The sequence below is a fragment of the Paenibacillus anseongensis genome (assembly GCF_009757995.1).
Lineage (GTDB): Bacteria > Bacillota > Bacilli > Paenibacillales > NBRC-103111 > Paenibacillus_E > Paenibacillus_E chondroitinus.
This window is the reverse complement of record NZ_WSEM01000005.1, coordinates 57,672-173,014: the sequence shown is the minus strand read 5'-3', so window position 1 is coordinate 173,014 and position 115,343 is coordinate 57,672. Positions and strand designations below refer to the sequence as shown.

Annotated in this window: 79 protein-coding genes (2 of these 79 cut by a window edge); 13 read left to right on the top strand and 66 right to left on the bottom strand. The window is 46.9% G+C overall.

The features are described from left to right. From GON05_RS05335 to GON05_RS05300, 8 genes are all read right to left on the bottom strand, one after another. Window positions 1-1,878 carry the 5' portion of a glycosyl hydrolase family 95 catalytic domain-containing protein gene (locus tag GON05_RS05335; RefSeq protein ID WP_157318175.1) on the bottom strand. The gene continues 1,320 nt to the left of window position 1, outside the view, so 1,878 of the gene's 3,198 nt are visible here — the first part of the coding sequence; the start codon lies at window positions 1,876-1,878; the stop codon falls past the left edge of the window. A gap of 216 nt (window positions 1,879-2,094) precedes the next feature. After that, window positions 2,095-4,455 carry a helix-turn-helix domain-containing protein gene (locus GON05_RS05330; protein ID WP_185157188.1) on the bottom strand — a complete coding sequence of 787 codons (2,361 nt, stop codon included), beginning with the start codon at window positions 4,453-4,455 and terminating at the stop codon, window positions 2,095-2,097. A 157-nt stretch (window positions 4,456-4,612) separates the two neighbouring features. Beyond that, window positions 4,613-6,184, bottom strand: coding sequence for an ABC transporter substrate-binding protein (locus GON05_RS05325; protein ID WP_157318173.1), 1,572 nt, complete (start codon window positions 6,182-6,184; stop codon window positions 4,613-4,615). A gap of 73 nt (window positions 6,185-6,257) precedes the next feature. Further along, entirely contained in the window at window positions 6,258-7,133 is an 876-nt protein-coding gene (locus tag GON05_RS05320; protein ID WP_157318172.1) for a carbohydrate ABC transporter permease, read from the bottom strand. A gap of 14 nt (window positions 7,134-7,147) precedes the next feature. Beyond that, window positions 7,148-8,113 (bottom strand): ABC transporter permease, encoded by a 966-nt coding sequence (locus GON05_RS05315; protein WP_157318171.1) that lies wholly within the window; start codon window positions 8,111-8,113, stop codon window positions 7,148-7,150. 298 nt (window positions 8,114-8,411) lie between these two features. Next, window positions 8,412-9,341: a metallophosphoesterase family protein gene (locus GON05_RS05310; RefSeq protein WP_157318170.1), complete on the bottom strand. Its 930-nt coding sequence runs from the start codon at window positions 9,339-9,341 to the stop codon at window positions 8,412-8,414. Window positions 9,342-9,755: 414 nt separating this feature from the next. After that, window positions 9,756-10,742 carry a Gfo/Idh/MocA family protein gene (locus GON05_RS05305; RefSeq protein WP_157318169.1) on the bottom strand — a complete coding sequence of 329 codons (987 nt, stop codon included), beginning with the start codon at window positions 10,740-10,742 and terminating at the stop codon, window positions 9,756-9,758. A gap of 31 nt (window positions 10,743-10,773) precedes the next feature. Further along, on the bottom strand, window positions 10,774-11,751 hold the full coding sequence (locus tag GON05_RS05300; RefSeq protein ID WP_157318168.1) for a Gfo/Idh/MocA family protein: 978 nt from the start codon (window positions 11,749-11,751) through the stop codon (window positions 10,774-10,776). A 128-nt stretch (window positions 11,752-11,879) separates the two neighbouring features. Here GON05_RS05300 and GON05_RS05295 point away from each other — a divergent pair, with 128 nt between their 5' ends. Together GON05_RS05295 and GON05_RS05290 are read left to right on the top strand one after the other, a co-directional pair. After that, window positions 11,880-12,761, top strand: coding sequence for a helix-turn-helix transcriptional regulator (locus GON05_RS05295; RefSeq protein ID WP_157318167.1), 882 nt, complete (start codon window positions 11,880-11,882; stop codon window positions 12,759-12,761). A gap of 45 nt (window positions 12,762-12,806) precedes the next feature. After that, the gene (locus GON05_RS05290) at window positions 12,807-13,262 is read left to right on the top strand and encodes a DinB family protein (protein ID WP_157318166.1); all 456 of its coding nucleotides are present in this window, start codon (window positions 12,807-12,809) and stop codon (window positions 13,260-13,262) included. A gap of 72 nt (window positions 13,263-13,334) precedes the next feature. Here GON05_RS05290 and GON05_RS05285 read toward each other — a convergent pair whose 3' ends face one another. Next, on the bottom strand, window positions 13,335-14,474 hold the full coding sequence (locus GON05_RS05285) for a stalk domain-containing protein (RefSeq protein WP_157318165.1): 1,140 nt from the start codon (window positions 14,472-14,474) through the stop codon (window positions 13,335-13,337). Window positions 14,475-14,555: 81 nt separating this feature from the next. Further along, a complete protein-coding gene (locus tag GON05_RS05280) occupies window positions 14,556-14,777 on the bottom strand; it encodes a hypothetical protein (RefSeq protein ID WP_127449303.1) in 222 nt (73 codons plus the stop codon). Between the two features lie 131 nt (window positions 14,778-14,908). On the opposite strand from GON05_RS05280, the gene GON05_RS05275 reads away from it, so the two are divergent. Further along, window positions 14,909-15,751: a GNAT family N-acetyltransferase gene (locus GON05_RS05275; protein WP_181646428.1), complete on the top strand. Its 843-nt coding sequence runs from the start codon at window positions 14,909-14,911 to the stop codon at window positions 15,749-15,751. A 70-nt stretch (window positions 15,752-15,821) separates the two neighbouring features. Here GON05_RS05275 and GON05_RS05270 read toward each other — a convergent pair whose 3' ends face one another. After that, window positions 15,822-16,646, bottom strand: coding sequence for a phytanoyl-CoA dioxygenase family protein (locus GON05_RS05270; protein WP_157318163.1), 825 nt, complete (start codon window positions 16,644-16,646; stop codon window positions 15,822-15,824). A 175-nt stretch (window positions 16,647-16,821) separates the two neighbouring features. Between GON05_RS05270 and GON05_RS05265 the strand changes: the two genes are divergently transcribed. After that, window positions 16,822-17,625, top strand: coding sequence for an AraC family transcriptional regulator (locus GON05_RS05265; protein WP_157318162.1), 804 nt, complete (start codon window positions 16,822-16,824; stop codon window positions 17,623-17,625). A gap of 149 nt (window positions 17,626-17,774) precedes the next feature. Here the strand turns inward: GON05_RS05265 and GON05_RS05260 are convergent, their stop codons facing one another. Next, a complete protein-coding gene (locus GON05_RS05260; RefSeq protein WP_181646427.1) occupies window positions 17,775-18,635 on the bottom strand; it encodes an AraC family transcriptional regulator in 861 nt (286 codons plus the stop codon). 168 nt (window positions 18,636-18,803) lie between these two features. Between GON05_RS05260 and GON05_RS05255 the strand changes: the two genes are divergently transcribed. Then, the gene (locus GON05_RS05255; RefSeq protein WP_157318160.1) at window positions 18,804-20,315 is read left to right on the top strand and encodes a sulfatase family protein; all 1,512 of its coding nucleotides are present in this window, start codon (window positions 18,804-18,806) and stop codon (window positions 20,313-20,315) included. Between the two features lie 380 nt (window positions 20,316-20,695). On the opposite strand, the gene GON05_RS05250 is transcribed toward GON05_RS05255, so the two are convergent. Further along, a complete protein-coding gene (locus tag GON05_RS05250) occupies window positions 20,696-22,375 on the bottom strand; it encodes a DUF4091 domain-containing protein (RefSeq protein ID WP_157318159.1) in 1,680 nt (559 codons plus the stop codon). A gap of 135 nt (window positions 22,376-22,510) precedes the next feature. Here GON05_RS05250 and GON05_RS05245 point away from each other — a divergent pair, with 135 nt between their 5' ends. Together GON05_RS05245 and GON05_RS05240 are read left to right on the top strand one after the other, a co-directional pair. Then, the gene (locus GON05_RS05245; RefSeq protein WP_181646426.1) at window positions 22,511-23,365 is read left to right on the top strand and encodes a helix-turn-helix domain-containing protein; all 855 of its coding nucleotides are present in this window, start codon (window positions 22,511-22,513) and stop codon (window positions 23,363-23,365) included. Window positions 23,366-23,918: 553 nt separating this feature from the next. Further along, window positions 23,919-24,098: a hypothetical protein gene (locus GON05_RS05240; protein WP_157318157.1), complete on the top strand. Its 180-nt coding sequence runs from the start codon at window positions 23,919-23,921 to the stop codon at window positions 24,096-24,098. Window positions 24,099-24,155: 57 nt separating this feature from the next. On the opposite strand, the gene GON05_RS05235 is transcribed toward GON05_RS05240, so the two are convergent. The 27 genes from GON05_RS05235 to GON05_RS05110 form a co-directional block, all read right to left on the bottom strand. Further along, window positions 24,156-25,028 carry a sugar phosphate isomerase/epimerase family protein gene (locus GON05_RS05235; RefSeq protein ID WP_157318156.1) on the bottom strand — a complete coding sequence of 291 codons (873 nt, stop codon included), beginning with the start codon at window positions 25,026-25,028 and terminating at the stop codon, window positions 24,156-24,158. Between the two features lie 4 nt (window positions 25,029-25,032). Next, the gene (locus GON05_RS05230) at window positions 25,033-26,307 is read right to left on the bottom strand and encodes an alpha-L-fucosidase (protein ID WP_157318155.1); all 1,275 of its coding nucleotides are present in this window, start codon (window positions 26,305-26,307) and stop codon (window positions 25,033-25,035) included. Between the two features lie 110 nt (window positions 26,308-26,417). Then, the gene (locus GON05_RS05225; protein ID WP_127449287.1) at window positions 26,418-28,112 is read right to left on the bottom strand and encodes an ABC transporter substrate-binding protein; all 1,695 of its coding nucleotides are present in this window, start codon (window positions 28,110-28,112) and stop codon (window positions 26,418-26,420) included. Between the two features lie 36 nt (window positions 28,113-28,148). Further along, window positions 28,149-29,048: a carbohydrate ABC transporter permease gene (locus tag GON05_RS05220; protein WP_157318154.1), complete on the bottom strand. Its 900-nt coding sequence runs from the start codon at window positions 29,046-29,048 to the stop codon at window positions 28,149-28,151. A gap of 37 nt (window positions 29,049-29,085) precedes the next feature. Further along, the gene (locus GON05_RS05215; protein WP_157318153.1) at window positions 29,086-30,012 is read right to left on the bottom strand and encodes an ABC transporter permease; all 927 of its coding nucleotides are present in this window, start codon (window positions 30,010-30,012) and stop codon (window positions 29,086-29,088) included. Between the two features lie 44 nt (window positions 30,013-30,056). Then, entirely contained in the window at window positions 30,057-30,191 is a 135-nt protein-coding gene (locus GON05_RS39635; RefSeq protein ID WP_258567604.1) for a hypothetical protein, read from the bottom strand. A gap of 10 nt (window positions 30,192-30,201) precedes the next feature. Then, window positions 30,202-32,424 carry a helix-turn-helix domain-containing protein gene (locus GON05_RS05210; RefSeq protein WP_157318152.1) on the bottom strand — a complete coding sequence of 741 codons (2,223 nt, stop codon included), beginning with the start codon at window positions 32,422-32,424 and terminating at the stop codon, window positions 30,202-30,204. Between the two features lie 206 nt (window positions 32,425-32,630). Beyond that, a complete protein-coding gene (locus GON05_RS05205; protein ID WP_157318151.1) occupies window positions 32,631-34,196 on the bottom strand; it encodes a response regulator transcription factor in 1,566 nt (521 codons plus the stop codon). Then, window positions 34,190-35,941, bottom strand: coding sequence for a sensor histidine kinase (locus GON05_RS05200; protein WP_181646425.1), 1,752 nt, complete (start codon window positions 35,939-35,941; stop codon window positions 34,190-34,192). Before GON05_RS05200 ends, GON05_RS05205 begins: the two co-directional genes overlap by 7 nt. 145 nt (window positions 35,942-36,086) lie before the next feature. Continuing rightward, window positions 36,087-37,460: an ABC transporter substrate-binding protein gene (locus tag GON05_RS05195; RefSeq protein WP_157318149.1), complete on the bottom strand. Its 1,374-nt coding sequence runs from the start codon at window positions 37,458-37,460 to the stop codon at window positions 36,087-36,089. 122 nt (window positions 37,461-37,582) lie between these two features. Further along, window positions 37,583-38,374, bottom strand: a complete 792-nt coding sequence (locus GON05_RS05190) for a carbohydrate ABC transporter permease (RefSeq protein WP_157318244.1) — start codon at window positions 38,372-38,374, stop codon at window positions 37,583-37,585. Window positions 38,375-38,441: 67 nt separating this feature from the next. Then, window positions 38,442-39,386 carry a carbohydrate ABC transporter permease gene (locus tag GON05_RS05185; protein ID WP_397370152.1) on the bottom strand — a complete coding sequence of 315 codons (945 nt, stop codon included), beginning with the start codon at window positions 39,384-39,386 and terminating at the stop codon, window positions 38,442-38,444. A gap of 1,039 nt (window positions 39,387-40,425) precedes the next feature. Continuing rightward, window positions 40,426-41,448, bottom strand: a complete 1,023-nt coding sequence (locus GON05_RS05180; protein ID WP_157318148.1) for an S-layer homology domain-containing protein — start codon at window positions 41,446-41,448, stop codon at window positions 40,426-40,428. A 20-nt stretch (window positions 41,449-41,468) separates the two neighbouring features. Further along, the gene (locus GON05_RS05175) at window positions 41,469-45,284 is read right to left on the bottom strand and encodes a polysaccharide lyase family 8 super-sandwich domain-containing protein (protein WP_157318147.1); all 3,816 of its coding nucleotides are present in this window, start codon (window positions 45,282-45,284) and stop codon (window positions 41,469-41,471) included. A gap of 107 nt (window positions 45,285-45,391) precedes the next feature. Beyond that, window positions 45,392-50,425, bottom strand: coding sequence for an Ig-like domain-containing protein (locus GON05_RS05170; protein ID WP_157318146.1), 5,034 nt, complete (start codon window positions 50,423-50,425; stop codon window positions 45,392-45,394). 281 nt (window positions 50,426-50,706) lie between these two features. Continuing rightward, complete coding sequence (locus tag GON05_RS05165; RefSeq protein WP_157318145.1) at window positions 50,707-54,222, bottom strand: LamG-like jellyroll fold domain-containing protein; 3,516 nt, start codon at window positions 54,220-54,222, stop codon at window positions 50,707-50,709. A gap of 380 nt (window positions 54,223-54,602) precedes the next feature. Next, window positions 54,603-57,749, bottom strand: coding sequence for a LamG-like jellyroll fold domain-containing protein (locus GON05_RS05160; RefSeq protein ID WP_181646423.1), 3,147 nt, complete (start codon window positions 57,747-57,749; stop codon window positions 54,603-54,605). Window positions 57,750-57,840: 91 nt separating this feature from the next. After that, complete coding sequence (locus GON05_RS05155) at window positions 57,841-63,009, bottom strand: discoidin domain-containing protein (protein ID WP_157318143.1); 5,169 nt, start codon at window positions 63,007-63,009, stop codon at window positions 57,841-57,843. 66 nt (window positions 63,010-63,075) lie between these two features. Then, the gene (locus GON05_RS05150; protein ID WP_157318142.1) at window positions 63,076-63,924 is read right to left on the bottom strand and encodes a carbohydrate ABC transporter permease; all 849 of its coding nucleotides are present in this window, start codon (window positions 63,922-63,924) and stop codon (window positions 63,076-63,078) included. Between the two features lie 13 nt (window positions 63,925-63,937). Further along, the gene (locus GON05_RS05145; RefSeq protein ID WP_157318141.1) at window positions 63,938-64,891 is read right to left on the bottom strand and encodes a carbohydrate ABC transporter permease; all 954 of its coding nucleotides are present in this window, start codon (window positions 64,889-64,891) and stop codon (window positions 63,938-63,940) included. Between the two features lie 81 nt (window positions 64,892-64,972). Further along, window positions 64,973-66,361, bottom strand: a complete 1,389-nt coding sequence (locus GON05_RS05140) for an ABC transporter substrate-binding protein (RefSeq protein ID WP_307719918.1) — start codon at window positions 66,359-66,361, stop codon at window positions 64,973-64,975. Between the two features lie 222 nt (window positions 66,362-66,583). Then, a complete protein-coding gene (locus GON05_RS05135) occupies window positions 66,584-67,807 on the bottom strand; it encodes an ABC transporter substrate-binding protein (protein ID WP_221435206.1) in 1,224 nt (407 codons plus the stop codon). 79 nt (window positions 67,808-67,886) lie between these two features. Further along, the gene (locus GON05_RS05130; RefSeq protein ID WP_157318139.1) at window positions 67,887-68,876 is read right to left on the bottom strand and encodes a substrate-binding domain-containing protein; all 990 of its coding nucleotides are present in this window, start codon (window positions 68,874-68,876) and stop codon (window positions 67,887-67,889) included. Then, window positions 68,866-70,662, bottom strand: coding sequence for a cache domain-containing sensor histidine kinase (locus tag GON05_RS05125; RefSeq protein WP_157318138.1), 1,797 nt, complete (start codon window positions 70,660-70,662; stop codon window positions 68,866-68,868). The genes GON05_RS05130 and GON05_RS05125 overlap by 11 nt, the downstream gene beginning before the upstream one ends. Continuing rightward, window positions 70,659-72,281 carry a response regulator gene (locus GON05_RS05120; RefSeq protein ID WP_157318137.1) on the bottom strand — a complete coding sequence of 541 codons (1,623 nt, stop codon included), beginning with the start codon at window positions 72,279-72,281 and terminating at the stop codon, window positions 70,659-70,661. Before GON05_RS05120 ends, GON05_RS05125 begins: the two co-directional genes overlap by 4 nt. Window positions 72,282-72,599: 318 nt before the next feature. Next, on the bottom strand, window positions 72,600-73,811 hold the full coding sequence (locus tag GON05_RS05115; RefSeq protein ID WP_258567603.1) for an MFS transporter: 1,212 nt from the start codon (window positions 73,809-73,811) through the stop codon (window positions 72,600-72,602). A gap of 52 nt (window positions 73,812-73,863) precedes the next feature. Next, on the bottom strand, window positions 73,864-75,039 hold the full coding sequence (locus tag GON05_RS05110; RefSeq protein WP_157318135.1) for a glycosyltransferase WbsX family protein: 1,176 nt from the start codon (window positions 75,037-75,039) through the stop codon (window positions 73,864-73,866). Window positions 75,040-75,178: 139 nt separating this feature from the next. Between GON05_RS05110 and GON05_RS05105 the strand changes: the two genes are divergently transcribed. Next, window positions 75,179-76,120, top strand: coding sequence for an AraC family transcriptional regulator (locus GON05_RS05105; RefSeq protein ID WP_157318134.1), 942 nt, complete (start codon window positions 75,179-75,181; stop codon window positions 76,118-76,120). Between the two features lie 56 nt (window positions 76,121-76,176). Here the strand turns inward: GON05_RS05105 and GON05_RS05100 are convergent, their stop codons facing one another. The 13 genes from GON05_RS05100 to GON05_RS05040 form a co-directional block, all read right to left on the bottom strand. Continuing rightward, entirely contained in the window at window positions 76,177-77,295 is a 1,119-nt protein-coding gene (locus GON05_RS05100; RefSeq protein ID WP_157318133.1) for a PepSY-associated TM helix domain-containing protein, read from the bottom strand. A gap of 20 nt (window positions 77,296-77,315) precedes the next feature. Further along, window positions 77,316-78,149: a beta propeller repeat protein gene (locus tag GON05_RS05095; protein ID WP_157318132.1), complete on the bottom strand. Its 834-nt coding sequence runs from the start codon at window positions 78,147-78,149 to the stop codon at window positions 77,316-77,318. Between the two features lie 17 nt (window positions 78,150-78,166). Beyond that, entirely contained in the window at window positions 78,167-78,868 is a 702-nt protein-coding gene (locus tag GON05_RS05090) for a hypothetical protein (protein ID WP_157318131.1), read from the bottom strand. A gap of 171 nt (window positions 78,869-79,039) precedes the next feature. After that, window positions 79,040-79,507, bottom strand: coding sequence for an SRPBCC family protein (locus GON05_RS05085; RefSeq protein ID WP_157318129.1), 468 nt, complete (start codon window positions 79,505-79,507; stop codon window positions 79,040-79,042). Next, window positions 79,488-80,348, bottom strand: a complete 861-nt coding sequence (locus GON05_RS05080; RefSeq protein WP_246238834.1) for a sugar phosphate isomerase/epimerase family protein — start codon at window positions 80,346-80,348, stop codon at window positions 79,488-79,490. The genes GON05_RS05085 and GON05_RS05080 overlap by 20 nt, the downstream gene beginning before the upstream one ends. A gap of 25 nt (window positions 80,349-80,373) precedes the next feature. Beyond that, a complete protein-coding gene (locus GON05_RS05075) occupies window positions 80,374-81,126 on the bottom strand; it encodes an acetylxylan esterase (protein ID WP_309491925.1) in 753 nt (250 codons plus the stop codon). 485 nt (window positions 81,127-81,611) lie between these two features. Further along, window positions 81,612-83,327 carry an AAA family ATPase gene (locus tag GON05_RS05070; protein WP_157318127.1) on the bottom strand — a complete coding sequence of 572 codons (1,716 nt, stop codon included), beginning with the start codon at window positions 83,325-83,327 and terminating at the stop codon, window positions 81,612-81,614. Between the two features lie 49 nt (window positions 83,328-83,376). Further along, window positions 83,377-83,667, bottom strand: a complete 291-nt coding sequence (locus GON05_RS05065) for a hypothetical protein (RefSeq protein WP_145655719.1) — start codon at window positions 83,665-83,667, stop codon at window positions 83,377-83,379. Between the two features lie 340 nt (window positions 83,668-84,007). Further along, window positions 84,008-84,325 carry an NIPSNAP family protein gene (locus GON05_RS05060; protein ID WP_157318126.1) on the bottom strand — a complete coding sequence of 106 codons (318 nt, stop codon included), beginning with the start codon at window positions 84,323-84,325 and terminating at the stop codon, window positions 84,008-84,010. Between the two features lie 56 nt (window positions 84,326-84,381). Next, the gene (locus GON05_RS05055) at window positions 84,382-85,125 is read right to left on the bottom strand and encodes an SDR family NAD(P)-dependent oxidoreductase (RefSeq protein ID WP_157318125.1); all 744 of its coding nucleotides are present in this window, start codon (window positions 85,123-85,125) and stop codon (window positions 84,382-84,384) included. A gap of 513 nt (window positions 85,126-85,638) precedes the next feature. Beyond that, a complete protein-coding gene (locus GON05_RS05050) occupies window positions 85,639-86,805 on the bottom strand; it encodes a YbfB/YjiJ family MFS transporter (RefSeq protein WP_157318124.1) in 1,167 nt (388 codons plus the stop codon). 288 nt (window positions 86,806-87,093) lie between these two features. Then, complete coding sequence (locus GON05_RS05045; protein WP_157318123.1) at window positions 87,094-88,245, bottom strand: glycoside hydrolase family 88 protein; 1,152 nt, start codon at window positions 88,243-88,245, stop codon at window positions 87,094-87,096. A 40-nt stretch (window positions 88,246-88,285) separates the two neighbouring features. Continuing rightward, window positions 88,286-90,793: a glycoside hydrolase family 2 TIM barrel-domain containing protein gene (locus tag GON05_RS05040; protein ID WP_157318121.1), complete on the bottom strand. Its 2,508-nt coding sequence runs from the start codon at window positions 90,791-90,793 to the stop codon at window positions 88,286-88,288. Between the two features lie 121 nt (window positions 90,794-90,914). Between GON05_RS05040 and GON05_RS05035 the strand changes: the two genes are divergently transcribed. Further along, on the top strand, window positions 90,915-91,829 hold the full coding sequence (locus tag GON05_RS05035) for an AraC family transcriptional regulator (protein WP_157318120.1): 915 nt from the start codon (window positions 90,915-90,917) through the stop codon (window positions 91,827-91,829). Window positions 91,830-92,134: 305 nt separating this feature from the next. Here GON05_RS05035 and GON05_RS05030 read toward each other — a convergent pair whose 3' ends face one another. The 10 genes from GON05_RS05030 to GON05_RS04985 form a co-directional block, all read right to left on the bottom strand. Then, window positions 92,135-92,461: a hypothetical protein gene (locus GON05_RS05030; RefSeq protein WP_157318119.1), complete on the bottom strand. Its 327-nt coding sequence runs from the start codon at window positions 92,459-92,461 to the stop codon at window positions 92,135-92,137. A 20-nt stretch (window positions 92,462-92,481) separates the two neighbouring features. Next, complete coding sequence (locus GON05_RS05025; protein ID WP_157318118.1) at window positions 92,482-93,180, bottom strand: pirin family protein; 699 nt, start codon at window positions 93,178-93,180, stop codon at window positions 92,482-92,484. 28 nt (window positions 93,181-93,208) lie between these two features. Next, window positions 93,209-93,622 (bottom strand): DoxX family protein, encoded by a 414-nt coding sequence (locus GON05_RS05020; RefSeq protein ID WP_181646421.1) that lies wholly within the window; start codon window positions 93,620-93,622, stop codon window positions 93,209-93,211. A 109-nt stretch (window positions 93,623-93,731) separates the two neighbouring features. Beyond that, window positions 93,732-94,622 carry an SGNH/GDSL hydrolase family protein gene (locus GON05_RS05015; RefSeq protein WP_157318115.1) on the bottom strand — a complete coding sequence of 297 codons (891 nt, stop codon included), beginning with the start codon at window positions 94,620-94,622 and terminating at the stop codon, window positions 93,732-93,734. Window positions 94,623-94,708: 86 nt separating this feature from the next. Next, window positions 94,709-96,391, bottom strand: a complete 1,683-nt coding sequence (locus GON05_RS05010; RefSeq protein ID WP_181646420.1) for an extracellular solute-binding protein — start codon at window positions 96,389-96,391, stop codon at window positions 94,709-94,711. A 117-nt stretch (window positions 96,392-96,508) separates the two neighbouring features. Further along, complete coding sequence (locus tag GON05_RS05005) at window positions 96,509-97,405, bottom strand: carbohydrate ABC transporter permease (RefSeq protein ID WP_157318114.1); 897 nt, start codon at window positions 97,403-97,405, stop codon at window positions 96,509-96,511. 18 nt (window positions 97,406-97,423) lie between these two features. Further along, window positions 97,424-98,320 carry an ABC transporter permease gene (locus tag GON05_RS05000; RefSeq protein WP_309491892.1) on the bottom strand — a complete coding sequence of 299 codons (897 nt, stop codon included), beginning with the start codon at window positions 98,318-98,320 and terminating at the stop codon, window positions 97,424-97,426. 233 nt (window positions 98,321-98,553) lie between these two features. Then, window positions 98,554-100,860, bottom strand: coding sequence for a helix-turn-helix domain-containing protein (locus GON05_RS04995; protein ID WP_181646419.1), 2,307 nt, complete (start codon window positions 100,858-100,860; stop codon window positions 98,554-98,556). 193 nt (window positions 100,861-101,053) lie between these two features. After that, window positions 101,054-102,646 carry an ATP-binding protein gene (locus GON05_RS04990; RefSeq protein WP_157318112.1) on the bottom strand — a complete coding sequence of 531 codons (1,593 nt, stop codon included), beginning with the start codon at window positions 102,644-102,646 and terminating at the stop codon, window positions 101,054-101,056. A gap of 255 nt (window positions 102,647-102,901) precedes the next feature. Continuing rightward, on the bottom strand, window positions 102,902-104,008 hold the full coding sequence (locus tag GON05_RS04985) for a glycoside hydrolase family 172 protein (RefSeq protein ID WP_157318111.1): 1,107 nt from the start codon (window positions 104,006-104,008) through the stop codon (window positions 102,902-102,904). 115 nt (window positions 104,009-104,123) lie between these two features. On the opposite strand from GON05_RS04985, the gene GON05_RS04980 reads away from it, so the two are divergent. Beyond that, window positions 104,124-104,993: a helix-turn-helix transcriptional regulator gene (locus GON05_RS04980; protein WP_157318110.1), complete on the top strand. Its 870-nt coding sequence runs from the start codon at window positions 104,124-104,126 to the stop codon at window positions 104,991-104,993. Window positions 104,994-105,277: 284 nt separating this feature from the next. Here GON05_RS04980 and GON05_RS04975 read toward each other — a convergent pair whose 3' ends face one another. Together GON05_RS04975 and GON05_RS04970 are read right to left on the bottom strand one after the other, a co-directional pair. Beyond that, the gene (locus tag GON05_RS04975; RefSeq protein WP_157318109.1) at window positions 105,278-106,564 is read right to left on the bottom strand and encodes a Gfo/Idh/MocA family protein; all 1,287 of its coding nucleotides are present in this window, start codon (window positions 106,562-106,564) and stop codon (window positions 105,278-105,280) included. Between the two features lie 38 nt (window positions 106,565-106,602). Continuing rightward, window positions 106,603-109,305 carry a family 78 glycoside hydrolase catalytic domain gene (locus GON05_RS04970; RefSeq protein ID WP_309491889.1) on the bottom strand — a complete coding sequence of 901 codons (2,703 nt, stop codon included), beginning with the start codon at window positions 109,303-109,305 and terminating at the stop codon, window positions 106,603-106,605. Between the two features lie 352 nt (window positions 109,306-109,657). On the opposite strand from GON05_RS04970, the gene GON05_RS04965 reads away from it, so the two are divergent. The 3 genes from GON05_RS04965 to GON05_RS04955 are packed head-to-tail and all read left to right on the top strand — an operon-like array spanning window position 109,658 to window position 115,220. Continuing rightward, window positions 109,658-110,617, top strand: coding sequence for an OmpL47-type beta-barrel domain-containing protein (locus tag GON05_RS04965; RefSeq protein ID WP_157318108.1), 960 nt, complete (start codon window positions 109,658-109,660; stop codon window positions 110,615-110,617). Between the two features lie 21 nt (window positions 110,618-110,638). Beyond that, window positions 110,639-112,579, top strand: coding sequence for a hypothetical protein (locus GON05_RS04960; RefSeq protein WP_157318107.1), 1,941 nt, complete (start codon window positions 110,639-110,641; stop codon window positions 112,577-112,579). Window positions 112,580-112,595: 16 nt separating this feature from the next. Further along, window positions 112,596-115,220 carry an Ig-like domain-containing protein gene (locus GON05_RS04955; protein ID WP_157318106.1) on the top strand — a complete coding sequence of 875 codons (2,625 nt, stop codon included), beginning with the start codon at window positions 112,596-112,598 and terminating at the stop codon, window positions 115,218-115,220. A gap of 71 nt (window positions 115,221-115,291) precedes the next feature. Here GON05_RS04955 and GON05_RS04950 read toward each other — a convergent pair whose 3' ends face one another. After that, window positions 115,292-115,343: the 3' portion of a hypothetical protein gene (locus GON05_RS04950; protein ID WP_157318105.1), read on the bottom strand. 2,081 nt of this gene lie beyond the right edge of the window; 52 of the gene's 2,133 nt are visible here — the last part of the coding sequence; the start codon falls outside the window, past its right edge — the gene reads right to left on this strand; it ends in the stop codon at window positions 115,292-115,294.

Below are 115,343 nucleotides of genomic sequence, written 5' to 3'. Positions count from 1 at the left end.
ATTGGCTTGAGAGTTAACATACTCATTATTCCATTCCTTGATTTCACCACTGTTTCCAATTTGATAAGGAAGCAACTTCGGCAAGGCCGTTCGAATTCGATTCAGCAAATCAACATCTTCAGGAGAATCTGTCTCCAATATACTTCCTGCTTCCAGTACATTTTCAAACAATTCTCGAATCACCGTCATATCGATCGTCGAACCTTGACTGACCGCAATCTTTGTTCCATCTGATAATACGTACTTAGCTTCGGGAGATGTAGAAGGCGATGTCACGAGATAGCCATCCTTATTTGCAACAAGTAAATCCAATGCAAATTCTGCAGAACCTTTCATCAGAGGGAAAGCTGTATCTCTAAGAAAGGACTTATCCAGTGTGAACCGATAATGGTCATACACATTAAACATGAGCCACATACCGCCTGTAGGCCAAATCGCCCATTCATTGTCACCTGCACTAAGTTCCGATTTTGCCCAAACATCGGAAGAATGGGGAACAAACCAGCCGTCAAAGCCGAAATCGGCTTGCGCATTTTTCGCCCCGTTTACAGCCAAGTTTTTAATATACTTCCAAAGCGGATCGCCATTTTCAGAGAGATTCCCTGTCTCTATCAATGCATACATTTTCTCTACATTTTCATTAAAAAAATGCGCTCCCCACGAGCTTGGCTTCCACATGTAATTCCACATTCCCTGCTGGTTGTGCGGACGGTCGAATGTATTCGCTCTGGAAGTGCAAATCGAAACGTAACGGGCATATTGATAGGAGAGAACATTGGCTCTGGCATCACCCGTATTCCCGTTAACTTCGGTCCATAACCTGCGAAACAAGCTCTGATAATCAGTCTGGTGGGCACTTAGGAGCTGGCTATAGGTTTTGGCAAACGCCGCGTTCATTATCCCCGTTACGATTGGAGTTGGATTAATGCCACCTTGGCTTGGATTGGGATTGGTGAATGGATCCTTGTAACTTGTCGCGTCGGCGTACAGAAGTTCAATGACCGATGCACCTGAAATGTTCAAATTACCGCCAGATGCTGTGATCGTTCCTCCTGTCGTTCTGGCGCGAAGACGAGCATCGAACGTCATGCCTCTCCCGTTTGCCCACGTATTTGCGTCCTCGTTGTACGGAGCTGTGCCTGCCATCTGTATTTCATTGCCTGATGAAGTTACAGTTCCATGTGTATTCATTTGCGAAGGCAGCGTCATCTTGGCCGTCATACTCATTGGCTGACCGCCGTCATTCGTCATACGAATAACCATAACGCGATCAGGGTAGCTGGCAAATACTTCACGCGTATACGTCGTATTTCCAACTTTATACGTGGTTTTCACAGTGGCTTTATCCAGATGAAGCTCCCGATTGTAACTTGTATATCCTGCTGTGTTCGGCACATCTAGGACGATGTTGCCTATGGGGAGAAAGTTGGACATTTGCACAGATCCCCACATCCCCTTGGCGGCTGTATCCGCTTGCTTTAATTTCTCTTCGCGATACGTTACTGACGTCGCTGTATCCGCTTGAGCAAGCAAACTTCTTGTAGTTTCCAGAGCGGTTTTGCGGCTTGGATTCGTATGATTGAAAGGTTCGCCGGAATGAAACGTTTTATCATTTAGTTGAAGAATTTCTGTCGCAACACCTCCTGAAACTTTTGCACCGAAGAAACCATTCCCGACAGGAGCTCCCGTAAAATCTGTCCCACTGGCCGGCGTTGTCCAATTGATTTTCAAATCATCCCAATTACCTGTTTTCTGAACAGGCAGTGTTGTACTTCCTACATTTGCATAAGCTTGATTCGATGCCCCCACTGAAACTAAGCTTGTTACAAGCAGAGTACTAACCATCATGCTTATGAATCCTGCTTTTACTTTCTTCATAATATTTCCTCCTTGATTTTATGTTTGGTTTCCTGAAGCATATCCAACTAGCACCCCTTAATGTAAGCCCTTACATTCACCTCCCAGCCCCAACATATAGCATTTATAATTTCATGTACACATCAAAAAATAGCGATTTCTATAAAACTATCAGCAAATACTCTTGATATAAGCGAAAAAACCGCCAATTTTTTCGAATCGGCGGCTTACTCTTATTCATGATGGAAATCCATTATCATACATCTTGTTTTCTACTGTCGTGTTCCGCAATTTGTACTCAGACGTCGTAACACCATATTTCGTCTTAAACATTTTATAGAAATAATTTTGATTCTCCCAGCCGATTCTATCCAAAATCTCTGCAACGTTTGTATTTGGCTTTGTAATCAGTTCTGCTGCCATACTCAATCGATAATCCATCAACCATTCAGCAATGGCTTTGCCATGAACATTTCGAAATATTTTACCCAAGTGATACTTAGATAGATTCAATAGTAGCGCAATACTATCCTGACATAACGATTTATCCATATAGTTGGATTCTATGATGCCAATGACTTTACTTACGATCTGCTGATTTCGGTTCACCTTGGAATCCACCATGCTTTCGGCTATTTGACGAATAAGCACGTGGAACTCAGCGTTGATTTCTCCAATGGTTTCCATTCTACTAATCATACGTACGAACGTACTATATTGAATATTGAACGTGGTCGATCCATTCAATTCAATTTCTTTGATCCGCTTATAGATATTAAATGCCAAATAATATAAGTAACTAATGACAATATCATAGGAATAATGATTTAAATAGGCGACAATCTGTTCATAGGCTTGAATGGCTTCCTCATATTTCCCATATACAAGAAGCTCGTCAAATGTTTTCTCCAATTGGAGCGGCGGTCGAAAGTCATCCGTTTTCATATGTTTTAACTCATCCGACGAGATGATCGATCCTTGCCCGAATATAAACCTGTACTTGCTAAACTGAACGGCTTCTTGATAAGAAATGGATATATCCTGAAGTTGTTTGACCGAATACCCGATTACACCTGTCATCGAAAGTTTCAGATTGCTCTGGATCCAGTTTTGAAGTTCCGCAATAATGAGACTTATATCTCGAAGCTGTTTCTCATAGGATTCATCGCAAGCTTCCAGAATGAGGACAACTTCATCTCCCAAATCAACCGCACAATTATTCGTAGAACGCGACGCTATTTCCTCCGCTGCATTCCCTATCGCATAGCGAAAGAGTTGTTGATCTGCAGCGCTGTAAGTTCTTATAAAATCCTCATAACGGTCAATCAGGAAAATAACGGCAAAATGGCGCTTATCCGCATATAAGCCTATTTGATAATGATCAAGGCGTGATTGCAGATCAGCAGGATCATCATCCAAAGAATGGCTGACTAACCGCCGCAGGAACTCTAATTTCCGAATGGAAAAAGCTGTCTTCTTATCGCCAATGGACACTTCGTTCTGTTGAATGGCCATCGAAATGACATCACTTAAATAACCAATATCATCTTTACTTTCAATTGAAGATGATGGTGAACGAGGCAACGCTGAAACTTTGCCAACCAGACCACGAATAGGAGAATACAACTTTTTGGATACATAGAACACGATGAATATTCCTGGAATCAAAATTCCCAAACAAAAAGCAAGCGTAATCCAGCCAAGCCGCTCCATATCATGAAAAATAATGGAATAGGGGACAATATGAATAAATTTCCAATTCAAAGTCTCGGATGTTACATAGGTAATCAGATGCTTTTTTCCTTGAATCGTTACTGAGAAAAAAGCATCCTTGCCTTTGCTGCTTTCTTGAATGGGTTTAAGAACAGCCGATTTCTCCTCACCTGATAATTGATCCATGTTCCCAAGAATCGATTGTCCTTTCTCGTCTAGTATCCAAGTAGTTCCCTGATTTTTCCCGTTGGAGGAAAGTGATTGAATTAAATTTTTCAAATAGTCTACTTTTACGTTGACAATAATGGCGCCCTTTACGCGATCTGCTGTATCTTCATATTCATAGAAAATGTATGTCAAAACACTCATCTTCTGGTTATTGTCAATATCCTTCCCATCGGCTGAAATAAAGACAGGAATTTGCCTCAATATAGGGTAAAACTTTCCTCTTGTTACCTGTTTCTTCTCATCAATAATAGAAATCAGGCCTTGATCGAAAAAAGAATCCTTGGTATTGCTAGATTGAAGCCAAGTCGAATAAATTTGATTGCTCGTTCCATTAAAAACATAGACGGAATGAACGAACTGATTCGCGTCCTTCAATTTGGAGACATCCACCAATGCCTCTTGGATATCTTTATAATCATTATTCGCATTGTACATAACCGACTGTACCCGATAATTGGTCAATAAAGAAATGGCGAATGTCTTCGAAGCTTCGTTCAAATAAGTTGCGCTGTAGCTGATTTGCGATAGTGCCTTCGAATTAGCGTCAGAAACGAAATTAACGCCGATTTTTTGAAAATTAACGTATAAGATATAGGAAAGCGCCAGTAAGATGCAGATAAATACAAGCGTAAATGAAGTAAACATACGTATAAACATAGACCTAGGAAGTTTTATCTGGCTCACGAGCGCTACCCCCAATATATTTCTTGTATATCCATAATATAGTAAACATATTAAATTGAAAAGAATAATCAACTATATGGAAAAGTAACCGCTCAATAGCTTGAATAAGCTATGAGCGGTCATTTCATTTTTATTTTTTATTTGCCTTGCGCCATTCATCCAGCTGTTTTTGAGCTTCCGCAGTAACTTTATCCAAGCCTGCTTTCTTCAGTTTATCGTTAATTTCAGCCATGACCTTCTCTGGTTCAGCAGTACCAAAGTTGAGCAGCGAGTTCGTTACACCATTGTACTGTTTGATAATCGCATCGATTTGGGCCATCTCGGTTTTAATGGGATCACGATTCAGAACAAAGCCGATTAATGGGGAAACAATCGCTTCTTTGTTCACTTTATTCGTTTGCTCCCACACATCTTTTGGCTGTCCTGGACGAAGGAACATATTAAACTGACTGCCGAATTCCCAATCCGTTCCCGGATTATATCCGCCGTTTGCCAAGGATTCAATCGTCTTGTCGTCCACTTTTTTGTAATGCTTGCCGTCAATGCCTACACACAATAATTGATATAATTCTTTATCGGCAAATAATAGATCCAGAAACATCATCGCACGTTCGGGGTTTTTGGAGTTTTGGTTAATCGCTGCCAAAGATGAAATTAAACTCGTATTGGAAACATAAGATGGACTTAACTGAACATCGGTTACATCGTATCCTGCCCATCCTTTCGTATCGCCTTCATTGCCAGGCTTCACCGCTCCCGCTGGGAACATCCCATATTTCCCCGTTTTTTGTTCCGCTTTGTAATCTTTAATCGTAGCTGCGTCTTTGCGAATATATCCTTTGTTGTACCAATCGCGATTCATTTTGGCTAGTTCCAGCGTTTCCGGAAGTTCATACAAGTTCTTAATTTTAAAATCATTATTTTTCACATTAATTACAAGAGGATTGGCCGTATCGCCCGTAATGGTATCATACATAAGTCCAGTATCCATTCTGGAAAGCAGCTCTGTGGAAACCGGTGCGCCGCTCGTCGTAGGTACAATGCCTGGTTCATTTTGCTTCACATTTTCCAAAAATGGTTCCAAATCACGCAATGATTTGATCTTTGTTTTATCCAGCTTATACTTATCGGCTAGATCTTTTTTAATCGAAAACCCTTTCATTGTTGCCATAATCTGATAACTTGTTATGCCATACAGCTTGCCATTCACACGAGCCCCATCAAAAAATTGCGCAGGAATCGTTTCCTTGATATGCGTACCGTATTTATTGAGTAGATCATCTAACGGCAGGAAAGCCCCTTTTGCCACATTGTTATAAAAATTATTGGTCCATGAAGCTGTGTACGTTAAATCCCAATCCTCACCCGCCGAAATAATTACTTTCATCTTGTCGTCGTAATTACCCCAGTCAATGGTATTCAATGTGATGGTTGTATTGATTTTTTCTTTGGTAATCTTGTTCATGGCATCGATAACCGCTTTCTCATCTGGCTGCGGTGTACCAACTCTGTAGATCGTTAAATTCACAGGATCAAGCTTGGCAGGGCTAGTCGCCACTGCACCGCTTTTCACACTTTCAGCCGGTGAAACCGTTGCGGTTGGCTCTCCCGTTTTTCCGCCAGTGCATCCGCTAATTAAAGATACTGCGCATACAATCGACAATACGCTTCCAGCAACTTTCCTCTTACTCTTCATTTTCATGTGTTTGTCCTCCCCTAAATCGTACAATTTGAGATTATTTGAAACCTTACGGTATCAAACCAACGTTAAGCTTCTAGCCTTTAATGGATCCAACTGTAATTCCTTTGACAAAAAATCGTTGAAAAAAGGGGAAAATGAATAACATGGGACCTGCAGCAACGACCGCCAGCGCAAACCTAGCTGATTGGCTTGGCAACACGATATTAGATGTATTCGCAACGGCCAGAGCGCTATTTAAAAAATCAATGTTAGACATGATCCGATAAAGCAAAAGTTGCAAACTGACATACTTCCCAGTGTCGATAAACAATAAGCTTAACCAATAATCGTTCCAATAGATGAGCACTGAAAACAAGGCAATTGTTGCTAACCCGGATTTACTAACAGGAATAATGATGGAGAAAAATACGCGATATTCGCTTGCTCCATCCATTTTCGCCGATTCGATTAATGCGAATGGGATCGTCGACATGAATCCTTTCATTAACAAAACTAAGAAAGGGGTTACAACATACGGCAGGATAAGAGCTAACGGGGAATCTTTTAAATGCAAAATCCGCGAGACTAGAATGTACCATGGGACTAATCCACCGCTGAACAAGAGCGTAAAAAAGATAAAAAATGATATTTTATTCGCTAAAAAGAAGTCTTTTCTACATATCACATAAGCAACCATAGCTGTAACCATGATGCTCAGCAGAGTACCGGTTACGGTTACAAAAATCGTGACCAAATAGGAATTAATAATTTGTTTGGGATTATTAAAAATGAATTCATACGCTTCCAATGTGACTGAACTCGGAAATAAGGAATACCCCTCTGTAAGGATCGTACTTTCTTTCGTCAAAGATGCAGTGAGAACAAGCACAATTGGAATGATACAGGCAATCGAGGATAACAATAATGCAATGTGGATGATGTAGAGACTAATACGCGATTTGATTATCATTGAGAAGTACCTCCTTAGAACAGGGCGTTTTCTTTACTAACCCTTCGAATGACGAAGTTTGTAAGTAAGATGATGACAAGACCAACTACAGATTGATAGAAACCGGCAGCCGATGCCATGCCAATATCTCCATTAACCCTTAGAGCTCTAAACACGAACGTATCGATGATATCTGTCGTTGGATACAGGAGCGTAGAGTTCATCGTAACGTTATAAAACAGGTCGAAATTCCCGAAGAAAATACGGCTTACTTGAAGCAGGACAAGAAGAATCATCAATGGTTTTAGCAAAGGAAGAGTAATTGACCATATTTGCTGCCAGATGTTTGCGCCATCTATTTCCGCCGCTTCAAAATACTCAGAGTCTATGGAGATAATGGCCGTGTAATAGATAATGGCGTAATAACCGGCGTTTTTCCATAAATTAACTAACACTAAAATATAAGGCCAATATTGTGATTCGTTATACCAAAGAACAGGTTCCTTACCGAACCAGGACAATATCGTATTTAGAAACCCGTGACTCATATCCAGGAAAGCCAGGCATACATAACTCACGATTACGAACGAGATAAAATAAGGGAAAAACAAGGCGGTTTGATGGAACTTGACAAACTTTTTCGAGACTTGATTCAAAAGAAGGGCAAGAAGAACTGAAACGATTAACGTGGAAAAAATAAAAGCTATGTTGTAAAGGAGCGTATTTCGGGTAATGTCCCAAGCATTGCTGGAAGTAAAAATGAATTTAAAATTTTCAAATCCGCTCCATGGACTGTGAAGGATACCATCCCTGTAATTGTAATTTTTAAAAGCGACAATCAGTCCGTATAAGGGAATATAGTGGAAAACAAAAACAAAGATACAAGCTGGAAAAGCTAAAACTAGTAACTGATGCGACTGCCTAAGCTTCTTCCAAAAAGCAGGAAGTTTATGCGCTGTGGAACCTCCTCTGGCCTTTAAAGTTACAGGTACTCTCTCCATGTAAAACACTCCTCGTTTCGTATTTACCCTCGCTGGCCTGTTGTTAGCAGGTTGTCTTTGGTGTGACCTCATCATAGCCCGATACCTAGCTTTTCTAAACAACAAGTATCTGGTTTTTCTATAATTCGGTATGTAAAAACGAGTGATTTCTACAGAAACGACCCTGTAAGTATTTTCAAGTCCATTAATATAATAGTAATTAGAGTAAAAGATTTTTTACATGATCTTTTTTGGGGTTCATAAAAAAGACGTTTCCCCCACATTGTGAGAGTAAACGTCATAATTCCTCTTTTTTCATTTAAAATTTCAATTGCCTGCATGATATTTTTGCAGATACCACATGACCTGCATTGGCATTATTATGCCCGATTTCAAGCGGATCAGGGCCGACATACGTCGATTTTTTTCCCTTTATCGTGAGGAGTCCAGGCTCAAGTGTGATTATGGCATAAAGAGGTTCCTCGTAGGGAACGGATTGCCTGAGAATCGGATGCTTCGCTGTGATTTCCTCGGAATACCGAACCGTATTGAACTGAGACCCTAGATAATAATAAGAAATACTGTTTATATGAATGAAATAAATATCATCGATCACTTTAACGCCATCAAGATGATTATGACCATTCATACAAGCAATCACTTTACGGAAACCCGCTAATTGATTGGCTTCTCGTAAAATCTCACGAAGTTTGTCGCTGTTATGAATTCCGACATTACATCCAACATATGTCTCTTCCAGGCTTTGATGGCTGAACAAAATCGTAGGTTTGTCCGTTTGGGATAAATCCTCCCTCAACCACGCTAACTGCTCATCCGTCACATGACTGACGGTATGCCCCTCTTTCGAATAGTTGCTAAACGCATAATCCACATATTGACCGTCCACACGGAAATAGTTGGCATCCAGAACAACGAAATGGTAGTCCCCGCAGTCGAACGAATAATAATTGGACTTCATACCGAGAAAACTCATCATCATCTGTTTATCACATTTATCCATATCATGATTGCCCAGAACATGATAATTCGGCCCGGCAAATTGCTGCCATATATCAAAGAATGGTTTGTTTTCTGGAAGCGGAAAACAGAAATCACCTAACTGGATGATAAAATCCACGTCTTCTTGAATCGACTCGTCGATAAAGGCCTGAAGCCGATCACTTGCTTTGTACATCAAATCCTGATGAATATCAGTCATTAACCCAAATCGGATTCGCTCACTTTCCATATCTACTCCCCCAACAAGATAATTTCAGCGGCACGATAAAAAGTGCCTGACTGCTCATTTTAATCATAGCTCCAATCTCCCTCTCTTCTAAACATCAAGAGTATTGGATTTCTATAATCAAGTGTGTAAAAACGAGCGATTTCTATCGCTTTGAAGAACTACAGGCCGCTATGCTGGCACATTCAGCCGTTTCCGCGTTCAAGCGGAACTACAGGACCTTATTTGACCGCCTAATCCGGATTTCTTCTGAAAACCAGACAAATAGCGGCTCACAGTTCCCCTCCGCTCGAAAAAGAGCCTATTTCGATGAAATAGTACCCTGTAGTTCCCTTAACCAGGCAGGAATCGCTCGAGCGATAACAAAAAAAGCCCGTTCCATCTAGTCCAAGGAACTAAATGAAACGAACTCACATCCTACATCGCCACAGGCTGACCAAGCTTGGCAGACTCATAAGCGGCAAGCGCGACTTGTGCCGCTTTCAATCCGTCTTCTCCCGTGACCGGTACCTGCTCGCCTTGGCGCAGCGCCTTGACGAAGTCACGGATCATAAACGCATCCATGTTGTCTCCCCAGAAGGTGTATTGCCCTTTACCTGCTGCATTGCTGAACAAGTCGTTCTTCTGCGCAAAGCCGTCCACGGTGATGACTCCCTGTGTGCCGACGATCTCCATCGTCACGTCTCCCCAAGTCGGGAACGATTTCGGACGCGACCAGCTCGTATCCAGAACCGCGAATACGCCGTTCTCAAACTTGATGTGCAGCATGCCCGCATCTTCCACTTCCAGCTCTTCTCTGAAAAGCGTAGCCGCATAAGCGTACACTTCCTTCACTTCGGACTGTAGGAACCAGTTCATCAAGTCCATCACATGCACGGTGTGGTCAAGAACGGCCCCGCCTCCCGACAAGCTTTTATCGATGAACCATCCGCCGGGATTCCCTCCGTGATTCGTCCCTTTAATCGCGACGATGTCACCGATCTCACCGCGCTCGATGGCTTCTTTCGCCCGCACGACTGCCGCCAGGTAGCGGCATGGGAATGCTGTCATAAGCTGCACGCCGTTATGCTTGCAGGCCGCAATCATTTGCTCCATCTCTTCTTTTGTCGTGCCGAGCGGCTTCTCACAAAGCACGTGCTTCTTCGCATTGGCCGCATCGATCACAAGCTTGGCGTGGTGAACATTCTCCGAGCAAATGACCACGGCGTCCACATCTTGTGCGAGCAAGTCGCGGTAATCCGCATAATACGGCACTTCGTGGCGCTGGGCGATACCCTCAACCCGGCTTGTCACTTCATCGGCAATCCCAACGATTTTGACCTCAGGCAGCTCTAGTAAGCTATTAAAATAACTGAATGCATGACCGTGCGCGAAGCTAATCATGCCAATTTTCAATAAATCCATGATAAGTTCCTCCCTGATTGTTTGGCTCTTTTTACAGCAGCACGACTTTGCCGGATTGAATCGAGTCAAGCGCAGCTTTGGCGATTCTTAATGCTTCGCATGCATCTTGAGCGGTTACGATCGGATCGCTGCCGTCGCGGATACAACTCAGAAAATGTTCAAGCTCAATGTAATACGGATCAAAGAAGTTCGGACTTTGCGGAATTTCAACCGCTTTCCCCCCGCTCTCTGGAGGTGCTGCCTTGCGTATTTGCAAAGATTGCGCGCTCATGCTATCCGTGCGGACAAGTCCCTCGGAGCCTGCGAACTCCGCCGCATAACGGAAGGAGCCCGGATATCCCCAGAAGGCCTCCAAATTAGCCACTGCGCCGCTTTCAAAAACGAGCGTAACCAGCGCATAATCCATCGTTCCCTCACATTTGTTCATCCCGTAAACCGATTTGACCTCGCCGAGTGTCCACCGCATGAAATCGATGTCATGCACCATCAAATCGACGATCACGCCTCCGCTTTTGTCAGCATCCAGAAACCAAGGTCTGGCTTCTCCCGGATGACTGCCCACGCGCCGGGCATTTGCAACACCAACTCTGCCGATTTGGCCGGCATCCATCTGCTGCTTCATCTGCGCATATTCAGGGAAAAACCGCACGACATGACCAATGAATAAGCGAACTCCATTTTCCTCACAGCAGGAAATCATCTCTTCCGCATCTTCCAGATCAAGCGCAACCGGTTTCTCACAAATAACATGCTTCCCCGCTCTTGCGGCTTGAAGCACAACTTCTTTATGTACAAAGGTTGGTACTGCGACGCTAACCACGTCAAACGAGACCGCCGCAAGCATCTCTTCAAATGAACTGAACGCTGCGCTCCCTACTTTATTGGCAGCTTCTACCGCAGACTCCTGCTGAACATCACATACGCCAACCAACTCTACACCGGGCATTTTCGCATAACACTTCGCATGCCACTGACCCATACCGCCACAGCCGACTACTGCTACTTTCATCTCTCACTCGCCCTTTCAATTGTTGTATACTAATTAAAGCAATCATACCGATTCGACAGCTTTTCAAAAATGACAGGGTTTGTCTTGTTTATATCCAAATTTGCAGTGATGATTAGGTGGTATTACTTATGGAAACGTTCAAAGAACCCATTTATTATCAGAATGAACACCTATGCATGAAGGTTTGGCAGTTCACCAACACCAATCCGAAGAGTCGACAGCTTGCGCAGCAATGGCATTACCATAAAGAGGTGGAACTGATTATCGTGCAAGAAGGAAAGCTGGATATTCGTACGCCGGACAATCTTTATTACCTCTCTCCCGGAGAAGTTGTCCTTATCGGTTCTAACCAGCTGCATCACAGTCATAAGCCGGAAGACGAACCTCTCGTGTACATCGTGCTCCACGTCGATCTTCAGCCCTATTTTGATCCTGCGATGATGATGTATTATCGGCATTTTTCGGAAATGGTGCGCCCGCTCGAGGACCTGAACTATATGTTTCTCGAAAATGAGCGCGCCAAGCAGGAAATCGGCCGCATTATCGTCGACATTCATGCCGAAATGATGGACAAAACCAAAGGCTATGAAATTGCTATGAGCATGCACATTAAGCATTTGCTGCTAACGTTGCTGCGCCATGACCGTCGTGAGCTTTTGCAGCCTTTCGGCTTTGTGGACGCGGCCGTTATGAGGCCCATTCTCGATTATGTCGAAGCCCATCTGGGGGAAAAAATCGACATGGAAGAAGTTAGCCGGAGCGCAGGAATGAGCTATACGTACTTCTCTAAATTTTTCAAAAAATGCGTTGGCGTCTCCTTCACGGATTATGTGAACCGGCAGCGGATTCGCAAAGCCGAGCAGCTGCTCATTACCAAAACCGATATTGTCACCGATATTGCCGTTGCTGTTGGGATCGAAAATATGGCTCATTTTTATGAGCTGTTCAAACGTTATAATGGCTGCACGCCGAAGGAATATGTCAGGAAGCTGCTGCGAGTGGTACAATAGAAACCGATCCCGTTTCATTTCATAATATCAGGAGGATGGATAAGAATGAGAGATACCTTTTTATTCGGAGCATTAGACAGATACCGTAATCGATTACTGCAATTAGTTGAAGGATTTCCTGAGGACAAAAGAAATGTCGTGCCGGTTGGGTTTAACAACAGCATTCATTGGCAAATCGGTCACGTACTTGCGGTGACGGATCGCCTCATCTTCGCGCTTTCCGAACAACCTTCGTTAGTACCGGCGAACTATATCTCCTTTTTTGGCAATGGCACAAAACCTGCGGATTGGCAAGAAGAACCACCTGCGTGGGATGTGATCATCGCGCAGCTGAAAGAGCAGCCTTCCCAAATTCGTGAATCCTTGGGTGATAAGCTGGACGTTGCAGTCAAGGAGAATATGATGAAAGCCGCAACAATTGAACAGCTAATCAACTTCAGTATCATGCATGAAGCCAATCATTTTGGCATGATCTCCGCGATGATGAAGGTCCTGAAATAATCGAGAACAAAAAAACAGCCGTTCAAAGGGTACTTTGGACAGCTGTTTTTTATTGTTGGCCCCGCTAGACTTCTATTTTTCAATCGGACCGGTGTCCACGACCTCAAAATCGCTGCCTTTGAGCTTGCTCAGCTTGCTTAAGTCATCGTCATCCCATTTCGGATCAGGCGCTCCGCTGACATAGAGATCACTGCCGTTGTCCGCGACAATCATGCCATATTTCTTCATCGCACGAAGGATGGCTTGATTCGCCTTTGAGTAGCCGGAAATGTCAAAATCGTTCCGCAGCCGCAATCTTAATCCCATAGGAGGAAGATTAGGGTCCGTACTGCTCGATGCATAATGGGTGGCTGGGGCGATGAAGCCCTTTTGTGTTTTGCGAACGGTGAACCGCAGTGCATGGTTGATTTCACCAGTAGAAGCTTCATCATACCGGACGAGACCAGGGAAAACCGGCAGACCGGCCGCATCAGCGGACGTCCAGTATTTTGTCCGCAAGGCGTTGGATTTCAAGTCCCATTTGGCGCCGTTTGAAGCTTGCCAACCGTCTGCAGTAGGGTGCGCATTGTATAGTTCATATAAGTATTGATTGTCTTTATCAACTACGATAACATGACGGTCGCCGTCGCTGTTAGGTCCGCCCTCGATTGGCGCATTTGGCGGGATCGGATAGGGACCGGGATCGCTCTCATCGCCATAGTCGGTGAACGTCACATTGACTTTCGGCTGATCCCCGCCTACGATCGTGTAGGGAATGCCAATTGGCGCACCTTCCCACATCGTCCCGAAATCCGCATGCAGACTTGTATTGAGGCCTATTGAGGAGAGGTACTGCGCCGATTTCTGATGGACAGGGTAACTGGAAATATCGGTATTCCATGGGTTATCTTTTGGAAATACTTGCAATGCTCCCGATCCTGACGTTGGATTCTGAACCGGCTTGTCCCCAACATAGATAGAGCTTGTTGCATCATCCCAGCTTACCGGTTTCCCCAGTGATTCAGACAAAAATCTTAGCGGTACGTACGTGGTATCTTTGTAAATAAACCCTTGTAGATCCTTCGGCGGCTGCTTGTTCTCACCATCGAAATAATACTGCAATTTCCGAAAATAAACGTCTATGCCGACCGCATCCGTCGCCGCGTAAGTAAGCCCTGAGAAGAATAAGGCGCCACAAACGAAGCCGACGGTTCCCGCTTTCCATTTACCCACTGTATGGTCACTCTCCCATTTACCTATTGATATTGTAGATTCTTTCGCCTAACATTAAATTATTCGCAAGATATCTACACTTTAGTTCGTTTCCACCCGAAAAATAGTTCCATCGTCTCGGTAGTAATAAGCAATTTCATCCATAATCGTGCTTAAGCGGACGGATTTGTTGGTGAACTTTTCAATAATTCCGCGGTCTACTTCACAGTAAACTCCTTCAGCATCCGTCTGCAGCACAGAGACCGGTGTTTGCGATAAAGCTGCGATAAACAGATCCGCATCAGATTCCAACCTCTTTTGCATAGCGACAGCCTCACCTTCGGTTAGGTAATAACGAGCAGCTTTTTACAAAATGTTACTTGAGTATATGTGGGAACTTATGATGTATTAACCTTTTATTCATAATCGCTGTTATTTCGAAGGGGATGGTACCGTTGATACGTTTTGACAAGTATGAGAGTGTGACCGCATTTCAAAAAGAGGTGAGCTCTTTCTTGGAACAAGATGAAGCCGCCAACAATTTATTGCTAGGTGTTTTGCAATCTCTGGTCGAGCAAGATACAACTCCTCTTTTCATGGCTGCTGTACGGAAAAATGATGACATAGGATTGGTTTTGCTCCAAACACAACCCAAACAAATTATTTTATCCAAACCCACGGCACTATCTTCTCAGGACATACAAGAACTTGGAGAAAAGTTGGTGCAGACCGTTCAACCCATCCCGGGTTTAATTGGCGAAAAGAAAGTAACCACGGAACTTGCTAGGTATGTTTCCCTAGCACAGGGGACATCTGCCAATGTCCACATGGAACAAATCATTTACAAACTGGAAAAAGTTAAAAACACCTTACAAACAAACGGAAAACTTCGGCGAGTAATCGCTAGCGACCATCCTGTTATCAAAGAGTGGGTCTATCAATTCTGCCAGGAAACGAATCAAGCTATTAGCCTGGAAGACGCTTCCAGCAAAGCCACCTTTCTGATTAATAAAGGAAATTTAGTGGCATGGGAAGTGAATGGAGAGTTGGTTTCCATGGCTACGGCCACTCGCCCTACTAGGCACAATATTACCATTTCCTACGTGTACACGCCCATTAATCAAAGAAAAAAAGGCTACGCCTCCGACTGTGTATCAGACTATACGCAACGGCTGCTGAATCGCGGGTATCAAACAACAAGCTTATACGCAGATCAAAGCAACCCAACATCGAATTATGTCTATAGGCAAATTGGATATGAACCGATCATGGACTCCATCGTCATCCAATTCCAATGATACCTGGTCACAGCGGAAAAAGAAGAGGCTATCTCCTAAGTCATTTCTGACTCGGAGACAGCCTCTTCTTTTATTTAAAATGGCCCTTCGGCTTTTTGCCGCTCCATCTCTCGTCAACCTGCTCACTGGCCGATTGATATCTCGCATCAACACTGATGCGATACTGGTTCGTCGTATTTTCAAGGGAACAGTGCATCAAAAACATCCCGAAAATCAGCACATCCCCAGCTTGAAACTCGGTGGTTGCCCATTTACCGCCAAACTTCTCCGTAATAACAAGCGGATCATCGGTGTAGTGGCCGATGCCATCGCGGTCTGAATCCTTGGATCCGTAGGATGCTTTCAATTTTTCGAAACGGTGAGACCCCAGGCATATAGCCAATCCTCCCATTTCATACGAAACATCTCCAAGCGGCGACCATACGGTGTAGACATTTTTTGTTCCTCTGCCCATATACACAATATCGTAGTGCGCTCCGGTAAAATCCCCTTTGCCTACCGCACGCAGCCATTTGTAGTGATAAGTAAGCGATTCTTCCCCAATGAATTCGTCGAAAAAGCGCATGATATGCTCACCATTTAATACATTCAACAGGGCAGGCAGATCTTCATTTGTGCCTCCCATGAAAATGGTTTTGCTGCCGTCGGCCATCACACCCTCTTCCAACTGCGTGTCGCGATCCAGCTTGCCCATTTGTGCCATTTTCTCCAAAATGCTCATCCGAGCTGCCAACACCTTATCTCTCTCATGAAATCCGCGGATCAATAAATAACCGTCTTCTTCCATTCGCTCTCGCAACGCCTGCTTGTCATGCAAAATATCATTGGAGCTTCTAAGCTCCGTCAATTGCTCGCCATTCAGCTCTAATTCGCGATTTCCTACCTTCACCATCATTGTCCATACACTCCTCTGCTTGTTGTATCTGATTTAAGTGTAGAGGAAATATGTATTTCCATCCATGGATCGATAGCATAAATTCATGTATAATTGTACAAATAGATGAACCATTTTCGCTATTTTCCACCACTTCTAATGTAGATTAGAACAATCCCCAAGGAGACGACGTTTCATGTCCTTTATGAATATCCCGTATGGTTTAGGAAGTACACCATTTCCTCTTGCATCCTTTATTTCAATCTGGAAAGTGCAAGCTAACGATTCCTACCATATAACGAAAGGAAAAGGATTTGAGGTTCCTGGCCTTTTTATCACCTATGAAGGGAAAGGGCTTCTTACGCAAGATGAGCAGCACTATGAGTTTCACGCAGGCACTTATTTTTTTGTACCAGATGGGATACCTACTACGTACAGATGTCAGGACAATGACTGGAAATTTTATTTCCTTGATTTCAGCTCTATGGATGCCATACACGCTCTGCAGCTTCCCGTAAACAAGGTGGTTTCGACGGGGAAAGCAGCCGATGCCATTCAACACTGTGAACGGATCATCGATCTGTTGATTGCTGAGCCATTTGGATATGCGTATTCTGCAAATATCATCTTACAGGAAGTGATGCTTCTTTTTGCTAAGGAGCATTCTGCGGCCCTTCCCGCCCGCCATACAGAGCTTAATAAAATTATGATCTACATCCACCGAAATTTGGACAAAGCCATCCGGGTTGATGAACTTATCGACCAAAGTGGCATGTCACGGACGACTTTTTTCTCCCGCTTCCGTTCGATAACAGGCCTATCCCCCACCGAATATATGTTGAATCTAAAACTCGAATCGGCAAAGATATCGTTGGAGACAACAAGCTTATCTGTCAAAGAAATCGCTGCTCATTTGCAATTTTATGATGAATTTCACTTTTCCAAGCTGTTTAAAAGGAAATTCGGTTTGTCGCCCAGCGCTTTTCGCCGTCTAACCTAATAAAGGCTGCCAACCGCTTATATCCGCGATGGCAGCCCAATATAAGATCTAGCCCGATATGAAGGAGCCCCCAGCCTTTTTGCCATTCCCAAAGTCTCCGATACATTCAAAACCGTGCTGTTCCTACGCAACACTCTCCTATTTTCCTTCTAGCAAATTATTCTTTTGGAAGTCCCTCTGTATGCGCTAGGCGAACTGCCGAAGTATTTGGTAAACGAGCGGGTAAATGAATACAGCTCCGGATATCCGAGCGATAGTGCGATCTCTGTTACGGATAATGCTGTTTCTTTCAGCAAGCTTGCCCCTTTCGTGAGTCTGATCTTCTGTATATATTGCTGCGGCGAGACGCCGTATTTTTTGCGAAAGGAGGCGAACAGATGGGAACGATGAACGCCAACTAAACGCGCAGCATCTTCAATTCGAATATGTTCTGTCGCGTGCAAATCCAGATACTCCTTCACATCATCAAGCCAGTCTGCCTTTCTTGCCCGTACTAAAAGCGTGGAGGCGCTGTTCATTTTCCAAAACAAATTGTACAGTATGCTTTGCTCTTGAAGAGCGTCTTTTTCCGGTTGACTGACCGCTTCGAGGACATTCTGCAAAGCCTCTCCTACTTCCGAGTTGATAATCTGCTGCAACCAGAATATTTCTGTCGTGAGCCCTAATTGTGCTGTAAGGTGAGGAAGCTGATTGCCTTCCATCGCCAGCCACGCCATTTTGAGCGGTTTCTCATCTGATTCATGAATCGTTTTGTACGTATACGTTTGTTTAGGAAACAAACAGAACAAATCACCTTTCGCAAGTTCAATTGTCCGATTGTTGGTGGCAACCCTCACTTTCCCCTGCAGTATCCAGTGAATGCTAGTCTGGTTAATCACTTTGGGACCTGCCACATAATTAGGCTTTGCCTCATTCCGTCCCGCCCTCACAATCCAGCAGCCTCCCGCTGTTTGTAATGGGTGTGGCAGAGAAAACCAATAATCCGCATATTCTAACGCATGTTCTTGCATGGCTTCTTGTTCCTCCTTGGCCAAGATAATGAATACGACAAGATGAATACAGCATAGTGAATACAACATAATGACAAGTGAAAAACATATTGATATTTAGTTATATCCCCATCAATCTTATACTTAAATCAATCACTCTTATCTTCATATTAGAAAGGAGAAGACACTTTGAAAAGACCTAATATACTTTTGATCACAAGTGATCAACAACATTGGGACACCCTGGGTGCCTTTAATTCTGAACTCTCCACTCCCAATCTGGATCGTTTGGTGCAGGAGGGCACAACGTTTACGCGTGCGTATTGTCCGAATCCGACTTGCACACCTACTCGCGCTTCCATTATCACCGGCATGTACCCCAGCCAGCATGGGGCTTGGACACTTGGCACCAAGCTTTTCGAGGACCGCCATACGGTCGGCGAAGATTTCCAAGAAGCCTCTTACCGTACCGCTTTAGTCGGCAAGGCACATTTCCAGCCCCTGCGAGCAACCGAAGCCTATTCTTCTCTTGAGTCTGTCCCGCTTCTGCAGGATCTTGAATTCTGGCGAACATTCGACCAAGATTTCTATGGCTTTGATCATGTAGAGCTAGCTCGCAACCATACGAATGAATTCCTTGTTGGTCAACATTATGCGCTTTGGATGGAGGAAAAAGGATGTACGAACTGGAGAGATTATTTCCTCGCTCCAACAGGTACGATGGATCCCTCCCAACTGCATCACTGGGATATCCCGGAGGAGTACCATTACAATACTTGGATCGCCGAAAGAACAAACGCGCTGCTAGAGCAGTACAAAAATTCAGAAGAGAACTTCTTTTTGTGGTCCAGTTTTTTTGACCCTCATCCGGATTATCTCGTTCCGGTGCCTTGGGATACGATGTATGATCCGAATCAGTTGACGATTCCTACCGTTACACCTGGCGAGCATAATCGGAATCCACCGCATTTCGGATTAACGCAAGAGACAGAGCCTGATTTTTCCCATTTGCGTGAAAGTGGGTTTGGTATACACGGGTATCATTCACATACGAAGCTGCCTGAAAGTGAGCGCAAGCAATTAGTTGCAACCTACTACGGCATGATCAGCTGTATGGATAAATATATAGGGCGTATCCTAGATCGGCTTGATGAACTCGGCCTTGCCGACAACACCATCGTGGTGTTTACCACCGATCATGGACACTTCTTCGGCCAGCACGGCCTGCAGTATAAAGGCGGCTTTCATTACGAGGATCTTATCAAGCTTCCGTTTATCGTTCGATATCCCGGACATGTGCCTGCGGGTCGAACATCGCCGGCCATCCAATCGCTCGTCGATTTGGCGCCTACCTTCCTGTCCATGGCAGGAATTCCTATTCCTCACCATATGACGGGAGTTGACCAAAGCCGGGTATGGACCGGCAAAGCCAGCATGGCTCGCGACCACGCCATCTGTGAATTCCGGCATGAGCCAACGACCATTCATCAGAAAACGTATGTTGGCGAGCGATACAAAATCACCGTGTATTATAATCAAACCTACGGTGAAATTTTTGATCTGCAAGAAGATCCGGGTGAAATTCGAAACCTGTGGAACGATCCTGAATACGCTGCGCTCAAATCCGAGCTGCTGCTACGGTATATTTGGGCCGAGCTGGGCAAGGAATCGATGCCGATGCCGCGCATCTGGGGCGCTTAACGAGTTGGGCGACTGTGTGGAACTTTTTTAAGGGAACCACAGGACGCTATATTGGCGAAATAGGAGGTTCGTGAGTGGCGGGGGAACTACAGACTCTTATTTCGGCTAAAGAAGAGCCATTTCTCCTAGAAATGGAAAAATAGCGGACCACAGTTCCCCCTCACCAGTTCACGCAGTGTTTTTCTGTGAAATAACGCCCTGTAGTTCCCCTATGAGGGGGACAGCGTCGTAAAACATATAAAAAAACAGCTGCCAAACCACTTGAATCAAGCGGAGGCAGCCTTTTCACTTCATTTTCGTGCCACAGACTTCTCAAGTTGTTCGTACCGAGCGGTGACACGAATTCGATAATTACAAACTCGAGCTTAGGCGGACAGCATCTAAAGTTCTGCTCTCACGCCACTCGCTGCAGCTTGCCCGATGGCCGCATTGATGCGTTCCCGGCAAGCGAGCAACCACGCCTCGTCCCTTGGATAGGACGCAAAAGTAATAGGCTCGGCAGCGCCTTCCTCCATCAACGCAATCGTCTGTTCCCGGCCGATGAGAGAGCCGAGCAGTTCCAAAGCTCGCAAGTCTTGCAGCGCTTCGCGGAACACTTCCAACCGCAAGGAGACGAGCGGTGTTCCTTCTTGTCCCGGGTACACGACAAACGGGTCGCCGGCAGGGAACGCATAATGCGCATCCGTATTCCGATACGGGTCGATCGGGAATTTGGCATATTGCGAGAACCAGAAGTTATAGCCCCAGTGCAAGAAACCTGCAATGTTATATTTATAGAGTTGCAAGCCTAAGATGCGGTTGCGCGCAGATGGCATACAGAGAAAGCGGTTAGAGACGGCTTCATATTGGGAGCAGCAATAATAGGTCCATAAGGGCTCAACTCCACGCTCCAAAAATGGTTCAATATGGTTGCTCGCAACAACCGGCGTCTGAACAAGCCCCTGTTCATAGAAAGATATGTCGGAAAGTGCATCCAGAGACGGGACGTCCCCCATAAACTGCCGCACCCAAAGACTGGCGCTGCTGTAGGACGTCAAATGCTCGAACGTAGGCTCATCCGAGATATGATAATAGGTGCGCTCCGACAAGTCATTTTCCTTGAGGAAACCGACCAGTTCCGGTAAAAATTGTGCCAGAAAGCCCTGATACGCTTCGCCTGCCGCATCCGTCTCCCAGCCGAAAATGCGCTGTGTTCTGCCATCAACGGTGCCCATAATTTTCGGAGCATGCTTAGCACCCCACTGCGTGAACAGGTGCGAGAGCTCAAACACCTTCACCCCGTTACGGTCCCCCATCTCGACCCAGCGCTTCAGCCGTTCGAAACCGAACGTGTAGGATTCGCCGTTCTTCCAGACGTCCACCAATTGAACCGTTGGACGTTCCCCACCGACCTCCGTATCGAGTGGAGGTGTAAAAATCGGCGTCAGCAGCATATTGCAGCCGTACGCTGCTGCCGTCTGCACATACGATTCAACGATTTCCCAATATCGCTCGCTGAACACCTCTAAGCCGTAATAGACGACCAGACTGTCCGTGTGGAACCATTCCGTATGGAGCAGCTTTTGTTCCGGTAGTGCGGCAGGCAGCACGGTGAGCGTAAACTTTTCGCTCGATAGCGTCTCCCCTGCCGTGTCGACGAAAGCGATACTTACCGTGTGCGAACCTGGCTGCACGTCAGAGCCTACCTCCATCGTGACCCAAATCGAGCGCCACTGTTTGGGAATCGCTTTAAGCATCCCCGAATCCGGCACAGGCACGAGCAAATCCGGGTATAGCCCCGGGGTATCGCGCAGCACGTCTCCGTCATGGTTCGGGTTGTTGGGAAATTCAGCCGGCACCAACTGCACACTGCGCAGACGGATACCTTCTTGCAAAGTTGACGTTACCGCCAAAGAGAAAGGCAGGTGAACTTGGCTCCGATAGGCAACTTGAAAGGAGTAAACTTCGCCTTGCAAGGCGGAGGCGGCGCGGTACGCTGCAGCTTGAAGCTCTTCGTCTGCAAAAACTTTCACCAAAGAGGAAAGACAGCGTGTCTCGAATTGCGCTTGTAACGTTGGCATGATAGGTCTCCTTCACTTATACTATAAATAGCGCTTACATGACTCCTGTAACTTTTGACTAGTGGGTTGGCCACATGGAATTATCATCATACAGCTTCAGTTTACCTTGCTATCTAACAGAAAGGAATGACACCCATGACACGCTTCTTGGACTATATGATCAGTCCGCAGCCAATTCGTATCGTGGATCTCAAAATCGAATCGTCCAAGCTCAGCATCCCCTCTCTCACAATAAAGGGAATGGGACACTTACCGGGGCGAACGCTGCAGCGCAGCCACGCCGCCTTCGATAGTTGGGCATTTCTATATATCGCCGGCGGCAGCGGCTTTTACCGCTTGAATCAGGGACCGTTACAGCAAGTCGAGAAAGGGTGCCTGTTCTTTGTCTTTCCTGGATGTGTAGTCGATTTCGGCCCGGAGGAGGGGGGACATTGGGACGAATATTATGTGCGATTTGAAGGCAGCCGTATTCAGGAATGGCTTGGCAGTTGGCTCGTGCAGATCGACATCGTGAAGCGCGTCGGTTTTGAAGAAGCTTGGATCGCGCAGCTCGATGCCATGTTCCTGCTTCTTGAGAGCGGATCTCCTACACAGATCGATCAAGCTGCCCTTCAGCTTGAGGCGCTGCTATTCAATTGGATGGCCAGATCCAAACTCCCGCAGTGCCACGCGGCCACTTCCAAGGCAGTGGATGTGCTGCAAGATATCGCGACGAGCTTGTATACCCCGCTTAACGCGGAACAGCTAGCCAATCGACATCATATGGCCGTGTCCACGCTGCGCCGATTGGTCAGCCAGCATACTGGCTACCCCCTGCACGATTACATTCACCGCTTGAAAATGGAGGAGACGAAACGACTCCTGCTCAGCACCGACCTGCCAATTAAAGAAATCGCCGACGCCCTCGGCTATCCGGACGAAAGCTACTTCTCCCGTTTGTTTAAAAAATATGGCGGCCTCGCGCCCAATCACTACCGCAAGCGGAGTTAATACGAAGAGATGCCAGCCGAAGGGATAGCGGAGACTGATACGCTGGTTTTCAGCACTATAGTGGAAGTGTTCGCGGAATTGGTGAGATTAGCGAGGGTGTCAGTCTTGATGTGTTAGCATCTTGATGGGGCTGACTGGGCTGACGATGCTACCGAGTTGGTCTGGGTCGCGTGACAAGCTGTTCGGCTGTGCTGATTACTATTCAAGGGAACCAATGGACGCTATTTTGGTGAAATAGGAGGTTCGTGAGTAGTAGGGGAACTACAGGATCTTATTTCAGCTAAAAGAGCGCCATTTCTTCTAAAAATGGCAAAATAGCGGACCCCAGTTCCCTTCGCCGCCTCAGACGCCGTTTTTCGGTGAAATAACGCCCTGTAGTTCCCATATGAGGGGGAGCAGCACCGGTTAGTTCTAGCTGAGATGTTGGTTCTCAACGGTAACGTAGGCGGAATGCGCTATATGTAGAAGTTAGCGTCCGTAAAACATGCTTAATGGTTCGGGGGCGACGTTCGGGCGGCGGGGGGGGGGTTCAAGGTACCGTGGTTACTGGGTTTTGGGTTTCGGGTTTTCGGGTTTTCGGGTTACGGCTTACGGCTTACGGCTTACGGCTTACGGCTTACGGCTTACGGGTTACGGGTTACGGGGTTACGGGGTTACGGGGTTACGGGGTTACGGGGTTCCACGGTTCCAGGGTTACGGGGTTACGGCGCTCGGGCCTCCGGGGTCGCAGTAAAAAAAACAGCTACCAAACCGCTTGTAGCAAGCAGTCTGGCAGCCTTTTAACTTCAAATTAATTTTCATTCCACAATCTTCTCAAATTGTTCATGCCGAGCCGGGACCCCAACTCGCAATCTTCCATGCCTTCGAATTCCACCGTTACATAGCCGTCGTAGCCTGAGCTTTTGATCAGCTTGACGACCTCCCGGATCTCGATATCTCCTTGGCCGACGATCGCGCCCCTTAAATAATTCCCGTTCGACGTCCGGAACCAATTGCCTTCTCCCGGGTCCTGGAAGTATGGTCTGAAGTAAAAATCCTTAAAATGTATTAAGGACGCATATGGCAAATTCTTGCGCACACCGACCAACGGTGCTTCATCAACGCACATAAAATTGCCTACATCCAATGTTGTTTTGAAATTGGGGCGGTTGACTTCGAGCAGCACTCGCTGTACGCGATCGCTGGCTTGCACGGAAAAGCCGTGATTTTCAATCGTCGTCGTAATGCCATATTCGGCCGCATAGTCAGCGATGATTTGACTGCCGCGAACAATAAGCGGTAAGCTGTCTTCAAAGTATTGGATTGTCATTTTCTCAGGAGGCAAAGTGAAAGCGGTAACATCATGGCGCATATGCCGAATGCCTAAGCGATGCACAAGATCAACATGCTGCTTGACGCGATCCATCTCCGCTTCGAATTCCGCCTCCGATTCCTGCACGAAATTAGCTGGAATAGAATAGTTGGATAGGTCGATGCCGACCTCTTTCGCTTTATTTCTAAGCTGATCTGCGAGTTCCAGATTATCGACCAGCGTATAGCCGTAAGGAACAAGCTCCAAATGTTCGCCCCCATTAGCCTTCACCCAATCAACCGCATCCAGAATGGTCATTTTCTCTGATTTCAACGCTTGCAGCAAACTATACGAACTTAATCCGATTTTCATCTGCTTACCTCCCGTTTTCATTTCCATTGCCCACATGATGAAAACTTAGTCCTAAAAGGGTGGCTTCTTGATCACTCTCCGTGATCTCAACCAGAACCCCACGGACTTTGATGGCGGGGACGCGAACGATAGCTTTGTGGCCGATATGTTGTCCCTCATAAATCGTGACAGGTCGTCTCGACTTTTGCGTGATGATGCTAATTTTAAAGCTTCTTACCTGTTCGCCTTCTGTCAAATCCTCTTCCAAGACAACAAGATCAAGCATTTGTGCTTGCTCCGTCTCGTAAACCCACGTATGGTGGTCCCTTCTATCGCATTGCGCCAGCGTTGCAAATGGACTCCCTACATGTCTGCGAATTTCCGCACCGAAATCAAGCAGCCTTTCCACGTCCTTCTCAGGAAGCAAACCGTTTCGATCCGGCCCGATATTGAGAAGCAAGTTTGCGCCTCTGCCAACCGAATGCAAATAAATGCTCATGAGTTCTTCCACACTTTTCAGGGTATGTTCATCGCTGTCGCTATAAAACCAATTCCCCCGCATCTGAACATCGCATTCCGCAGGCAGCCACAAACGATCGCCTAACTGCTCCTTTTTCTCCGTCAAAATGGAAAACTCTGTTGCATCTACGACATTCCAGCAGGGCACCGGGGCAATACCGTCCTCGTTGCCTACCCAGCGAAAATCGGGATCCCCCATATTAAAAATTAAAATCTGTGGTTGCAAGCGCCGAATTTCACTAATGATGCGATTCCAATCATACGAATGCCCTTCAGAGCCGCAACCGTCAAACCACAGGATGTCAATGTCACCATACTCGCTAAGCAGTTCGGTAATTTGGTTGACGAAATAATCATCATAAGCTTTCGCATCCTGGGTGTAAAAATCGGCAGAGCCATCAAACGGCGAATAGTACAGCCCCGGTTTCACATCATATTTACGGCATGCCTCAACAAATTCGCGAATGACATCCCCTTTCCCTTCCTTCCACGGAGAAGCGGCCACACTAAATTGGCTAAACCGCGAAGGCCAGTTGGAAAATCCATCATGATGTTTCGCTGTTAGAACGGCGTAATTCATTCCCGCCTCTTTGGCCGTTCGAATCCACTGCTCACAATCCAGATGAGCGGGGTTGAATGCAGCCGGATCCATCCGCCTTTCATCGAAATCAACGTAACCTTCATAGAACGTGCGCAGCCCAAAATGAAGAAACAAGCCAAATTCCCAGTTCTGATAAGCTAATTGTCTGGCTGTGGGGGTTAACTTCTGAACAAGATTCATATCATCCGACCTTTCTCATTCCCTTGGTATAATCGCTCATAATCTTCTACATTAAAACTGTACAACTGTTCTGCTTTTTTTCCAGAGGAGGGTGCAAGCTCTCTCGGATGTTACTTTTTGGCAACAGCTTTCTGATAAATTTCTATATATTTACCAAGTTGCAAGCCGTCAAAGCCTTTTACATAACTGTCCCATTCCTTCTCAATGTCTTTGCTGCCCGTAATAAACTGCGCCATGTTCGACTTGATGTAATCACGAATGGTTGTTTTCAACTGTGCCGCAACTTCAGCATCTTCCAATGCGATAAACACGCTGGGTGGATACATCACTTTCGATTGAAAAGGTTCATATTTCGCTGATTCACGTTTCAAACGCACTTCATACGCCCCTTCTGCAAGCGGATCTTGCAGTGCTGCCCAGGAATCGCGATATTGGAACGTACGGAGTGACGGCCCAATTTGTTCCCACCCATCATTATGCGTAGGTTTGTTGTCGACCTTAGGAATAACCGCATATTTCGCCTGCTTGCCGTTCATATCCAGCTCGCCGTCCTTCGCCTTGCGCCATCCAACGTTTTCCGTGCCGCGCTCTTCCAGAACAATCGCTTCTTCCGTGTACAAATAGTCGGCTAAGCGGATCGCAGCAATTTGCTGCTCTTTGGTTGCTTTATTCGTAATCGCCATTTGCGAACTGCCAATCCCTGCAAAATAGCCGGCCTGCTGCACACCGTTAGGCCCTTTGAGCGGAGGAACGGTAACATAATCCTTGTGGCGCGGGTGCTTCTCATCCGGCGAGTGCGCGTAACTGATCAACGCGGTCGTTATACCGCCCAGCACGTTCGCGTCTTGGCGGTTACCCAACTGCTGAATCGCATCGGAGTTTTGTGTAAAGGATGCTGGATCAATCAAGCCTTCCTTGTACAACTTGTTCAGGTACAACAAACCTTGCTTCCATTCGGGCTTATTGGCAGTTAAATCCACCTTGCCATCCTTTAACTGCAGGAAAGTGCCGCTGTCTTTATCGATCTGATCGTCGATAATAAAGGCGTTCATCAGGAAGGACGCGATGTTGCCTGCCCACATATCATCTGAACCGGTCAGCGGGATTTCATCTTTTTTCCCATTGCCGTTCGGATCTTTTTCCTTAAATGCCTTCAATACTTCATAAAATTCGTCTGTTGTCGTTGGCATTTTCAGTCCGAGCTTATCCAGCCAGGCCTGGTTAATCCACAGCTTTTGAGCATAGTTGCAGTGATAGCACTCATTCACTTGCGGAAGGGCATAAATGTTGCCGTCCGGCGATGTGATCGAACTTTTCAAGTAGGGCAGATCAGCCATTGCTTTCTTGAAGTTAGGTGCATAGGTATCAATCAAATCGTTCAGCGGAATAAATACGCCTTGTTTGCCGTACTTCATCTGCTCATCTTTCGTTAAAGCTCCTTGCAAAATCACTTCAGGGTAATCACCGCTTGCGAGCATTAACTGTTTGCGGTCATTTAACGCTTTGTCAGGCACGAGGTCCCATTTAATTTGAATGTTCGTTTTATCCTGCAGATATTTGGTAAAAGAGTTCGTCTCCATGTTTTCGATGCTGGCCAGCTGCGGGGCGAACATTTTAATCGTCATGGGCTTCTTCACGATCGGATATTGCCCAACAGGGGTAAAATCTTCGCTTGCGGTTGGCGCGCTGCCTGTAGAGGCGTCTCCCGCTGGTGTGCCGGACTCTGTGCTGCAGGCGCTCAAGACGAGAGAGAAACAAAGTGCAACCCCCACCAAACCTGTGTATGATTGATGCCATTTTTTCATCGTAACAGCTCCTCCCAATTTAACAATCCTATTCCTTCAACCTTTTAATGAACCAATCATGACACCTTTAACAAAATGCTTCTGCACAAACGGATAAATAATGAGAACCGGTGCGCTTGCCACAACGATAAGCGAGTACTTAAGCAGGTCCTTCAGACCTTGCTGGGCCAGCATCTGATCAACCTTGGACACCATAGTCGGATCTATCGTATTAAGAATAAGAATGTTGCGCAGAACGATCTGCAGCGGAAACAAATTCGGTGATTTCAGGAAAATCAAGGCATCGAAGTAAGCGTTCCAATGGCCAACCGCATACATTAATGTCAGTACAGCCAGAATCGGCTTGGAAAGTGGAAGTACGATACTCGTAATGAATCGGATATCGCTGCAGCCGTCCAATTCCGCCGCTTCGGCAATTTCATCAGGAATCGATGTTTGAAAAAAGGTGCGAGCGATAATGACTTGAAACACTGCCATGGCGCCAGGCAAAATCATCGCCCACCGGGTATCGAGCAGATGCAGATTTTTGACTACGAGATAGAATGGGATTAATCCTCCCTCGAACATCATCGTAATCACAAGCAGCACCATGATGACATTGCGGCCATAGAACGTTTTTCTGGCGATGGGATAGGCCAGCATGACGGTTAATGCGACGTTGACGACCGTACCAACCACGGCATAAATAAACGAATTCATGTAACCGGTTACGATTTGCGGATTACGGAACACCGCTTTGTAGCCCTCCAGCGTAACATCCACAGGAAGCAGCCACACTTTGCCGGAGACAACGGCTTGCGGTGAACTGAACGATGAACTGACGATGAAAATGAGCGGAAACAGGACGACAATTAACACCGCGATCAGAAAGATATAAATACTGAGCAGAAACAATCGGTCGCCTTGCGATTCGCGAATGCTTGACGTTTTGATCATAGAAGATCCTCCTTACTACGGACTAAGGGGCCAGCGGTTACCACAAGCTTGAACTGGACAACTTTTTGGCAATGTAATTGACCCCTACAAGAAGAATCAAATTAACAACCGAGTTGAAAAAACCAATCGCCGCCGAGAAGCTGAAGCTGGAACTGAGCAGCCCCACTTTGTACACATAGGTCGAAATGACTTCCGATGTGCTCACGTTGAGCGGATTTTGCATCAAATATATTTTTTCGAAGCCAAGCTTCATGATGTTGCCTAGATTGAGGATTAGCAGGATGACGGAAACCGGAATCAAACTCGGAATGTCGATGTTTATGATTTTCTGTATTCGGGATGCGCCATCTACCTTGGCCGATTCATAAAGCTCAGGGTTCACACCTGACAAAGCCGCAATGTAAATGATGGCGCCATAACCCGTATGCTGCCAAACGTCCGACCAAACGTAGATCGATTTGAACAAACTCGGAATTCCCATGAGATTGGTATTTTCCACACCGAGCGTATGCAGGAACTTGCTGATAATACCGACGTTTGGCGACAAGGTGACTATGAGGATCGACACCATGATGACCGTCGAAATAAAGTAAGGCGCGTAGGTAATCATTTGCACGCTGCTTTTGAAGAAACCGTTACGGATTTCATTCAAAGCGAGCGCCAATAGGATCGGAGCTGGAAAGCCAACAAGCAAACCGTACATACTGATGCCCAGCGTGTTCTTCAAATATAGCCAGAAATTCGGCGATTCGAAAAACTGTTCGAAGTATTTCAGGCCCACCCACGGGCTGCCCCAAATACCTTTGATGACGTTGTAGTCTTTGAAAGCAATGACGACGCCAGCCATAGGAATGTACTTGAAAATGATCAAATACAGCAGCGGTAAAAAGACAACCAGATATAACTGCCAGTGACGCTTCATCTTTTTCATGGACATTCCTAATTCCTTCTGCATGCTTAACATAGGCTCCTTCTCCTTTCGTCTGGATGGAATGCGCTTTCACACCTTCATCGTAAAGGCGATTGCAGCCAGCTGCAAGAAACAAGAATCGTGCCCTTAACCGTTTTCGCATCGTCTGAAAAAACGCGCAGCCCCGGAGGTTCTCCGGAGCTGCTGCAGCCAAGCAAACTATTTTCTACCACTTAACGAAATTCACCCGGTCTCTTTGCGCACCGCATCCTCGCGGTATTCGCTAGGCGAACAGCCCATCACTTTCTTAAACACACGACTGAAAGAGATTGCGCTTGTATAACCGATCTGCTCCGCAACTTCTTGCATCGGAGCATTCGATTCCGCGAGCAGTCGCTGCGCTGCCTGGATGCGGATATCGATCAGGAAGTCGACGAACTTCTGTCCCGTCTCTTCTTTAAACAGCTTGCTCACATATTTGCTGCTAATGTTGAAGGTTGAACTGAGGTAATCCAGCGACATATTCGGATTGGCATATTCTTCTTCGATAAACTTCCGCATGTCGCGAATCGTTGCTGCATGCAGCCGCCTGTCCTGCGCTTCCAGCAGACCGGCGTATAGACTGTCCAATATGTTCAGGGATTCTTCCCGCATTTGTTCAAGGGAATGGCAGTCATCCATAACTTTGCTAAGCCCCGGAAGACCTTCCCGCATCCACATTTCTTGAGACTCCTTGGTCATCCCCGCCATTTCCCGGCCCAAATAATAAATTAAATAGTTCATCAGATTTGTAATTTCATCTTTGGTTAATAACCCAAGCTTCATTTCGCCAAATAGCTCGTCATATTTCGTCTTCCATTCATCTTCAAGAAGTCTGAACGACTGAATCATAGATCGCATGGCATTGAGATGTGAAAATACTTCGGCCTGCCCGTGATTGGCGATATGTTCGCTTGTGATCAGCCTATTTTCGCCAAGCGCAATTTTATATTTAAGCGCTCTTAGCGCTTCTTTATACGAATTCGCAACGCTCGCAAGCTGTACGACCTGCTCACCGATCCCCACCGTTACCGTAAACTTCAAGTTCTCTTGAGCCCACTCACGCACATGATCAAAAAGCTGAAGGATCGAGGAAACGCCGGCTTCCTCCTCGTTCCCCATAAACACCATAACGCTCAGCTGAGAAGCGGACGTCCACTCGGCCCAAAGCACGAGCTCATATTTCGGAGCAAGCTCCTGAATAACGCTGCGCAGCGCAAATTTGAGAAGGTTTTGATCCTTGCGTGAGTACTGACAGCAGAAATCGCTGTATTTATCCATTTCGATCACCAGCACCACTTGGCGGTTGGAAACGTAGGGAAGCTGCAAACTGCTTATTTCTTCCACCCATTCCTCATGCGTTAGCCCCGTGTCGCCTTCAATGAGCTGATGAAACAAGTATCTCGCCCGGAGATGCCTGTCTTCTTCATGTTTTTGTTGATACTGATTGGATTGTTCAATGATATTGGACAAAGCGGATTCGATGAACGAGAATTCATCTCCCCCTTCCTTGGACAAGGGGAGACGGTACCCGCGAATACGCGCCACGATTTGCTCCAACGGCTTCGAATTGCGTCTTGTCACATAAAGGAGCCACACAAATCCAACCACAATCATCGCGATTCCGATAATAAACCAAACGTTGTAGAGGGAGGAAATCACATGAAACACCTTACCGTTCACAAGCCCGCTTTGATAGGACCATCCCGTATAACTGGACACATAATTCGAGAAAATCCTTGTTTGTTCATTTGAGCGGGAATCACGAAACAACTCGTTGCCCACGGCGTCGCGAAGACCGATATAACTTGTTTTGGGATCATACAAGTCCGCAATGCTGGTCCGCAACGAATCCGTCGCCACATTGACGACGATCATTCCCTTCTCGCCTGTGATGAATGGTGCTCCCCGCACCAGACTGACTACAGGCTTGCTGCCTTTCACAGAAAACTGCTCGAAGTCTCTTACCCCTGACCATTTTTTGCTGCCTAACGGGTCCTTGGCACTCTGAATAAACGGCTCATCCTTGTAATTGCTTAGCTGATCGCTTGTCGCATTACTGAGCACAAAATTGTCTTCAAACCGCACCAAATAGATCGAATCAATCATAGGGTACGAGGCGATCATCTCGCGCATTTTTTTGACCGCGCTAATATTGGTGAACACATTACTTTTGGATTCATTATTGAAAAAATCAGCCAATTCTTTATTGTTAATTGTTTCCATCATCACCATGTTGTCAATCGCCTTCAGCGATGTGTCGATTAAGCGCATCGCCTGCAAGGACAACATTTTGTTGGCATTCAGCGCCTCTTTGCGGCTTTGTTCACTCAGCACCTGAAAAAACACGAAAAACGTAAACGTGACCACGATAATAAAAATCGGCATATAAGATAACAGCAGCCGATTAAATAGCGTTTTCCTCATGTTCAGCCTCCATTGTTCAAACGAAATGTCGACGGTGAGCAAAGCGGAGTTCCGTTCGTTTGGATGCCTTTGCCTTTTTTGCGTCTATCTACCAGTGTACACGCTTACAACTGGAATCGTCCACTCTGTGTAAACTATTTCCCTTGAAATAGTGCCTCAGCGTTCCCTTATCATTCCTAAGAAGTTTCGAGTCCCGCCAGCCGAGGCTATTTATAATGCTTAGGGCTAACCCCTACATACTTTTTAAATATTCTTGAAAAATACGTCCGTTCCATATAGCCTAACTTCAGCGCTATCATTTCAATGTTGTATTGTTTTTCCTTTAACAAGCCGCAGGCAATTTTCATTTTGAATTGATGGTAGTAATCAACGAAATTCACACCGGTTTCCTGCTTGAAATACCGCGAAAAATAGCTTGGATTCAGAAACAAATAATAGGCGATATCCACCATCGAAATATTTTCTGCCAAATGATCCGTTATATACCGGTCGATTTGCTGAAGCTTCGGCTTTTTATCTATCGCCATATGCATCGAGGCCGCATGCAGCTCTTCCAATTTGCAGCTGATTAATTCAAGGCTTTCTTTTAACCGCTTGCACCTCAATAAGCAGCTATGGAACGTTTCTTCGTTTTTATGCTTAGCATCCAATTCAATCAGCCGAATGCGATGCGAGCACGCTGCAAGGAACATCCCCGACTCCATTCGCTCTTCACGAACGAAAGTTTCCAAAGCGCACAGGGATTGGGTAATCCCATTCGTAGTGGCGTCTTTGACCGCCTCCGTAATCCGATCCCATTGTTCTTCCAACGAATGATTGACATTCCACAAGGGGACTTCCAGCAACTTGATCGCTCCAAACGTATCATCCTCATAAAACGAGGACTTCTGCCACATCTTCATCGTCTTGTAATTCGCGCTTATCCCTTCCACTCCTTTAAAAGGAGTTCCGTAATGAAGGAACACATCCATCTTCAAATACTGTTTAATCAGTTCGCGTAAAGACAATAAATAATCCTTAAACAGGGTAGTCGTATTCAAGCTCAAGTTCGGCTGATAATTATAAATACATATCAATTGACCGTCCGCATCGGAAAATAAAGTAACCTGCTGCTGCGATTGCAGCGACAACTCATTCGCTATGTTCCCGGCTGCGTACAGCAGCAAATTCATATCTTCAAATCTATACTGCTTATAGACCGAAGCTCTATGAAAGGAACCAATCGCCATAAGAAAGTGTGAATGCCCCCAGTTAATGCCTAACCGTTTCCCATAACTGAGCATCTCCGGGGCAGAGGACGTTGTAAGAAGCTGCTGAAAGTACGTCTGCTTGAGCAAATCTTTATTTTTGATCAAATCCTGCTTATACACGATGTCCTCTACTTGATTTTTGGCCTCAGTCAGCAGCTGGATCGCTTTGCGCAAGCTCTCATCGAGCTGCTCGGAGGTTAATTCATCTTTAATTAAATAATCAACAGCATCTAGCTGCACGGCTTTTCTGGCATAATGAAATTCTTCATGACAGGTCAAAAATACGACCTGAAGCTCAGGCTTCAGCGTTTTCAGCTGAGCGACCAGCTCCAAGCCATCCATTTGCGGCATCCCAATATCCGTAATTACCAAATCGAGCTGCGTTTCATGGAAAATCTGCATGGCATCTTCGCCAGAATTTGCCGTCGCAGCAAGCCGCAGCCCCAACGATTCCCAAGAAATCAACTTCGTTAAATATTTGATCATCGGCACATCATCATCTACCAACATAACATTCAACATTTAGATCCCCCTGTAGGTAATTTCTCTTTAAATCCGAGTGTAACGGTCAAGCCGCCGAGTTCGCTCTGTGAGCAAATCATGGTTGAGGCGCTGCCATAAGTCATCTTCAGACGTTGAAAAACATTCCACAACCCTACTCGCTTATCCGTTTGCCAGGCTTCTGTATCCTGTGAGCTTTGCAGTTCGGCATTGAGCAGGTCTATTTTCTCCGCACTCACTCCTAATCCGTTGTCGGAGATAGAAATCTCCACGCGATGGTCGTTTTGCTTAGCTCGTATGACAATTCGTGGTTGATCAACGGCTTTCTTAAAGCCATGTACAAAGGCATTTTCCACAATGGGTTGAAGCAGCAGTTTCGGGAAACCTAAATTTGCAAGCAGCGGAGGAAGCTCAATATCCAACTGAACCACCAGATCACTGCGCATTTGCATAATGTCCACATAATGAAACAGCAATTTACACTCATTACCTAGACTAGAAGGTTCATTGAACTTCATATATGCCCTTAATAAGCTCATTAATGAATTAATTTTTTGACTATGGACCATCTCATTATCCAGAGCCAAATTGCACTTTATGGAATTCAGCGTATTCATCAGGAAATGTGGACGGATCTGCGAATAAAGCGCTTGAAGCTCTAATTCACGTTTCTGCTCTTGCTCCTGTTCATTTTCCACAATCAACTGGTTGATTTGTTCCAGCATAATATTCAAGGTTCGGCCCAAGTCCGAAATTTCATCTTTGCCGTCTTGTTCAAACCGAATCCGGCGATTGCCATTGCCGAATTGCTTAACCCCTGCTTGAAGCTGCCGGATGGGCCGATGAAGCCGCTTCGCTACGTACATCGAGACGACAAAAAAGATCAGAAAAAAAGGGATGATCAGCAGCAGCGTAATGAAAAATGTCTTTGTAATTTGACCGGTCACTTGCGCGTCCGGCGTCTCACTGATGAGCTTCCAGCCTGAGTATTGAATCAAACTTTCATTTCTAATACTATTTTTCGCGGTAGCATCCATGCCATAAGAGACGATCGGATCACCCGCAATCAATTTGCCTTCAGCATCAAACAAGGCCAGTTTCGAAGTGTTTAGTTGAGTGAACGCTTTCATAAAATAACGCTCCGGTATGGAGATAAACAAAGTACCTAACTGTTGCGTATCACTTGGAGATTTGATGACCCTTGCAAGCAAATAGGCCTTGTTGGATAATGCGTTTGTCCCCTGTGTTGGTACAGTTCCGAGCCATTGTAGAATATTCGGCTTTGACTGATCCACTCGCGATTTGACGATTTCGTACTGCTGCCTCGTCATTTCCGGGTCCGCTCCCTGGATCTCACTGGACTGTACGATAAATCCAGCTTGATTGGACACGTACATCAGAATATCCGGATTCATCGTTTTGACATCCACCAGGCTGAAAAAATCTTTGATTTGCAAATAAGTTTCAAAATCATGGAAACTCTCAATGCGCTTCATCGCCATGAAATTGCGCAGCTGTTTTTTCACATTTTCATCCTGAACAAAAAAGTTCGAGGCATAGGTCATATCATCAATTGTTTTGGATATATCCTTGGCAATGACGGTAAGCACCGTTTGATTGCTGAGAAAGATTTTCTCCTTCACATTGTTATGCGTAATCGAATAATTGAGAAACGAGGCAACGACAGTCGGCAGTAAAATAAAACAGAGAAATGAGATTTGAATGCGTCGATAAAAGGAAAATCGAAATAGTGAGTTTATTCTCATAGGAACTCCTTCTGCCTTCTGGATGCTAAGCATGTAACTAACATTCAACTACCCCTATCATAGCATAACGACTGTTTCCCTATGAACGAAAACATAGAGGACGTAATTACGCCCTCTACCCGTGTGTCCATGAGGACCCTATTGCCTATTTCGCATTTTGTTTGGCGATTTTATCCGATTCATCCATCATCCACTTTTGCGCTTCCTCGGCTGTCGTATTATCCAGCATGAATTTGCTAAATCCTTTTTCCAATACAGCCTTCAACTGGTTACCGTATGAAACGGAGATCGCAGGATCGAAATTCGTTTTTATGCGCTTATCAAAAATGGTTGTTTGCAGCGACGTTACGTCGATAATATCCGCCGCTTTGCCATACAGCCGATCTACAATCGCTTTGGGATCAGCCTTTTTGTACCCGGACAATTCGAGTCTTGCTTCTTGCTCCGTCGTCATATAGCGAATGAAATCGTAAGCTTCTTGCTTGTGCTTCGAATTGGATGCAACTGAGACGTAAGATCCTCCGATGTTGGTAATACCTTGTTCGCCGGTTTTGGAGGCGCGAGGCAGCGGGGCAATGACCGATTTGAACGTATGCGGATACTTCTCTTTGTTCATAACATTATCAAGCATGAATGGCGCTGTTGCCAGCATAGCCGCTTTGCCGTTCAAATATTCCGTGATATAACTTAACTTCGCTCCAACAACATCAGCTAAAGGTTTGACGGATTTATCATCTTTCTCCATGGCACGACGCAGATTGAAGAAATAAGCAAACGACGGATCATTGAAACCAGGCTTGAGATCGCTTGTCAGATAAGGGCTCTTGAGATCGGAATAAGCAATTAGATTCGTATACTCGCCCCACGTGTGGAAATAAGCGCCGTACCGTTTATCGTTGCCTTCGCCTTTCGAAAGTTTTTTGGCATATTCCCGGAAATCGTCCCAGGTCCAATCGAAAGATGGCAGCGATAGATTGGCTTCCTTCAAGGCATCCTCATTAATCAGCACAAAATAAGGACTTGATGTGAGCATCGTTGCGTAATATTTCCCATTTACTTTCGGATTAATGTAGTACTCCTCTTCCGGTTTTACATTCCCTTTGGCATAAAATTCATCCAGGGGGGCAAGGACGCCCGCAGCCGCTCTCGCCAACGTTTCATCAATGTTTCCGTACTCAAGGACATCCACTTCTTCTCCGGAAGACATCAATACATCCATTTTCTTCATGCTTTCTACGGAATTCCCGGGAACTAAAGAAATATTCTGCACCTTAATGTTCGGATATTTGGCTTGAAATGCATCAATCATCTTTTGGCGGGCAACTTGATTCGTTTCATTATCCCACGTGTAAAACTTAAGATTCACCGGCTTCGCATCCGATTGTGTTGCCGCAGGCGCTGCGCTTGTTGTTACAGCTGCTGATCCTGTATTTCCTTGATTTGAACCCGAACTGCATGCACTCAAAATTGACATCGTCAATAAGGCGCTGCTCAGCAATATGGCCATCTTTTTTTTCATATGACGTCCCCCAATAGTTCAATTTTTTTGTTGATATCCAGAATTTTACACGGATTATTTCCCCAAGACGGTATAATATTTTGCGCTCTTTGTGTCATATCTTTACTTCCTATCGGCCGTAATCAACCTTTTACCCCACCAAGTGCGATGCCTTTAATCACTTGCTTTTGCAGGATGATAAAGATAATTAATAGAGGTAAAATAGCAGCCACAGAGGCCATCATCAGGACGGCGTAATTGTCGGCAAATTCATTTTTGAAAAGCTGTAAACCCAGCGGAATTGGATACAATTGCTTCGATATAAGGAAAATCAGCGGATTCTGATAATCGTTCCAAACCCAGATAAATTTAATGATGGCTACCGTTGCCAGGATCGGTTTCGACAACGGCAGGATGATTTGCACGTACATTCTAACATATCCCGCTCCATCAATTTTCGCCGCTTCCAAATATTCACTATGAATGGAAACCATGAACTGCCGCAGCAAGAAGGTAAAATAGATCGTCGAGAACATCCCCATGAGCATTAATCCCGCATGCGTGTTATATAAGTGAAGCCACTTGAGCAGCAGATAGCGAGGCACGAGCGTAGATTCGGAAGGGATGATCATCAAAGAAAGTAAAATCCCAAAAGCCATGTTTCGTCCACGAAATTGGAGCTTGGTAAAAGCAAATGCTGCCATGGAAGAGAAAAGCAGCGTTGCAAAGGTGATCGTAAGCGCTAGCTTCAGCGAATTATAATAAAACAAAGTGAACGGAACACTGCTCAGCCAAACTTCCTGGAAGTTGCTGATCAAGTTCCACTTGGATGGAATCCACTGAATGGGGAATACCATCACATCCTTCTCATACTTCGCAGCCGCCGAGAGCATCCAAAGCAAAGGCAGAAGGAACAGGAACGAAAATAATCCCATCAACAGCGTAGTGATCCATTTGGGTATATCTATCTTTTTCAATAACAAGCTAGCTCTCTCCTTTCTGCTATTCGTAAGCGGAATGCTTTTGCAGCCGATAAGTAAGCAAAGTCACGATGCCAATAATGAGGAACAACACCCATGAAATCGCTGAAGCGTACCCCATCCTGAAGTTCTGGAAGCCTTCCTCATAAATGCGATAGACAAGCACGGTGGATGAATCGTTCGGCCCCCCTCCCGTGAGGAATGCAATCAAATCAAACACCTTAAAGGATGACATCAGTGTTGTTATTGTTAAGAACGAAGTTGTCGGAGCCAGCAAGGGAAGTGTAATCCGGAAAAATTGTTGGAAGGAAGAGGCGCCATCCATATTAGCTGCTTCATAAAGCTCATCCGGGATATTCGTCAAACCAGCAATAAAAATAATAATTTGATAGCCTAACGCTGCCCAAATCGCGATAATCATAATCGATGTTAATGAGTAATGCGTATCCGCTAACCATTTCGGCGGGTTGGTGATCCCAAAGCGAAGCAAAAACTGATTAATTGGGCCTAAGGAAGGATGATACAAAGCGCTCCATATCGCGCCAAGAGCTGTTATCGAAGAAATGTACGGGATGAAAAAAGCAATTTTAAAGTAGCTTTGCCCAAACACTCTGGCATGTATAAGGACCGATAAAATTAATGCTAGAACAAGTCCGATCGGCACTGTAATTACCGTATACGTTAAGTTGTTTTTCAAAGCCATATAGAACTTGTCATCTTCGAATAGCAGTTTAAAATTATCCAATCCAATGACTTTAATACTTGAAAGTCCGCCAACCAAGTTCCACTGGCAAAAGCTTAAAAAGAGTGAGAACAAGACCGGAAACACGCCAAGAATCAGTATGCATACATACACTGGCGATAGAAATAACCATCCCGCAAACGCCTCTTTTCTCGGTTGGTTCCAGAAAGCTCTTTTGGGCCTTGAGGCAGCCGAAGGTAAAGCAACCCTTTCTGAATTATTGATCAACACACGGTTCACCTCTCTACATAGGTATCATTGTATAGATCTACTATAAAGCCTTTTCAATTTCACTTATGAATCTGATATTTTACTGATTTGTGTAATATTTTTACTTTTTGCTCCAGACAAGAAAAGATGCTGAGCACCGCCAATAAACGACTTCGTTGTCCTTTAGGACGAATCCGTTTGTCAAGGTAGGGCAATGCAAAAGTAAAAACTTATACTTTCTATTAATAAAGGTTGAGCTTTAAAAAGGGCCTATTTCAGTCCTAGTAGTTCCTCGTTGAGGAGAAAGGAATCATTGGAGGAGTTAATTTCCCTCCGTAGTTTAGCTTGTTAAGAGCCCAGTAGGAGCGAATTTTGGCGGAGGGGGCATCTACATAGGAAAGGTAAGCTGGCTGGCCACTTAGAGGAACTAGAGGGCGTTATTCTAACAAATTATGCCCGTTTCCGCGTTCAAGCGGAACAGCAGGGCCCTATTTGACCGCCTAACCCCGATTTCTTCAAGAAAACGGACAAATAGAGGACGTCAGTTCCCCTCCACGTGACGAGGAGCCTATTTCGATGAAATAGTGCCTTGTAGTTCCCCTCAGGAAGGAACCGCTGGAGAGATAGCAGCGACATTGACAGCTATGTTGTATTTTGCACAACCATTTGGCCGTAAAGGGGCCTCACTTCGCCTCTATATTGCACTTTATACAACGATCGTTGCATATAAACCCCTTACAATTCACCTTTTGCAACAAATGGTTGTATGATGTGCAACGAAAGACCGCAATCGCGGTCCGACCACACCATTACGTTGTATGTCATGCAACGTAGCCCTTCAACTTTGCTCCACAGCCGTCTTTACAACGAAAAATACTTGTTTGAGTAGATTCGATTCCATACTTAGATTTTAACAAAAAAGTTAAATAAAGGTTGAGTCAAGGTAGAGCGACGCAAAAGCAAAAACTTTTACTTTTTTATCTATAAATAAAAAAGATTGCCAACCACCTGACCAGAACGGTCGGGTAGAAAGCAATCTCTTCGATTCAATAAACTATTTGACGTTTATTCCAGCTAACAACCTTTTCAGCACAACCACGGATTCAGCCCTTGTAGCATGCTCCTGCGGGGCAAATTCTTGCTCGGTTCGGCCATTCATATAGCCAGCGTCCACAGCAAGCTCAACAACGTGTTTGGCCCAATCGCTGACCAAGTTCTCATCCAAGAACTGGATCGAGGCGCCTGCCGTCATCTCTTCGACTTTCGTCCCCGTCACCTGAGCTTTCGCCCTCATGAGCATGGCTGTCATTTCTTCGCGTGTAATGTTCTTCTCCGGGGCAAACGTATCGTCAGCAACACCGTTGATCAGTCCTGCCGCATAAGCTTTCTTCACGGTGTCCTCATACCAGGAGCCTGCCGCGACATCCGTAAAAGGATTAACTCCAGCGCCATCCTTCAGGTTCAATGCTTTGGCAAGTAAGGTAGCAAACTGTGCTCGTGTGACGTTCGTATCCGGTGCGAAATGATCGTCATCCATGCCTTCCACAATCTGTTTATCGACCATCAACATAATATCCGACTTGGCCCAGTGACCGTTAAGATCGCTGAAGATTTTGGTGAAATCGGCAGATTTAGTAAGCGCAATCGATTGATTTTTCAAATTGTGATCTACAATTTTCATAGAGGTCCATGTCACTTGAGAGGTTCCAACCTTCTTGGCTTTGAAAGTAATGGTACCGATGTCTATATTCCCCTTCTCACCATCCACTTTCCCCACTTTGGTGTGCGCAAATGTCACTTCGTTATTCTTCACTATTGGCGAAACGGAGAAGCCTTCTATCTTGGTATCTGCTTTGACCACTTCAAGTTTACTGGCATCAAACGAGAATTTGGCTTCATAGGCATATAAATCCTGCAGATTTTCCCCCTGCAGCGTAACGGTGAATTCGCCTGTAGACTCGGCATCCGAGGTCTTCATCACGAATTGGGAAGCATCCTCCGCATAAGCCGGAGCGAGTAGTGCCAAGGAACAACCAAGATTGCAGACTAAAGTAGCAAGTACGATTTTACGCCTCATTATACGTCATCCTCTTCTAGTTACTGGATTATTTTTGCGGCTACAAAGGCAAGGTCGTCAATATCGATATGACCATCGCCAATCACATCCGCTTTCTTAGCCTCTTCCCAATCCGGACTGTTTGTATCTTTCCCGTAGTGGGCAGCTACGATGGCCAAGTCGCCAATCGTCACTTTCCTATCGTTCGTAAGATCACCAGGAATGCCAGGGATTGGAGCCACTATCGCTACACGATAGCTGGAAGCCGCCGCTTCCGCTTCGCCCCCTGCTGAATCGCCTAAAACCGCCTTCGAAATCTCGACATTCCCCGTTTTAGTTTCCGTAACTGCTTTGGCTCTGAACGTCAGCTCCACAACTTGCGCGTCCTCGCTAATGGCATGAGCTGCGCCTTTACTGACAATAAAGAGTCGAAGCTTACCTGCTGATTGCCTAATCGGCTCCAAAATGGAAACCCCCTCAATCATTGAGGTGGCAGATACGAATTCCATCGCATTCGCATCGTAATTCAAAGTGACATCCTGCGCAAATGCCGGCTGCGCCAGGTTCTTTAGCCCAACTGTGACCTTAAATGTTTCCCCACTCGCTGCCGTGCTGCCGCCTGAAAGCTCAGTGGATAATGCTGCTGGAGGCGTAATTAACGTGACCTCAAGAACAGGCCGATACGCGGCATTGGCATGCTCCCTGGAAGCGTAACTTACGTCCCCTTTCGCTCCCTGATTCGAAGTAGAGGCAATCAACAGGGACATTTTCTTGTCCGCTGCAAGCGCTCCATTCACTTGGTTTGTTACATCAAATTGAGCCGGCGTATAGGCCGATGTCAGCGTCCAAGTCGCAAATGCCGCTCCTGCTGCAGGCTTATTGTTCCAGTTAACGGCCGCTTCTCCCCAGCTATTATCCGCCACAAGCTGCGCCTGATTCGTTGTGCCGGACATACTCACTCCAACCGGAACAAGCGTAACCTTAGCGCTCTCTATGACTCCTGAGATGGAAGCAAGATCGAATCGCAAGTACGATTGCCGTGCGTATCCTGCAGCATCCTGCTTGGTGACCAGACTATCTGCCGTCCCATAGTTCGTACCGGCGTAAGAGCCGTCACGGACATACACATCCGCTTCAGGGAAGATCGTAACGATCGGAACCGGTGTGGCGGATAGCTCATTTGAAAGTCCGCTTTCACCGGATGCCTGATAGGCCATCACGGCAAAATAGTAGGTTCGCCCCGTTTCCAAGCCAGTTACGGCAACTTGATTCGTGGAACTAACCGATGTGACATCGAGCGTTTTGGTGTAGACACCTGGCGAAGTGCCATACTTCACTCGGTAACCAGCTGCTCCTTGTACCCCCGTCCAAGACAACACAACTTGCGAAGCGCCGCCTTCGGCACGGACCAAGACGGGCGTCTCGGTCGTAGAAGGCGCTTTCATACTAAACTTGGCTGCTAGTGTCTTGCCGAAAGCCCCGTTGGTTCGAACGCTCATTTTAATCGTCGGACTGACTTGGGTAACCGTAATCCCAGGATCGAGGGAAAGGACTCCTGTTGCGCTGCGGTTCAATTCCACTTGAATCGTTCCTGTGTTCGCTTTCGTCGGATCGGAAATCCCGATGTGAATTTCCCCATCCGCTTCCAGCATTGTAACTGATGCCTTCTTGTCGCTTGTGATCAGTGGTTCATTGTTGGCATAAACGGTTTTCGTTACATCGTTCCAGAAATTAGCCCCAACCGCATGCAAAGTTAAATCTATTACTGCATGGGCGTCGGCTGAATTCTCCAGAATTTGAATATCCGGATTAGCCGCATAGCTTGCCGTTGCAGCTGCATCCTTGCCTGGCAGCACGACATAAGCGTAAGTCGCATTTGCGGGTGCTTTGCCATGATGAAATGCCAGGCTAAGATAAGAATTCGTCACTAGATCCGTGTTTCCTCCTGTGTTAATCTGTTTCCATGTACCAGATCTGGATTCTCGCAGTCCAGTTATGGATGCTGTGCCTGGAAAATAATAACCGATATCGGAGCCTGGCACATTCCCGGACAAATGCGCCCAATGCGCGTTATTGATTGTTTCCGACCATCCAAGGCCGCTTGCTTTGGTTACGCCGTCTACAAGTAGCGGATTATCGCCGCTTGCTTTTAACTTCCGGTTCTCAACAATCGTTTCAACCGTACGTGCCGTGTCTGTACTTGCAATGCCGGAACCTACGGCGACGATTTGATCACCGAACATGAACCATGATTTCTTCCCTTGCAAGGGACTTCCCGTATTTTGAGTAAGAGAGAACTGCATTCCCGCAGAACCGTGAAGTTGGTCGACCGAAGATCCTCCCACCCATGTGTTCGGGTTCGCATAGTTTTTCCAATCCACCGGTGTGCCGCTTCCAGAACCGTCTGTTGTCGTCCCAGGAAGACGATACATATTGACAGTAGCCCAGTAATTGTCGCTGTACTGTTTCAAATCATTGTTGTACAAGGTCGTCATGCCGACACCCGTAAACCAGCCCTTGATATTTTCACCGTTGCCATATTCAAAGGCGGAAATACGAGGCGAGAACATGCTGATGCCCAGTCCAAAATGTTCACGAAGCTGAGCGACACGATCCATCCCGGGGAATTGGAAGTGTCCTACCAGCTTGCCTTGAGGCGTTATCGCACCATCGCTCATCAGCTTTTTACCCAGGATCATGTCAAACATACTTGCACCCGTATAATAGTTCGCGAACGTTGTATCCGTTGAGATCCATTCCTTGACCATCCGCTTGATTTTCAGCGCTTGTTCGGGCGGCGCCCCTTCTGCCAGACGCAGCATACTCAGGATAATGGAGCAGCCAGTTGTATGATCGTTACCGCTTTGCCGTGAGATTCCCCGTCCTTTCAGGTTATCCATGCTGGCTCCCATATAAATTAGCGGCTTGTAAGATTCATCGACCCATCTGTACACATTAGCCACATTCGGGTCTGTAATGCTCCAAGAAGATCCGCTCAATAAGTACATGAGATCCGCCATTCTTCCGAGCAGCACATCCCCATATCCGCCTGTGTAGGCTACATATGTATGCTGAATAAACGATCCGTCGTCATAAAAACCGTCTCCGCTCTTCACATATAGAAATGCCGGACTCATAGAATCCCGGCCTTGGGTAATTTTGGCGCTCGATTTGCCAATTACGCCGCGAAGAGATACCACATAGGCTTTGTCCAGTAAGTTGGCGCCTGTTTCAACGACCGAGCTGGCGGTTCGTTTGCTGGGATTAGGCACAAATCGGTCAATAGCCCGCATGTAATTATCAATTTGAGCCTGCGTCAAATCCTCATACATAAGCACGAGCGTGCTATTAACGAGCTGAGGCGTGCCGATTTCCCAGTCCCACCAATTGTCGTATTCGCTTTTGGATTCCTTATAACGATTGGCATAAGCCCAATCCAAACCGCTGACGATATCATTTTTAAGATTTACATTATGATAGAGAGGTGAACCAATCGTCGAATAAGCAATGGCCATTTGATTTAAACGCGTAAAGTGGGAGGAAACTTCACTTGATTTCGTCGTGCTTTGCAAATCAGCCCATAAGTAGCTCCTGTTCGCCGCCTTATTCATCGTATCCCAGTAGCCGGTCAAATTCTCATTGCTTACGGCATCGCTCTTGAACTTGATGTTCACGGAAATATCCGGATCATTCGGATCATAACCATTTCCACCCGTGAAATAGGTAAACATTCTAGTACGAAGCGCGTCAAATTCGTCTGCAGGATTGGATGCTGCTGCGGCATATGGTGCAAATGGAATGACATAAATGAGAACGAGCAGCGTAAGAATGAGGTGAAATTGGATTCTATGTTTCATTCGTACCTCCTTAGGCGGACACCTTCCGTTAATTAAGCTAGACATCACCTTGGCGAAAAGCTAAAAAAGAGGGGAGCACTTGACTCCCCTGACTCCCCTTCTATTTTTTACTCTATTTTGGATGCTACAAACGCGAGGTCGTCAATATCGATTTTACCGTTGGCCACAACGTCTGCTTTTTTCGCTTGCTCCCAATCCGGGCTGTTTGTATCTTTGCCATAGTTAGCTGCTACAATAGCCAAATCGCCAATCGTCACTTTCATATCATTCGTGAGATCGCCCGGCATGCCTGGAGTCGGTGCAATAATGGCTACGCTGTAGCTGGAAGCCGCTGCTTCCGCCTCTCCTCCTTGTGCATCCCCGAGAACAGCCTTCGATATTGTGACAGTTCCTGTCGTATTTTGCGTGACGACTTTCGCTCGGAAAGTCAGCTCCGCCACTAGCGCGTTACCGCTAACCGCATGAGCTGTACCTTGACTTACGATGATCATTCTCAGCGTACCTGCTGATTGCGTAATCGGCTTGATAATGGTGACGCCCTCAATCACGGATTTAGCTGAGACAAACTCCATCACGTTGGCATCATATTGAACGGTTACATCTTGAGCCAATGCCGCTGTTGCTACGCTTTTCAAACCGTATGTGACTATGAACGGCTCACCGGACTGAACGGTGCTTCCTCCCGTTAGCTCTGTCGAGAGCGTCATCGGTGAAGCCACAATGTTTACCGTAATGACAGCCTCTTCGGAATCGGCTATACCGTCATTGGCTTTGAACGTAAACGAATCTGTTCCTGTTGCGCCCGGGTTCGGTGTATACGTGAACGCACCTGTTGCCGGATCCGTAATTACTGCTGTCCCTTTCGTGCCATTAACGGCAATCGCATACGTCAGGGCATCCCCATCATAACGGCTGACCGATAAGTTGCCGGTATAAACAACGTCTTGCACGGTGCTGACAGCTGCGCTTACTGCTGTAGGGCTCTCATATAAGGAGAGGGAGAAATCATCGATGTACGCTACTTTTCCATCATTGCTCGCATTCGTATTTTTCCATGAATAAATGTTGGCCGATGTATTTGCAGCTCCTGTTTTGAAAATGATTTTACCTTCTGAGTAATCCAGTGTGCTGATTGATTTGGAAATCTGGCTGCCGCCATAATTTTTGACGCCGATGCTTTGCGTATTTCCGGCATCCATAACTTTAATCCAACCTCTGGCTACATAGTTCGTATTCGGCGTCAAACCGCTTACCACTTGTTCAGCCCCAGAATTGTTGCTCATGAATTTCACGGCATTGCTGCCGGAATGCACATGGGCAGGATCGCTAATGATGGCGGCTCCCGTACCATAAAATGAAGTCCAGCCAGGAGGCGGCGTTGTAGTACCGGCTTCGAAACCACCGTTTTGGAGCAAGTTCGACTGCGCGATCGCTACTGTTACTGTTCCGATATTCGAATCGAGCAAGCCATCGGATGCTTTGAAGGTGAAGCTATCGTTCCCTGTAGCGCCTGGGTTAGGTGTATAGACGAAATCGCCGGTCGTACTATTCAACAGTTGAACCGTACCTAAAGACCCATTGCTCACGATTGAAAATTGCAGCTGATCGCCATCAGGGTCGCTTGCAGAAAGCTTGCCTGTAACAGGGAGGTCTACTTTCACGCTGTATTTCGCATTCGAAATCAATGGACGGTGATTCGCTCCCGTTGTATCGCCTTGGTATTCGAATGCTCCAATATCCGCGAATCCTTGATATAACGGATCGCCTTTATAATCTTTACCGCCGTTATTCGTTATCGCCATCCCTGCATTAATCGCAGGCGAGTCCGGTTGCAGCTCGTATGCATTGGCTGAAGCCAAACCTGCTCCTGCACCACCAGGATTCACAAACTTAGGTTCAGCGGTCACCTTGTTGGCATCGTTAGGCTCATTGGCAGGATGAACGCCACCCGCTTCATAGAACACATTGTTGCTGAATAAAGCATTGCTCCAGCTGTTGTTCAGCCAATTCGTTGGTGTCGTCGTGTTCGTGTTATAGAAAATATTATTATAGAAGCTATAACCGCTTTTCACAGTGTTGCCTGAACCCATAATTTGGTTTTTACTGCCATCATAATAAAACACATTATTGTAAATAGAGCCCGTTGTCTTCTCGTCAAAAGCAAAGTGTCTGAAGATAATACCGTCGTTCTGACTGACGTTGTAGCGCAAAACATCATTCTCATTGGTTCCCATCAGGAGCATAAAGCCCATCGGATTGTCATGGCTGTAATTGTATTGGTAAACCGTATTAATCAGGAATTCGTCGAAATCAAAGGCGCATCCGTCCTGATTATTCGCAGGGCCTCCCGTAACCTCGTTGTACTGAATGAGCGTATTCTTGGCGACAGCCAGCCAAATTCCTGCAATGGCATTGCTGCTCGCAACCCGCGTACCGAATTTGTTCAAATAGTTATATTCCAGTACAGCCCCATCCGTATCCCGTAAAATAATCCCGTCGCCGCCTACATCCTCCATCGTGTTGTGGGCAATGTAAAAGCCCGTGTTCCAATTGCCATATTTAAATGTGGCTGTCGTTGAGAAGGAATCATCGCCGACGTAGTTCGCATGAGCCGCAACACGAATGGCAACGCGATCGACTTTGCGAATCGTATTATTTTCAACCTTCACATCATTGAATCTAGCCTTAGTCACTTGACTTGTTGGAGCCGTTCCTTTGACGACGCCGATAATGCCGCCATTTTCTTTAGGGCCTGCATTGTTGTTGCCATCAATATCATGAACATAACAGTTGCGGATATAAATGTGGTTGTACACCCGATCGCTTTCATTGGCATCGATGGTAAAGAAAATACCCGCACGAAGCGCAGCAGAGTCGTTATTTTCAACCGCAAAATTGTCATCATTCGTTACTTCTAAATTGTTAAGCTCCCAGTATTCCTGATTTTTCAGAAAAACAGCTCCTGAGTTGTAGGTCGTGGTTGAGTTGTAAATCGTTTGATCAAAATTATTCCCCTTGCCGTTAATCATAGGCCTGTTGCCTGTGCCATATTGATCGATGATAATGGGATTGCCTTCCGCTCCTGATCCCTTCGGCCATAATTGACCATCCCATGAATCGCCGGCTTTGAGCAAAATCTTGTCGCCAGGAATAAATGTCGTCCCGCTGACTTTATTCAAGGTTTTCCATGGTGAAGCTGCGCTTAATCCATCATTCGCGTCATCGCCTGTCGAGGAACTGACATAGAAGGTATGGCTTCCTTGACCCGAAATTTGAATGTTCGTTTGACCGACGACACCGCTGCCGTCTTGCGCCGTTGCTTTTACCGTTACGGAACCATTGTCTACGGCTGACAACAAGCCGGTGCTGCTAATCGAAGCACTTCCCGTTCCATTCTCTACCGTCCAAGCTACATTGGTGGTTGGCGCTCCTCCAGGCTGAGCGGTCGCTCCCATTTGAAGTTGTCCGGCACGCGAAGTGATCTGTGTCGCTCCGCCTGCTCCTGTCACCGTCAGGGAGGTCATTTTGACATCGAACGTTAGCTGCAAAATATTGCTTTTCACACCGCTAGGATCATTGGCTGTCGCTTGAATTTGCACGGTGCCGGCTTTGACTGGCGTAAGAACGCCCGCGCTCGAAATCGTTGCAACATCCGCCCCTTGCAGGATCGCCCAAGTCACCGTTGGATCCGCCGTACCAACTGGTATGACTTCAGCGCTCAGTGAAACAGGATCAAGCGTTGTAAAGCTTGTTGCTCCTGCTGGCGCTTGGATTGTGATAGCTGCTGCTTTAATCGTCTGGCCTGTGATCGTAATTAAAGCGCTATCAGATAGTTCCGGCTTAACCGTAGAAGTCGCCGTTACCTTGACCGTCCCATTCCCCTTCGCAGACAATAAACCTGCTGCCGAAATCTCTGCGAGGTTCGTTGGCGTACCGTCTGCATTTTCGACTTTCCATGTGACCATGGCAGGAGCGCCGGCCGGATTTGCAGCAGCTAGCATTTGTAATGTACCTGCATCTGCTGTAATTACTGCCGCTCCACCTTGACCTGCTACTGTTAATCCTTCCAAATCAGCGGTTGTAACCGGGATCGAAAGAGTTGTCGAGAGACTGGTTCCAAGCTGAGTTGTTTTGATATCGTCGTAGTAAGTTACCGCATTATTGGGCAACCAATTGCCCAGTAGAGCGACGTATTGATATTTCGTTTCCGCTGTAGTTGTGCCAACCAAAGTCCCGTCTATGTACATTTTGGCATCCGTGCCCGAAGTCAGATCCCATTTAAATTCATGCCAGGCTGGTGTTGTTCCACGATTTACGGATGTAGGAGAGAAAGATGAGCTCATCAATCTCGTAATAAATTTAGTCCCCGAACCTGTGGCACCGTCCCAATGTTCTCCCATAAGTAGGCCGGCTGATACATTCACGCCTCCAGATGTCGTTTTTGTCCCGACATAGATATTGTTTCTGGATTGGTCAGAAGGAGAAGCAGCCCCAGCAGATCCATTATAAAACCATGCCGTAACTACACCATTCAGTGCTGCGCCCATATCAACTCTTACAGTATTCGTTGTTGGTCCAGTACGATTGGCACTATACGTGCCGCTATGTGCCGGAATGCCTGCCCCTGTTTTGGCTACTACCGCCGTTGAGGTCGTTGTCGTGGCACTCGGGTCATAGGTAAAGCTGCCAATATTCCCGCCTTCAAAACCTTCAAAATATTTCACATCCAAATACTTGATGTCCGCTTTAACATCCACAGGCACATTGCCCGCAGAGCCATCGTACGTCAAAATACCTGTTGCATCATCAATCGTTACACCTTGTACGGTTGACGTATAATGAACGCTGCTGAGCTCAGGGTCTGTCGAGTTGGAGGCGGTCGTCTTTTTCAACTCTACTTCCGTACCATTGCTCATGCGGGCCATTACCTTCAACTGAAGTTGCTCGCCGAGCGTCGCGATCTGCGCTTTGTCAGCTACCACATAGGTACTTACGACCGTGGGTATGGCTGATGGCGAAGGAATGACTGCCGCATAGGCTTTTTGGCTGCTGCTTCCGAGAGGAACATTCACCACATTGGCGGCCAAAAGCGCAACAGCACCTAGAGAAACAGTGCGTTTAAACGTTTTAATAAAGTGCATGATTCACGGCTCCTTTGTATCGTATGAGAAGCGATTGTCTTCTCCATATGATACAGTACGTATTGTCCAAATCGTGTGCATTATCTTTACTTTTTCGTTTAATTTCTTTACTTGTTTCACAGGATGGATTCGACAAAGTTTTCTGTGAACATGAGTTTTTGTAGAATGATGACACATTTTGTATCAGAGCCCACACACATTCACGCACGTTGAGAAAAGAGGGTAAAAGGAGATCAGAGAGAGACTCTTTAAAGACTCTTCTCTGATCTCTGCATGTTCAATTATTGGATGATTTTCGTTGCAATCGCTGCAAGGTCATCGATGTCAATGACGCCATTTCCACTTACATCGGCTGCCTTCACATCCTGCCAATCTGGGCTTGCTGTTGATTTACCATAATTCGCAGCTGCAAAAGCAAGGTCACCGATGCTCACTTTGCCGTCGTGGTTAATATCGCCTGAAGTGCCCACAGTTATATTCACTCCAACGGACGATACGGCGGCTGCTGTTTCCGTGCCAGTGCTGTCAGCCAGCATGGCGCTTGCTACCGTGATCGCTGCTGATGCCGACTGCGTGATCGACTTTGCCCGGAAGGTGACCTCGACCAGCGGTGTCTCTCCCGTAATCGCGTTCCCTGCCCCTTCGCTAGCTAAAATAAGCCGTAATTTACCTGACGTATTCTTCGTAACGACTAGGCTTACTTTATCTTTCACCGATTTAGCCGACACGAAATCCAACAAACTATCCTCATAATTGATCACAAAATCTTCGGCATAAACTTGACTCGTCACATTGTTCAGTCCTAAACGAACAACGAATTCACTGCCTGGCGTGACAGAAGTAACACTGCTTAGCGTCGTCTCCGCATTGGAAGGTACGCCTGCTTCCACAGTCACTTGGCTTGTCGCCTGAAAACCGCCGTCAACGCTCGTGGCTGTAATCGTCACTGTCCCTGGTTTAATTCCGGTTACAATTCCCTTACCCGCTTGATTCTCCACGCTCGCTATCGTCGTATCACTGCTGCTCCAAGTGACATTCTTATTGCTCGCATTCACTGGCATTATTGCAGCTGTCAACTCTGTCGTTAGTCCTTGTTTGACCGTTGCTGTGGATTTATCAAGCTGCAATCCCGTGACAGGAATCTGCACGGTTGTATCCTCGCGCACTGCGCTCTTCAAATTCGGGAGCGTCTCTTGTCCTAGCGCATTGGCAACAACGGCTGTTTCCAATGTAGCGGTGGCAGACACATCTTGCGCTGTCGCTTGGATCTTCAACAAAGCTGCATCCGGTGTAATGCCGTTGTCTGCGCTGAGCACGACTCTTGTTTGTCCATTAGCGGACTCACTGCGGATAACCTTCACGCCTTCTTGAACGGATTCTACCGCCGTTACGTTCAGTCCGTTCGTTGCAACAACAATGTCCATCGCTTTGGCAGGAGACGCCGTATTGCTGACAGCCAACTCATAATACTTAAGCTGCTGCGTTGTTGGAGCTACCACTTTCGTCAGCTGTAAATTAGGCGCATCCGCTTTGTTCTGATCTTTCTGAGCGACGAACATGCCGTTAATCCCTTGGGAATCACCGATGGTACTGTTAATGCCCAGCGCCTTCAATACCGTGGCAGCCAAATCTTTGGTCGTTCCACCTTGCAAAATTTTCTCCTTGCCCGTATCGGTTGCCACCGTTCTTCCGTTTGCCGCAAAGAAAATCGTTGTCGCCAGCGGAGAATCCTGTCCGTGTGAAGTCGCGCTTCCCAGCGTCGTATTGGCGTTCTCCGTGCCTCCGCCGTGATCTGGCAGCATGACAATCAAGGTGTCATCTAGCAAGTTTTTGTCTCGCAGCGCGTTGACAACTGTTCCTACGTTCAGATCCGTCTTCGTCAGCTGCTCATAATATTGCTTCGTGTAGAAGCCAATACCGTGTCCCGCATGGTCCATATCGTCGAATTGGATGAACATAAGCGATGTATCGAGCGCTTTACCGCTAGCCACATACTGTGCAAAAGCTGCTGCGTCCGCTTCATCATTTCCTGTTCCGACTTCAACACCCACAGACGGTTCGATATGCCCGTCCAAAATGTTTTTCCACTGCGCGAAAGCGACCATTTTCTTGTTCGGCAAAGCTTCTCGCACCTTCTTGAAAACGGACGGATATGGAGAGGTTTCCGAATAATAATAGAGTCCGCTTTCCGTATTGTTGATTTGATGTTTGCTAAAGTCAACGCCATTCAACATAGCGCCCCAGTTCGGGGATGAGCTTGATGGCAGTGTCGTTTTGGCTGTGTAGCTGACAGCGCCTTTCTCAATTAGACTACGCAGGTTAGGAGCAATCTGCCTATTGCCGACCTGCTCCTTCAGGGAGCTTGGCGTCTCCCAATACGGCGCATTGGGCATCACGGACAAACCGCCGCCATCCATGCCGATGACGACAACCCTTTTATACGGAACGTATTGCGCGTTGCTGGCAATGGCGTTCTGCAGTTCGGCGGAATTACCTTGTGCAAGGGCAAGGTCGCCAACCGTGACAACGCCGTCCTTATTCAAGTCTTCTGTGGCTTTCGGATGAATTTGAACCGTCTCCGGCTGCGTATTAAACGTTTCATTTACCATTTTAGTCGTGCCGGCATAAAACTCTGCTTTGCTTACTTGAATTTGCCCTTGCCCGGAAGCTGCTTTTGTTTTGAAAAACACTTCAGAAATTCTCGATTTGCTGTATTCAAGCGGATTTGTTTGGCCGTAAACGATGCCTCCCGGAATGGTCAACTTCACGATCCCAGGCGTGGATGTATCTGCGGATACAGCGTTCGTTGCGTTTACAAACTCGAATAAGTTGCTGTCATAAGCGAGTTCAATAACTGATTTATCCACTGCCGTGCTCATCGTTGGCGTGCGCAGATCCAAATTGACCCGGAATGTACTCCCTTGTACGGCATGTTCAGCGCCAATCAAGTTCAACGAACCTTTAAAGTTCTCATTCACCTCTATCGGAGGCGCGCTATTAAACATATCCCCGACTTCCTGTGCAGTGACAGCTCGTTTAATGACTTGCATTTCGTCCACTTGCATGTCAAACGTGCTTACCTCGTAATTCCCTGTGCCATCGTTGCCAATCATCGTGGACAATCCCGAATCAATCGTTCCTGTTCTGCCGGCAATATTCATACTGCTGGATATGCTTTGGTATAACGAGCCAGTTTTCACTGAAATAGCTACCGGTACTCCGTCTTTATAGAAATCCGCGCGCCCGGTCGTTCGATCATGGGAGACGACGATATGATGCCATTTTCCGTCAGCTACATTCGGAATCTCCGCATCCGCTCGCGACCCGCCCTGTGTGTTATAGTTCCATTTCAAACTATTATTCGGCTGTAATGATAAGGCATAACCTACATTGCTGCCGCTAGCCCAATTTTTGTTTGCAATAACCGGCGGATCGCTTGCTACACCAGGAGACTTCACCCAGAAAGCTAATGTAAAGTTTGTGCTTGTGCCGAATTGCAGATTAGCCGGCTTGCCCAGATTCAAATATTGCCTGTTCGCACTTGTCGAGTTGAGATTGAGTGCTTTCCCTTCTCTTCCCGCCACATAAGTTGGATTCCCCGCTGCTGTGACATTGGTTGCGTTTGTGGAGCTGTCGACAGCATTGTCCTCAAACTTCAATTGAAGCGCAAAGTCCGAAGCAACGACTTCGGCATAGGCGGTTTCCGCCATAAATGGCAGCGTAACCGACAAACTGGAAGTTGCTAAAAGCGTAGCTGTTAACGTAGACATGAACACTTGCTTAAACGTTACTTTCACTTGGACATCCTCCCGAAATAAAGTAATAGTTTTTGTTGCTTGCCAACACGTTTACAAAACTAAAACAATATAAAAACACACAATAACAACTCGTTACTCTGTGATCTTATGCGAGAGAAGGACAAATGACAAGTACTTAAAGTAAATTTTACAAAACAAAAACAATGTAAATACACACAATAACAACCCATTAACCTGTTAGTTTATTCGAGATAATTAGCGATGGCAAGACCTTCGACAAAAGTTCCTACCATTCGTATTTTTTCAGCTTTTAATACTCGACTCCGTAAGTCTTTCAGACACAGCAGCCGTTATATGCACGAAAATAGTCCCCAAAGAGGAGACCCTCAATGAATCTAGCAAGGGTCTCCTTCCTCTGTTTATTCCACCATTTTCGAAGCAATGAAGGCCAGATCGGAAATCTCAATCTCTCCGTCATTATTGAAATCCAGATGTTTAATGCTCGTCCAATCCGGACTTGACGTGTTTTTACCGTAGTTAGCTGCCATCATACCCAAATCGCCGATCGACACTCTTCCGTCGTTGTTCAAATCGCCAGGAGTGCCGGCAGGAATTGGTGTTACTTGAACGCTTAGGGAGGAATTTAACACTTTGAACTCGTTGCCCAGCTCATTCCCAAGCGTAGTGTCCGTCACTTCGATGAAGGTCGTCATAGCTGTAGAAGTCACTTTAGAGTTAAAAGTGAGCTTTAACAATTGCGCATTGCCTGTTACGGCGTGACCTGCGCCTTGGCTGGCGGTGATCAAACGAATTTTACCCGTTCCATCATTCGTTTTTCGCACGATGCTAAGATTCGGATACACCGGCTCCGCCGATACGAATTCCATGACATTCGGATCATAGGTTAATGTGATATCTTCCGCATAAGCTTGCTGCGCCACATTGTTTACGCCATAAGCGACTTCGAGCGGCTGTCCGCCCTGAACGCTGGAGCTTCCCGTAACCGTTGTGTATGGAGCTTGTGGTGTAGCCGCAGTCACTTTGATGGATGCAGACGCTTGCTTCCCGCCATACGTTGCCGTAACGACCGTTTCCCCTTGGGAAACACCCGTGATCGTACCGTTTGTTAGCGTAGCCAGAAGCGTATTGCCGATCTGCAACACAGATGCAGCTGTCACATCTTGGTTGGATCCATCCGAATACTGCGCTTTTACCTTAACAGGTGTGGACTGCCCTTGCTGTACTTCATAGCTCACCGCATCAAAAGCGATGGTTTGCAAGGTAGGCGCTGCTTGATTTTTCCTGCTATCCAACAGCGTTTTTGCTGCTTGGAGGGAAGCAATCGCATTTACAGCCTGCTCCTTGGTCGTCGACCATGATTGGAACGTCCCCGTTGCCCGGACGATATCAGAGCGATATTCCTCCATCGCTGCCTGCGGATACTGTCCTGAGCTGCTGCCTGTAACATTCGGGTTGTCAGCAAGCGCCCGAGCTTGATTTAAATCAGCGTATAGCTGGTCAAATTCGGTAATTGCCATCCGGTTGGCCTGCTCCTGATACGACTTTTGAACTTCCTCCATGGTAAGAGCGGTGCTGAATAGTCTGGCCACGCTGACATCGCCATTTAGCACGATACCGCCCTTATTACCGCTGGAAGGGTCGGCCCCTATGGCAAAATTCATATTCGGCTGCTTGAGTTGACCGGTGGCATTCAAGGTCTTCACTTTTTGACCATTTAAGTAAAGCACGATTTGTGTACCGTCATAGGTAGCCGCCAGATGATAGGGTATTCCTGCCGACAGGGTGACCCCTATACGTTTATAGGCCCCGTCGATGTATGCCCACAACTCCACATTGCCACCGCTTGTCGATTCAAATGAGAGACCTCCGCTCTCCGTATTACCGAAAATCGCTTGATTGCGCACAGAGTTCATAATGAAGTCTGCTTCCAGCGTAAATTCGCCGACGACCTGTTTAATGGAGTCGCTTGGCGCGATGCGGAAATATTGATCGTTGGTTCCGTTCATTCTGCCCACATATTTTTTGAACACGTTGCTGTACGCAATCGTCGCACCGCTGCCATTCGCCACAGCATCATTGTGCGCTGTAGACCGATCCTTGCCTGTGCCGTCGGCAAAGTCGATGTCGATGACGGCCAATTCATCAATCGAAGCTGCCGGCGCCGTTCTAAACTCCGTCGTTAGCGCTGTGTCGCTGCGGTTATTGAAGGAATCAAGCGCCCATATTTCAGCTCTGTAAGGCGTGTTTGGACGAAGGCCGGCAATGTCCAGCGACAGCGAGCTTGGAACAGGGTCATAGTACCATTCTGAAAACGCTTTTATTGACATGGACTGTACATTCGTATCCGCTTTAATCATATTGATTTCATACGAGTGCACCATCAAATTATCCGTTGCTTGATCGAAATTCAATTTGATTTTCTGCGCTTGAATTGAAGACGGATCTACGCTGGCATGTGCGCTTATAGGAAAAGCCGGCTTCACCTGATCGCGACTGTTTGTATAGGTGAATTTTGATTTGTCTGCTGGATAACGTACCACATAATCTTCGCCAGTCCACTTATTAGCATGAAAATCTCTGCGCTTAATGACAACCTGGCCATCCTGTACCTCAACAATTAATCCCTGCATGATATGATCGTCTGGGAAATTGCCCTGAATTTTCCCTGGTTCAAGTTCCGGGTAGCTGATAGCTGACGTGCCTAGTGAGGTAAAATCCTGCTGGTGAATCGACCTGGGATCGTCAATCGGATAATGGGAATGTCCCGTAAACGTCACGACCTGCGGATATTTGCTTAATGCGTTATATAATTTGGTGTTGAAATAACCCCAAAGGTCGCTGCCGTAGACGGTGTCCTTGATGTGCTGGTGATGAAAGACGAAAATCGGCTTGTTCGGATCCGCATTTTCGGCCAGCTTTTGCTCCAGCCAGGCGATCTGGGCATCTGACATTTTGCCGTCTCTCGTAGAATCTTCCGTTCCTAACATAATAAAATGAAAACCGTTAATCCATTTATCGTAATAATAGTTTTCTGTGCCCGTCTTTTGTTCAAAGCGGTCTTGCGCAAGCTGAGGCGTCAGGCCATTGATGTACTCGTGATTGCCGATGACGAATAAATTGGCGGCTGACGGCACTTTCTTTCGATTGAAGATGTTCATGACCGTATCGTATTCGGAAATGGCCCCGTGCTCCGTCAGATCGCCTGCAATGGCGATGGCGTCATAGTCAGGCACCAACGTTCGAAGCTGATCCATTGCTTGCTCGAACTTGGGAGCGTCTGTCGTGCGGTTGCCCATCTGCAAATCGCTGATAACGGGAAAAACAAGATAGTTTCCGTCAGAACGCTTGCGTGGTGCATAGACGTCATCGGTCACGGCGGCTGATAACGTTGCGCCATTTACCGTTTGGCTGCCCCCTGGCAAATCGATGCCTTCAGCTCTTGCTACTCCGTTTGTCTTCCCCGGCAAACTGTTAAATGTCAAAGCGCCGATTACAAGTAAACTTAAGACTGATTTCCGAATTTTTGCAAATGACTTGGCATGCATCTGGATTTTACTCCTTTTCATTGTCAGTTAAGTGGAAGAGGAGGAACCACTCGAACCGTCAGTTCAAGAGTCCCTCCTTTTAACTTAGATACTATTCCATGATTTTCGAAGCAATGAAGGCCAGATCGGAAATTTCAATCTCTCCGTCATTGTTGAAATCCAAGTGTTTAATGCTCGCCCAATCCGGACTTGACGTATTTTTACCGTAGTTAGCTGCCATCATGCCCAAATCGCCGATCGACACTCTTCCGTCGTTGTTCAAATCGCCAGGAGTGCCGGCAGGAATTGGTGTTACTTGAACGCTTAGGGAGGAATTTAACGCTTTGAACTCGTTGCCCAGCTCATTCCCAAGCGTAGTGTCCGTCACTTCAATGAACGTCGTAATAGCCGTAGAAGTCACTTTGGAGTTAAAAGTAAGCTTTAACAATTGCGCATTGCCTGTTACGGCGTGACCTGCGCCTTCGCTAGCGGTAATCAAGCGAATTTTACCCGATCCATCCATCACTTTTTTAACAATGCTCAGGTTTGGATACACCGGCTCCACTGATACGAATTCCATGACATTCGGATCATAAGTTAATGTGATATCCTCCGCATAAGCTTGCTGCGCCACATTGTTTACGCCATAAGCGACTTGGAGCGGCTGTCCGCCTTGAATGCTGGAACTACTTCCCGTTAGTGTTGTATATGGAGCTTGTGGTGCAACTACTGTCACTTTGATAGGTGCAGACGCTTGCTTCCCGCCATACGTTGCCGTAACGACCGTTTCCCCTTGGGAAACACCCGTGATCGTACCGTTTGCTATCGTAGCCAGCAGCGAATTGCCAATCTCCAACACGGATGCAGTTGTCACATCTTGATTAGTTCCGTCCGAATACTGTGCAGTAACCTTAACAGGTTTGGATTGCCCTTGCTGCACTTCATAGCTTGCTGCATCGAAAGCAATCGTTTGCAAAGTAGGCACCGGCACTACATCCACCTTATACACATTCAGCTCTGAAGCAGAAGCGAAATTGCCTGCGCCAGCTGTTGCTTCAAGCTTGATGAATGCAGCATGAACGGGTGCAAAATTCACTTCTTTCAGGCTGTTATTTTGCAGCCATGCTCCACTCGCTACTTTCGTATACTGATTGCCGTCGTCGCTGATATATACGTTGTAACCGGTAATTGTACCATTAGCGGCATCCTGACGAGGCGTATATTCCAATTTGCTGATTTTGTAAGTTCCGCCTAAATTCAAAACGATCGATTGTGGCAGCGGATCAACGTTAAACCATTTGATGTGCCACCAGGTGCTCGGATCTCCGTCAATCGCCAAGTTCGGCTCGTTACCGGCCTGGAAGCTTGCAGCCGTTGCCGTCATTTGCGTTTGCGGAATTTTCACCAAACCGGTTTGTCCCGTTACCGTAACCTCTACCGTAGCTTTATAACCGCCTTCTGCCGTAGTTGCGGTGATCGTAGCTGTTCCTGCGCCTTTTGCAGATACGACTCCGTTCGCATTTACCATGGCAATCGCAGGGTTGCTTGTGCTCCAAGTCACGCCTGTGTTGGCAGCATTCAAAGGCATGACAGTCGCTTCCAAGGCAATCGGCGCATCAAGCACATTCATCGTCATCGCCGAACGATCAAGCGTAATGCCCGTTACCGGCGCTGTTCCGACAATCGGCAAGCCGATCAGCTTCACGTCCGCAATGCTAGCCTTCGTATTCGCATCAGGCAGTCCTGTAATTGTAATTCTCACATAACGCCCTTGGCTGCCAAACGTATCTTTGAGGACTGGCGCTGCTTCCGTATTGTTCATGCGGTTTAGAACCTGAATCCAATTGCTGCTGCCCGCTTCACGGACTTCCAGCTTGTATTTGTACACTTTATCGCTTTGTCCGAACGCGATCTCCAGCCCTTGGATGGCATGCATGCTGCCCAAATCAGCGGACCATACATGGTCAGCGTTCGTATCACCAGCCATCCACATCGTATCCATTTGTCCATCATTGGCGTTACTTGCCGCGAAGGACGGATCCGAGCTGTCTGCAGATGCCGGTTTGCCTTTCAAAATGTCTCCCAAGGTTGGCGGTGCCTGCGGCGTTTCATACACATCAAGCTCAGATGCTGAGGCAAACCCGCCTACGGCGACTACAGCCTCTAACTTCACATAGCGAGCGTCAACCGCTTCGAATTGAACATACTTTTTAATATTATTTCGAGTCCAAGAGCCCGAACTTATTTTGGTATAATTCGTGCCGTCGGTGCTGACATACAGATTATAGGTTTGAATCGTGCCATTTCCAGCGTCCGTACGCGGTGCATAACGGAATTGGCTAATGTTGCGCACCTTGCCCAAATCAACAATAATCGATTGCGGCAATTTGTCTGAGCCATCCCATTTCGTGTGCCAGACGGAGTTGGCGTCGCCATCAATGGCTTTGGACGCTTCGCTGCCCGGCTGGAAGCTTAACGCTGAAGCCTTCAGCTGATTTTTCGGAATTGCCAGAGGTACAGGCACAGTCCCATCCCGGTACACATTCAGCTCAGCCGCTGCCGCAAAACCATTAACGCCAGCTGTTGCTTCCAATCTGACATATTGCGCTTCAGCGGTAGGGAACGTCACGGTTTTCTCCTGCTTATCCGCATTCCATGTGCCGCTGGTTACCTTCGTATAATTGGTTCCATCTGTACTCACATAGATGTTATAAGCTGTAATAATGCCATCCGTGCCTAGATATTGTCTTGGCAGGTACTTCAGTTTATTCACAGAGAATTTCGTGCCTAAATTCAGTGTAATGGACTGTGGCAATGGTGCGCTGCCGTCCAGTTTCGTACTCCACACCGTCTCCGTGCTTCCGTCAAGTGCATTCACTAAAGGAGAAGTCGCATCAGTACTTGTCGCTGTTGCCACTATGTCTCCTTGCGGGATTTTCGTTGGGTCGTTATCCGGTTCCGGCAGTGTAATGACTTCTGAATCTGTCAAAGGTGTCGTATCCGCTTCAAAACCGGCTACTTTTAATTCAAATCCTTGATTCGACGGCATATCCGGCGTTTTCACATAGAGGATACCGCCTTTATCTGTCGCATCAAAATACCAGCCGCTTGCTGATGCCGCCAACTCTGTTTTACTTGCACGCTCTGTATAAGCGGAACCGCCAACAGCCACACTAGCCGGTTTCACGTGCATGTGAATTTGGAATTGATTGGTGCGTGCCGCCAGCTTTCCGTTGTAATCGCCAATGCTTGCTCCTACTTGAACCTTCAAATCGCCGGTTCCAGCTTCCGGAGCGATGGAAGTAATTAACGTTTTCGCAAATTTGCCATTGCGGTGTTCTCTCGTTATCCCATCATCCTCGTACATTGTGAAAGATGAAGTTTTGTAAGGATAGATATCGTACGTTATCGGATTAGGCGGCACTTGGCCGTCATAAAGCGTTTCCGGATACATCGGAATAATGGCGCCGGCTTTGACGAGCAGCGGCACACGGCTCAGCGGAGCGCTGTATTCGTCCAGCATTTTGGAACCGTAATGCTCAGCCCCCGTCCAGTAGTCGATCCATTTGCCTTTTGGCAAGTAAATCCCGTTTCTTACGGTCGTATCTTTGTAAACCGGTGCTACGAGCAGGGACTGCCCGGACATGAATTGATACTGTGTTAATGTATTTTTCGTATTCGGATCGTTCGGGAATTCATAGACCATCCCTCTCGTGAACGGGGCTCCCGATTCATAAGCTTCATTCAGATAGGTGTAAAAATAAGGCGTTAAGCGCTGTCTAAGTTTTAAAATATCACGGTTATAGCTTGTATAAGGCTCCCCATAGCGCCATGGCTGTTTATCAACGGATGCCCAACCGGACATGCTCATCAGAATTGGTGTAAACGCTTTCCATTGTAAATCGCGGACATACGTTTGCGCGCTGCCGCCAAAGATCCCATCCACGTCACCGGTTGCGTAGGTCATGCCTGACAAACCGGCGCCGATCATCGAAGGAATATGGAAACGGATGTATTCCCAGTTCCCCGATTGATCGCCGGACCAAACGGTTGAATAGCGCTGTGTACCTGCCCATCCGCCAACGGACCATACAAAACCGCGAGAGTCGGAGTTGCTCTCAACGCCTTGATGCGCCTGCTTCGTTGCATCCAGCGCGAAGTCATACCCAGGCCCGACCCACGCAACGTCCAGCTTATTCAAACGAGTTCCGGCCACGCCTACTTCAGTGGCGATATTCGCAAGACCGTTTTGCGTCCACAAACCGGTGTAAAAGCCCAAATCATGAAGCTGCGCTACGGTGCTCGGCAGCTGCACATATCCGCAGCCATAGCCGTCATTCGGCAGCAGCCAACCGCCCGGCATGTCATTGTCGCGGAAGCCTTGCGCTACCTTCAGAACATCCGGTGTCGTCAGCTTATTCGGCTTGTTGGCGCCTGTATTGCTTGTGTTGTAACAATCCGCATCCCCCATGCTCATTCCCCATCTAGGAATCAGCGAAGGTTTGCCTGTCAAATCGGTATAACCGTTCAAGATATCCTTCATCGTATCGCCGTAAAAATAGTACGCATCAAAACGATTTTCATTGTGCGTCAATTGTGCGGGACTGCCGAAATCGTAGGTACCGTCTTGAAACGTATTCCGCAGTACGCCATAACCAGCCGTGCTCAAGTAAAACGGCGATGGATTGGAGACCGTACCGCTGCCCCAATCGCCAAAGTTTTTGGCGATCTTGATCGTCTTATCCCGGTGAGAGAAAAATCCATTTTGCATGCCTCCGCCGTAGTAGTACTCATCAGTACCTCTGACAAGCTTCTGAGTTGTAGAGGATGAGCTGTAGTTTAACGGTGACTCCTCTTGCCAAACAACGGTCGCGTTGTCGCTTTTGTACATCGCGAATTTCATCGGTCTTTTGTAAGCACGTAAAACGAATTTGCCTGTTGTGATTTTGTAGTAGCTGCCCTCATCTGTCCAATCCACAGCGACCGGGCCGAAATCCTCCTTAACCACGATTGGCTCTTTCGGTGCAGACGAGCTTCTGCCCGCTAGCGTTTGAAAATTCCCGCCTACACCAAGCCAGATTCGAACCATGTCGTCGCGATTAAAAATGACCTTCACCTTATCGGATCCCGATGTGATGGTGAACGTCTTCGCATCCGTCTTCTCGAAGTTCGTGATGTCGCCAACCGCTGCCGCATGTGTCGTGGTCCCGCCCAAGAAGATGATGGCTACGACGAACATCAGGCAAAAAACAAAACCAAATGCGTGTTTAAGCGTCTTCACTTCCTACACTCTCCTCTTCATTTTCAACCTCATATGGCTAAACGACCGAGGGATATCATGTTGCTGCTAACCCTTTAGCGCCCCAGCCGTAATTCCTCCTGTAATCTGCTTTTGAAAAATGCTATAGAATACAATGGTCGGTCCCATGGAGATAATCAGGGCTGCAAAAAGGGGGCCCCATTCCGTTCTGTACTGCATTTCCCCCTGCATAACCGCAATGGCTACCGGGATCGTATATTTGGTTGGATCATTGATCAGTACAAGCGCGAACACGTATTCATTCCAAATATTCAGCACCGTAATGATCGCTACGGACATCAATCCCGGCTTGGCAAGCGGAAGCATAATTCGGAAGAAGATGCCATAATGAGAAGCCCCGTCAATCGAAGCTGCTTCTTCAAGTTCACTTGGCAGCGATTTGAAAAAACTGACTAGGACAAATACGGCAAACGGCACGGCAGTAACCATGTAGACTAACATGAGACCGAATAAATTGTTCGTTAGATGAAGATCATTCAGCAAAAAGAACAAGGGAATGATCCCCAGAAATGTTGGAATCATCATATAGGAAAGGTACGAATAGTACAGTAAACCGTTTCCTCGAAAGGTAAATCGGGCAATGACATAAGCGGTCGTAGCCGACAAGAGCACACCCAGGACTGTGCTGACTACTGTCACAACAAGGGAGTTCATAAAATTTTGGCCAAAATGATATTTTCCCCACACGAACGAAAAATTCGACCATAGTAAAGGGAAGTTTGGCAAGTCCCACGGTTTGCCAATAAAAAACTGCTGGTTATCTTTCAAGGAACTGAAAATGGTCCAGAGCAGCGGATACAAAATGCAAATGGACCAAGCGATCAGACACACTTTGAAAAACACGCGAAATGCCGGATTCATCATACGTTGACTCATAACCATTACTCCTCTACGTTAATTCAATGGTTTCTCTCTTCATCAGTCTCTGCAAGGTTGCTGTCGTGATCAAAGAAAGAACCAGAATGAGAACGCCAATCGCAGACGCATAGCTGAATTTGCCGAACTTGAAGGCATTCAAATATAAATAGGAGCCCATAACCTGTGTGGCATTATCAACTCCGCCTTCAAAGGTCATGATCGTCACGATGACGAATGAGCCATTCAGTGTCGTCATCACAATCCAGACCACGGATGTCTTGATCTGCTCCCACGAAAGAGGAAGAGTAATGAGCCAAAATTGTTCCCACTGTGAGGCGCCGTCAATGTCAGCGGATTCAAATAAGGAAGACGGAATGCTAAGAATGCCTGCGACGAGCAAAATGATGGTAAATCCGATCCCTGCCCAGATGGAAGGCGGCAGAAGCGCGAATATCGACCATTTATCGCCTAACCAAGCGAAATCGAACTTTTTATCCGTAAATAAAGAGATAAAGGAATTCAGAAAACCAAGGTTCGGATTATACACATACCGCCAGAGAACCCCTACGACAACTACGGAAAGCACATTGGGCAAAAAGAAAATGATCCGATAGAAGCCTGAACCTCTGATGTTGAGCCGAGTAAGCGCTACCGCGAAGAACATGGACAAAACCATAAAGCCAATGACTTTACCGATGACTAGAATGTAGTCGTTTCGAATGGTTTTCAAGATGACATTGTCATGGAACATATCATTAAAATTGCCAAGACCAATAAAATTATAAGTCTCAGAACCACCCGACCAATCAAACAAGCTTAGATAAATGCCTTTGAACATCGGGTAGACGGTAAAAACGAGATAAAGTAGCAAAGTCGGAAGAATAAAGGAAAGAATGAACATATTCCGCTTCATCTTCGCAGTTCCGGTTCTACCACTCATTTTCCGATCTATCGGGCCAGCTGCAGCTGTCTTTCTCTCTTTCATACTTCCCTCCTATCTAAAATTCCGACTGATAAGGGGAAGCAGGCAAGCTTCCCTGTTTATCAGTCAGATCCTTATGGTGACTTATTTCTTTTCTTTCGAGCGAATTTTGTCAGTCGCTTCTTCCATGCGATCCGCCCATTGCTGAGGTGTAATTTCACCTTTCGTAAGCGCAATCGTCGCATTGTTTCTCGCTGTTACCAGTTCTTCTGGGATCACGATTTCAGGCGCAACAACCGTATTTGGTGAATTATAGAACTTGGCTGCTTCTTTGGTTAAAGCCGGTGCATTTGTACCTTCCAGATCTGCTTTAATGTTGGAAGGAGCTTTGGAAAGCTCTGCCCAAGCCTTGCTTTGCTTTTCAGTGAAAATGAATTGCATGAAGGCTTTGGCTGCGTCAGGATTTTTCGCTTTTTTCGCGATAGCCACTGTGGAGGTGTAAGGGTTCGCTACGAACTTGCCGCCTTTGTCTTGACCGATGGAAGGCAGGAATCCGAACTCGAATCCAGCTGGAATATCCTTGGCCATCTCGCTTTCAACCCAGATGCCTGTCGGGATGAACGCTGCTTTATGCTGCAGCCATTGGGACTGGGAATCCGTGTGGTTCAGCGCCGGAGACCCTTTATCGATAAGCCCTTTGTCCCTCATTTCCACGATTTTGGCGAGTGACTTCATGACTGGTTCGCTCTTCCAAACCCCTTTTTCAAGTCCATTAATTTTCTTGAAGATTGAGGTATCGTAGTTGTTCATAGCGATAATCGTCGGGTCCAATAAGCCCCCATTGATGTAGTAAGGGTACACCCCTGTATGAATGTAATCGCTCATTTGACCATCTGCTTTGATTTTCTCTCCTAAAGCCATGAAGCTTTCGAAGTCAGCAGGCGCTTGCCAGCCTTTGCTTTTGAATAATGCTTTATCGTAGAATGTGCCCCATGATCCAAAAACAAGCGGTACAGCAAAGGCTTTGCCTGGTTTATATTCTTCCGGCTGAGCGATCAATAGATCGAGAATCTTTTTGCCATCTACGTTTTTGGCATCCTTCAGCCAGTCCGTAATATCCATAAGCTGATCGTCCGTTACCATTTGCCTTGTGTTAGAGCCAGCTCCGTCGATGTAAACAAAATCGGGCGGATTGCCTTGCAGCCAACGGGGCTTCATTTGATCATTAATTTTCGCTCCGGCGGATTCTTTAATCTTCAAGTCCGGATTTTGTTTTTGGAAATCGGCAATGGCTTGTTTCCACCAAGCGTCGCCATAGCCGCCGACAAAATATTGGATTTCAAAGTCACCGGCAAGCTTCGTTCCCTCCGGTTTGGCGCTGTCAGCCGGCTTCGCGCTTTCCACAGGCTTAACGCTTTCAGCTGGCTTCACAGATGCCGTAGTCGTATTCGCGTTATTACTTCCGCAGGCCGTTATCAGCAGCACCGTCGATAACACCATACCCCATGTCATTGCTTTTTTTGGCTTCATCATCGTATAGACCTCCCAAGAGTTTTGCGGAGCAAACGTGCAGGAAAGCGTCCGCTTCTGGTATTTGCAATTCCTTTACACACTTTAATCATAGTAATTTCCCGCCTATACAACCATTGAATTTAGTACTGTAAATAGTTAAAAATGTACTGTCTTTTCTTTGTTTTTGGACGACGAAACAAAAGCCAGGAATCATTTCCTGACTTTTGTGCAACATGTATAAAATTAGCGACTCTTCTCCAAAGCGATATGCTGCAGCCTGTCAAGTGCCTGTTTGGGCGTCATTTGACCAAGCAGCACCGTCTGCCCCATATTTCTAGTTGCGTTAAGGACCGCAGACCATGCCGGATGATTAATCGGGTAGAACTTCGCATTTTTGATCGCATTTAAATTTTGTTTTATCAAGGTATCATCTGCCGCCATTTTATCCCCCACCGTCCGAATCGTAGGCAGAAATCCCTCCCTAAGAACAAATTCTTCATACCGGGCGTCTTCATAAATAAAATCAAGAAATTTAGACAAGGCGTCCTTATTGGTATGATCGGTTTTGAACGACATCCACACATCCTGTACGCCAAGCACCATAGGCGTCTGGCCTTCTTTAACGGGGATCGGCCCTTTGGCCCATTTTAATCCTGGGAACTCCTGCGGTACGACAGCCTCGAAATAATTACCCGAGATCAGCATACCGAGTTTGCCGTTTCCTAGAATTCGCTGTTTTTCATCACGCGTCGTAATCGCCGGCTCTGGATCTGTCAAGCCCTTGTCATACAAGCTCTTGAGGAACGTCAATCCTTCCACATTTTCACGAGAATTGATCGTCCACTCGCCATCCTTCATCCAGCCACCTCCGGCACCGTAGAAGAAATAGGAGAGGTAAGCCCATATTTCATTATCCGTCAGATCGACGCCAAAACCGTCCACTTGCTTTCTATCTTTGATGAGGCGTGCTCCTTCTTCTAGACCCGTCCATGTTGTAGGAGGTTCTGTCAGACCGACATCATTGAAAATATCTTTGTTATAATACAATTCCCGGAGTGTTGTTACATAAGGAACCGTATATTGCACGCCATTCATCTTGCTGCTGTCCATCAGATAGGGGTAAAATTTATCCTTCAATCCCGGGGAGATAAGTTCATCCATGTTGTTGAGAAGTCCATCTTTCGCGAAATGTGCGTAAATGTTCGTGAGCAGTAAATCCGGAGGTTGATTGCGGCTAATCATTGTATTATACGCACTGTCCAGAATGTCCCAATTGATGACCTGCAGCTCCACCTTGATATTGGGGTACTTGACTTCGAACTCCTTCACGACATTTTCAAAATAAGGTCTCGTAGACGCGCTATATTCCGGGGCTACAAACGAAATAGTCGCTTGAGCCTCATGATCGGTGGAGACTGGAAGGCGTGCATCTCTCCACATACATCCCGTTAACAGCGTGGTCGTCATTTGAAGGAGTACTAGCAAAGATACTTTTGTACGTCTATGTAAGTTTCTCACCGGTTCGACTCACCCTTCCGTTCTACCCCTATTTTTCTACCAATGGAAAGAGAAGCTCTTGATTTTCCTGCGTATACATGTTTTCTTTCGTGATAACAACAGCATCTATATTCACCTTTGGATTCACTTTAATCCCGTTTAAAGCTTGCACAGCCGTTTCCAGGGACAAATACCCCATATTAAATGGCTTTTGAACGATTGTTGCCTGTAAACTGCCTTCCTCCAATAGTTTAATCTGGTAAATGGAGCTGTCGAAACCTACGATGTTAATTTGATTTAACCTTTGCTTCTCCTTCACAGCCCTGGCTGCTCCCAGAGCAGCTGTTTCACTCAAGCCAGCAATCCCTCGAATGTCCGGATACTGTGCAAGCAGATTTTTCACACTGTCATAAGCACCATCTTCCGTCCCGTCAAATGCATAATTGCCAGCGTATTCAACACCCGGAAAGTCAGCAATAGCGTCTTTAAAACCGTCCTCACGATCCTTTTCGACGATGGAGCCTTTCCGGCTGCTGAGTGTCATAACACGGTATAAGCTTCCGTTCTGTCCACCGGCCAATATCTTTCCAGCCTTTCTACCCGCCTCGTTATTGTCCGTTGCAATAAGACTTGCTTCTACATGCGTTTGAATCGGGGAGTCAATCAGAATCACCTTGATGCCGGCCGCTCTTATTTTATCTACCGTTGGTGTAAGTCTTTCGTAATCGGTCGCTGCCAAAATAATCGCATCAGGTTTCTTCACAAGCGCCTCATCCAAATTACGAATTTGGCCAGCTGTGTCCGTTTCTGATAACGGACCCGTAATCTCAATGTTGACAGCCAGCTCCTTGGCTGCCGCCTTTACACCTGAACTCACCATCTGCCAGTAATCCGAGCGAATATTGTTCGTTTTCAATACGACGGCGATCTCAAACTTTCTCTGATTCGTAATGCGCAGCATCTCCACACTGTAGACCACTAAGAAGCCAATCACAATGACGAGCAGCACGGCCAAAAACACGGGCTTTTTAAGAACCATCTAGCGCTCCTTTCTGGACACATTTGGGCAGCACAATCGTAACCTCCGTCCCCTCCCACTTCTCACTGCGAAAGCTTAAACCGAACTCATGGCCAAAAAGTTTAATGCGTTCATGAACATTGCTAACCCCAATACCTCGGACGATGCCATCTTTCATTTTCAAAATCTGATCCAGCTTCTCCGGCTCCATGCCGACCCCGTTATCCGCAACTACAAAAACAATCGTATCCCCGTCTTCTTTCCCCGTTATGTGAACCAAACCAGGCTCCAAGCTATTTTTGATACCATGATAGATCGCATTCTCAACAATGGGCTGCAAAATAATTTTGGGGATATGAATATCAAGAATCCCGGGATCTATGTCGATTTGAAAATCAAGCTTGTCTTTGTACCGCAGCGTTTGAATCAATAAATAGTTGGTGATATGCTCAATTTCCACTCGAACGGGCACGGTTTCATTGTTTTTATTAATAATCGCGCGAAACAGCTTGGCTAACGATGAAGTCATCAGAACGACCTCCTCGTGTTTTTTTCGCTCCGCCATCCAGATAATCGAATCCAGTGTATTGTATAAAAAATGAGGGTTAATTTGCGCTTCCAGCAGCTTCATTTCGCTTTTTCGTTTGCTTTCTTCGTTTTGAATGATTTGATTCATCAAATCTTTGATGCGGCCAACCATGATATTGAAGGTCTGACCCAATTGTCCAATCTCATTCCCGCTCCGAAATTCCGAACGGATGCTGAAATCTCCTTTTTCCACTTGCTTCATGCTGCTCTGGAGAAGTTTGATCGGTCTTGATAGATGGCGAGAGATGAAAAAGGAGAGGTATAACGCGATGACTAAAGCTAGAATCGTCCATAAAAAATAAGACAAATTAATTTGATTCTGATTGGCGATCAGTTCACTGGCATAGGCGACCCCCACGATTTTCCAACCAAAATGTGTTTCTTGAATCGTATAGATCCGTTTCTTGTTTCCTTCCCCCGTAACAAAGCTGCCGCTGCCAGACTGCTTCACCTGATCGATCATCTCCGTCTTGAGATTACTGTTAATCAGCTTCTGCTGGGGGTGGTACACGAGGTTTCCATCCTTGTCGATGATGAACACATATCCTCTTTTGCCCAAATTAATATGGCTGCATATTTCATTCAAGACACTCAAATTGAGATCAACAAGGAAAATACCTTCTCCCGTTATACCGTCTGCACTCTTTAACTCCCGGCTGAGTGATACCACCCAACGATACTCGTTTTGGATAAGGTTTTGGACATGCGGTGCAGAGATGACGGATTTGCCGCCTTCCGCTTTCGCGTTTTTGTACCATGGCTGTTCCTCGAACCCGGAGTTCGTATTCAAACTTGTAATCCTGCGGTCAGAAACAAAACGATTGTTATATCCAAAAACCATGATCGAGGCAATATCTTTCCGTGTAATTAAAATCGATTGAAATAAATCCGAGATTCGTTTCTCATACGGTCTGCGTTCCTCTTCGCTAATGAAGCCGTTTCCCGTTATATAATACTTCACATCTTTGTTCGTGGAGGCCAGCATAGAAATATCTTCCATGTTGGTTATGTAGGATTGAATATTGATATTAACCTGTTGAATAATTTCAGCTATGTAGTGCTTGGAATTCATTTCTACCGCGTCAGCCGAGAGCTGATAGGAAATATAACTTGTAATCGTTATCAAAAATAAAATCAAGCAAGAAAAGACGACAGAAATACTGGATTGGATGCTTCTAAATTTAAAAAGAAACATGCCGACATCCTTATCTTTTCTCATTGGATTTTCTCCCTTAACAGCTTATCTCGGTACTCCTTAGGGGATGTTCCCGTGTTTTTCTTAAACAACACACTGAAGTATTGTGGATCGGAATAGCCTACTTTCGCCCCGACCTCATAGGATTTCAGCACCGTATGCTGCAGCAAATCCTTCGCTTTTTCAATGCGGACCCGCGTTACATATTCCATGATCGTCTGTTCTTTGTGCTGCTTGAAAACGGTACTGAAATAGCTTCTGCTCAAATGCACATGGCGGCAGAGGTCATCGACCGTGAGATTCTCGTCGGAATAGTGCTCGTCGATATATTCGGTCACGCTCCGAACTTGCATTTTCGTCTGATCGTTTCTTTGCTCCGAAATATACGAAATGGCTTCCCTGCAAATCGACTTCAGCCAAGCTTCGATCTCATCCAGCGTTTTGAACCGATTAATATCTTTTATCACCATATCATGGCCTTGAAAATGCGCACTGTCATGTCCAGCAAGCTCGTGAATGGTGGTCATAATGGCAATAATAATCGCCTGAATTTGGAGATAACAAGCTCCTATCGGCATCAAAGATGCCTTTAAATTGCTTATTAACTGCCCCGTCAATAGGTGAGCTTCCTCGAGCGTCCCCGTTTTGACTAGCGTTGCAAACCTGCGATTCCACTCGATATCGAGCTGCTGTGCCGGTTTCTTGGCGCCTTCCATGTCCTGGATGGAAATGACTTTATTTTTCCCATGCAAAAACCGGTAGTCCAGTGCAGAAATCGCTCCGTTATAAGATTGCGGGAGCTCATGTAAAGATCTGCACAACGTGCCGACACCTACAGTGACCGTGAACTTCAAATATTTCTCCATGCAGAAACGAATCACTTCCGACACATGAAGCGCAGTTTCATAAGTCCCTTCTTCCGCTTCGCCGGAGAAAATGACAACCATTCGCTCCTCCCTCGTCCGAAAGACGATGGCGTTTTTCCCCTCCGTCACTTCTTGCACAATATTAAAGGCTGCGGATCGGAAAAGCTCCGGATCGTTTTGCCATTTCTCTTTCTTGATGTCATCAAAGTCGTCGATGTCAATCGCAACAACCAGATAAGGCGGGGCAATTGGCTGCAAGCTGAAATACGCGAATCTCTCTTGTACCCGGTCATCCCGCAAAGTACCACCCACCAACTGCTCAAGAAACCGTTCTCTTAACAAAGGCAAACTTTGATGAAGCTGCATCTTCAGAAGTGAAAGATTCTCACGGTTTTCAGCTTCCTTATCCATCTCATCTTTGACTTTATCCAGCAGTTGGCGAAGCTCGTTAGCTGTTATTGGTTTGACGATATAATCATGCACCTTCAAACGCAGTGCTTTCTGGGCATAATCGAACTCGTCATGACCCGTCAGGATAATTACCTTGATATACGGATAATTCAAGTGAATCTGCCTGGTTAATTCAATTCCGTCCATAAAAGGCATGCAGATATCCGACAAAACGAGATCTGGCCGAAGTTCTGCGATGGCTTCCAACGCTTCGCTGCCATTTCGGTAGTCTCCAATACATTCAAAGCCGTGCCGCTCCCAATCGATGCTCTCTTTGATGCCTTCTCTGACTTCCACTTCGTCATCAACGATCACGATTTTATACATCGTATACACCCCTGTCTCTACATAAAAAAACGGATTTCCGATCATGTCAGGAATCCGGCCACAGCTATGGATGCTTCATTTCCTAATATTATACAAGTCTTTACTTGTATCGGAAAGGAGTCTAATTTGTATGATTTTGTCGATCTATCACAATAAATGTGCGACTATCCAAGCGGAAGCAAGTGAAAACACAAAATCAAGCATTATTTTTACTTATTTGTGCACGATTTTTACCTTGGGTGGGAAAAACCCTGACGGATCAAATCCATCAGGGTTCGGTGTTAGCAGGTTCTATCAATGGGAACTACAGGCCCAAGCTCACTTCGTCAACGAGGGACTCGGCACATTCTGCTTCCTCCGCAGCCAAACGACAAGCCCGAATACAACCACAGTCGCCATAGACACCCATGAGCTGTATAGAAAAACTTGTCTCATGCCGTACGCAGCGCTCATGATTCCCCCCAAGAAGCTGCCGATGATGCGGGCAGCTCCAAGGCTGAGCAAGCCATTCAGCGTCTGACCGCTGGCTTTCCACTCAGCAGGCACTTCACGGTTAATGAATGTCGCCAAGGTCACAGACAATACAATGAAGATCACACCATGCAGCGCCTGTACCGGTAAAATCCAATACGGTTGATCAATGATGGAAAATAAGAACCACCTGATGCCAGACGCGAGTGCGGCAATGATTAATATCATCGAGATCGAAACGCGCTTGAAGATCCAACCGGAAAACAACAGGAACGGCAGCTCGCTCATTGAAGAAATAACCATCGACCATCCGAGCAGCAAGCTGTCAGCCCCCATTTCCTTGAAGTAAATGGGGAAAAAGGCATAATAATAGCCCAGTGTAACTTGTACAATAAAATTAATGCCTAAATAAAACATCAGCTTCCCATTGCGGAATAGCTCCCGAAACCGTTTGCCGGTTACATTGGCCTGACGGCTCGCCGCTGGCGGAAAACACCATAGCAGCAATAACCCGGCAAGCATCGTTCCTGCATAGACAGGGAACATGGAATTAATGTGGGATTTGGCGACGATCCCGAATACAAGCGACATCGTGGCGAAACCAATGGTACCTCCAAGGCGAATCCAACCAAAATTCCATTTGGGACGCCGATCCAATTCTTCCAATGTTATCGCATCGCTTAACGCGAAAATAGACGTTTGGAAAAACATGAACACGCAAATTAATATAAGCAAATAAATGAACTGATGCGAAAGCGGGAAGAACATAATGGAAATGCCGCTCCCGATTAAAAGCAAAGCAAGCACACTGTTTTTGGTTTTGGCACGATCACCAAGTGCTCCCCAGATCGGTTGGCCTAACATGGCAACGAGCGGTCCAAGGCTGAGGAGCATGCCAATTTGCTCCTGAGAAAATTTGACGTTATACAGGTATACCGGTAAAAATGTGCCGTACACCGCATTCCCCATATAAATGACTGCGTAAAACAACAAAAATGCGTAAAGTCTCGTTGTAAGCCCCTTCTTTCTTTCAAGAAATATAAAAAGCCAGCCCTCCAAGATGAAGGGCCAGCTCCGACTTAAGGTTATTAAAACTGTACGACAAGTCCACTTAGCGTTCAAGTGTTTTTTTCGTAGAGGCCCCTTCCTCCTCTTGCAGCCTGCCGCCAAATACATCTCGGATCGCTTCCAAATAGGCCATTCCGTTGATCGTATCCGGCTCCAAATAGCTGCCCTCCGTCCATTCGTTCCACGCATTGATGGTGAAGATGGGAGGTTGCGTCATGCCGCGATCGAGAAATGCTTTGACACCCTCCAAAGCCAGCTTAAACGCTTGTGGTGTATTCCCTGCGAGGGTAGCCATGTACGGATACCCCAAATCTTCAAAAGTTTCCGATTGCACCGTTCGCGGAGAGGAATCCCAGCCCATCGTCACATTCGGATAATAAGGCAGCTTATAGTCTGCCGTGAACTTCTCATAATCAAGCTGCGACTTCTCTCGAATGGCTGCATAATCCGTCTCCGGGAACAGATCCTGCGGCTGATGATGAATCCATACATACGAAGAAATACTGTCCAGACCAAGCTGCTCCAGCACTTCATGGATATTCGCAATCTTTTGCTCCGTAGGCAGTATTTGCAGCCCCCAAACGACGACGTTTAGGTGCAGCTCCCCTAATCCGGCCGCCCGCACTCTTTCACGGAACTCTTGTAAAATTCGCGCCGTTTCCGCAATTCCGCCTAAACCACGAATCAGGCTGTGAATTTCGTAGAACGAGACATAAAGCCCTTCATTCACACGCCAATAGGATGGATGTGAAAAGTAGTTCTGAATCATATGGTCTGTCGCTTCAACGAAGCCCTTCTCACTGATTTGGCCTTCGGCCTGCACGTTGTAAGGTCGGCTGCGCTGAGCGGGATGAATATCGATCCAATCATGATTCGCCCACATAATGGAAAATTTCAATCGGTCATTGTTTGATGCTTGCAGAAACCCTTCATCCAGCGCTCGCTGCAAGAAGGGGCCATCCTCATACCAGTACCAATCAAAGATGAATGCCGTAAGGCCATGATCGGCCGCCGCTGCTATTTTACGAGCCATGACAGCCGGATCCGCTTCATCCTCGTAACCCCATAAAGGCACTTTCGGCTGCTGATGGCCGGGGAATTTAGGCTCCGCACGTTTCACCAGCTCCCATTCCGTCCATCCTTCTCCGTGCCACGCATCATTTCGTTTATCCCGATGGTAATTGGGAAAATAATAGGCTGCTGCTTCATAAGTTGCCATCGTCATCGCTCACCTCTTAGGCCATCCCATAGTTTCGAAACCTGTCTATATTGTATAATTGAAGTAATCATGCAACCACTTACAAAACAGACCTGCCTACCACCATTTCGGACATCGTCCCAAGAAATGAGGGAACTGAATGACCATGCCAAGAAAGCTGGGTTCCTATTCTGCCGCCGAATACATCGAAGAGAACGGTTTTCTCTATGTGAATGAAGTGAAAGAAACCCAATGGCTGCTAGAGCATGTTCACGATTTTATAGAGATCGTTGTTGTGCTTGATGGCAAAGGCATCCAATATATCGATGGCCAACCCATGCACGTTCAGGAGGGGGATGTCTTCGCCCTGCCCATCGGTGTTTCTCACGTTTTTCGTCCTTCGCCGGCCAAGCGTGCCGCCCCGCTGATCGTCCGCAATATCATTATTCGCTCGGAATGGCTCGAACATCTGAAGGTTTGCCTGCCTGATTTATCCATCAAGCAAATGATCGATTGGCTGATTGGTAAGGGGGATCATACCGACTCCCTCCAGCGCTGGGCCAAGGCAACCGATCACCTAGGGGCTATTCGCAGGATCAGTGAAAGCATGCAGGACATTCTAGCCAAACGAGATGCGGCATATTTAACGCAGGCCATGGCCTTGGTTACTGAACTGCTCGTATTGTTAATTCGCTGCAGCGAATGGCGGTTTGCCCCTATCTTGGCCCACATCAGTGACGCCAATAAGGAGTCATTGCCCCTTCCCCCAACTAGAAGTTCAAACCGCAACGTTGAACAATTCCTTGATTACCTTACTCATGCGATGCCCGATGACTATACGTTACCGATGTTAACTGAGAAATTCCAGCTGAGCGAGCGCCAGATTCTGCGGATCTGCCACCGGCATCTGGGAACTAGCTACATGCGTTTCGTTCAAAAGCAAAGAATAACGCATAGCTGCCGCCTTCTGGCATCTCCGGATTTGAAAATCTATGAAGTGATGCACGCTTCAGGCTTTCAGAATGCCGATTATTTTAATCGGCTGTTCAAAAGGCACACTGGCCTAACCCCAAGCGCCTATCGTAAATTGCTCCTGCATTAATAAGAAATCCCCCTGCCAACTGAAATGTTGAAAGGGGGATTTGTATGTAGGTCGTGTTATGCCGCCACCGTAGCCGCAGTTTGCTGCTTTTTATTTCGTTTGCGACCGCGCGCCTTAAGCTGCCAAATGACGATTCCCGTAATCATCAGGAACAGGGGCATCATGCCAAACACAAAAGCAATCAGTTTCGTCGTTTCTCCACCCCAAGTAGCAAAATGAAGACCTTTGCGCCAAGTGTTGTAGAGGTTGATGATCAGATGCGGGTTCGTTTTGTACAAAACAGAACCATTAGATGCATCCATATATACCGTGCTATTGCTGCCGCTAGAAGCTCCCAAGCCTTCCTTTAATCCGATTTGATACGATTGCCCAGGTTTCTGGGGAAACGTAATTTTAATCAATTTACTGCTCGGATAGGCTTGGTTGATAAGGTCCACGACACGGTTTACAGGAAGCGGAGTCCCGTCCTTGCTTTTGGACTGCAGGGCGCTTGCCGGAATTTCTTCCTTCGCTTTAAATCCGACGATGGTTGGAATCGACTTTTCAAAAGCATTGACAACCCCCGTCAGCGCAGCAAACAGCAGAACAGGAATCGATATAATCCCAATTACCTTATGTAAGCTCATATTGTGCAGCAACTTGCTTCGATTGCTAATAATTTTAAAACCAGAGGCCATTCTACGAATGCCCGGCCACCACAGATAAGCGCCTGACAGCAAAATGAGAATCAGTCCAATCCCTAAATATCCTACAACGGAAGCGGCATTCGCTTTACCGATGACCGAGGTTAGCAAGAAATAACGATGCAAATTATAGATCGTTGCGAACGGCTCCTTGCGCTCCTCCAACACTTTTCCAAAGGCTTCGCCCGTGCCTGGATCCGCATAAATCAAGCGGCCGTCCTTGCCTTCCTTGGACAGATGAACATGATAAAAACCGTCCGTTTTCGTCATATCAATCCAATCCGTTTTAAAAGCCGGATTCAAAGCATCCGCGTGTTTCTGAATCTCCGCCACTCCGACATCACCCGGTGTAGGCGATTGGCCGATTGGATACATCCAGCTTTCCACCTCAGGCTCAACCATGATCAGACTACCCGTCGTGCAGGTTGTGACAATGAAGAGCCCCAATACTAAACTAAGGATTAAATGAATCCTTAAAACAACCTTGCGCATCACTATACTCCCCTATCTCCCTATAAAATGGTCTGAAATGCCGATTTATGCTCATTTTTATATTTAATCCCGGATTGCAGCGTGGAGATCATCATGATACCTCTCCAAATCAGCAAATCGGTCACTTCAGCTTGCACATTATAGGAATGCAGCAGGATGCGCCCTTTTAAATCTATCAACTTATAGATCCCTATATTGGCACATACGTACACATCTCCTTGATACGAGACTAACCGGTTCAAATGCATGCCTTCAAAACGTATTTGATGGAAACCGCCCATCTTATTGCCCATTACCAAACCTCCACGGGAGGTTGTGCCTATCAACTTTTGGTTGAAGACAGCCAAACTGGTCACCGCTTGATTCAGCGGAAGGTCACACCAGTCCCCTGTCAATAAATCATAGAACGCGACGCCATCTTCATAACCAAGGAATAGAAAGTGAGGAGTTACCAACATGTCGAACGTTTTCTTGTTGTGGTAGGCAAGTGGCTGCCACTTGCCTTCGCTGCCGCAAAGGAGCCCTTTGGAGGTCAACACAAAACGATCCCCCCAGCCGATCACCCGGTAGCAGGGATCGACGACAGAGGTTTGTTTCCAAACCTCATCTTCCAGCACATATAAACCACAATTCGTAGAAGCGTATAATTGAGAATCCACCCAATCCAAGCGGTGAATATGCAGATGATCAGGCAAACCTTGGGAAGCATTTTCCCAGGAGCGGAGAGGCGTGAATTGAAAGACACCCTTTCCATCTGTTCCCGCGTACAGAACCCCTTCGTTTGAAGTGGTCAATGTTGTGAAACGCAGCGGCAATAAATCATTGCTGGACTGCCAAAATCGGTTGCTATCCATGAAGCTCCCCCTACTTTTTACATGACTAACCGGCCGGAGCAGCACGGACAGTTATCATTTTGCATATAGACTTCTGAAACAAGTTTTAAATAGTCCATGGAGCTGCTTAAATCCATATCCTCCGGATTCATCCGGTATTGCTTGCCATTCATCAAATTCCACACTTGCAGACGCTCCGGCAATTTGCCAAATGCTTTGTAGCAATATACGACCGTCATATGGAAAAACATCTGCACCGCAGCCTCGTTTTCTTCCATCATATATTTATGAATGGCGAACGAATCTTTCGTCGGCTCCATGACTTGCATAATCATCGACAAACCCAAGTTAAGTTCTTCCACCCACACATTGCTGCTCTCAAAAAGCATGAGCGGGCATTCCACAGCATTTGGCCCGGTAAGCGCTTTGTACAGATGCGTAAGCACGCTTCGCTTAACATCCACATAGAATCCTAGTGAATCAAACTTGCGAAATTTATTCGTCCAGCGACGCTCAAATAAGTTCGTTAAGGTCAAGAACGATCGAGATTTGAGCGGCAGCGAGTACCATTCGTTAATCGCGTGATAGGCGGCATATTGTGTAAGCTGTTTCCAATCCGGTTCATCCGGCCGGCCCTTGCTGATCACTTGCGTATGGCTCCGAATCCAACGCTCCAGTTGATAATCAGCAAGCACTTGCATGGTTCCCATGCCCATTCCGACTTCATTTGCGTTAATCATATGTATGGGACACCCCCGTGATGTGGTTGATAGCTTGAACTAATTGATAATGATTTTCAATTTCACTTAATATATCAAATGATAATGTTTCTCAATATAACTGTCAAGATATCTGCAAAAAAAAGTAAAAGGGAATCCCCAGCCCCTTATCGCGGCCTGCGGGATTCCCTTTTATTTCTCCTTCATTGCTTTCTCAGCTTCAGACTTGATATACAGGTTCCTCTGTAATAAAAAGTCACGCATATAGGCTTCCAAAAACCATTTGTCCGCTAATATTCCCAAAACACCCATCGGTGAAGAATACTCAAAAATATCAATCATCCGTGTTCTTCCGCCTTCGGCTTGGATAAACTCGTGGGTGTGCTTGAAACTTTTGAAAGCACCACGAACTTGTTCATCAACAAAATAAGACGGGCGTTCCATTTCCGTTATTTTCGCGGTCAGCTGCTGTTTGATCCCAAAATGAATCGCTTCCCACGTCACGGTCTCCCCCAGTTCGATCAGTCCGCTTGTGCGGCCTGCGATCGGTCTTTCCCTGGTCTGAGCGGTTGACTTCGCATGGATATCGATGCTTCTGGCCAAGTCAAAGATGACTTCTGCCGGTGCGTGAATGAACAATTCAATTCGAATGGATGGCATGCCATAATTCCTCTGCAATTTTTTTGAAAACGAGCGCTTGCTCCCAGCGATTGGAGATTTCCTTCCCATCTTCTCTGACCATCGCGTAGGAAGCCGGTCCCAGCTCACACACAAACGGGAAAAAGTCCCCTTCGGCAGCTGTTTGCGCCCAATATCTCATCCCTTCACGCCACCACCCGGCAAAATGTTGCACCATGGGATGCTCGCCATGCTCCCCGATATCCACCTGGACTTGGTTGCCGTTCGATACTCGGGCATGAATGCTTGAAGTGCGCTGCAGCAGTTTGGCGAATAAGCCTTCTGTCACCGGGTCAACCCCTTCTTCGGCAATAGCTGAACCGACGATGTAATGAGACAGATCGTTCGTTAGTCGCAGTTTCGGAAGCGCATCAACATATTCTGCTGTCCGAAGCAGATCTTGGGTCACACGTCCGCGGTGCGTTTCAACGAAGAAAGGGATGCCTACTTCCTCAGCTTGCTGAATAAGCCCATTCAACCCGGAGATGGCTTCGATACCGACCGTATATTGATCCAGCACTTGCGCGTTGATATACCGGGCTCCAAATTGTTTGGCCGCCTGCAGGAATACCCTGATATCCTCTCCTGCACGCGGGAAGGGAACCATTTGTACCCCAAAACTAAAACCATACTTCTGCAGCAAACGATGCCATTTATCCGCTTCTTCCCCTTGGGGCAATCTTCCTAAAATACCGGTAAAGCCGGCTTCCGCCAGCTTCTCAAATTTCTGTTCCATGGACCATTCGGTCTCACCGTTTCCTAGTCCCGACATCGCCCACCAGGATTGTTGAACATCTAATCGTAAATGGCTGTTAACCGTCATCATTTTCGCCTCCAACAAACCCGATTCACTTACTAAAGCATTCTTGCAAAAAACGAATAACTTTTCTGTGATGCTCTTCACTCGTTTCGTGCCCCGAGAATGGATAATCGTAGATAAGTTTTGAACAAGTCAGCCGGTTATAAGCGGCATATATCGTATCCGGCATGCAGACGGTGTCCTTCCAACCGACCGACATCAGCACAGGAGCCTGAATACGATGAGCAAGGTTCACTATGTCGAAATAGGCCAATGACTCCAGAGCCTGTCCCAGCTTATCCGGATGGCGCTTCAAGTAGTTGGCGATCTCCGTAAGGGAGCCTGTGGAATGCAGAATGCCATAATCCAAATGGCACATATTCGGAATGTCGGCAACGACTGCCTTGACATGAGTGCTGAGTGCTCCGGCGAGCAGCGCCATGCCGCCGCCCTGGCTTGCGCCGATCACTGCGATCCGGCCAGCGTCGATTTCTGGCTGCTGCCGGGCGGCTTCCACGGCGCGAACGACGTCCAGCGCAAGCGCCATATAATAGCTGCGCTCCTTGGTGAGCAGGTTCTGCGAAACCCAGCCTTTTGCCGAGCCGGCATCATCCTGAAGGAGATTGCCTGTTTCTCCTGTTTGGCCTCTGGCGTCAACGGCCAGAACGGCATAGCCGAGCAGCAGCCAGACGGCGTACCGCTCAGGGAGGCCTCTGTCTCCGGTATAACCGGGGAACATAACGACACATGGCGGCTTCTGGCTCGCACTCGGTCCATCAGGGACGAGAAACCACGCGTTAATTGGCGTGCCGTCATGACCGAGATAGGTTCAGCTTGTCCATCCGTACAGAAGGAAAGAACGGGGATTGCTGCTCCCTTCGGATCGATAACGGCTGCCGGGATGCCGCTTCGAGCGTGCTGCTCCAAAAAGTATCGATGCTGTTCCTATCGAGCGTTGGTGCTGGAGCGTATTGTTCCAGTTCTCTTTTGCGTTTCGTGAAAACATTCATCTTATGACATCCTCTCCAGATCGACAGGCTTCCTCTTCATGCTACCTCTCTTGCGTGATTATGTATATAGGTGTGTTGTGGCGCAACTGTGATGTGCAGTAATCTCCCTTGCTCCAAGCGCCGCTAAAAATTCAGTGTTACTGAGACACTTGGCGGAGGGGGATAACCTAAATAGCAGCCCATAGTTCCCTTCCGCGCGAAAAAGAGCCTATTTCGATGAAATAGCACCCTGTAGTTCCCTCTTTGCCAAGAAAAAAAAATGCCCCAGCGTTATCCGCTAGGACATCTCATCTATTCTGAATCCCGGTACCTCTTTGCTCGGCGCATCGAGCGCCGGCGGCTTCACATCAGGCAGAATAGGCCGACTTTGCCCATACAACTTCACGAAGATTTCTTCAATCTCATCTCCGGTCAGATCACCGCGCTGCAGAAGCTCTTCCGCAATGGCGTGAACGAAACCGTCGTATTCCTTGACAAGTTTCTTCACTTCGAGCATCTGATTTTTCAGCAGTTCATTAATTTTAGGTCGGAGCGCCTTCAAACCTTCAGCATGGGAGCCGACAGCGAGAAAACTGAACAGTTCATCGCCCATCCCAACCATGCCCAAGTATGATCCTGCCAGCAATGTTGCCTGCTGGAGATCCGAAGTTACTCCGTTCAATTTCTTGTTCAGGAATTCCTCTTCCACAGCACGAGCGGCCAGACAGACTTGAATTTCCGCTAAAATCTCGCTGTCGCTTCGGTTATAACGCTCATGCGTCGGTTTGGTCGCAGCGAGTCCGAGCGCACCGCCACGGCGAATAATCGTCACCTTCCACACGCGTTCATGCGGCTTAAGCAGGAACTGCGCTACCGCATGGCCCGCCTCGTGGTAAGCCACATTCCGCTTCTCATCGTCTCTCATCGAACGAAGCGGCTGTTTGAGCCCCCACTCGTAGGTCTCCATCGCAGCTCGAAAGTCTTCGTAACTGGCCACTTGGGCGCCACGCTGATGCGCGATGACTACGGCTTCGTTCACGATATGCTTGATCTGCGCCGGGCTGTACCCGATGGAGTCAAGTCCCGCTGCTTCCGCAGTAAGCGAAGCGTCCGTTTTCACTTTTTTCAGGTAGTACCGGAAGATGTCTACCCGTCCATCATAGTCGGGAACATCGACCCACAGCTGCCGGTCGAATCGACCTGGCCGCAGCAAGGCAGAGTCCAGGACGTCAGGCAAGTTTGTTGCCGCAACCGTCAGTACCGCTGGACGCTCCGCCTTTTTGCGGCGCAGCCCCAACGAACGGAGCAGCTTGGCGATTTTGGAACTGTCAATATTCGGCGGGTCCATCTGCAAGAGAAGCTCATTAAGCAAGCCGGAGCCTCCGCCCATGCCCATCATTCCCATCATGCCTGCGCCAGCGCCTCCTTGACGACTCATGCCGATTGCATCGATCTCGTCAATGAAGATAATGCAGGCGCCGTATACTCTCGCGAGCTTCCGCGCCTTCCGAAAGATACCCATTACTTTCAGGTTCCCTACGCCGAAGAACATGTTCTGAAAGCTCGGAGCTGAAGCGTAAGCGAAAGGCACTTGCGCTTCGTTGGCAATTACCTGAGCCAAGTAAGATTTTCCGGTGCCGGGAGGCCCGCATAACAGCAATCCACGGATTGCCTCCCCACCCATCTCCTTGAACTCCTTGACCCCTTTGAGCAGGGTCACAATCCGCTTCGCATTCTCAACAATTTCGGGGTTCCCCCGATAATCGTCCCAGGTTGCGCCGGTCTCGCCAGGCAATATCCAGTAGGTGCGTCCCCTGGCAAGAAACCAGAAGAGTGCTACGAACTGGATGATCATGAATAGTACTGCGAATAACAACTGGAATAACAAGCTGGCGATGGTTAACGCGGCATTCCAATAGGTCGGCCCTCCAACGAACAAAACTAAACCGATGATAACGAGGGCTGCTAGCCAGAGGATGAATTTTCGCCACCTAATCCACTGATATCTCCTCATGGCTTCACTTCCTTTCCTGGGACCAACTTAAAGAAGGCCCGCTATTTATTTATTGGAAAATTCTTTTGATATCCAATAAATATTTGAGAATGACAGCGAGCCCACAGATGAAATAAAAGATCACAAGAATCCAACCTGTGGGATCGATTGAAACTAAATTTACAAGCACATTCAAAGGTAAAACATAATAGAGGACATCTTTTAAATAACCTAGTACGAATGTAACATCGAATGCTCCTTCCCAGAACATTTTGAAGAAGGAAATTAGAAAATGGATAATCATTAGCCCGAATATGGCCCATAATGTGTAAATCATCCAGCCCGCAACTGTTAATATCATTTTTCACCACCACCTTCCTACATCGTATGCTAGGAATACTGACAGGTGAAAATGATATGAGATTCAGTTTCGACACTAGATTAAAACCAATATATTCTATTTATTTCATATTAAGACCGAGTGCGGTTCAAAATCAAGCACAATGTTAAGAGGGCTCCAGTTCTGAGTATAGGGATGAAAAATTTGGAATTTCAGCATAAGAAATAACAGTGAACATGTTCATAAATGTTACCATTTCTTCGGTTGATTTCCATCATTGGATGAGGGATGGACGAACGCAAAAAAGGTCAACCAGACATCCTGGTTGACCTACGATTTCATGTTTTACCATGGATTTCTTTTACTCGAAGAAAGGTGCTTTTTTCATGTAAATGACTTCTATTTTCTCATGCAGCGTTCCGTTTACTTCGGATTTAGCCTTAAGATCCAGCCACTCCGGATCTTCGAAAAAGGCTTGGAAGTTCCGTTCACGAGAAGCCATGTCCGCATGCTCCAGTACGTAATACAACCGCTCTTTGGATTCGTCCGCGTCTACCCAGAAATTCGTTACCTTCATCTCATGTTTAGCAAAAATGCTAATCGTACCATCCCGAAACCGATTCAAAATAGCTTCCATTTTCCCGGGAGTCACATCGTAGATCCGCAGTTCATATAGCATAATCCATCCCCCTATATCATTCAGTATTTGTCTTGGTGCAGAAAATTATTTACAGCTTACCACTGCCCAGCATTTTGGCCGCCATCGACATGAAGAATCTCACCTGTTACGAATTGTGCTGTTTCCAGATAAACAATAGCGTCAACAATATCCTGAGCCTCGCCCATTCGGCCTACAGGGTGCAATTGAGCCAAATAATTATGGGTCTCAACCGCATGCATCGGTGTTTTCGTAACCCCTGGAGCGACAGCATTCACGCGAATCCCTTTGTCCGCATACTCAATCGCCAACGATTTCGTGGCAGCGTTCAAGCCGCCTTTGGAAAGTGCAGCAAGCACGGACGGCACGGCTTTAATCGGCTGCTCGGCTGCTCCGCTTGCCGTAATGTTGATGATATGGCCAGAACCTGCTTTCTGCATTACCGAGAGCGCGCGTTGGGTAACATGGAAAAATCCTTCCACATTGGTCGCTAAAACCGATCCAAATTCGTCTTCCGTAATTTCTGTGAATGGTTTAGCAATAAAGATACCTGCGTTATTTACGAGTGTGTCGATACGTCCAAAGCGAGCAAGCGTTTCGCTGATTAAATGTTCAGCTGTTTGAGGATCTGAAATGTCACCTGCCACATATCCGATTTTTGCCCCCGTTGGATCAACCTCTCTCGCTGTTTCTGCCAGCTCTCGTTCGCGGCGACCATTGATAACTACGTTAGCCCCTCGTTTAACGAATTCCATTGCTGCTGCTTTCCCCATACCGCTGCTTCCACCTGTAATGACCACTGTTTTGTTTTGAAAATTCATGTTTATATTCTCCTTTGTTTACCTATTAAAAGGTAGGTTTTATTTATAAAAGTAAGATCTGCCGAGCTGATCTACTGCTTCATCATACAACAAGACGGATATCCTGAATAATATAGAATCGTGATACCGAGTATCTCAAATACATATAGCAAGGGGCTCCGTTGGAATTCATTCAATGGCAGCCTTCAATAATGGCCAATGCCTTCTCTATCTATGCTGTACTCTGTGCAACATAGAAGCCTCATTTCGACCGCTGCCGCCTTCTACGCTGTAAAAAGTACAGCGAAGAAAATAGTATGGAGCGGTTTTCACGTTATTTTGAATGAAATCATTGTATTTCATACAATGAAGAGCAGGCTGGTAGGGTTTAAAGCTGTTATATATTGTAGAAAGTGCAACCAAAACATTGCGCGTGGGCCCTCCGCTAGGTGAGGTCTGCAGAGGCGATAGTCACTTGACACAAGGCAGCCATACAGAGCGGAGTGGTCACTCATTTCTCATTTCATTTTCACATTACCGAATCAGTTTGAGCTGTTTCCGATCAGCGCTTCCAATACCCAGCGGCAGGCTCACCGCGCCCAAGAGGACAATAAGTGCAGCTCCAATTAAAGCGGACAAGTAGCTGCCATTTCCCGAGATCAGATGACCTGCAATGAGTGGTCCTATGATTTGCCCCAAGCCGAAGAAGGTGGTCAGCAGCCCAATTATTTTGCGATTATTCTGCGGATACAAGTCCTTGGCAAAAGAAACGGTCAACATCGTAATCCCCATAAAAGTTGCCCCGAACAGAAAGGCGCCGACAAATACGGCCGTTGAAGAATGAATAAGCACCGGAATCGCGATGCCAACGGATTGTAAGATCATAGAGAAAGTCAATGTCCACTTTTTTCCCCATTGGGAAGCCAACTTCGACCACAAGATGCACGAAGGCGCTCCAGCGATACCAACCAAGATCCAGCTTAGCGATGCGATGTTCGGGAGGTTGGAAACCGTCTTAGCGTACGCTACAAGGTAAGTCCCCGTAACAATGTAGCCCAAGCCTTCCAATCCGTAGGCAATCGTCAACCAAATCAATATCCTACGTATTCCTGAAGATTGCTCGTTCCGAGGCGACTGAGCCGTTTTCGCTCCGGAATGCTTGTCCCGCAGCAAATACCATGCTGTTAAACCAAGTAGCAGACTGATCAAGCCCAATCCCTTCCATACTTCGATCCAATCGCCTGTCTTTGCAAGCAGCGGAACCGAGACTCCAGTCAAAAGAATGCCCGCTCCCACGCCACCATAAAATATACCGGCTTGGAGCTGCGATAAGCGATCCATGATCATGCTGGAGGCGATGACAAACACGACCGCACTGGCAAGACCCGACAAAAACCGGAGCAAAAGCCAGATTTCAAGACTATGGAATTCCCCCATTCCCCAAGTCGTCACAATGCTGGCGATTAGCCCTGCAAGCAGCAGCCTTGAACGGTTGTTCACTTGAACCAGTGTCAGAAGAAACGCGCCAATCAGATATCCCAAATAATTGCTTGAAGCCAGATAACCCGCTCCCGCTGGTGAGAATAAATGGTTTTCCATCATCATCGGCAGGATCGGAGTAAAGGCGAATCTTCCGATTCCCATTGCTACCATCATTGCAGCAATGCCTCCTATAAGAACAGTAACCGTGTTTCTTTTCATTACGCGTTCCTCCTTTGTTAGTTTTGGATCGCGTAACTATGATACTTTGATTTTTGCTCATATGCATAATACAGAATGATGATGTGAAATATCTTGAATTCAGATACCAGTGGGAGGAGTTAACTTCTCTCCTATGCATTTTAGCTTGTTAAGAGCCCGGTGCGAGCGAATTTTCGGGGTGGAGAACAATCCGTGTTGCTGAGACACTTGGCAAAGGGAGTGCATTAAAAAACCGTCAGGGAACATCCCTGACGGTCACTTGTATTCATGCCTGGGGACATGATATCCCTAGAAAATCCGCTGCTTCCAACCCAGCAGTTTGGCGATTGCCTCCACGTAATAGTAGTCGCCGTAGATAAGTGATACATTAATGTTTTGCCCAGCCGGCTTGTTGCCAGTGCCTTCTAGCAAAATAGCCTGATGCTCCGGCTGATCCCATGTCCCGTAATTCTGTGTAAGCGACAGCAGGATGCGCTCCGCGGCGCGGCGGTATACATTGCCTTCAACGGCCGGCAAAAAGTCCGCTAGCTCAATCAACCCCGATGCGGCGCAAGTAGCGGCCGATGTATCTCTAGGCTCAGCATCCAGCGATTCAGCCGCGCGGAAATCCCAATGCGCCACATGGTCCTCCGGCAGGCATGCCAGGAAATAATTCGCTACACGCTGTGCCGCACGCAAGTAACGCACTTCTCCCGTGTAACGGTAGACGTTCGCTAGACCATTCAGCGCCCATGATGCTCCGCGGCTCCAAGCTGACTGCGGCCCTGCTCCTTGGCCGCCTAAGGATTCAATCAGCTCTCCCGTCTTCGGATTGAAGCTAAGGATATGGTTCACCGAACCGTCTTCGCGGATAAATTTGTCAACCACCGTATCCGCATGCGCTCTGCCGATTTGCTCAAAACGCGGGTCACCTGTCATTTCCGCCGACCAGAAAAGGATGGACAGGTTCATGGTGGAGTCGACAATGGACCAGCCGATTTTCTCCTGATTCCATGCACGAAGGAAGCTGCCCGCTAGGTTAAACCGGCCTGCCAAGAAATTAGCCGCCTGCAAGCCACGGCGCAAACCATCGCTGTCGCCAGTCAATTTATGCTTAATAACCGCTGTAGGCAAATATTGAAAGCCAACATCATGATGAAAATTGTTGGTCCGAATGCTAGCTTGCTCCAGCTTTTCATCCCAGCGCCATGCGGCTTCCTTATAATGTTCTTTCCCTGTCAGATCATGAAGAATCCAAAGAATTCCCGGCCAGAAGCCGGATGTCCACCAATCGATCCGCATGTCATCGTACAGTCCGTCTTCTTTGGCTACATGCGGTGATTTGTCTCCAAGCTGCTCGATCATACGATCAACTTTTACCTGCAGCGCTTCCCAGACTTGGGGTAAAATTTCTTCAAACTTTTGGGCACCATGCCATGTTGCTGTTTGGTTCACACTCATCGTTATAACCTCCTATTAATGGTTTCAACTCTTCAATCCTTCAACCCTTTATGACAACTACCTGAGTAACGGTAGGAATTCCCTCACAAGCCGCGCTGATCACAGATGTATACGGGCGCTGCCCATCACGACTGGACTTTGAAATCAAAGACGAAGCCGGGCCACCTGCACTTACAAAATCCGTCACCGTAATCCCAGCAGGCAAACCACCATATGGATCTATATAAATCCCCGCACGGCCTGACGCTAGTTGTGTAAGCCTCGAACCGCGAATCGTGCCTAGATTATCCAGCAGCTTGCCGTCACCGGCCAGTCCAAACCGGACAAAGGACGCTGCATCCGGGCAAAATACCCCTGCCGCATCATAGGCGAGTACTTCTGCGTATACCCTGCCGTCTTCCAGTGTTGTTGTCGTCAGCTCCAGCTGCGCTGGCTCGCCCCATGTCTCCGTTTGGTAACGGAAACTCAGCTCGTCGCTCACGGTAACCCCGCCACGAACCGCTTCTGCGCGCAGGTGGTTTTCACCAACACGCAATGCCGTCTCCCAACGCAAGCCTGCGCATGGGAAATTTTGCGAGTCGCGGCGCTTCACGCCAAGGCTTTCGCCATTGAGGAACAACTCCACTTCCTCCGCATTGGAATACACCTTGATCATCTTCTGCTCGCCTTCGGCTCCCCAGCGCACCGGCATGCTATGACCATATAGGCGCACCATCGGTTTCTCTGACCAATAGGATTGGAAAACATAATAAGCCTCTTTCGGCGTCAGATCCCGCTCAACGATCCCTTTCATATTCAAATAAGGAATTGGTGAATCCGGCCGCACCGGCGTGGAGAAATCCTTAAACGACCACTGCGCCGCTCCCGTCAACCAGCTCATATTCTCTTGTGATTTCAAGTACCAATCGATCATTTCGCAGAAATAGGTTTCTGACCAGTCGCCGTCACGAGATACGCGCGGCTCGCCGCCGGTCAGCAAGTAATCCCCGTCACGCTCGTCCGTAGCTCCTTCGGCTTGCTTCATAAAAGTAAAGCCCGTGTAGGTCTCCTCAACATGCCGGGTCGGCAAATTATCTGCGCCCCATTCCATGTGGAAGAAGGAGTCCACATTCTCGAAGGCCGTTTTACTGCTTGTCTCGTAATCCGTATAGACTCCGCGGTACCAACCGGCCCAAATCGAAGGCGAATAAACATCAATGATATCCTTGCAAAATTCACAACGGCGAATCGACGTTAATCGGCTTGGGTCGAGCTTGTGCGAGAGTTCATGCAATTCCTTCATGAAGGCGCGGATTTCCTGCTGATCGAAGTAATCGAAATCGCATTCCCAATCATTCTCATTCCCAAGACCCCATAGGATAATCGATGGGTGGTTGAAATGCTGTTCAATCATTGCTGTAAGCATGTCGGAACATTGCTTGCGATATTCCGGTCCGCCAAGGCCTCCGCGGCACCAAGGAATCTCTTCCCAGACGAGGAGCCCAAGCGCATCGCATAAGTCAAGCACGATTCGTGACTGTTGATAGTGCCCGAGGCGAATAAAATTAGCGCCCATGTCCTTGATCAACTGCATTTCTTCACGGATCAAATCCTCGCTCATCGCCGCGCCTACGCCAGCATGATCCTCGTGACGATGCGTTCCGCGCAGCAGAAGCCGTTCACCGTTGAGTTTAAACGGTCCCTGTTTGACAAACTCAAAGCTGCGGAAACCAAATGGCTCCGTCAACACCGTTTCGCCATCTTCACAAACTAGCGCGACTGAACAGTGATATAAGTTCGGCTCGGTCACCGACCATAGCTGCGGTCCAGGTACTTCCAAAGCTGCGAGCTCTTTCTCCCCCTGCCATGCCGGTAAAGTCACTTCAGACTGCCCGATAACCAAACCATCCTGCTGAGTTACTTTAATAGTCAAAGTAACATTTCCGGCAATTGCATCCGGATTATAGAGCTTCGCCTGCACTTTGACTTTCCCGTTGTCCGCTTTTCCACCAACAATCGCATCCAAATCAGTCTGAACATGTACGCTGGACAAGGAAATCTGCGGCACATACACAAGGTTCAAATAGCGGTACACTCCGCCATATAAATTGAAATCGCTTGCATCAGAAGGAATCGTCTCTAGCTCCCTGCTGTTATCGCACGCAATTGCCACTGGAACCTGCCCTGCATAACGCTCTATTCCCTTAGCCCGCTCCACTGCCTCCGTAATGTCAACGGTAAATTCATCGTAACCGCCCAGATGCGAATCTACTTTCTCTGTGTACACATAAACATCCGTTCGCTGTCCGGCTCCTTCAAAATGCAGCAAGGTCCTCCCCTTTAGATACGGGTTATCGACCTCTAACCGGCTTCGGTACCAGCCTTGTCCTTGATAATACTTGCTGTCCGGGTCCATTACATCATACCCATTGTAGGTGTGGGGAAGCGTGACCGTTTCCCACGGCACGTTATAGTGATTTTGCAGCTTATCTGACCGCCAAACCTCCCAAGCACCGCCTAAGGATCCACGGTAATGCTCCCAATTTTCGTTTAACCTGCGCTTTTTCATGAACGAGTCGTTCCTCCTCTAGCTGCTCTATTACCTATCTTCATCGTACCAAAAAAAAAGCGAATAATGTGTAGCCCTCTTATGATAAAATGTTGTTAGATTACGATGAGGAGTTTTCGTTATGAAGCTTATGAACTACATGAATTTAAATGTTCATCCGGTGCAACTATCGTTTTTCAAAAATAGAACGCATGAGTTTGAGGAAATCTTTCACGCTCACCAGGGGATGGAACTTCTTATCGTCCATGAAGGCAGAGGTATCGCCATAATTGAGCAACAAATCGTTGAAATGACGCCGGGGGCTATCTTTTGCTTTCGACCGTTTCAGCTGCATCGTCTTCGTATGTATAACCTTCCGCAGGAGAGTTACGTCCGCTCGCTTTTCGTGCTCGAGCCGGCTGTCCTAGAGGCAGCGCTTGCTGCCTTTCCTTCGCTGCAAGAATTTCTGCGCAAATTGTGGAAAGATCCGTTATCTCCGCAATCCTTCCAGTGTTCGGATCTTACGGCACTCGAACAATTATTCCGCCTTTATGCGCCTAGAATCGAGGCTTCTATAGATCAAGGCACAGAAAGACTGCTTGAAGAGCAGCTGCTTTTCCTAACGGCATTTATCCACCAAGTGCGCACAGGGTTTGAGACGACAATCACCTCTCAAACAGACCTTACACAGGTGCATCCGCGCAAAAGCTCAACAACAGCTGAACGCATGCTCTCTTGGATCGAAGAGAATTACAGCAAGCCGTTCAAGCTGGAAGACCTAGCACAGGCTGTTCATCTGACTCCGAACCACGTGTCGGCAACCTTCCGGCAATCGATCGGCAGTACGATTACCGAGTACTTGACCGCCAGACGTATTCGCCAGGCTTGCTGGTTGCTCAAAACAACCGACATGTCTGTTCAAGACATTGGGGAAGCCGTGGGGCTCGGCAATTTCTCCTACTTTTGCCAGCTGTTCAAAAAACATGTCGGCTATACGCCTTACACGTTTAAAGGCATGCATCGCTACGAGGATATCGCTTCATTAACTCAAGAGTAGCCGGCTCTTTGTACGCTATCGGAATGGTTACAATGGATGAAATCCAATAAAACCATTAATTTGAAGGCTCAATTATGTATCCTATTGGATGAAATCCAATGAGATACGTTAATCGCGGCGCTAAAGCACCGGAAATGGCAGTTAGCTTGGATTTCGTCCAATGAGATGACCAATTTAGGTGCCCCATTGAGGGTTTCGTTGGATTTCGTCCAATTGGGTTCTCTTGATAAATCAAAAAAAGCTGTCACAAAAGCAGAAAATTCTACCTTTGCGACAGCTTTCTTCTATATATATGGTTTTCACTTTCACATATCAAACTCATCCGGCACATAATCGATGCGGGACTGAGCCCTGATCGTCAACTGCTCAAGACCGTCTTCATACTCTACCGGTCCCTCTTTGACGTAAAACCAAATCTTCCGTGTCGGTTGATTGTCAAACTCCTGAAAAAGAAAAACATTAAGCTCACGCTTCCACTTCAGCAGCTCCTCGACAGCCGCGCTCTTCGGTGTAGATACCGTGATCCGCCAGCCATCACCATCCGGAAGGACTTCATAACGAAGCGCATCTGTTTCCGAATGAACAAAGGTACGGCCTCCGACGGCATGTTTAACAATGAGTACTTCTTTCATCACATACCTCCTTGGTTCCGTTATGGAAGGTCGATCAGCATGAAAAAGGCATCTTGCTCTGCCTCAACCACGAGTTTGGATTCGGACTCAATGCGAGCTGTGTCTCCTGCTCTGAGCTGTTTTCCGCTAACCGTAATTTGCCCCTCAATGGCAAACATAAACATTCGACGCCCTTCCTCCTGCTCAAAAGACAGCGTCCTTCCTTGATCAAGCCGACTTAAGTAAAGCGTCAAGTCTTGATTGATCATCACCGCTTGCTCGGATCCTTCTGGCGTCACAACGGGCAGCAGCGCGTTTCGCAGTTGGTCAGCGTCGTAGCGGCGAGTTTCGTACGTTGGAAACAGCCCGAGCTCTCTCGGCTCAAACCAAAGCTGCAGAAACCGGGTCGACTCTGTTTTGGATGCATTAAATTCCGCATGCACGATCCCTGTGCCAGCGCTCATCCGCTGCACTTCGCCTGCAGAAGTAATCTCCGAGTTGCCGAGATTATCCGAGTGTTGAACTGCTCCTTCAAGCACAATCGTAACAATTTCCATATCACTGTGAGGATGAGCACCAAATCCTCTACCCGGCGCTACAACATCATCGTTACATACACGCATAACCCCAAATTCGGTATTATTCGGGTCATAAAACTCTCCGAAAGAGAAACTTAATCGGCTTTGAAGCCATCCTGCATTGACTTGATATCGGTTCTCTGCCTCATAAATCTGAATCATAGGATCCCTCCGTTTTAAAGTTAAACGCTTATAGCGCTGATGATTGACCTTTATTAAAGAGCGAATCTATGGCAAGCCGTTGGCTTCCGTTGATTAGCAAATAAACAGCCATACCGATTAAAGCGAGATCAAGCTCGTATCCTGCCATTTGCCCATTTCCAAGAAAACCGACAGCCAGCTTCACTTTGAACGTCGCAATCAGCAGGATAATTGCCAATATTGCGGACACAATACGTGTACCTAGTCCTAGAATCAGAGCAATCCCGCCCACTAATTCGATGGTTGCCACGACATAGGCCAAGGATCCGGGAATGCCGATGCTTTCGAACCAACCTGCAATATTACCGATTCCTCCTTGGAATTTGGCAACACCATGTGATAAAAAGATAATTCCGAGCAGTACTCTTAATAGTAATGCCCCCAATTGCTGATAATTCTTCACTTCAAAAACTTCCCCTTCCAAAGCTAACTTTTTTAAAGTATTGAACTTTATGTTCGTATAATATCGTTACAGACTTACTTTTGTCAAGCAACTAAATAAAACCACCCTTCTAAGAAATAGAAGAATGGTTCTTAATTTGCTCCGCCAGCTTATCGCCTACTAGCAATGCCTCCTCCAGAGGTAAAGCTGTTGCTTTGTTCGGATTGGAATGTCCGATATGTTCTTTCCAAGCTGCACTTAGCACTTTTTGGCGCTGCCAAATAAGCTGAAAGAAAGGCGAGCTCTCCGGTTGCCCGACGAACGGTGGAGTTTTTAGACAACGCACTTGAAATAAATGACGGAGAAGCGTTTCGGCGATGACCCAATGGCCGTCAGCATGTGGATGAATTCCGTCTCCTGAGCGGTAGTCAGGATCGTTCATTCGCTCTTTTTCTCTGGCTAGCAGCAGCGGATCATAAATATTCACCACTTCATCAGCAATTCCTTCCTGCCAAAGCAGCCAGCGCGCATACGTTTTGAGTACATCGTTGTAATGTTCATAGGGAGTTAAGTAGCTGTATGCTTGTTCATGATGGCCATCAGCCAGAAGTGTTTCTTGTCTAATTGCGGATGAATCAAAAGGCGGAGGCGTCATCACGATCGCCTTGGCACCGGTTGAACGAACGATCCGGATGGCTTCAAGCAGCCCTTTTTGATAAGCCAGAAATCTTTCCTGAGAAAAAGGCGAATAGATCCCGTCATTCATGCCGTAACCTAATACGACCCAATCGGGCTTAGTTATTAGAAGAGCACGTTCAATCCGTTCATGGACACAAGGCCGCGGAAATGGATGATCCCCCTCTGTTAAACCTGAAGCTGTCTCACTAGGCACACCTATGTTGATCAATGTGTACCCCTGCCAAGGGAAGTGTTGAAACAAGATTGCCTCCAAAAAAGCAATAAACGTTCCCTCAGCCGTTATGCTATCTCCCAGGAATAGGATTCTCTTGTCTTCCGTCATTTAATGTTCCCTCCGATAACGCAATTCAAAAATAAGGCTATCCGACAGGTCATTCCTGACCTATACCGATAGCCCCACACTACGCCTTATTTTTTAATTGCTGCCGTATCGTACGCTTTTTGGAGAATTTCAAGATATCTTCCGAGCTTTAAATTGTCGAGCCCTTTCACATACGCATCCCAATCTTTGTTCAAATCTTTGTTCCCCGTAATAAACTGGAGCGCGCTTTGCTCAATATAGTTCTTGATGTTGGTTTGAAGAATGCTCGCCTCATCGGTCAGCGCCGGATCGATCCAAATCGCCCACATCGGGAACAGTTCTTTCGGTTCATGCCCTTGATACAGCAGTGTCGCGTCATATAATCTGCGTTCGTAATTGGCGGAATCGTAAACATCCGTGCCTTGTACGATGCTATCGCGATATTCTTTCGGCTGGTAAAAATGGCCCATGCCGCTCCATCCCGCATTGCGAGGCGGCTGCCCATCAATCGCTGGAATCGTCGCGATCTGTGGTGTAACCCCTTTGCCCAGCGCCACTTCGCCTTCTTTCGGCTTTCTCCAGTCGATGCCTTCCATACCGGATGCCGCATTCGTTTGACCTTCCATCGTGAACATGTAATCGACCATTTTGATTAAAGTAACTTGCGCTTCTTGGCTCGCTTTATTCGTGATGACAAACTTCGCCCCAGGAATTAAGCCGCCTCCATCATGCGTGGACAATGAACCGTGGGGTCCTGTAAGTGGCGGAACCGGGTTATAATCGGCTGAGTTTTTATTGCCTTTATCAATATTAACGAAGATGGCTGGATGCATGCCTGCGCCTGCGCCAAGAATCTGCCCTGAACCGTTCTCCCCAATTTTCTTAAAAGCTTCCGCATTTTGAGTAAACGCACCGGGATCGATCAAACCCTCGTCGTATAAGGATTTAATATACGTAAGGCCTTCTTTCCACTCCGGTTTATTCGCCACAGTATCCGCTTTCCCGTTAACCAGATTCAAATAATTCCGGTCGTCATCATAGATGAAGCCGTTCATCAGGAACGGGATCACACGTACACCGAAGTCTTCTGTTGAACCGCTAAGTGGCACCTCATCCGCCTTGCCGTTGCCATTCGGATCATTTTTTTTGAAAGCTTGAAGCACTTTCCTGAAATCTTCCGTCGTTTTCGGCATCTCGAGGTTCAATTTTTTCAGCCAGCTTGTGTTAATCCACATTTTGTTCGGGTACGAGCAGTGAAAGCATTGCGTATAGGAACCAAGACCATAAATCTTACCGTCTGGCGCTGTAATAAAGCTTTTGAACGTGGCATCCTTTTCCATGGCCGCTTTGATGTTAGGAGCATATTGGTTAATCAAATCATTAAGCGGCAGCAAGACACCTTGTTTGCCGAATTTCAAAAGATCCGCTTGCGAGAACTGGTCGATATAAGCCGTTAACATGTACGCTTCCGGATAATCGCCGCTCGCTAGCGAGATTTGGCGTTTTTCTTTGGCACCGTCATAGGGAATTACATCGAACTTGAATTTCGCATTAAATTTACTTTCCAAATGCTTCGTGAACAGGTTCGTATTTAAATCAATATCGTTCGCCTGCTGCGCAAAAACGCTGATTTGTACAGGTTTTCCTGTTTGCCCAGCATTTGGCGAGGCTGTATCTGTAGTAGGTTTTGAGGATGACGATGGTGATGCCTCTTGTGTACTCGTGCATGCGGCAAGAACCAAACTGCACATGATAATAAAAATCAAAACGCTGACCGATCTTCTTTTCAATGAAATCCGCTCCCTTTACTGATTTGAAAAGCTGACTTATAGGTTGATCTATAACCTGCAAGTTCTCGTCGATCACCCCTTTCAATTCTTCAGTTCCCCGCCATATCCCTTTTTCCGTTACCCTTTCACTGATCCCACTAACATTCCTTGTACAAAATAGCGCTGTACAAACGGGTAGATAATAAGCACAGGAATCGTCGCAACAACAATCAGCGAGTATTTCAGGAGTTCTGCCAGCTGCTGTCTTTCAACCAGTTTCAGGGCATCCGTCGCATTCGAGCTGTTATTCAGAATAATAATGCTCCGCAAAATAAGCTGCAGCGGGAACAGCTGGGCGGTTTTGAGATAAATAAGCGCATCGAAGTAAGCATTCCACTGACCCACCGCGTACATGAGGAATAAAACAGCGATGATGGGTTTGGATAACGGGATCACGACGCTCCACATAAATCTGAGGTCGCTGCAGCCATCAAGCTCACTGGAGTCAATAAGTTCATCAGGTATTGATGTTTGAAAGAAGGTTCGGGCGATGATAACTTGCCAGACCCAGATGGCATTGGGAATTATTAAAGCCCATCTGGTATCGATGAGGCCCATCTGTTTCACAACTAAATAAGTTGGAATAAGTCCTCCGGTAAATAACAACGTGAAGGTGACTAACATCATGAGGACGTTTCGTCCCTTAAATGTTTTACGTGATAGCGGATAAGCGATCATGATCGTAAGCGCTACTGAAATCAAGGTCCCTGCCGCCGTATAAAACAAAGAGTTCGCATAGCCGGTAATGATTTTCGGATTGTCCATGAGCTGGGCGTAACCCTTCAAAGAAAACTCCACCGGCCATAACCACACACGCCCCGACGTCACAGCCGCTGGTGAGCTGAACGAGGAGCTTACAATATAAATCAGCGGATATAAAACGATCACTAACAAAAGACTCAGGATCACATAGAGGCAAATGACAAATATTTTATCGCCCGCCGATTCTCGGATCGTTGTTTTCACGGTGTTCATCGCATAGTTCCTCCATTCTCACCAAATACTCGTATTCGAAAGCCGCTTCGCAACCCGATTAACGACTACGAGCAGAATTAAGTTAATACAGGAATTAAATAAGCCGACCGCTGTAGCAAAGCTATAGTTCGCGTTTAAGAGGCCGATTTGATACACGTAAGTTGCAATTATTTCTGAATTTATTTTGTTCAGCGGGTTTTGCAGCAAATAAATTTTTTCGAATCCTAATGACATGACACTGCCCACATTCAAGATAAAAATGATTGTGATCGTCGGCAGAATGCCCGGCAGATCAATATGGCGGATTTTCTGAAACCGCGACGCTCCGTCCACTTTGGCTGCTTCATACAGCGAAGGATCGACACCGGCCAGCGCAGCCAGAAAAATAACGGCGGAATAACCGGCGGTCTGCCAAATATCCGACCACACGTAGATCGAGCGAAACATCCCCGGTTGCCCGAGAAAATTAATTGAATCCATCCCGAAATAATTCATGGCCACATTCACGAAACCCAGTCGAGGGGCTAGAAACAGCATGATGATGGAAACCATAACAACGGTGGATATAAAATAAGGGGCAAACGAAACTAATTGCACGAACCTTTTAAACTTGCCATTACGTATTTCATTCAGCGCCAGGGCTAATAAAATAGGAATTGGGAAGCCGGCGAGAAGCAAATAACCGCTGATAAGCAGCGTGTTTTTCATTAAAGTCCAGAAGATCGGATTCTCGAAAAACAGCTCAAAATGTTTAAAACCTACCCAAGGACTTCCCCAGATCCCTTTGGTCACGTTGTAATCCTTGAAGGCAAGGACGGCATTCAGCATTGGATAATATTTGAAAATAAGAAAAAATAAAGATGGTGGAATCACGATCAGATACAGCTGCCAATGTTTGATAAAACTCTTTTTCACATGCTCCCTCCTACAATCCGATAAAATGTGATAGCGCTTTCTATATGGCTGATTATAGGTGGTTGCCACGGCCATCGTATAGGTACATTTGCGTCAAATTCCGAACATAAAGCCCGAATCAGGCCGGGCAATTACCTTATTAAACGTCCATTTAACCCTCATCACCTGTACAGTCAAAAAAGAGGCTTTCTCCCATCACTCATGAAAATGATGGAAGAATAGCCTCTTGCATATTATTCCTCGACAGATTGTCGGAACGAGCTTGGCGAAACGCCCATTACGCGTTTAAATGCCCGACGGAAAGAATGCGAACTGTTATAGCCGACATGCGAAGCAATTTCGTCGACGTTGTACTGGTTTCTTTTCAGAAGACTCGCCGCGTGATCCATTCTTACTTTCTCCAGTTGGTCGGATAAATTCGTCCTCGTCACCTCTTTATACAGCTGGGAGATGTACTTCTCCGGCCTTTCGACATGTTCTGCAATCCGGTATAAGTTAAGGTCGGCATCTGCATACCTCGCGGCGATAAATTCATTTATTTGTTTCACTGTTCGAGAGTGAGCATCGTTCTTTTTACTAGTAATCAGGCCGCACATGTCCGCAATAATTCCATTTATTTCTTGGGAAATAATTTCAATGGACTCGCTGGTCACAATAGCAATGATCCGATTTTTGATTTTTTCGAATGATGTGGATTCCATAATCGCCTTTTGGTCGAGCAGTTTGAGCAGCGTTCCCTTCAACTCCCCGATGAACTGGTGCTTCATCTCCATAGAAAGTTCGCGATTTTCCGTGTTTTGCTCGATCATCGACTTCACGATACGCCTTGCTTCCTCTTCATCACCTGCTCTAATTGTACTTATTAATCGCAGCTCCAAGTCGATAGGATAATAATACGTATTGCTCTCAATTCGTGTATCGCCTAACCATACGACTCCTTTTTTGTTCATATAAATAGCGTTTTCCAAGGCCTGCCTTGCTTGCTCGTAGGCTCGACTAACCTCCATAACGGAGTTGAAGGGGTCGCTTAACCCTGCCGTTATCGTAATGCGATACTCACCAAAAGCCAGATTGACCAGCCTGTTCACGAGTTTCTCAACCTCATCTTTATTGACTTCCTCCCCAGCTTCTGTATCCCCGGAGGTAAAGAGGAGAACCATGCGATCCGAACCCAAATCGGTCATATGAACAAAAACGCTACTTTCATCTTCGATCACAATTTGCTTCAGAATCAATCGGGCAGCGCTCAGCTCGTTCAAAATTTCAACGCTCTCCATGTCTGAGTACCCGTTGATTTGCAAAATACCGGTGTATCCGGCGTTAAAGCCAACACCCGTGCCCGCCTGAGCAGCCGCAGACATGATCTCTTCCCTGGTTTGAAACTCGCCTGCAATCAACCGTTTATAGAAAGCATCCCGAATCAAGGGAAGCTGTCGTTTGAGCTCAGATTCTAAGTGCTTGCTATTCATCAATATATTGGAAATATTCCCCTGTATAAAATCATATTCATTGCGCGCCAGCGCCGCTTCCTTGCCAAAATGCTCTTTCATGACCTGAAGCAGCCGAGTAATTGGAAGCGTATTGCGGTACGAAAGCAAGTAGCCAACAAGAAGGCCAATCAGCAGCGCAGCACCTGTCACCGACCAGGTAATGTATTTGATCTTATTCGCATTTTCCATCAAAACATGTCTTGGAATCCCCGTACTGTAAACCCAACCTGTTGTTTTGGAGCGAATTTTGATCACGAGATCATCTTTATAAAATTGGCTGACGGACGCTTTATCAAACTTCGGATCCACCGAGAGCTGCTCAATCTCCGGCTGAGTAATGCCTTGCAAACTAATGGTATGTCCTTGAGCATCACTGATGTACATCCAGCTGCCCGCTTCATTCCGCAAACCCGATAACACGCTGTTGATCGTTTTTTCATCTATAATCGTAACCACGGTTGCCGGGGAAGAATCACTAAAGCTATCTAATGGAAGCGATTGCATATAAGTGATAACGGAGGTTTGGTTCCCACCTGTAACGAAAGGACTTAGCGGCAGGATTTCACTGCTGTGCGTTTTATCTAAAATCGTCTTTTTCCATTCATCAAATGAAAGATTGTTGTAATGCGATGCCTCATAATAATGTTCCGGTCGAAAATAGGCATTGCCAGGCGTTACAAGCACATTAAAGTTCGTGAAATAAATAAAAAAGTGCTTCAAAAAATCATTGGTCTGGCTATAAGCCTTAATATCCCTTGAGATTTTCCAAATCCCATACACATTCGTTTTCTGATCCACTACGCTTTCATTTAATAGCACACTTAAATCTTGATTCAGAGCCAACTGCCTGGTGAAACTTTCCACCTCAGCCATTCTGCGCTCCAATATTTCCTGACTCTTCTGCAGCTGTGTCACATTGTTCTCAATGGAAATGGACTGCGTGACAGCAATGGAGGTGCGGTAGGACATATACCCCGCAATGCTAGGAATGATTAAAATAAGAATGTAGGAAAAAAGAAACTTACGAAACACACCTGAGAACTTGGGCACCGGTAACTCCCCCTTCTATGAGAGCGCTTACTCCCCAACTCATTATATAAAATCAGAACATTATCGCCTAGGGTACAATTAGGGAGATGACCATACATATTTCCCTTTTCATGACCACTTATGGTCGTTTCGTGGAAACAAAAAACTCACTTCAACGTGAAGTGAGCGTGCCTATTTCTCGGTTATCGAGCCGTCATTCTAAAGGTAACGTAACCTCAAACCGCGTCCCGTAGCCTTTGCGAGAGGTTGCCGTTATGGTTCCTTTATGATTCTCAATAATTCGGTAACAAATCGATAAGCCGAGTCCTAAACCATTCTCTTTGGTTGTAAAAAAGGGGTTCAGAATTTGATCCAATTCTTCCTTGGTCATGCCAATGCCATTATCTTCAATGCTGATTTTGAAGCTTTGATTGTCATGCGCCAATTCTGCGCACAGCTGAATGATGCCATTTTTCCCTATTGATTCGATAGCATTTTGAAGAAGGTTAATGAGGACTTGTTTGATTTGAGAAGGGTCAATCATAGCCACCAATAGGGCATTATCCGTTATTGCCGTAATCGTTGTGTTTTTTAGAATAGCCTGACTATCCATAAATCGTACAATGTCTTTCAGAAATTCCTGCATGTTCACAGCTCTTCGTTCCGGTGTGCTAGGCTTGGCCATCACAACGAAATCGGATACAAGCTGCTTCATGCTTTCAAGCTCTGTTTCGATTAAATGCACGTAACTCCATAGTTTCGTCGGGTCGTTGGACTGCTTACTCAGCTGAAAAAAACCAATGATGGCCGTAAGAGGATTCCTGATCTCATGCGCCAAACCTGCCGCCAGCTTGCCGATGGCCGAGAACTTCTCCGAATTAATCCACTGCCGCTCCAGAATTACACGATCGGTAATATCGCGAAACTGTGCGAAGGCACCCAGCAGTTCGCCATGCTCATTCAGGATGGGCAGCACATCAAAGAGACACACACTCTCTTGATCCAAGGAATAGCGGAAAGTAAGTTCAATATTCTCACTTTGCTTGCGATACTTCAGCGCTTGATAGAAATAGCTGCCAAAATGTTCAAAAGGAAATACCGGTGTGCCTGTCACACTCTTCCGGTTTCTTCCCGTAATTTTCTCCGCATACGCATTAAATTCGGTGATGATCCCCCGTTCATCCGTCATAATGATTCCATTGCGCATATTATTCACCACAAGCTGCTGAATCAGGTTCTGATTATGATTAACGAGGCGCAGCGACAGTTCCCGTTCGATAGAATCTACCATATTCGCTAGCAAAGCTAGATACGTAGGATGATGATGCTCAACAGACGTCATGATGGAAATGGCACCTGATAAGTTGTGGAAATTGGAAAAGTGGAAGGGAACGCAATAACAGGCGCTATCCTCCAACATCATATGATAATGCTCTTTCCCAACAATCTGAATCGGTTTTTGTTCAAGGAGCGCAAGCGCTACCACATTGGTCCCCATAAATTCTTCATCACACTTGATGCCTTCTTGAATGCCCAACCGATTGATGGTCGTCTTCATGGTCTCATCGCCATAATTATCCAGGATATAACCTGTATCATTCGTTACGACTATGAGATGAGGTGTCCCTGACAAGAAGGCTAATAATTTTTCTGCAAAATAATTAGTTACCACTAGAATCTTTCGATACTTATGCTTCTCTTCTTGAAGCTGTTTGGCCGTCAATTGAAAACCTGGTAGAGGTATTTTGGTAGGGTCCAAACCTTGCTGCAAGCACCTTTGGCGGGATTCTTCGATCCATAGTTCCATATGATTCTCCTCATTTTTCACTCATCATTCGGTACGGCATTGATTCAGATCTTGATTTCAATCCTGTTTTAGAAAATTATACCATAGTTCTTTGTTCAATAAATATAAAACCTATGTACTAAATTGGGGATGAGTTTTTTTGTCATACGCAAAAAAAGATTGTCTCCTTGGCCATGAAGCCTTCAGAGACAACCTTATAGCGTCTATTAAATAACTACCAAGTACCGCGGCTCAAAATAAGTGCCTGCTGCAATTTTATCTAGGCCATCTTTGCTGCACCGGCAGCAGCGCCGGAAAATCTGCATGAGGCTCCATTTGATACCAGTAAGCGACGGAAGAAACATCATCGGATCTTTCAAATAATCGCGAATGATCGTGGCCAATTTGCTGAATCGTTACTTTCAAATCACTTTCAAAGCGGATAGGATCGGGCAGATGCCAGCGATACATCCCATGCATCGGCACCTGATGACCGGACCATGGATCAATCTCGGTCGTGTCTTTGTAGTACGTATATCCTAAATAAGGCGTTGAATAAGATTCCGGCTCATTGGTCTTCAAATTGGAGAAACACCAAGCACCCCCGACATAATCCTCGGTCCCCGTCCCGCAAATCGTCGGCCACTCGTCATCACCATCCATATAAAACTTCATCTCACCTTCTCCCCACCAGTTCCTTTCCAGCGCTGCCCATGCCAAATAGGTACCCACATATTGCCCGGCCCCTTTGACATTGTCTAATATGGTGTAGTCTTTACCAGTCTCGGTTAAACGCTCTCGACGCCATTGCGCATGAAAATAAGCCGCGTTCTCTGGCAGTTCGTCAACAAGCGTATAGTTGAATGTATAGAAAAATCCGCCAATGTCATAGGCGTGTTGGTTTTCAATCGTAATTTTCGCAGAGGTGCGGAACGGCATGGCGAAATAGCAATTCATCCCGCCGGTCGGGTTAACGGAAATCGGAAGGGAATTGACGTTGCTGCGTCTGGCGAAACCATTGCAAAAGAAGTCGCCAAGCGGTACTTCAACGGATGGCGTTTCTTCGTCATCCCAGTACATTCTGAGCACGAGGTCGCGAAGTACGTACTGATCTTGATGTCCTTTGGCACTTGTTTTATCGGTCACCGTGATCCAAAAGTGCTGAAGCACGCCAGTGCCCTGTATATGTGCGAGCGTTACCGTTTCGCCTTGTTTTAAATCGATGCAAGGACGCCCTTTTCTGGCCGTTCCCAGATTGCTGGCGGCTTTGCCACCCTGTCCCTTCTCCCCCGTTGGATTCTCCGCCGTAATGGAACGTGTCCGCCCGTTTGTCACGAGAGGAGCCGTAGATAAGCCATTTCCCAAACCATGCAGTTGCAGCATGTCCATCACCTCTGTATCATATATTGTTGTACCTACCTCCATTATAAAGCGTTTTATCCGCATTTATTTAGCATAGATTGCCGATTTACTTACCATATATTGCTGAGGTGCTGTGATGGAATTAAATCAAATTTCACCTTATATCCGCGTCGCGATGGATAGTGTGATCGAATCACCATGGACGATTGAAGAACGTATGATTTGGGATTATGAGCTGCTGTTTCTGATGGAAGGTCAGTTGGAAGTGAGGGTGGAAGAGCAAATTTACGAAGGCCGTCCAGGGGATGTTTTCTTTTTTAAACCAGGAGAGCGACACGCCATTAAATCAAAAGGGACACAAACGATTCGCCAGCCTCATGTCCATTTCGATCTTAACGTTTTGCCGGATAGCCCGGATGTTACCGTATCGTTCAAGTCCATCGAGCAGATGAGTGAGAAAGAAAAAGAATGGTTTCGAACGGACCTGCTCTCCACATCTCCGTATTTCATCCCGAATCATTTTCGTCCACGGGATTCCGCTCACTTGGAACGGGTGCTGTTCGATCTCATCCGTGAGCATGAAACCAAACCACCCTATTACGAGTTCCGGGTCAAAAGCGCTATGCTTGATCTGCTTGCGATCCTGCTGCGCGAACAATATTATGGCGGCAAAGCAAACAAAGAGGGCCAGGTTGAATTCCTATCCGAAATCCGCACCTATATTGATCGCCATGTCAATCAGAACGTGACACTCGAGGAGTTATCCGAGAAATTTCACGTCAGTAAATTTCATCTCATTCATCTATTCAAAACGATGTTTCAAATGACTCCCATTCAATACCACCAATACATTCGCATGGAAAGAGCCAAAAACAGCATTCAATTTTCCAACACACCCTTGAGTCAAATTGCTGAGCAGCTGGGATTTGCGAACATTCATACGTTCAGCCGAGCGTTTAAAACCGTTATGGGCAAAAGCCCCTCGCATTTTCGGGTAAACCGCTAAGAGGGCACCACTTGGCTTGGCTTAGCTCGGCTCGACTAGGCAATTTAGAGGAACTACAAGCCGCTATTTCGCGAAATTGACGGGTTTTGACGGTCGAGACGGAACTACGAGGTCTTATTTCAGGGTTTTTGAGCACATTCCTCTTCATAATGAGAAAATAACGGCTCCTGGTTCCCATTCGTTTGCCTAAATGGCAGCTGCCCATGAAATAGAGCCCTGTAGTTCCCTCTGCCACCACCCTCCCCCAGAGATCCAAGAGGTGGGCCATCTTTTATTGTAATCCTTTAACTTAACAAATCAGCAACTTTGACGGGCTGCCCTGTCCGGATCGCGCGATTCGCGGCAATGCCAACCAGAATGGACCGGGCTCCGTCCACATGATTTGCCGCCCGCTTAAAGCGATCCTCAACCGGCTCACCAAAGATATCGTTCAGCAGCACAGGATCTCCTCCCCCATGGCCTCCAACTCCGGTTTCTACGTTCACCTCATAAGGCCGGTCAAACATCGGAAAGACGCGGATTTCTTTATTTTTTATCGCTCCTTCGAGCGCTTTATCACCACCAGAGTTGACATAGGATTGCTCCATAATCGTCATCTCCAGCCGGCCTTTTGTTCCATTAAAAGCAATCCGGTAACCTTCCCAAGGGGAATAGGCATTTAGCGAATAGGTCAATATCGCTTTGTTTTGATAGCGAACCATAACGCCCATTGTGTCCTCAATGCTGATCCCGTCTCCGAAAACGTTCTGATCGCGAAGATAACCATCCTCGTGCTCAGCGTCCAAATACAACGCCTTCAATCGACCATTACGATCCAAATGGAGAGCAAAAGGATCATCCTCGGCAAGCGGATTCCCCGTTGCTCTATCGTAGAATTGAGTTACACCGCGCTTTTCAGCGTTTTCACGGCCATAGAAGAGCAAATCGCCAAGAGCAAACACCGTATCCGGCTCTGACCCGATCCAGAAGCTCACGAGATCGAAGTGATGCGTCGATTTGTGCACGAGCAGTCCTCCGCTGTTTCTCTTGTCACGATGCCATCTACGGAAATAATCAGCCCCGTGTTTGGTGTTCAACAGCCATTCGAAATGGACGGAATTAACCTGTCCAATGACGCCTTCTTCAATCAACTCTCGCACTTTCGTATGGTGAGGCGCATAACGGTAATTGAACGTAACGCGCACATTGCGTCCCGTCTTCTCCACCGTTTCAAGAATGTGAAGGCACTTCTCCTCGTCAATTGTCATCGGCTTCTCTGTTATCACATCGCAGCCTAATTCCATCGCACGAATGATGTACGTATGGTGCGTACGGTCGACGCTCGTGACGATAACCACATCCGGCTTCTCGATTTCGATCATCCGGTCGAACGCTTCCGGTTCGTAGGTGCGCACCTCCGGATAGTCAAACTTCATCTGCAATTGCTGCTTCGCGTAATCCATGCGCGTCTGGTTGATGTCGCATAAGGCCAGCAGCTCCGTCGTTTCCCGGAAGTTCTCCGCCATGGCGGAATAAAAGAACCGCGCTCGCCCGCCGGCGCCAACTAATACGTACTTTTTCCTCGTCGTCATGCCTTTCACCCTTTTTATATAAATTATAAAAACCGACTCTACACGGATGCCTTGATGGCAAGCAAATCACTCTCAAACGTGTATCGACCCGCTCCAAGCCTGAACCAACTTACCTCTTCCGTACTGCCAAGCGGCTGGCAGCCTTCGATCTCCCATGTTCCTGATGTATTTTCGACGCCATCGATGACACAAACCCGGCCAGGTACATAAATCGTAGCCGTCGTATTAACGGGAATTGACACTTCGATCCGGAATACTTTTGACGACGCAGATAAATGCCAAGCCACCTCAATGGTTCCGTACAAGGAATCATAGCTTGCTTTGACTCGGTCCAATTTTCCTCCTGGTCTTGGCCGTATGATCGCATGTTTAAAACCTGGCGCCGCAGGATCAGCCTCGATCCCGGCCATATATCGGAACATCCACTCCCCTACTGAGCCAAGGGAATAGTGATTAAAGGAGTTCATAGACGGCGTTTGGAACCCTTTATGTTCAGTCCAGCCATCCCACCGTTCCCAAATGGTCGTTGCCCCATGTTTAATGGAGTACATCCAGGAAGGGAACTCCTCCTGAGTAAGCAGCGTATAAGCGACATCCAGCTTTTGATGATCCGTTAGAGCAGGCAGCAAGTAGCCGACTCCGAGGAAGCCCGTTGATAACCGGTCTCCACGCGCGGAAATATCCGCTGTTAGGTGCTCGATAGCCATCTTATTCAATTCTTCAGTCAGCAAGTTGAATTGCAGAGCAAGGACATACACCGCCTGCGTCTCCCCGTGAATTCGGCCGTCACTGCCGACAAACGCGTTCCGGAAGGCCTGGGCAATCGAGGCAAACAAACTCTCATATTGCGTCTGATCTTGCTCGCGCCCCAGAACGCCGGCAATTTTAGCCAATAGCTGAGTGCTGTAAGCAAAATAAGCTGTAGCCAGCACTTCTTTGGGCGTATCCGCATCAATGGATAACCAATCGCCATAGTTGGCATAATCCGGACGCACGAGATCTTCCGTGTTGTCCCGAAGATAACTCACCCAATCTGCCATCGCTTGGTAGTTATTTTCCAATATGCGAATATCCCCATACATCAAATACAAGGTCCATGGAATGATAACCCCGGCATCGCCCCATCCCGCATTATCGGGTGCGAACCAATTCAGATTCGCATTCCACATTTTGTGGCGAATCCAACCGGCGTCAGGCGCTACATCCGTGAAAGCCCCCGACGGTAGCTGACTGTCGATCATATCCTGCATATATTTCGAAAAGAAGCGTGACACATTCATATTGTAAGCAGCTGTGCGGGCAAAAATTTGCGCATCGCCGGTCCAGCCCAGCCGCTCGTCGCGCTGCGGACAATCCGTCGGCACCGAGAGGAAGTTCCCCCTTTGTCCCCACGTAATGTTGGCATACAGCCGGTTCACCATCTCATCATTTGTCTCCAGACGCCCCGTCTCAGCCATTTCGGAGTGCACGACTTTTCCAACGATTGTATCCAAATCGGGTTCGCCAGGGTAACCAATCAATTCAACGTAGCGGAATCCGTGAAATGTAAAATGCGGTTCATACCGTTCTTCTCCGGTCCCTTTTAACACATAATGATCCTGTTGAACGGCTACTCGCAAGTTATCCAAATATAAGCTGCCGTCCGGATTCAGCATTTCAGCATGGCTGACTGTGACCTGATCGCCTGCCGCCCCGCTAACCTTTAACTCTGTCCAGCCAACCATATTTTGTCCCATATCATAAATGAAAGTCCCTTCTTCCGTGCGGCGGAAAGAGACGGGCTTACGTACTTGCATGATGCGAACCGGCGGTTCAATCGTTGCTACGAGCAGTCCATTGTAGCCCGTTCGCACATCCGGAAGCTCCCAAGAGGATGCTGCTTGATAGCCGGCTTGATCCCAGCCAGTTGGCTCCAGACGAGCATCGTAGGCTTCACCTTTGATAAGATCCGAATAAAGAATCGCTCCCTTAGCTGCCTGCCAAGACGAGTCCGAAATGATAAGCTCACTCGTACCGTCAAGGTATTCAATCCGTGCCTGAAGCAGTAAAAACGGCCTCTCCCCATACACATTTTTCCCGAGAAAACCGACCGTACCCGCGTACCAGCCATCACCTAAAATGGCTCCAAAAACATTTTCGCCTACTGTTAATTGGTCCGTAATCTCATAGGCTTGCACTTGCACGCGTGTCTCATAGTCAGTCCAGCCAGGTGCAAAGAGCGCTCCAATCCTGCTTCCATTAAGCCGAAGATCATACAAACCAAGTGCAGTCGCATAAACAAAAGCTCTTTTCACCTGCTTGGCAAGCTGGAAGCTCTTCCGCAAGTAGGGAGAAGGCTGCATATCAACGCCTTTTTCTGCTTTGCGCCCGATCCACTTGGCCTTCCAATCCGCGCGTGACAGCAGCCCCATCGACCAATAAGCCGTTTGACTCCAGGCAGACGCTTCTCCCTGCGTATCCCACACTCGGACTTTCCAATAATACGTTTGCTCTGAGATCAGCTTATCTCCCGCATATTCAATGTGAATCGATTGATCGGACGCTACTTTGCCGCTGTCCCATTGATCAGCCACACCTTGATCCAACCGCTCTTGTGATGAAGCAACCAACACTTGATAATAAGCTTGAGCAGCAGATCGGTCGTTCGACTCCAACCTCCAAAACAAGCGTGGCCGCCTGACATCAAGCCCAAGCGGGTTATTCGCATACTCCGTTAAACATTCAATAATGGATAGGCTCACTGTTATCCCCCTTAAGTTAAGATCGTACTTGTTTGTATTATAAAAGGATAAACCTGCTCCGATATGGGGGGTTCGAGAACAGTTTATAGGGCAAAAACATTAATCTTGCGGCATAATGCCCTCACTTGCTTCATTGAATACCCCTAAATGAAAGAAATAACCTATAAAAATGAACTCATTCCCCTAATGTGCCTGGTGAAATATGTATTAAAGTTAATTAGCATAGCTATTTTCACGCTATCTTTTTCCATTCGCTTCATTGAAAACGATTTCACTTTTTGACGAAAAATTCGAAAGGGGATGAATGACTTAGGCGTATTCCGCTCCATCACAAACCAGAGGAGGAAGTAACTTGAGAAAATGGATACTATCCCTGCTGTCGCTCCTGATGTTCTTCAGTCTATCACTGCAGATCGCATCGGCATCGCCCGCGGAAGTAACAGCATCGTTAGACACAGCTACAGGTATTGTAACGGTTTCCGGCAACTCGGGGGTGACGGGAGAACACCTCATTACAGTGCAAGTCCGTGATCCACACAATCGTCTTGCCTATTTGGATCAGAGCCAAAGCAGTGCAAACGGTGACTACCTGTTTCATTTTACAGTGAATACAAGATTTGTCGGTACCTATGCCGTTTCCGTCGCAGGTGATGCCGATATCGCTGTTTCCCAAACGGCCTTTACCGTAAATTCGCTGGATACGACAGCGCCAGTAACAATCGCCGTAGCAAGCCCGGTTGACGGCAGCAACGGCTGGTATGTTTCCGCACCGACTGTCACTCTTTCCGCAACAGACAACGTATCGGTCGCCCAAACCACCTACCGCTTGAATGGAGGCGCTTGGAGCCTATATGTACAGCCGGTTACGCTACCAAAAATTAGCGGTATCTATCTGTTTGAGTACAAAAGTATTGATCAAGCCGGAAATGAGGAGGCCGTCCAATCCCTAACTCTACGACTGGACAAAGAGGCGCCTTCCATCAAAGTAACTTTGGATCAGGACACCATCTGGCCGCCAAATAAGAAAATGGTTACTGTGACCGCCGATGTGTATGCAACTGACGCCATATCGCAAATCGATAACATTGTCCTTACTTCTATTACTTGTAATGATTCCATCCAGCCGGATGATATTCAAGACGCGCAGTTTGGCACTTTGGACAAGACGTTTGCTCTTCGTGCAGAGAAATCCAAAGAGCAATCCGAACGCGTATATACCATCACTTACACGGCGACCGATACAGCAGGAAATCGTTCTACGGCTACCGCAACGGTAACCGTACCTCATGACCAATCCGGCAAAACGAAGTAATGATCTTTCGGAGGTGTTATTTTGAATAAGAAGTTCAGACAGATGATACTCCGCCTCACACTCGCTTTACTGCTCATTAGCGGGGTTTACGGAAGTAATCCATTTGATACAAAAGCGATGGCGGCAGAAACACCCGTTAGTGATGGGTGGCAAGTGCTTGTTGACGACAACTTTGAAAACGACTCGCTCGGCACAAAAGCAGAGGATCAAGGCTATGATGTATACAAGCCCATGCTTGAGGAAGGGAACGCCGGCGGCCTTAAAGGTGACGCTTATGTAGCCAAAGCTCCCGGGAAACCAGGCAACAGCCTCTATGTTTACGATGACCATAATTCTGGTAGCAAGGTTGCCTATCGCAACACGACAAGAATTGTCAAAACGTTTGAAAAGCAGGAAGGTGTGGTCGTAGCTGAGGTATCCTTCATGCAGCCCGGGCCGCAGCGCGAAAGAGCGAAGGTTTTGAATCTATTAAGCAGCAACGGCGACTACGTCGCCAGAATCACAGCAGATCCTTCCCAGGCAAAGTTCGTGTTCGATGCGAAAACAGGTCCGGACAACATGTATCCCTATGAGCCGAATCACTGGTATAACATCAAGGTTGTTGTCGACATCGTCAATGATCAAGTGATGGTTTATGTGGACGGCAACCTCTGTTTCTCCAAGCAGCCTACGGTCGAGGTTCGGAGTGCCGGCACCACGACAAGTGAGAAAATAAAGCAAAATATCGCCATGATTGAATTGCTTACAGCCGGCGAATCACCTAATCCGATTAACTCCTTCTACGTATCCCAAATCAAGGTCTCTGCGAAGCCGCCTGCCGACACGCCAGAAGCACCTGTTGGACTTACGGCCTATCCAAGGGATAAAGAAATCTATGTCGAATGGGCACCTTCACCAAGCGCCAGATCGAACAATGTCTACGTGGCCACCAAACCCGACGCTGCTGATTCAGAGTATGTGAAGGTCATGGATAAATATAATAAAAAGTTTGTGCCAAGTGATTACGTATCGATCACCAAGCTTGGGACATCGTCCACCAGCCCGCTGCTTGAGAACGGGAAAACATATTATGTAAAAATCACACAAAACACTAGGCTGCTGTCCAAAGGCACCGACACGGAAGTAGAGAGCCCTCTCTCCTTGTCTCAAGCCGTTGCTGTTACGCCTAATCCTAGACATGCATTGGAATCCGCCACGACGAGCATCATTCAAAACGTGTATGTAAACGATACCAAAAACATGTCAGATTGGTCCGTGCAAAGCGGTCTCGCTGTAGGCAGTACGCCTTATGGCGATTCGGAGAGCACCATAACCAAACTCCCTTCAAATTACTCAGGGATCGATTGGATTCGCACGTCGAACGCATCGGGTGCTTATACAGCAAGCGATGTGCTCACCACTTTTGCTGTAACGAATGATGCGGATGTGTTTGTCGCTGTAAGCCGTGAAACGATGGAAGCCAACTTGGCTTGGCTGTCAACCTGGACCAAAACAGCGGATACCATCGAGCTTGATGGAGGCGCCAAGGTATTCGATTTGTACAAGAAAAGCTTTGCCGCCAACTCGCAGGTTACTCTGAACAAAATCGCGCAATCCGATAGCAACGGCTATTTTATCCTCGTTAGAGGACGTACTATCCAACTGAACTCTTTTGAGTTTATCGATTGGAACGGCAACAAGCTATCCGCATTAACGCCGGGGATAAACGCAACCGCCAAAGTCGAAGTTACGAATAACACAGCCGAGAAACGTTCCTTTGTTGTCATCTGTGCATTGTACGACGCCAATCAACGCCTGGTCACTTTTACGTCCGCATCTGTAACGGCGCATGCCGGGCAAAAACGAACGTTTAATACCGGATTCAAGGTTCCACAGAACCTATCCGGCTATCACGCCAAAGCTTTTATCTGGGACAGCTTAATCACCATGAAACCATTGTCGAACAGTATATCGATTCAGTAGGCACGAGGAGGCAACAATGAAAAAGATAATTGCTATGTTATCATTCCTGTTTATTGTAGCGAGTCTAGTCCCTTCGCTTGCGGAGGCGGCAGAACCTATTACAGCCTTTCCCGGAGCGGAAGGCGCCGCTATGTATATAACAGGGGGACGCGGAGGGGACGTTTACGAAGTCACCAGTCTCGATGATTACACGTCCTCAGAGACCCCGATCCCCGGAACGCTGCGCTACGGGCTTGTTAAAGTGGCGAACAGCACTTCCAAATCGACCGTTATTGTCTTTCGGGTTTCCGGCACCATTCATTTGAAGGAGAAAATTAAAACGAATGTCTACAATCTGACGATTGCCGGACAGACCTCGCCTGGAGACGGCATCGCCATCGGCAACTATTCAGTATCTTTGGGCGGATCCAATATCATCCTCCGTTATCTTCGCTTCCGCGGAGGCTTTGCCGAGCTGGACGACACCTTTTCACCCAACGCTCCGAAAATGATGATTGATCACTGCTCTTTTAGCTGGAGCACGGACGAGGTCCTTTCATCCAAAGATAAGAGCAGCATCACCGTGCAATGGTCAATCATCAGCGATTCTCTGAACATGTCGATTCACGACAAGGGCGCCCACGGGTACGGCGGTATTTGGGGCGGCACCAATATGACGTTTCACCACAATTTAATTGCCAACAACAATAGCCGAAATCCTCGATTAGACCGTGACTTTAGACTTGAAAAAGACGCACCTCTGCTGTTCGACTTGAGAAACAACGTCTTCTATAACTGGGGAGCCAACAGCGGATATGGCGGTGAAAATGCGACTGGCGTCAACGTCGTAAACAACTACTATAAAGCAGGTCCCGCTACCTTTGATGATGTGAAAAACCGAATTTTCAATCCTTGGTCCGAGCAGCCCGGAAACTACTATATTGAAGGCAACTATGTGGACGGCTATCCGGAAATCAGCGCAAATAACTGGGCCGGCGGCGTTCAACCCGAGTATGGCTTAGGAACGGTCAATCGCCTGCAAAGCCCGGTACCTATTACTTATAAGAATACCGATGGCACCACTGTCGACACTTCCGTAACAACGGACTCGGCGACAGATACTTACAGCAAAGTCCTTGAGCACGCAGGAGCCATTTTACCAAAAAGAGATTCTCTCGATGCGCGTATCGTGAACGATGTCAGAAACGGCTTGGGGAAATTCGCCAATACCCCGGATGGGGACGGAGGGTTTCCGGCTTTAACAGAGACGACTTTGTCAGCCGATTATGACAGTGATCACGATGGCATCCCGAACAGCTGGGAAGAAGCCCACGGTCTTGATGCCAATAACACAGCTGATGGTAAAGCGGATAGCGGTGACGGTTTTACCTATTTGGAGAAATATTTGAACTCGCTGCTTGGCAATGGGTCGGGCAATCCTTCTGTAGCCATTACTAGCCCATCTGCGAATGCGATGCTGCAAGCGAATCGAGATATTGTCATTGATGCCACAGCCTCTGACAGTGATGGCACTGTATCCAAGGTTGAATTCTCCTTCTACGATACGCAAGCGATGAAACTAATCCCGTTAGGAACGGTTACATCCGCACCTTATTCGTATACATGGACAAACGCTCCGGAAGGAACTCATTATTTGTATGCCAAGGCAACTGACAACTCAGGAACTCAAACACTTTCAAGTATGGTTGTTATTCATGTCAATGGAACAGGTGGGATTGGCGCATGGACATCCGCGGACGTCGGCAGCGTGACAATACCAGGAACTTCAAGCGTATCAGGGGCTGAGAACAGTTCTTTTATCGTAAAAGGTACCGGCAAAATTGGCGCAACGAGCGATGGCATCCAATCGAAAGATGCGTTCCAATACACATACCGTGATATTTCAGGTGATATGGAGTTAAGCTCTACGATTAACTTCCAGAATCCTTCCGAGTACGATAATGGTGTAAAATCAGGGCTTATGATCCGTCAGGATCTGACGGCCGATTCTCCTTTTGCCATGATTACGGTGATGAAAGAAGAATATTACGGGACACGGATCCATTTTATGAGCCGATCAACCCGAGGGGATTTGGTTGTAACTACAGCCAAGCCAAATGTCGAATTGCCGGCACTTTTGAAAATTTCCAGATATGGGAATGAAGTCAAAGGTTTGATTTCCATTGATGGCGGAGCTAACTGGGAAGTGGTCGGTTCTGTCACGCTGGATCTGCCGGACCATGCTTACATCGGGATGGCCGTCGATGCGACGAAGAGTACGAACAATTTTAATTACTACAATTCCTCCCTATTTGGGAATACGAAGCTGCGGACAGATAACGTTACGGGAGCTGTCTTCACCACCGGGAATTTGCAGCTGAACGAAAATGACGGTGATCCTTCGGTCAGTGTGCAATTTAGCAATCGATCCGAGCTTGATAAAAATGGCGTACTGGTCATCTCGCTCTATGATGCGGACGGCAATATCGTCAACTATTCCTATACCAGCGACTTGGTCGAAGGCCAAGGAATAAGAACGCTAACGGCTAACTTCCAGCTGCCCGAAGATGCGGCCGGTTATAAGCTGAAGGCTTTTGTATGGGATAAGCTTGCCAGCAAGCAAGTGATTTCAAATGTTGCTGAGCTGCCTTTGACGCAGTAGGAAAGATCTTGCAGCTAAAACTAAAGCCTGACGGAGTGTATTCCGTCAGGCTTTGATCATTGAACAAAGTATCACTCCGAAGTAACGAACCAGTCATTTTTCATGGTCCCCACCAAGCGCCGA

What these genes read in the sequence shown, in the direction of transcription:
- GON05_RS05225 (WP_127449287.1), bottom strand. Translation starts at nt 28,112, where the DNA reads ATGAAAAAATGGCATCAATCATACACAGGTTTGGTGGGGGTTGCACTT.
- GON05_RS05030 (WP_157318119.1), bottom strand. Translation starts at nt 92,461, where the DNA reads ATGAAAGAAGTACTCATTGTTAAACATGCCGTCGGAGGCCGTACCTTT.
- GON05_RS05230 (WP_157318155.1), bottom strand. Translation starts at nt 26,307, where the DNA reads ATGAATCTTGTTCAGAAGTTAACCCCCACAGCCAGACAATTAGCTTAT.
- GON05_RS05215 (WP_157318153.1), bottom strand. Translation starts at nt 30,012, where the DNA reads ATGTTAAGCATGCAGAAGGAATTAGGAATGTCCATGAAAAAGATGAAG.
- GON05_RS05280 (WP_127449303.1), bottom strand. Translation starts at nt 14,777, where the DNA reads ATGCAAAAGAGGTTGGAATCTGATGCGGATCTGTTTATCGCAGCTTTA.
- GON05_RS05140 (WP_307719918.1), bottom strand. Translation starts at nt 66,361, where the DNA reads ATGATGAAGCCAAAAAAAGCAATGACATGGGGTATGGTGTTATCGACG.
- GON05_RS05180 (WP_157318148.1), bottom strand. Translation starts at nt 41,448, where the DNA reads ATGAGGCGTAAAATCGTACTTGCTACTTTAGTCTGCAATCTTGGTTGT.
- GON05_RS05135 (WP_221435206.1), bottom strand. Translation starts at nt 67,807, where the DNA reads ATGACGACCACGCTGTTAACGGGATGTATGTGGAGAGATGCACGCCTT.
- GON05_RS05210 (WP_157318152.1), bottom strand. Translation starts at nt 32,424, where the DNA reads ATGAGGAAAACGCTATTTAATCGGCTGCTGTTATCTTATATGCCGATT.
- GON05_RS04975 (WP_157318109.1), bottom strand. Translation starts at nt 106,564, where the DNA reads ATGACGACGAGGAAAAAGTACGTATTAGTTGGCGCCGGCGGGCGAGCG.
- GON05_RS05325 (WP_157318173.1), bottom strand. Translation starts at nt 6,184, where the DNA reads ATGAAAATGAAGAGTAAGAGGAAAGTTGCTGGAAGCGTATTGTCGATT.
- GON05_RS05220 (WP_157318154.1), bottom strand. Translation starts at nt 29,048, where the DNA reads ATGATCAAAACGTCAAGCATTCGCGAATCGCAAGGCGACCGATTGTTT.
- GON05_RS05085 (WP_157318129.1), bottom strand. Translation starts at nt 79,507, where the DNA reads ATGCCATCCATTCGAATTGAATTGTTCATTCACGCACCGGCAGAAGTC.
- GON05_RS05190 (WP_157318244.1), bottom strand. Translation starts at nt 38,374, where the DNA reads ATGGGATTATTTTCGTTCCTGTTCCTTCTGCCTTTGCTTTGGATGCTC.
- GON05_RS05095 (WP_157318132.1), bottom strand. Translation starts at nt 78,149, where the DNA reads ATGGATAGCAACCGATTTTGGCAGTCCAGCAATGATTTATTGCCGCTG.
- GON05_RS05110 (WP_157318135.1), bottom strand. Translation starts at nt 75,039, where the DNA reads ATGGCAACTTATGAAGCAGCAGCCTATTATTTTCCCAATTACCATCGG.
- GON05_RS05260 (WP_181646427.1), bottom strand. Translation starts at nt 18,635, where the DNA reads ATGCAAGAACATGCGTTAGAATATGCGGATTATTGGTTTTCTCTGCCA.
- GON05_RS05200 (WP_181646425.1), bottom strand. Translation starts at nt 35,941, where the DNA reads ATGAGAATAAACTCACTATTTCGATTTTCCTTTTATCGACGCATTCAA.
- GON05_RS05150 (WP_157318142.1), bottom strand. Translation starts at nt 63,924, where the DNA reads ATGAGTCAACGTATGATGAATCCGGCATTTCGCGTGTTTTTCAAAGTG.
- GON05_RS05295 (WP_157318167.1), top strand. Translation starts at nt 11,880, where the DNA reads ATGGAAACGTTCAAAGAACCCATTTATTATCAGAATGAACACCTATGC.
- GON05_RS05205 (WP_157318151.1), bottom strand. Translation starts at nt 34,196, where the DNA reads ATGTTGAATGTTATGTTGGTAGATGATGATGTGCCGATGATCAAATAT.
- GON05_RS05090 (WP_157318131.1), bottom strand. Translation starts at nt 78,868, where the DNA reads ATGATTAACGCAAATGAAGTCGGAATGGGCATGGGAACCATGCAAGTG.
- GON05_RS05265 (WP_157318162.1), top strand. Translation starts at nt 16,822, where the DNA reads ATGTCCTTTATGAATATCCCGTATGGTTTAGGAAGTACACCATTTCCT.
- GON05_RS05080 (WP_246238834.1), bottom strand. Translation starts at nt 80,348, where the DNA reads ATGACGGTTAACAGCCATTTACGATTAGATGTTCAACAATCCTGGTGG.
- GON05_RS05055 (WP_157318125.1), bottom strand. Translation starts at nt 85,125, where the DNA reads ATGAATTTTCAAAACAAAACAGTGGTCATTACAGGTGGAAGCAGCGGT.
- GON05_RS05025 (WP_157318118.1), bottom strand. Translation starts at nt 93,180, where the DNA reads ATGATTCAGATTTATGAGGCAGAGAACCGATATCAAGTCAATGCAGGA.
- GON05_RS05015 (WP_157318115.1), bottom strand. Translation starts at nt 94,622, where the DNA reads ATGACGGAAGACAAGAGAATCCTATTCCTGGGAGATAGCATAACGGCT.
- GON05_RS05270 (WP_157318163.1), bottom strand. Translation starts at nt 16,646, where the DNA reads ATGATGGTGAAGGTAGGAAATCGCGAATTAGAGCTGAATGGCGAGCAA.
- GON05_RS05005 (WP_157318114.1), bottom strand. Translation starts at nt 97,405, where the DNA reads ATGAACACCGTGAAAACAACGATCCGAGAATCGGCGGGCGATAAAATA.
- GON05_RS04980 (WP_157318110.1), top strand. Translation starts at nt 104,124, where the DNA reads ATGGAATTAAATCAAATTTCACCTTATATCCGCGTCGCGATGGATAGT.
- GON05_RS05195 (WP_157318149.1), bottom strand. Translation starts at nt 37,460, where the DNA reads ATGAAAAAAAAGATGGCCATATTGCTGAGCAGCGCCTTATTGACGATG.
- GON05_RS05045 (WP_157318123.1), bottom strand. Translation starts at nt 88,245, where the DNA reads ATGAGTGTGAACCAAACAGCAACATGGCATGGTGCCCAAAAGTTTGAA.
- GON05_RS05235 (WP_157318156.1), bottom strand. Translation starts at nt 25,028, where the DNA reads ATGAAAATCGGATTAAGTTCGTATAGTTTGCTGCAAGCGTTGAAATCA.
- GON05_RS05125 (WP_157318138.1), bottom strand. Translation starts at nt 70,662, where the DNA reads ATGAGAAAAGATAAGGATGTCGGCATGTTTCTTTTTAAATTTAGAAGC.
- GON05_RS05305 (WP_157318169.1), bottom strand. Translation starts at nt 10,742, where the DNA reads ATGGATTTATTGAAAATTGGCATGATTAGCTTCGCGCACGGTCATGCA.
- GON05_RS05040 (WP_157318121.1), bottom strand. Translation starts at nt 90,793, where the DNA reads ATGAAAAAGCGCAGGTTAAACGAAAATTGGGAGCATTACCGTGGATCC.
- GON05_RS05170 (WP_157318146.1), bottom strand. Translation starts at nt 50,425, where the DNA reads ATGCACTTTATTAAAACGTTTAAACGCACTGTTTCTCTAGGTGCTGTT.
- GON05_RS05105 (WP_157318134.1), top strand. Translation starts at nt 75,179, where the DNA reads ATGACCATGCCAAGAAAGCTGGGTTCCTATTCTGCCGCCGAATACATC.
- GON05_RS04985 (WP_157318111.1), bottom strand. Translation starts at nt 104,008, where the DNA reads ATGCTGCAACTGCATGGTTTGGGAAATGGCTTATCTACGGCTCCTCTC.
- GON05_RS05130 (WP_157318139.1), bottom strand. Translation starts at nt 68,876, where the DNA reads ATGGTTCTTAAAAAGCCCGTGTTTTTGGCCGTGCTGCTCGTCATTGTG.
- GON05_RS05035 (WP_157318120.1), top strand. Translation starts at nt 90,915, where the DNA reads ATGAAGCTTATGAACTACATGAATTTAAATGTTCATCCGGTGCAACTA.
- GON05_RS05070 (WP_157318127.1), bottom strand. Translation starts at nt 83,327, where the DNA reads ATGAGGAGATATCAGTGGATTAGGTGGCGAAAATTCATCCTCTGGCTA.
- GON05_RS05175 (WP_157318147.1), bottom strand. Translation starts at nt 45,284, where the DNA reads ATGAAACATAGAATCCAATTTCACCTCATTCTTACGCTGCTCGTTCTC.
- GON05_RS05300 (WP_157318168.1), bottom strand. Translation starts at nt 11,751, where the DNA reads ATGAAAGTAGCAGTAGTCGGCTGTGGCGGTATGGGTCAGTGGCATGCG.
- GON05_RS05145 (WP_157318141.1), bottom strand. Translation starts at nt 64,891, where the DNA reads ATGAAAGAGAGAAAGACAGCTGCAGCTGGCCCGATAGATCGGAAAATG.
- GON05_RS05250 (WP_157318159.1), bottom strand. Translation starts at nt 22,375, where the DNA reads ATGCCAACGTTACAAGCGCAATTCGAGACACGCTGTCTTTCCTCTTTG.
- GON05_RS05315 (WP_157318171.1), bottom strand. Translation starts at nt 8,113, where the DNA reads ATGGAGAGAGTACCTGTAACTTTAAAGGCCAGAGGAGGTTCCACAGCG.
- GON05_RS05160 (WP_181646423.1), bottom strand. Translation starts at nt 57,749, where the DNA reads ATGCATGCCAAGTCATTTGCAAAAATTCGGAAATCAGTCTTAAGTTTA.
- GON05_RS05120 (WP_157318137.1), bottom strand. Translation starts at nt 72,281, where the DNA reads ATGTATAAAATCGTGATCGTTGATGACGAAGTGGAAGTCAGAGAAGGC.
- GON05_RS05100 (WP_157318133.1), bottom strand. Translation starts at nt 77,295, where the DNA reads ATGCGCAAGGTTGTTTTAAGGATTCATTTAATCCTTAGTTTAGTATTG.
- GON05_RS05065 (WP_145655719.1), bottom strand. Translation starts at nt 83,667, where the DNA reads ATGATATTAACAGTTGCGGGCTGGATGATTTACACATTATGGGCCATA.
- GON05_RS05290 (WP_157318166.1), top strand. Translation starts at nt 12,807, where the DNA reads ATGAGAGATACCTTTTTATTCGGAGCATTAGACAGATACCGTAATCGA.
- GON05_RS05320 (WP_157318172.1), bottom strand. Translation starts at nt 7,133, where the DNA reads ATGATAATCAAATCGCGTATTAGTCTCTACATCATCCACATTGCATTA.
- GON05_RS05050 (WP_157318124.1), bottom strand. Translation starts at nt 86,805, where the DNA reads ATGAAAAGAAACACGGTTACTGTTCTTATAGGAGGCATTGCTGCAATG.
- GON05_RS04990 (WP_157318112.1), bottom strand. Translation starts at nt 102,646, where the DNA reads ATGGAACTATGGATCGAAGAATCCCGCCAAAGGTGCTTGCAGCAAGGT.
- GON05_RS05310 (WP_157318170.1), bottom strand. Translation starts at nt 9,341, where the DNA reads ATGGAAAGTGAGCGAATCCGATTTGGGTTAATGACTGATATTCATCAG.
- GON05_RS05060 (WP_157318126.1), bottom strand. Translation starts at nt 84,325, where the DNA reads ATGCTATATGAACTGCGGATCTACGATGTGACTCCCGGGAAAATGGAA.
- GON05_RS05245 (WP_181646426.1), top strand. Translation starts at nt 22,511, where the DNA reads ATGACACGCTTCTTGGACTATATGATCAGTCCGCAGCCAATTCGTATC.
- GON05_RS05330 (WP_185157188.1), bottom strand. Translation starts at nt 4,455, where the DNA reads ATGTTTATACGTATGTTTACTTCATTTACGCTTGTATTTATCTGCATC.
- GON05_RS04955 (WP_157318106.1), top strand. Translation starts at nt 112,596, where the DNA reads ATGAAAAAGATAATTGCTATGTTATCATTCCTGTTTATTGTAGCGAGT.